75 protein-coding genes and 1 pseudogene (1 of these 76 running past the window's edge) are annotated in these 115,343 nt (G+C 46.4%); 5 read left to right on the plus strand and 71 right to left on the minus strand.

Annotated elements, in window-relative coordinates; all coding sequences use genetic code 11:
• Positions 1 to 591: 591 nt before the first annotated feature.
• Positions 592 to 2,067: a transposase gene (locus tag A7K91_RS19605; protein ID WP_068686219.1), complete on the minus strand. Its 1,476-nt coding sequence runs from the start codon at positions 2,065 to 2,067 to the stop codon at positions 592 to 594.
• Positions 2,068 to 2,534: 467 nt separating this feature from the next.
• Here A7K91_RS19605 and A7K91_RS19610 point away from each other — a divergent pair, with 467 nt between their 5' ends.
• A complete protein-coding gene (locus A7K91_RS19610; RefSeq protein WP_068685898.1) occupies positions 2,535 to 5,477 on the plus strand; it encodes an insulinase family protein in 2,943 nt (980 codons plus the stop codon).
• 164 nt (positions 5,478 to 5,641) lie between these two features.
• On the opposite strand, the gene ligA is transcribed toward A7K91_RS19610, so the two are convergent.
• From ligA to A7K91_RS19630, 4 genes are all read right to left on the minus strand, one after another.
• Positions 5,642 to 7,645: an NAD-dependent DNA ligase LigA gene (gene ligA / locus A7K91_RS19615; RefSeq protein ID WP_068685900.1), complete on the minus strand. Its 2,004-nt coding sequence runs from the start codon at positions 7,643 to 7,645 to the stop codon at positions 5,642 to 5,644.
• Between the two features lie 74 nt (positions 7,646 to 7,719).
• Entirely contained in the window at positions 7,720 to 10,170 is a 2,451-nt protein-coding gene (gene pcrA / locus A7K91_RS19620) for a DNA helicase PcrA (RefSeq protein WP_068685902.1), read from the minus strand.
• A 231-nt stretch (positions 10,171 to 10,401) separates the two neighbouring features.
• On the minus strand, positions 10,402 to 11,124 hold the full coding sequence (pcrB, locus tag A7K91_RS19625; protein ID WP_068685904.1) for a heptaprenylglyceryl phosphate synthase: 723 nt from the start codon (positions 11,122 to 11,124) through the stop codon (positions 10,402 to 10,404).
• Between the two features lie 52 nt (positions 11,125 to 11,176).
• A complete protein-coding gene (locus A7K91_RS19630; RefSeq protein ID WP_068685906.1) occupies positions 11,177 to 13,711 on the minus strand; it encodes a U32 family peptidase in 2,535 nt (844 codons plus the stop codon).
• A 217-nt stretch (positions 13,712 to 13,928) separates the two neighbouring features.
• Here A7K91_RS19630 and A7K91_RS19635 point away from each other — a divergent pair, with 217 nt between their 5' ends.
• Positions 13,929 to 14,897, plus strand: a complete 969-nt coding sequence (locus tag A7K91_RS19635; RefSeq protein ID WP_068685908.1) for a sugar phosphate isomerase/epimerase family protein — start codon at positions 13,929 to 13,931, stop codon at positions 14,895 to 14,897.
• 121 nt (positions 14,898 to 15,018) lie between these two features.
• On the opposite strand, the gene A7K91_RS19640 is transcribed toward A7K91_RS19635, so the two are convergent.
• From A7K91_RS19640 to A7K91_RS19655, 4 genes are all read right to left on the minus strand, one after another.
• Entirely contained in the window at positions 15,019 to 15,240 is a 222-nt protein-coding gene (locus A7K91_RS19640; protein WP_068685910.1) for a hypothetical protein, read from the minus strand.
• A 138-nt stretch (positions 15,241 to 15,378) separates the two neighbouring features.
• Positions 15,379 to 18,258 carry an excinuclease ABC subunit UvrA gene (uvrA, locus tag A7K91_RS19645; protein ID WP_068685912.1) on the minus strand — a complete coding sequence of 960 codons (2,880 nt, stop codon included), beginning with the start codon at positions 18,256 to 18,258 and terminating at the stop codon, positions 15,379 to 15,381.
• Between the two features lie 12 nt (positions 18,259 to 18,270).
• Positions 18,271 to 20,274, minus strand: a complete 2,004-nt coding sequence (gene uvrB, locus A7K91_RS19650; protein WP_068685914.1) for an excinuclease ABC subunit UvrB — start codon at positions 20,272 to 20,274, stop codon at positions 18,271 to 18,273.
• 340 nt (positions 20,275 to 20,614) lie between these two features.
• Complete coding sequence (locus A7K91_RS19655; RefSeq protein WP_245697710.1) at positions 20,615 to 21,760, minus strand: response regulator; 1,146 nt, start codon at positions 21,758 to 21,760, stop codon at positions 20,615 to 20,617.
• 288 nt (positions 21,761 to 22,048) lie between these two features.
• Between A7K91_RS19655 and A7K91_RS19660 the strand changes: the two genes are divergently transcribed.
• Positions 22,049 to 28,330, plus strand: a complete 6,282-nt coding sequence (locus tag A7K91_RS19660) for an SdrD B-like domain-containing protein (RefSeq protein WP_068685918.1) — start codon at positions 22,049 to 22,051, stop codon at positions 28,328 to 28,330.
• Positions 28,331 to 28,524: 194 nt separating this feature from the next.
• Here the strand turns inward: A7K91_RS19660 and A7K91_RS19665 are convergent, their stop codons facing one another.
• From A7K91_RS19665 to A7K91_RS19825, 33 genes are all read right to left on the minus strand, one after another.
• Positions 28,525 to 29,811 (minus strand): PDZ domain-containing protein, encoded by a 1,287-nt coding sequence (locus A7K91_RS19665; protein ID WP_068685920.1) that lies wholly within the window; start codon positions 29,809 to 29,811, stop codon positions 28,525 to 28,527.
• Positions 29,812 to 29,900: 89 nt separating this feature from the next.
• Positions 29,901 to 31,355 carry a S41 family peptidase gene (locus A7K91_RS19670; protein WP_068685922.1) on the minus strand — a complete coding sequence of 485 codons (1,455 nt, stop codon included), beginning with the start codon at positions 31,353 to 31,355 and terminating at the stop codon, positions 29,901 to 29,903.
• 174 nt (positions 31,356 to 31,529) lie between these two features.
• Positions 31,530 to 32,744: a murein hydrolase activator EnvC family protein gene (locus tag A7K91_RS19675; RefSeq protein WP_068685924.1), complete on the minus strand. Its 1,215-nt coding sequence runs from the start codon at positions 32,742 to 32,744 to the stop codon at positions 31,530 to 31,532.
• Positions 32,745 to 32,756: 12 nt separating this feature from the next.
• A complete protein-coding gene (gene ftsX / locus A7K91_RS19680; RefSeq protein ID WP_068685926.1) occupies positions 32,757 to 33,674 on the minus strand; it encodes a permease-like cell division protein FtsX in 918 nt (305 codons plus the stop codon).
• Positions 33,664 to 34,350 (minus strand): cell division ATP-binding protein FtsE, encoded by a 687-nt coding sequence (ftsE, locus tag A7K91_RS19685; RefSeq protein WP_068685928.1) that lies wholly within the window; start codon positions 34,348 to 34,350, stop codon positions 33,664 to 33,666. The genes ftsX and ftsE overlap by 11 nt, the downstream gene beginning before the upstream one ends.
• 277 nt (positions 34,351 to 34,627) lie before the next feature.
• A complete protein-coding gene (argH, locus tag A7K91_RS19690) occupies positions 34,628 to 36,043 on the minus strand; it encodes an argininosuccinate lyase (RefSeq protein ID WP_068685930.1) in 1,416 nt (471 codons plus the stop codon).
• Positions 36,044 to 36,211: 168 nt separating this feature from the next.
• Entirely contained in the window at positions 36,212 to 37,450 is a 1,239-nt protein-coding gene (locus A7K91_RS19695; protein WP_068685932.1) for an argininosuccinate synthase, read from the minus strand.
• Between the two features lie 344 nt (positions 37,451 to 37,794).
• Positions 37,795 to 38,697: an ornithine carbamoyltransferase gene (argF, locus tag A7K91_RS19700; protein WP_068686221.1), complete on the minus strand. Its 903-nt coding sequence runs from the start codon at positions 38,695 to 38,697 to the stop codon at positions 37,795 to 37,797.
• A 167-nt stretch (positions 38,698 to 38,864) separates the two neighbouring features.
• The gene (locus A7K91_RS19705) at positions 38,865 to 40,034 is read right to left on the minus strand and encodes an acetylornithine transaminase (RefSeq protein ID WP_068685935.1); all 1,170 of its coding nucleotides are present in this window, start codon (positions 40,032 to 40,034) and stop codon (positions 38,865 to 38,867) included.
• Position 40,035: 1 nt separating this feature from the next.
• Positions 40,036 to 40,842 (minus strand): acetylglutamate kinase, encoded by an 807-nt coding sequence (gene argB / locus A7K91_RS19710; RefSeq protein WP_068685937.1) that lies wholly within the window; start codon positions 40,840 to 40,842, stop codon positions 40,036 to 40,038.
• 24 nt (positions 40,843 to 40,866) lie between these two features.
• Positions 40,867 to 42,096 carry a bifunctional ornithine acetyltransferase/N-acetylglutamate synthase gene (gene argJ / locus A7K91_RS19715; RefSeq protein ID WP_068685939.1) on the minus strand — a complete coding sequence of 410 codons (1,230 nt, stop codon included), beginning with the start codon at positions 42,094 to 42,096 and terminating at the stop codon, positions 40,867 to 40,869.
• An 87-nt stretch (positions 42,097 to 42,183) separates the two neighbouring features.
• The gene (gene argC / locus A7K91_RS19720) at positions 42,184 to 43,239 is read right to left on the minus strand and encodes an N-acetyl-gamma-glutamyl-phosphate reductase (protein ID WP_068685941.1); all 1,056 of its coding nucleotides are present in this window, start codon (positions 43,237 to 43,239) and stop codon (positions 42,184 to 42,186) included.
• 157 nt (positions 43,240 to 43,396) lie between these two features.
• Entirely contained in the window at positions 43,397 to 44,221 is an 825-nt protein-coding gene (locus A7K91_RS19725; protein WP_245697712.1) for a YitT family protein, read from the minus strand.
• Between the two features lie 152 nt (positions 44,222 to 44,373).
• A protein-coding gene (gene prfB / locus A7K91_RS19730; RefSeq protein ID WP_156739695.1) for a peptide chain release factor 2 occupies positions 44,374 to 45,487 on the minus strand; the annotation gives its coding sequence in 2 pieces (ribosomal slippage) (positions 44,374 to 45,414 and positions 45,416 to 45,487; 1,113 coding nt in all).
• A gap of 40 nt (positions 45,488 to 45,527) precedes the next feature.
• Positions 45,528 to 48,035, minus strand: coding sequence for a preprotein translocase subunit SecA (gene secA, locus A7K91_RS19735; protein WP_068685947.1), 2,508 nt, complete (start codon positions 48,033 to 48,035; stop codon positions 45,528 to 45,530).
• Between the two features lie 248 nt (positions 48,036 to 48,283).
• Positions 48,284 to 48,832, minus strand: coding sequence for a ribosome hibernation-promoting factor, HPF/YfiA family (gene hpf, locus A7K91_RS19740; RefSeq protein ID WP_068685949.1), 549 nt, complete (start codon positions 48,830 to 48,832; stop codon positions 48,284 to 48,286).
• Positions 48,833 to 49,039: 207 nt separating this feature from the next.
• The gene (locus A7K91_RS19745) at positions 49,040 to 49,237 is read right to left on the minus strand and encodes a cold-shock protein (protein ID WP_042170033.1); all 198 of its coding nucleotides are present in this window, start codon (positions 49,235 to 49,237) and stop codon (positions 49,040 to 49,042) included.
• Positions 49,238 to 49,405: 168 nt separating this feature from the next.
• On the minus strand, positions 49,406 to 50,557 hold the full coding sequence (locus A7K91_RS19750; RefSeq protein WP_068685951.1) for a LicD family protein: 1,152 nt from the start codon (positions 50,555 to 50,557) through the stop codon (positions 49,406 to 49,408).
• 114 nt (positions 50,558 to 50,671) lie between these two features.
• Positions 50,672 to 51,418, minus strand: a complete 747-nt coding sequence (locus A7K91_RS19755; RefSeq protein WP_068685953.1) for a glycerophosphodiester phosphodiesterase — start codon at positions 51,416 to 51,418, stop codon at positions 50,672 to 50,674.
• A complete protein-coding gene (locus tag A7K91_RS19760; RefSeq protein WP_068685955.1) occupies positions 51,418 to 52,731 on the minus strand; it encodes a metallophosphoesterase family protein in 1,314 nt (437 codons plus the stop codon). The genes A7K91_RS19755 and A7K91_RS19760 overlap by 1 nt, the downstream gene beginning before the upstream one ends.
• Before the next feature lie 26 nt (positions 52,732 to 52,757).
• Complete coding sequence (glf, locus tag A7K91_RS19765) at positions 52,758 to 53,867, minus strand: UDP-galactopyranose mutase (protein ID WP_068685957.1); 1,110 nt, start codon at positions 53,865 to 53,867, stop codon at positions 52,758 to 52,760.
• A 26-nt stretch (positions 53,868 to 53,893) separates the two neighbouring features.
• Positions 53,894 to 56,314 carry an adenylyltransferase/cytidyltransferase family protein gene (locus tag A7K91_RS27155; RefSeq protein WP_245697695.1) on the minus strand — a complete coding sequence of 807 codons (2,421 nt, stop codon included), beginning with the start codon at positions 56,312 to 56,314 and terminating at the stop codon, positions 53,894 to 53,896.
• Positions 56,315 to 56,349: 35 nt separating this feature from the next.
• Entirely contained in the window at positions 56,350 to 57,717 is a 1,368-nt protein-coding gene (locus A7K91_RS19775; RefSeq protein WP_068685959.1) for a glycosyltransferase family 2 protein, read from the minus strand.
• A gap of 64 nt (positions 57,718 to 57,781) precedes the next feature.
• Positions 57,782 to 58,795 carry a class I SAM-dependent methyltransferase gene (locus A7K91_RS19780; protein ID WP_068685961.1) on the minus strand — a complete coding sequence of 338 codons (1,014 nt, stop codon included), beginning with the start codon at positions 58,793 to 58,795 and terminating at the stop codon, positions 57,782 to 57,784.
• Positions 58,796 to 58,810: 15 nt separating this feature from the next.
• The gene (locus A7K91_RS19785; protein ID WP_068685963.1) at positions 58,811 to 60,112 is read right to left on the minus strand and encodes a glycosyltransferase; all 1,302 of its coding nucleotides are present in this window, start codon (positions 60,110 to 60,112) and stop codon (positions 58,811 to 58,813) included.
• A 23-nt stretch (positions 60,113 to 60,135) separates the two neighbouring features.
• Positions 60,136 to 61,329 carry a glycosyltransferase family 2 protein gene (locus tag A7K91_RS19790; protein WP_156739697.1) on the minus strand — a complete coding sequence of 398 codons (1,194 nt, stop codon included), beginning with the start codon at positions 61,327 to 61,329 and terminating at the stop codon, positions 60,136 to 60,138.
• A gap of 29 nt (positions 61,330 to 61,358) precedes the next feature.
• Entirely contained in the window at positions 61,359 to 62,612 is a 1,254-nt protein-coding gene (locus A7K91_RS19795) for a rhamnan synthesis F family protein (RefSeq protein WP_068685967.1), read from the minus strand.
• Positions 62,613 to 62,655: 43 nt separating this feature from the next.
• Positions 62,656 to 63,780, minus strand: coding sequence for a glycosyltransferase family 2 protein (locus A7K91_RS19800; RefSeq protein ID WP_068685969.1), 1,125 nt, complete (start codon positions 63,778 to 63,780; stop codon positions 62,656 to 62,658).
• 49 nt (positions 63,781 to 63,829) lie between these two features.
• Positions 63,830 to 65,068 (minus strand): glycosyltransferase family 2 protein, encoded by a 1,239-nt coding sequence (locus tag A7K91_RS19805; protein ID WP_068685971.1) that lies wholly within the window; start codon positions 65,066 to 65,068, stop codon positions 63,830 to 63,832.
• 226 nt (positions 65,069 to 65,294) lie between these two features.
• Positions 65,295 to 67,598 (minus strand): NTP transferase domain-containing protein, encoded by a 2,304-nt coding sequence (locus A7K91_RS19810; RefSeq protein ID WP_068685973.1) that lies wholly within the window; start codon positions 67,596 to 67,598, stop codon positions 65,295 to 65,297.
• A 28-nt stretch (positions 67,599 to 67,626) separates the two neighbouring features.
• A complete protein-coding gene (locus tag A7K91_RS19815; protein WP_068685975.1) occupies positions 67,627 to 68,460 on the minus strand; it encodes a LicD family protein in 834 nt (277 codons plus the stop codon).
• A 94-nt stretch (positions 68,461 to 68,554) separates the two neighbouring features.
• On the minus strand, positions 68,555 to 69,889 hold the full coding sequence (locus A7K91_RS19820) for a Gfo/Idh/MocA family oxidoreductase (protein ID WP_068685977.1): 1,335 nt from the start codon (positions 69,887 to 69,889) through the stop codon (positions 68,555 to 68,557).
• A gap of 14 nt (positions 69,890 to 69,903) precedes the next feature.
• Complete coding sequence (locus A7K91_RS19825) at positions 69,904 to 72,435, minus strand: NHL repeat-containing protein (RefSeq protein WP_068685979.1); 2,532 nt, start codon at positions 72,433 to 72,435, stop codon at positions 69,904 to 69,906.
• 351 nt (positions 72,436 to 72,786) lie between these two features.
• Between A7K91_RS19825 and A7K91_RS19830 the strand changes: the two are divergent.
• Positions 72,787 to 73,563, plus strand: a pseudogene (locus A7K91_RS19830) (transposase); the annotation flags it as partial.
• A 115-nt stretch (positions 73,564 to 73,678) separates the two neighbouring features.
• Here A7K91_RS19830 and A7K91_RS19835 read toward each other — a convergent pair.
• Complete coding sequence (locus tag A7K91_RS19835) at positions 73,679 to 74,629, minus strand: DUF1796 family putative cysteine peptidase (RefSeq protein WP_169833433.1); 951 nt, start codon at positions 74,627 to 74,629, stop codon at positions 73,679 to 73,681.
• Positions 74,630 to 74,700: 71 nt separating this feature from the next.
• Entirely contained in the window at positions 74,701 to 75,768 is a 1,068-nt protein-coding gene (locus tag A7K91_RS19840) for a glycosyltransferase family 2 protein (RefSeq protein WP_245697697.1), read from the minus strand.
• A 153-nt stretch (positions 75,769 to 75,921) separates the two neighbouring features.
• On the opposite strand from A7K91_RS19840, the gene A7K91_RS19845 reads away from it, so the two are divergent.
• The gene (locus A7K91_RS19845; RefSeq protein WP_068685983.1) at positions 75,922 to 77,856 is read left to right on the plus strand and encodes a glycosyltransferase family 2 protein; all 1,935 of its coding nucleotides are present in this window, start codon (positions 75,922 to 75,924) and stop codon (positions 77,854 to 77,856) included.
• Positions 77,857 to 77,929: 73 nt separating this feature from the next.
• Here the strand turns inward: A7K91_RS19845 and fliT are convergent, their stop codons facing one another.
• The 27 genes from fliT to A7K91_RS19980 all read right to left on the minus strand — a co-directional run.
• Positions 77,930 to 78,256, minus strand: coding sequence for a flagellar protein FliT (gene fliT / locus A7K91_RS19850; RefSeq protein ID WP_068685984.1), 327 nt, complete (start codon positions 78,254 to 78,256; stop codon positions 77,930 to 77,932).
• Positions 78,253 to 78,651 (minus strand): flagellar export chaperone FliS, encoded by a 399-nt coding sequence (gene fliS, locus A7K91_RS19855; RefSeq protein ID WP_068685986.1) that lies wholly within the window; start codon positions 78,649 to 78,651, stop codon positions 78,253 to 78,255. The genes fliT and fliS overlap by 4 nt, the downstream gene beginning before the upstream one ends.
• Before the next feature lie 17 nt (positions 78,652 to 78,668).
• Positions 78,669 to 80,174 carry a flagellar filament capping protein FliD gene (fliD, locus tag A7K91_RS19860; RefSeq protein ID WP_082967605.1) on the minus strand — a complete coding sequence of 502 codons (1,506 nt, stop codon included), beginning with the start codon at positions 80,172 to 80,174 and terminating at the stop codon, positions 78,669 to 78,671.
• A 31-nt stretch (positions 80,175 to 80,205) separates the two neighbouring features.
• Positions 80,206 to 80,592, minus strand: coding sequence for a flagellar protein FlaG (locus A7K91_RS19865; protein WP_068685990.1), 387 nt, complete (start codon positions 80,590 to 80,592; stop codon positions 80,206 to 80,208).
• A gap of 115 nt (positions 80,593 to 80,707) precedes the next feature.
• Positions 80,708 to 81,562 carry a flagellin N-terminal helical domain-containing protein gene (locus A7K91_RS19870; RefSeq protein WP_068685992.1) on the minus strand — a complete coding sequence of 285 codons (855 nt, stop codon included), beginning with the start codon at positions 81,560 to 81,562 and terminating at the stop codon, positions 80,708 to 80,710.
• A gap of 114 nt (positions 81,563 to 81,676) precedes the next feature.
• Positions 81,677 to 81,922 (minus strand): carbon storage regulator CsrA, encoded by a 246-nt coding sequence (gene csrA, locus A7K91_RS19875; RefSeq protein ID WP_068685994.1) that lies wholly within the window; start codon positions 81,920 to 81,922, stop codon positions 81,677 to 81,679.
• A gap of 1 nt (position 81,923) precedes the next feature.
• The gene (gene fliW, locus A7K91_RS19880) at positions 81,924 to 82,370 is read right to left on the minus strand and encodes a flagellar assembly protein FliW (RefSeq protein WP_068685996.1); all 447 of its coding nucleotides are present in this window, start codon (positions 82,368 to 82,370) and stop codon (positions 81,924 to 81,926) included.
• 118 nt (positions 82,371 to 82,488) lie between these two features.
• Positions 82,489 to 83,058, minus strand: a complete 570-nt coding sequence (locus tag A7K91_RS19885) for a DUF6470 family protein (RefSeq protein ID WP_068685999.1) — start codon at positions 83,056 to 83,058, stop codon at positions 82,489 to 82,491.
• Between the two features lie 2 nt (positions 83,059 to 83,060).
• Entirely contained in the window at positions 83,061 to 83,978 is a 918-nt protein-coding gene (gene flgL, locus A7K91_RS19890) for a flagellar hook-associated protein FlgL (protein WP_068686001.1), read from the minus strand.
• 34 nt (positions 83,979 to 84,012) lie between these two features.
• Positions 84,013 to 85,545 (minus strand): flagellar hook-associated protein FlgK, encoded by a 1,533-nt coding sequence (flgK, locus tag A7K91_RS19895; protein ID WP_068686002.1) that lies wholly within the window; start codon positions 85,543 to 85,545, stop codon positions 84,013 to 84,015.
• Between the two features lie 25 nt (positions 85,546 to 85,570).
• Entirely contained in the window at positions 85,571 to 86,068 is a 498-nt protein-coding gene (locus A7K91_RS19900) for a flagellar protein FlgN (RefSeq protein ID WP_068686004.1), read from the minus strand.
• Positions 86,069 to 86,094: 26 nt separating this feature from the next.
• On the minus strand, positions 86,095 to 86,370 hold the full coding sequence (gene flgM / locus A7K91_RS19905) for a flagellar biosynthesis anti-sigma factor FlgM (protein ID WP_082967607.1): 276 nt from the start codon (positions 86,368 to 86,370) through the stop codon (positions 86,095 to 86,097).
• A gap of 212 nt (positions 86,371 to 86,582) precedes the next feature.
• Entirely contained in the window at positions 86,583 to 87,005 is a 423-nt protein-coding gene (locus A7K91_RS19910) for a TIGR03826 family flagellar region protein (protein ID WP_068686006.1), read from the minus strand.
• Positions 87,006 to 87,293: 288 nt separating this feature from the next.
• Positions 87,294 to 88,124, minus strand: coding sequence for a ComFC family protein (locus A7K91_RS19915; RefSeq protein ID WP_068686008.1), 831 nt, complete (start codon positions 88,122 to 88,124; stop codon positions 87,294 to 87,296).
• Positions 88,125 to 88,141: 17 nt separating this feature from the next.
• Positions 88,142 to 90,301 (minus strand): helicase-related protein, encoded by a 2,160-nt coding sequence (locus A7K91_RS26190; RefSeq protein WP_245697699.1) that lies wholly within the window; start codon positions 90,299 to 90,301, stop codon positions 88,142 to 88,144.
• Between the two features lie 163 nt (positions 90,302 to 90,464).
• The gene (locus tag A7K91_RS19925) at positions 90,465 to 90,917 is read right to left on the minus strand and encodes a hypothetical protein (protein ID WP_068686012.1); all 453 of its coding nucleotides are present in this window, start codon (positions 90,915 to 90,917) and stop codon (positions 90,465 to 90,467) included.
• A gap of 1,048 nt (positions 90,918 to 91,965) precedes the next feature.
• Complete coding sequence (locus A7K91_RS27315; RefSeq protein ID WP_156739703.1) at positions 91,966 to 92,715, minus strand: hypothetical protein; 750 nt, start codon at positions 92,713 to 92,715, stop codon at positions 91,966 to 91,968.
• A gap of 622 nt (positions 92,716 to 93,337) precedes the next feature.
• Positions 93,338 to 94,063 (minus strand): response regulator transcription factor, encoded by a 726-nt coding sequence (locus A7K91_RS19935; protein WP_156739705.1) that lies wholly within the window; start codon positions 94,061 to 94,063, stop codon positions 93,338 to 93,340.
• Positions 94,047 to 95,231 (minus strand): sensor histidine kinase, encoded by a 1,185-nt coding sequence (locus tag A7K91_RS19940; protein ID WP_068686014.1) that lies wholly within the window; start codon positions 95,229 to 95,231, stop codon positions 94,047 to 94,049. Before A7K91_RS19940 ends, A7K91_RS19935 begins: the two co-directional genes overlap by 17 nt.
• 74 nt (positions 95,232 to 95,305) lie before the next feature.
• Positions 95,306 to 98,017: a stalk domain-containing protein gene (locus A7K91_RS19945; RefSeq protein ID WP_068686016.1), complete on the minus strand. Its 2,712-nt coding sequence runs from the start codon at positions 98,015 to 98,017 to the stop codon at positions 95,306 to 95,308.
• A gap of 189 nt (positions 98,018 to 98,206) precedes the next feature.
• Positions 98,207 to 102,646: an Ig-like domain-containing protein gene (locus A7K91_RS19950; protein ID WP_068686018.1), complete on the minus strand. Its 4,440-nt coding sequence runs from the start codon at positions 102,644 to 102,646 to the stop codon at positions 98,207 to 98,209.
• Positions 102,647 to 102,867: 221 nt separating this feature from the next.
• The gene (metK, locus tag A7K91_RS19955) at positions 102,868 to 104,070 is read right to left on the minus strand and encodes a methionine adenosyltransferase (protein ID WP_068686020.1); all 1,203 of its coding nucleotides are present in this window, start codon (positions 104,068 to 104,070) and stop codon (positions 102,868 to 102,870) included.
• 185 nt (positions 104,071 to 104,255) lie between these two features.
• On the minus strand, positions 104,256 to 104,540 hold the full coding sequence (locus A7K91_RS19960; RefSeq protein WP_068686022.1) for an alpha/beta-type small acid-soluble spore protein: 285 nt from the start codon (positions 104,538 to 104,540) through the stop codon (positions 104,256 to 104,258).
• Positions 104,541 to 104,891: 351 nt separating this feature from the next.
• The gene (locus A7K91_RS19965) at positions 104,892 to 105,422 is read right to left on the minus strand and encodes a hypothetical protein (protein ID WP_068686024.1); all 531 of its coding nucleotides are present in this window, start codon (positions 105,420 to 105,422) and stop codon (positions 104,892 to 104,894) included.
• 69 nt (positions 105,423 to 105,491) lie between these two features.
• Entirely contained in the window at positions 105,492 to 107,999 is a 2,508-nt protein-coding gene (locus A7K91_RS19970) for a hypothetical protein (protein ID WP_068686026.1), read from the minus strand.
• A gap of 126 nt (positions 108,000 to 108,125) precedes the next feature.
• On the minus strand, positions 108,126 to 111,053 hold the full coding sequence (locus A7K91_RS19975; protein ID WP_068686028.1) for an S-layer homology domain-containing protein: 2,928 nt from the start codon (positions 111,051 to 111,053) through the stop codon (positions 108,126 to 108,128).
• Between the two features lie 650 nt (positions 111,054 to 111,703).
• Positions 111,704 to 115,343, minus strand: partial view of an S-layer homology domain-containing protein gene (locus A7K91_RS19980; RefSeq protein ID WP_068686030.1) — the 3' portion only. Its footprint extends 554 nt past the window's final position; 3,640 of the gene's 4,194 nt are visible here — the last part of the coding sequence; its start codon lies off the right edge, out of view; the stop codon is at positions 111,704 to 111,706.

Below are 115,343 nucleotides of genomic sequence, written 5' to 3' on the forward strand. Positions count from 1 at the left end.
TAGGCACGCCGCCAGCGTTCGTCCTGAGCCAGGATCAAACTCTCCATAAAAGTGTTTGACTTGCTCATTACTTAACTAGCTTAACGTTTCATTGAACAAGCCAGGCTTGTCCAACTTACGTTATCTTTTGTCATTGGATTATGACATGATCCATTTGTTCAGTTTTCAAAGAACTTGTCTTCCGCAATTTCTTGCGGCGTCTGTATACTTTATCAGCTTCTTCATTTGGTGTCAAGCGTTTTTATTTCCGCTTATCACCGTGTTGCGAGTGTCTCAGAAGCGACAAGAAATAATGTACCATATCCACAAAAGGAACGCAAGCATTATTTTAAAATCTTTTTTATTCTACATAATAACAGGACTCTGCCAGAACAATGCTTGCCTTCAAACGGGATGAAATAGCGCGGGACAAAGGGTCATCCGATCGCCGTTAAAGCCCGATTCCTTTTAATAGCCTCTCGGAATTAGATCCGGGCTAAAGGGGTGGAAGTGGGGGCAACGAACCTTTGGAACTGGAAATTCTGGAATATGAAAACCAGTTTCAAAAAAGGGCAGACTACACCAAATTTTGAAATTACGTTTTTTGAAAGACTAGGCTATAGCAGGGCAGATATGCGACTTCAGCATGTCCCACGCGTCCTTCTGGCTGGCGTACCAGGCGTCCAAGTGTTGGCCAATCATAATGCCGTACATGCGCATGTACCACATCATCGTGGAGCGATGCCTGCCGGATTCGAGCTTGTAGTCGATCTTCTCACGCTTGTTGGAGCGTTCAATGGATGAGCGTCGTTTGTAAGTCAGCTTCCATTTCTCCGAATCGCGAGGCGTTTTCGTAAACAGTCTAGGATCGTCCTTGGTCTTCGTGTAGAACGTGCGACCATATTTAGCTGTAGAGCAGCCACAAGCCGGTGTACATCTCCACTTGCGACGATGGAGCTTGTAATCCGTTCCATTAGGCTTCATGGGATTTCCGTTTGGACAAATCGGAATCCCAGTGGGTGAGATCTGAATATCGCTTGCGGTTGTGCTGGTTATATTCTTTTTGGAGCGAACATTCAAATCAATGAAGGGCTCCATGCCTTGATGTTCAAGAAGAAGATAGATGGATTCCGCATCATGCGCGGCGTCGAGAAGCATTTTATCGACCGCGCCCAAGGTGAAACGTTGCTTGAATTCGACTGTGCTCATGACCAAACTGACCGCATCGTGCCGGGAAGCAGGATGCAGTCTAGGGTACAAGGGTAAATCGTGTTTGCTGTCCGCCGCTGAGATCATGTACAGGTGGTAGCCGTTAAAGTATCGCTCTCTGGCGCTATCCCAGCCCGAGCTGCAATCGGGCTGGGAGTAAAGACGATGATGGTTGCAATCAGCTATACCGCGGGCGCGACAATCGCAAGTGGGCTTGCTTCGGGGATAGGCGGATGTGACGACAGGCGTACCGTCGCCGGCAGCGCTAATCGCCGACAGATCCCCGAGCAACCCGAACTGTGCAGATACAGCAACAATCTGCGATTGAAAGAAATGAAACAAGCGATCAGCAGGTAAAGCCGTTTGGTTGTCGGCATGACGCATCATCCATTTGACCAGACGTTCCACTCTTCCTGGTGTAGTCGTAGGTGCTTTCTCGCCCTTCTTGCCTTTCTTCCTGCCTTTGCGTTTGCGCTGCAGGATAGGCCTCAAGTTTTTATCGACGGCTGGCCAAAGGCGACCGAAGAAATCGTAGAATGTACCCACTCCGGGAAGATCATCTGGAGAGAAGCCGCTCAGAATGGCGTAAATAGGTGTGCGTTTTAACTCATTGACCCATTCAGTGACGCCCATCGTCGGATTCGACATGAGAAGAATCAGGTAAGACCGGAATAGCGATGCGGGATCACGAGGCTCCGGCCCTTGATCCGAGTATTCATCCCTAAGCAAGGTCGTGATGGCAGATAAATCCGCCATCCAGAGTTTTACAGCAAGCGGCCAATCCTTGTTAATGAGGATAACGCCGGGACCGTAAGAGGTTCGCAGATGGTGGAGGATAAAAGCTTGGTAATCGGAATGGGGAATGAACGAAGGCTTCAAAAGAAACACGCTCCAATCGTGAGTAGTAAGGGTCATACCCTTCTCGCGATTTTGGCGGCACCTAGAAAAAGTCAAGCTTTTTTTGGGCAAATAACCAAAAAAATCTAAACTATTTTCCATAATGAAAATAACAATGAATGTAAAAATCCCCCTACATAAGTAGGAGGATGCTAATAATGATGGTTCAAGGAATCCCTTGTCCCATCTGCCTTGGCGAATGCCGAGAGGCTATTTTATAGTAGGGAGGCTGTGCTTGAACATACAGCTGTCACAAATCACAAATTACCTGCTTGCCTATTTAAACTACCGTATTTTAATCACCATTTGCATATATTGTAACGCTAGCCCACAAAGGCGTATACTTTTCTTGGAAGCTGCTCGCATCGCATGCTTCTTCTAAACAATGAACGCATTAAACTTCTTTTGCTTTTATCGCGCCCAAACCATTTTGAGGGAGGAATAAAGCCATGATCGATCAGTTGCAGCCTTACCGGCTTTTACAGGAAGAGGATATCAAGGAATTGCAGTCCAGCGGCTATTTGCTTGAGCACAAAAAATCCGGCGCCAAAATTGTCGTATTGTCCAATAAGGACGACAACAAGGTGTTCAGCATAAGCTTTCGCACGCCTCCAAGCGATCATACCGGCGTAGCGCATATTCTGGAGCATTCCGTCTTGTGCGGCTCGCGCAAATTTCCGGCCAAGGACTCTTTTGTTGAGCTGCTAAAGGGTTCATTGAACACATTTTTGAATGCGTTGACGTTTTCCGATAAAACCGTTTATCCCATCGCAAGCCGAAACGACAAGGATTTTCAAAATTTGATGGACGTTTATCTGGACGCAGTGCTGCATCCTGCTATTTATGACCGGGAGGAAACCTTTCTTCAGGAGGGCTGGCATTACGAGCTGCAATCGGAGGAAGGAGAAATCACTTATAATGGCGTCGTTTACAATGAAATGAAAGGCGTCTTTTCTTCCGCCGAGGATGTTGTATACAAAAAAACATTAAACTCGCTTTTTCCGGATACAACATACGGCAATGTGTCCGGCGGCCTTCCCGAGCATATTACAGACTTGACCTATCAGGAGCTGCTGGACTTCCATACCCGTTATTACCATCCCTCCAACAGCTATATTTATTTATATGGAGATATGGATGTGGAGCAAAAGCTGCTGTGGCTGGACGAAGCTTATTTGAGCGATTTTGATAGGGGGATTTCTGTAGACTCTTCAATCGCCCTGCAACCACCGCCTCCCGAGCATGCCGATATCGTTGTTCCCTACTCTGCCGGAAGCTCGGAGCCGGAGGTTGACAACAGCTTTTTGACCTATAGCGCCGTTATCGGCACCAGCCTTGAGCAGGAACTGTCCATTGCCTTCAAAATCTTGCAATATGCATTGCTGGACGCACCAGGAGCGGTGTTGACGCAAGCGCTGCTGGACAAGGGCATTGCCGGAGATGTTTACGGCAGCTTCAACGACAGCATGTATCAGCCCGTATTTACGGTAACGCTGAAGCAAAGCAATTTATCGAGCAAGGAAACCTTCCTGACAACGATGAACGATGTGCTGAAAGAGATTGTTAAAAACGGTTTTGATAAAAAAGCTTTGCTGGCCGGACTCAACTCTCAGGAATTCAGACATAGAGAAGCCGATTACGGGAACATGCCAAAAGGGCTGATCTACAATTTTAACGCGCTAAAAAGCTGGCTTTACGATGAAAACGCCCCGTTCACCTATCTGCAAGCCAATGAAGTGTACAACCGGCTGCGGCAAAAAGTGGACGAAGGCTATTTCGAGCAATTGGTGGAGCGGTATTTGCTCAATAATAATCACGTTTCCTTTGTCGCCGGCATACCGGATCACGGATTGGGCGAGCGCAAGGAAAAAGAGCTTCAAGACCGCTTGAAGGCATTGAAGGAAAGCCTGAACCAGGAGCAGCTTGCCGAAATGGTGCAAAAAACAATACAGCTCAAGGCTTATCAAAATGAACCTTCGACTCGCGAGCAGCAGGATTGCATACCTCTTTTGTCCAAATCGGACATCAAGCCGCAGGCGCCTGCCTTACATATGAAGGTAAAAGAAGCGGACGGAATACCCCTTCTTCATCATTCCTTGTACAGTAATGGCATCGGCTATCTCAAGCTGCTTTTTGACGTTAAGGAAACGCCTCGGCATTTGCTGCCGTACCTTGGCCTGTTGCAGCATGTGCTTAGCTTTGTAGATACTAAAAACTATGCATTCAGCGAATTGGCGAATGAAATCAATTTGAACTCCGGCGGAATGGCGGTCAGGCTAAAAGCGTTTAATCACGCCAATGACCCTAGCGTCTATAGTGCCGTATTGGAGTTTGATATCAAGGTGATGTACGACAAGCTGGGATTTGCATTTTCCATTATAGAGGAGATTATTCAAACCTCTAATCTGGACGATAGCAAAAGACTTCTTGAATTAGTATCGCAGCTAAAAGGACAGCTTCAGAGCAGCCTCATTAGCGGCGGACATGTGGCGGGTGTTCGCAGATCCTCCGCGGGCCATTCCCCGTCGGCTGCTTTCCGCGAAGAAACGGGCGGCATTGCCTTTTATCACTGGCTGGAGGCGCTTCACGCCAACTTTGCCTCAAGGAAAGAGGAACTGTCTGCCGGCCTGAAGGAGCTGATGGCCTTTGTTTTCCAGCCGGAGAACCTGCTGGTCAGCTATACATCAGACGAGAACAGCTATGAGGGGATAGAGGGACTAATCACCTCATTTGCCCGTTCGTTAAACTCGCAGAAAATTGAGCAAAAAGTGCCTGCCTTCATTCCTATTCAAAAACGCGAGGGCATCAAAACCTCCTCAGAGGTGCAATATGTTGTCCAAACCGGGAACTTCCGTGAAAATGGATACAGCTACACAGGGGCGCTTCGCGTCCTGGAGGGCATTCTGTCGCTGGATTATCTCTGGAACCAAATCCGCGCCAAAGGCGGCGCATATGGATGCATGGCCGGCTTCCAGCGCAACGGGGATAGCTATTTCGCCTCCTATCGCGACCCTAATTTGGAGCAGAGCTATAAGGTATACGAAGAAGTCCCTTCCTACTTGCGGAAATTCAAAGCTGACGAGCAAGAGATGACGCGTTACATTATCGGGGCTATTCAAAAGCTGGATATGCCCAAAACGCCGCGCAGCGAAGGAGAGTTTGCGCTTGCCTGCTACTTATCCGGCGTAACGGAGGCCGATTTGCAGCAGGAACGCGATGAGGTATTGGCGGCAACGGCCGAGGATATCTCCGGTTTTGCAGCGTTAACCGAAAAGCTGCTGGAGCAGGGACATCGCTGCGTCATCGGCAACGAACACAAAATCGGGCAAGCTGCCGCCCTTTTTGATTCGACGCTAAATCTCATCCAGTCTCACGTTACGGATGGAGAATAAAAAAACGACTATGAAGAAGAGAGCTATAGGGAGCAATGATAAAAAATAAGAAGTGGTAATCGCGCTTTCCTTTAAACGTTCTTTATGAGGTACTTACAAATAAAAGCAAACTCCGAGAATGAATCATTATCAGCATTCTTGGAGTTTGCTTTTTTAAGTTGACTCTACTTCAGCATTTCCAGCATTTCCTCCTCGGAAATAACCGCAACGCCCAGCGACTCCGCTTTGGTCAGCTTGCTTCCGGCATTTTCGCCAGCAAGCACGTAGTCTGTTTTTTTGGAGACGCTGCCTGAGATTTTGGCTCCGTTAGCCTCCAATAGCTTGGCCGCCTCATCGCGCGACAAGGTAGGAAGCGTACCGGTAAGCACCACCGTTTTGCCGCTGAACACGCTGTCGCCGCGAACGACAGGAGCTTCCTCCGCCTCCGCTTTTACCCCGTAGCCGCGCATTCTTGCAATGCTGTCCGCCATAACAGGGTCCTGGAAAAAACCAACGATGCTTTCCGCAACGATCGCCCCAACATCGGGAAGGCCAACAAGCTCCTCTGCCGTAGCGGCCATGACCGCATCCAGGCTGCGATAATGATCGGCCAGCATTTTGGTCGTTGCTTTGCCTGTGTTGGGAATGCCCAGCGCAAACAGGAAGGCGGCCAGCTCCCGGCTTTTTGATTTTTCTAGAGCCTCCAGCAGCTTTTGAGCTTTTCTTTCGCCAAACCGCTCCAGCTTGATCAAGTCATCAAACACAAGGCCATACAAATCTGCCGGGTCCCGGACCTCGCAATCGTCATACAGCTGCTCCGCCGTCATGATGCTAAAGGATTCAATATCCATGGCGTCGCGCGAAGCAAAATGGGTGATTCGGCCGATAATTTGCGGTCGGCAGCCCAGCTTGTTGTTGCAGAACAGATGGGCTCCGCGCTGCTCCAGCTCCATGCCGCAGGATGGGCACACTGTTGGAAATAAAATTTCTTCTCCTTGCTCCTCATCGGCTTTGCCCAATATTTCGGGTATAACATCGTTGGAGCGGCGAATAGCTACCAAGGTGCCAAGCGCATGCTTCAAGCCTTTTCGCTCAATATCGCCGATATTGTTCAGCGTACAGTTTTGCACGGTAACGCCTGCCAGCTCAACAGCCTCAACGCGCGCAACCGGCGTTATTTTTCCGGTACGGCCTACTTCCCATGAGACGGACTGCAGCACCGTTGCCGCTTCCTCCGCCTCAAATTTAAATGCAACCGCCCATCGCGGGAATTTGTCGGTATATCCTAAAGCCTCGCGAGTGCGCATATCCGTTACCTTCACGACCGCGCCGTCGATCAGGAAATCGAAGGTATGCCTTTTGGCCTCAATATCGGTTAGCTCGGCCTGAACCTCTTCTATCGTCGTCGCATATTTGACATAGGGATTGACACGGAATCGATTATCCCGCAAAAATTGCTGCATTTCGGCATGATCCTGAAAGGAGACGCCCTCCGCAAAACCAACGTTATAAAAAAAGGCATCAAGCTTACGTTGCGCGGTAACAGCAGGATTCAAATTGCGCAGAGCGCCAGCTGCCGCATTACGGGCATTTTTGAGCGGCTCTGCTGCCGTTTCATTATATTTGGCCAATACGGACAAGCCCATAATGCCTTCGCCCTGCACTTCAATAATTCCATCCGTAAACGGAATAGAGAGGGGCACGGAGCGAATTGTGCGAACCTGCTGCAATATACCTTCTCCTACCGTGCCGTTGCCGCGCGTCGAAGCTTGGGTCAATTCGCCGTTTTCATAGGTCAGGTTCAGCGTTAACCCGTCAAATTTCAGCTCAATGACATAAGCGGGATGGGGCAGCGGCTCGGCATCGGGATTTTTGGCATTGTAATCCGTGACGAATTTTACTACACGGTTATGCCATGCCAGCAAGTCTTCCTGATTCTGCGCTTTGTCCAGGCTCCATAGCCTGGCCCGATGGCGGTACGGCAGAAAACCCTTCAATAACTCGCCGCCAACCCTCAGCGTGGGAGAATCAGGCAGCACCTGCCCCGTTTCCTTCTCCAGCGATACAAGCTCGTCGTACAGCTTGTCATAATCGGCATCGTTGATCCGGGGCTGGTCCAATGTATAGTAATAATAATTATGCTCCGTAATTTGCTCCACAAGCTCCTTCATTCGAGCTAAAGGTTCCATAACGCCATGTCTCCCCTCATAAATAGAAGTTTGGAATTGAGAAGCTTCGAGCAATTTTATTCATTATAAGCTTGTTATAGCTTGGTAATCGGGGCAAAGCTGGCAAGAAGACGTTTGATGCCTACCGGGGCCGGGAATGCAATTTGCAATTCCATATCCTGACCCGTGCCTTTGACGGATACGACAGTCCCTTCGCCCCACTTGCCATGAGACACGCGGTCGCCTGCGCCATAGGAGACATTGCCTCCTCCGCTTCCGCCTGCCGCCGGATGGCCCGGCGCTTTTTTTGCCGCCGCGTCAAGGGGCGTCGTAACGGTCACTTTGCCTCTGCCGGAACTTCCTGTTCCTGCCGATCCAGCAGGTTTTGATGCGCCAAAGCCGGAGGCCGCCGTTCTGCCGTCCCGGCTAGACGATGAAGCGGAACCGCCTTTGCCGGACCATGAACCGCCTCCGCCATAGGCTGAGCCTTGGCCCCCGCTTCTCGGCGAAGCCCCATATGCCCCGCCCGATCTGCCGCTGCCGCCGATGGTTGGCCCCGATTGTCCGGAATAACCTCCGCCCTGCGACGAGCCGCCTTCCCTCACTTTTTCGGGAATTTCCTGCAGGAATCTGGAGGGCATATTCATATTTGTCCGCCCAAACAGCGTCCTCATTCGGGCGCAGGTCAAATACAGCTTTTCCTCTGCACGCGTAATGCCCACGTATGCGAGGCGCCGCTCCTCCTCCAGCTCTTCATTGTCAGTCAAGGCGCGGCTGTGCGGAAATACGGTTTCTTCCATGCCAATGATAAAAACAATTGGAAACTCCAAGCCTTTGGCGCTATGCATCGTCATCAGCACGACAGCATCCTCGGGCTGGCCCTTCTCTTCCTCGTCCTTGCCCATGGAGTCAATATCCGCGATCAGGGCCAAATCGGTCAGAAAGGACACCAGTGACTTGTCCTCATTCCGCTCCTCAAAGTCTTGGGTTACGGACAGAAACTCGTCGATATTTTCGATTCTTGCCTTGGATTCCAGCGTATTTTCGCGCTGCAGCTCCAGCTTGTATTGCGAAAGCTCCAGCACTTTTTCCGTCAGCTCCGTCACGGTCAAATAATCAACCATGGCCGTCAGGTTGTAAACAAGCTCAAAAAAGTCTGCCAGCAGGGAGCGAGTGCGGCTATTAATGTCCAGATCGCCAAGATCGGACAATACGCGATAGATGGAAACACCTCTGCGAGCTGCCTCTTCCTCCAGCTTGCCCACTGTTGTATCTCCGATACCCCGCTTCGGCACATTAATGATCCGGGTGAGGCTGATATCGTCGTCAGGATTAGAAATCAGGCGCAAATAAGCCAAAAGATCCTTAATCTCTTTGCGATCGTAGAACTTGATTCCCCCGACAATTTGATAAGGAATGTCCGATTTAATAAGAGTTTCCTCAATTACCCGGGATTGCGCATTTGTCCGGTACAGGATGGCATGATCGCCAAATTTGCGGCCCCTGCTTTTATTTCTTATAATTTCCCCCGTCACAAAATAACCCTCATCATGCTCCGAATCCGCTTGATACAGCCGGATGGGATCGCCAGGTCCTTGGCTGGTCCACAGATTTTTGGGCTTGCGGCCGCTATTCAGGGCGATAACCGCGTTGGCCGCATCCAGAATATTGGAGGTGGAGCGATAGTTTTGCTCCAGCATAATGGTTCTGGCTTCGGGATAATCGCCTTCAAAGTTGAGGATGTTGGTAATATCGGCGCCGCGCCAGCGATAGATGGACTGGTCGCTGTCGCCGACTACGCATATATTATGATGTTTGTCCGCCAGCATGCGGCAAAGCATGTATTGGGCGCGGTTGGTATCCTGATATTCGTCCACGTGAATGTAACGAAATTTATTTTGATAAAATTCCAGCACTTCCGGCATTTCCTTGAACAGCTCGATCGTTTTCATGATCAGATCGTCAAAGTCCAGAGAGTTGTTGCCCTTCAGGCGTTTCTGGTACATGCTGTATACCTTTTCGACGATTTCTTCGTAATAATCCCCGGCCTTTTCACCGTAGCGCTTGACGGAAATCAGTTCGTTTTTGGCAGAACTAATCGTTGCCTGAACAGCCTTAGGCTCCACCTTTTTGGTGTCGATTTTCAAATCCTTCATGCAATTGCGTATAACCGAAAGTTGATCGGAGGAATCCAGTATCGTGAAGTTGGAGGAGTAACCGATCCGCTCGATATCCTTGCGCAGGATGCGGACGCACATGGAGTGAAAGGTGGAAACCCATATATCTCTGCCGGATGGTCCGACGAGAGAGCCTACTCTGTCCGACATTTCTCTGGCAGCCTTATTCGTAAACGTGATGGCGAGAATGCTCCATGGCGCTACCCGTTTTTTTTCGATAAGGTATGCGATACGATGCGTTAATACTCGCGTCTTGCCGCTTCCCGCTCCGGCCATAATAAGCAACGGGCCATCCGTGGCTTGAACCGCTTCCCGCTGAGGAGGATTCAGGCTTTGGACAGCCTGCTCGATCCCGATAGAATTAAACATGATAGAACTCCTTTGTTCGCCATTTTGTTCGCCTATCCACAGTTTAGACAACACCGCTCTGCGTGTCAATTTCCTCTCTCAAAATAAGTCGGCAGTCCCTGAAAGGCTAAGGCAGCATGCCGTTTGTCCGGCTTGGACGGTGGAAGCAAGCCAAACTCAAGCAGCATAAAATAGCCTTCCTTCCCACTCGTATGAATGAGATGAAAGGCTTCTTGCCGAGCAATTACTATATCAGCCTTGCTTAACCGCCGGAACGGTCGATAACGCAGCCTCCAGATCGCTATAGACGACGTTGCCCACCACCACAGTGTGGGCATACCTTGCGGCAAGCGCCGCTTTTTCGGCATTGTCGATGCCTCCGCCATAGAAAAGCCTCGCCTGGCTAACTAATGGGCGCACTCTTTTCAGCAAATCCATATCTCCGAAACGCCCGCTATACTCCATATAAATGACCGGCAGCCGCAGCAGCTTATCCGCCATGGCGACATGGGCAATGACCTGGGCTTCGTCCATATTTGCATTAGCGGAGGTCAAGCGCGCGGCCGTCGAAGCTTCATTCAGGATAATATAACCTTGTCCGGCCGTCGTTTCCCAAGGAATAAACGCTCCATATTCCTGAAGCCCACGCAGCTGGTTGCCGATAATCCATTCCGGTTTATCCGTGTTCAGCACAACGGGGATAAAATAACCGTCAAACCCCGGAACCGCCCCGTCCAGCGTCGATACCTCCAGCGCGCAATCCACCTCGTAGCGTCTGACGCGAGACATAAGCTCAATGGTATTCCCAAACGTCACTCCGCTTGATCCCCCGAGCAAAATAGCGTCCGTGCCCGACAGGCACAATGCCTCAAGTTCATGATCGGAAATATCCTTGTCGGGATCAAGCTTGAACACATGGCGCCAGTGGCCGAACCATGCCCCTTTTGTCCCGGCTAACAATGATTGTTCACCCATACGATTATTGCCCACTTCCCCAGGCCCGCTAACCGGGCCCGCGCACTCTTTCTTATTTAACAAGCTGCCCGCGCGTAACGCCCAGCTGATTGGTCGCTTTAAGACTGCGCCATACGCTGGTGCCGGTGATTTTGCCATCCAATGCATCGCGGTACAGCTTTATGACTTCCTTCACTTTATCTCCGCTTTCCTCCAGAAACTCCACACGGTAGTGGGAGACGCCAAGGGACACAAAATTGGAGATGTATTCCGCGCCGGATTGCTCGATGGCGTTATAAACGGTGTTGCGGCAGCCCTCGTCTACGCGAACGGGATGCGACATGCCGATCCGGTCCTGCAAGGAAGCGCGTTTCTCTTCGCATGGCCGTCCGCAGTTGGTGTAGTTGGTGCCTTCGCTCATAAAGGTGCAATATACGCAATGCTCCGTATGGAACATCGGCAGATGCTGATGAATGACCACTTCAACGGCTGACGTATCGGCGTGCTCCAGCAAATCGACCATTTGCTGAATGTTCAAGTCGTAGGATGGAGTAACCAAATCCAGTCCTGCTTCTGTAAACAGCTTGATCGCTTTATGATTAGCCGCGTTCAGCGAAAAATCACCGATCAGTTTCGGGAACGGAGCATCCGGCTGCGAAGCCCGGGCCTTCAAATAATAATACAAAGCGCCTGTATTCCGCACCAAAACGGCATCCGGCTGCAGCTTCAAAATGTTGGCATGGTAGCCGTTTTCGCCAGGCATATGGATGCGCGGCGTTGCCAGAGCAATAGGCTTGCCAACTTTTCTCGCTGCCTGGACCGCAGCAGGGAATTGCTTAATGAATTCGAAGTCGGCGTAAATATATGCAGCATCGCTTTCCAACGCCGCCTCCACCTGCTCGACATTCCGGCACAATGCCGCAAGCTTTGCGCTTTTTCCGCTAACGGGCTCCAGCAAATCTCTGCCCGCTTTATTGTGTTGCGCCGAATCGGCAAAGGCGTCCACCTCATGCTTGATATAGACAGGCGGCAGCGGCCGTTGTCCCGCCAGCTGCTCCACAGCTTCGCGCCGCAAGCGGTTTAGTTCTCGAATCGGCAAAATGACATCGCCTGTCAAATCAACCTGCAGCTCCTCAAGCTGATAGACGGTTCCGCCCAGCCGGCCAAGCTGCTCTTCCAGCAATGCGGCATCCATGGGACGTTTCTGCGCCTGCTCCAGCAGCAGCTCGGATTTCAATTCAACGGTTGTACCCTTCTGGACGTCGCTCCACCAGGTGGTCATCGGCTCGCCTGCCGAACCGGAAACGCGGACGGAGAGCGGAAATACGCGATAAGGCTTATCCGTTTCGAAGCTGGCCCGCAAGCGCTTGTCCAGCGCAGGGTCGTTTGTTTTCCAGATACGGTCTCCGACATGCACCTTGCGAAGATCAACATCGTTGCGTCCCGGAACCAGCTCGATCAAAGCGCCTTCCTGCGCTTCGCCCTCCAGCTTAACTCCCTGACGGCGAACGTCGTATACGCGCCCGCCCTCTTCTTTTTTGGTGGGATCGCCGGCATCAAATACAATCCCGTCTCCACGCTTCAGCGGTGCCTCCAGGCGGACGCTGACGGCATCGCGCATAATGCGCTCCACTTTGCCGAGATAAACGCCTCGGCTTTTCGGGAAGGTCCCCTCTACAAGCTGCTTGTTATTGGTTCCATCCAGAAACCCGTGCGTAAAGCCGCGCGAAAAGCTTTGCTGAAGCTCGCGAATTTCTTCCTTGGATGGTCTGGACTTGTCCCCGTCAAAATAAAGGTCAATCGCCTTGCGGTATTTGCTGACGACGTTAGCTACATATTCCGGGCTTTTGAGGCGGCCTTCAATTTTAAAGGAGGTCACTCCTGCTTCAATTAGCTCAGGCACAAGATCAATAGCCGCCAAATCCTTGGGAGACAGCAAGTAAGCAATATCCCCCATCGGCTGATGAACGCCGTCCACCATCAAATCATAAGGAAGCCGGCATGCCTGCGCGCATTCTCCCCGATTCGCAGAGCGTCCGCCCCACATTTCCGAGGTCAGGCATTGACCGGAATAGGAGACGCATAAAGCGCCATGAACAAAAACCTCCATAGGCAGCTTGGCTTGCTCCCCGATTGTGCGAATTTGCTTCAGGTTGTTTTCCCGCCCCAATACAACTCGCTCCATATTAAACGGCTTCGTGAACTCCACCGCCTCGGGCGACGTAATCGTCATCTGGGTCGAGCCATGAATGGGGAAGTCGGGAGACATTTCCCGAATCAGCTTGACCAGCCCAAGATCCTGTACAATAACTGCATCCACGCCAGCGTCTATACACATGTCGATCAGCTGTTGCGCATCTCTGAGCTCGTCCTCAAATACAAGGATATTAAAGGTCAAAAATCCTTTTACGCCATAGCTATGCAAAAAAGCCATAATCTCCGGCAATTCCTCGCTGCGGAAGTTATTGGCGCGGGCGCGCGCATTAAATTTTTCTACGCCAAAAAATACGGCATCCGCGCCGTTGGCCACGGCCGCCCGCATACATTCCCAATCTCCGGCGGGGGCCAGCAGCTCTATATCCATTCTTGTTAATGCGGTAGATGTCATTAGATCAGTATCCTCTCAAACGCTCTATTCTTGTTCTAGTTTAGCAAAGCTATCGCTCCTAATCCACCATTGCTTGCTGGCAGATTCAGCATGTTCCTTCTTTTGTCCACTTGTTATGCGATTTTGCTCAAATGAGGGTCATGCCATGTACGTACTCTGCAAAAATGATATACTGGTAGTGAATTTGAAATATGAGGATTAGGGAGGTAGCTTCAAAATGAAATTAGGCGTTTTTACGGTCTTATTTGCACAAAAATCATTGGAAGATGTACTCGATTACATTGCTTCCAAGGGACTTAACGCTGTCGAAATCGGAACTGGCGGATATCCCGGCAACGCGCATTGCGATCCTGACACGCTTCTGGCTGACGCTGGCAAACTGAAAGCGTTTAAGCAAGCCGTAGAATCCCGCGGCCTGATCATTAGCGCGCTTAGCTGCCATGCCAACCCGCTGCATCCGCAAAAAGCTATTTCCAGCGAGCATGACAGCGTTATACGCAAAACAATCGAGCTGGCAAACCGTCTGGAGGTTGGCATCGTAAATACATTCTCGGGCTGCCCTGGCGACCATGAGGATGCCAAATATCCAAACTGGCCAGTAGCTCCTTGGCCTAATGACTTCCAGGACATTCTGAAATGGCAATGGGAGCAAAAGGTCATTCCATATTGGTCCGAAATTGGCGCCCTCTCTGAAAGCGCTGGCGTAAAAATCGGGCTTGAGCTGCATGGCGGCTTCTCCGTTCATAGCCCTGGCACTCTGCTTCGTCTTCGCGAAGCGGCAGGCAAAGCAATCGGCGCCAACCTTGATCCAAGCCATCTGTGGTGGCAAGGTATTGATCCTGTTCAGGCTATCCATATTTTGGGCCGCGAAGGCGCGATTCATCACTTCCATGCCAAGGATACAACTATCGATCCTGTCAATGTCAACAAACACGGCGTAACGGATATGCAATCCTATGCGCTCATGCTGGATCGGGCTTGGCAGTTCCGCACGGTTGGTTATGGACATGATCTTAAGGTATGGGCTGATATCATTAGCGCTCTGCGTCTGGTTGGCTACGATTACGTGGTCAGCATTGAGCACGAGGACGGCTTGATGTCCGTTGACGAAGGCTTCACCAAAGCGGTCCAAAACCTTAAACAAGTTCTGATCACGGAGCCGCTTGGCGAGATGTGGTGGGTATAAATATATACACAAAAAAGTTCCGCTAACTTAGCGGAACTTTTTTGTGTGTGCGTCATGCACACTGGCAATGACATTCAGGCATTGGCCTCTCAGCCATGGCCCCAGCCTTGCTTGGAGCGGTTTAACCTGCCGGCCAAACCTTAAAGATCATGACGTAGTCGATAAACAGGAACAAACCTAGCGCCACCGTCGTAAAGCCGATTGCAAATACATTTTTCCTTGGCCGCGCCGTCACAAGACGGACAAAGCCGATTGCAATAATAACCGTAAAGGCCAGCATAAACCAGTCAAACGGATCAATATTCAAACCAGCCGATTTTACTGCTTCCTCAGCGAGAAACATAAGGGACCCCCTCTTAATGACACGCAGCCTAATCTTAGCGTAGTCTAGTCTGAGTATATGTTATCCTTTCCCCGCTTCCGATGCAAGTCTGAAACATTTTCGTAACAATTTTGTCACACTTTTCGAGGTGTACCACGCTTATAGCTTGGTGCCGACCTCTTCTTTGCTTTTATACCGGTTTTCTGTTCTTTCACGGTCACGTATTAGAACCGGCTTGAGATAACGGCCAGTGTAAGAGCCATCCACCTCAACAACCTTTTCCGGTGTGCCGACGGCTACGATCGTGCCGCCGCCGCTGCCCCCTTCGGGACCTAAATCAATGATATAATCCGCGGTTTTGATAACATCCAGATTATGCTCAATGACCAAAACAGACTCTCCCGACTCCACCAAACGGTGCAAAACGTCAAGCAGCCGGTCAATATCATGAACATGCAAACCTGTTGTCGGCTCATCAAGAATATATAAGGTTTTGCCTGTGCTGCGGCGGTACAGCTCCGCCGCCAGCTTCACGCGCTGCGCTTCGCCGCCTGACAAGGTTGTTCCCGACTGTCCCAGCTTCATGTAACCCAGACCAACATCCATCAACGTTTTGATTTTGCGGTGAATGCGCGGAATGTTTTCAAAGAAAGAACAACCGTCCTCAATCGTCATATCCAACACATCCGCGATGTTTTTCCCTTTGTAGCGGACTTCAAGCGTTTCCCGGTTATAGCGCTGGCCTTTGCAAATTTCGCACGGCACATATACGTCAGGAAGGAAATGCATTTCGATTTTGATAATGCCGTCGCCACGGCAGGCTTCGCAGCGCCCGCCTTTGACGTTAAAGCTAAACCGCCCCTTTTTGTAGCCGCGCACCTTGGATTCGTTCGTATTGGCGTACAAATCGCGAATATCATCAAAAACACCGGTATACGTAGCCGGGTTGGAACGCGGCGTACGGCCGATTGGCGACTGGTCAATATCAACAACCTTCTCCAAATGCTCCAGACCGCGAAGCTCTTTGTATTGTCCTGGACGAGTCTTGGCCCTGTTCAAGTCGCGTGCTAATGTTTTGTACAAAATTTCATTAACAAAGGTTGATTTGCCCGAACCAGACACACCGGTTACTGCAGTAAATACACCTAATGGAATTTTGACATTAATATTCCGCAGATTGTTTTCTTTAGCTCCGCGAACCTCCAGCCATTTGTCGCCAGTGTCACGGCGCTGGAGCGGAACCTCAATAAATTTGCGTCCGGACAAATATTGTCCCGTCAAGGATTCCTTATGCTGCATCAATTCTTCCGGCGTTCCTTGAGCGATAACTTGTCCGCCATGAATGCCGGCTCCAGGCCCGATATCGATAATATAATCCGCAGCCATCATGGTATCCTCGTCATGCTCGACCACAATGAGCGTATTGCCAAGATTGCGCATATGCTCCAGTGTTCCAATAAGCCGATCATTGTCGCGTTGATGCAGACCGATGCTTGGTTCGTCCAGAATATACAAAACGCCCATTAAACTGGAGCCGATTTGCGTAGCCAGGCGAATCCGCTGCGCTTCGCCGCCGGACAGCGTACCCGCCGCTCTGCTGAGCGTCAAATATTCCAGGCCGACATTAACCAGGAAGCCCAGCCTGCTGTTGATTTCCTTCAGGATGAGATTAGCGATGGTTTTTTCCTTTTCCGTTAGCGAAAGGCCATCGAAATACCGCTGTGCGTCGCCAATGGACAATGACGTGACATAAGCGATATTTTCGGAGGCAACTGTAACGGCCAGCGTTTCCTTGCGCAGACGTTGACCTTTGCAGCTGCCGCAAGGCTTGGCGCTCATATAACCCTCGATATGCTCCCGCATGGATTCCGAAGGCGTATCCCGATAACGGCGCTCCAGATTGTTAACGATCCCTTCAAAAGGCACATGGGCTTCCTTCCGGTGGCCAAAATCATTTTCGTAAATGAAACGGACGCGTTCCCCGCCTGTTCCGTACATCAGCTTTTTCATATGCTCCGGGTCCAGCTCCGAAACCGGAACATCCTCCGGAATGCCGTAGTGTCCGCAAACCGCGCTTAAAAATTGCGGATAATAATTGGAGGTGCTTCCCGCCCAGGCCAAAAATGCGCCTTCCTTAATGCTCTTGCCGGAATCGGGAACCAGCAGCTCAGGGTCAACGATCATTTTGGCGCCAAGCCCGTCGCACTCCGGACAAGCTCCAAACGGGCTGTTGAACGAAAACATACGCGGCGCCAGCTCCGGTATGCTGAAGCCGCATTCCGGGCAAGCCAAGTTGGAGCTGAACAACAGCTCTTCCTGGTCCATAACATCTACAATAACGCGGCCCTCCGCAAGCTTAAGCGCTGTTTCCAGCGAGTCCGCAAGGCGGGCATGAATATCCGGCTTGATGACGATCCGGTCAACAACAACTTCAATATTATGTTTTTTGTTCTTTTCCAGTTCAATCTTTTCGCTTAGGTCGCGCAGCTCTCCGTTAACCCTGACGCGAACAAAACCTTGCTTTTGAATATCCGTAAACAGCTTGGTATGCTCGCCTTTGCGCCCTGAAACAAGCGGCGCCATTATTTGCAGGCGAGTGCGCTCCGGATATTCCATAATCCGGTCGACCATCTGCTGGACGGTTTGCGACGTTATTTCAATACCGTGATCCGGGCAATGAGGTCTGCCGATACGTGCAAACAACAGACGCAAATAATCGTAAATTTCGGTGACTGTGCCAACCGTAGACCGCGGATTACGGCTTGTTGTTTTTTGGTCGATAGAAATCGCGGGAGACAAGCCGTCGATGGAGTCGACATCCGGCTTCTCCATCTGGCCTAGAAACTGCCTGGCATACGCGCTCAGCGATTCTACGTATCTGCGTTGACCTTCGGCATAAATCGTATCAAATGCCAGCGACGATTTACCGGAGCCGCTAAGTCCGGTCAATACAACAAACTTATCGCGGGGAATCGTTACATCAATATTTTTTAAATTATGGGCGCGGGCGCCTTTGACTACAATTTTGTCACTTGCCACCGGTTACTCCTCCTACGATCCCGTTTCTGCGCGCAGCTCCAGCAGCGCGTCCCGAAGCTCGGCCGCCCGCTCAAACTGCAGGCTTTTTGCCGCTTCCTTCATTTCTGCCTCCAGTCGCTGAATGAGCGACTGACGTTCCTTTTTGGACATCTTGCTGCCATCCGCACCCGTGAGGTAGTCCGCCTTGCTCTCCGCAACCTTGGTTGCTTCGATGACATCATGGACCCGCTTGCGAATCGTCTGAGGCTCAATGCCGTGTTCGCTGTTATAAGCCATTTGAATAGCGCGACGTCTTTCCGTTTCCTTGATGGCACGATCCATGGAATCGGTGATTTTGTCGCCGTACATAATCACCCGGCCTTCGCTGTTGCGTGCTGCCCGTCCGATTGTTTGAATCAGAGAACGGTCGGAACGCAGGAAGCCTTCCTTATCCGCATCCAAAATAGTAACCAGGGATACCTCCGGCAAATCAAGGCCTTCTCTCAGCAGGTTAATGCCGACCAGCACGTGGAAAACGCCAAGTCTCAAATCACGCAGGATGGCAAGCCGTTCCAGGGTTTTAATATCGGAGTGGAGATAGCGGACTTTAATCCCGACCTCTTTCAAATAGTCCGTCAAATCCTCCGCCATTTTTTTCGTAAGGGTAGTGACGAGCACTCTTTCGTCCTTCGCCATCCGGTCTCTGATTTCATTCAGCAAATCATCAATTTGCCCCTTGGTTGGACGTACTTCAATGATAGGGTCCACAAGTCCCGTTGGACGTATAATCTGCTCCGTCATATAAGGGCAATGCTCCAGCTCGTAAGGGCCGGGAGTTGCCGACACGTAAATCAGCTGCTTTGTTTTTGCTTCAAATTCCTCAAAGCGCAGCGGACGGTTATCCATCGCCGACGGCAAGCGGAAGCCGTGATTAACGAGCATTTCCTTACGGGCGCGGTCTCCGTTGAACATGGCTCGAAGCTGCGGCAGTGAAACATGGGACTCGTCAATGACAACCAGCATATCCTCCGGAAAATAATCCAGAAGCGTATAGGGCGTAGCCCCGCGTTCCCGGAACGTCAGCGGGCCGGAGTAGTTCTCGATGCCGGAGCAAAAGCCCATCTCCGCCATCATCTCCAGATCATAGCGGGTGCGCTGCTCCAGCCGCTGCGCCTCCAGCAGCTTGCCCGCTTCGCGCAGCTCCGCCAGTCTCTCCTCCAGCTCGCGCTCGATATTAACCAGCGCTAGCTTCATCGTCTCTTCCTGAGTAACGAAGTGGGAGGCAGGGAAGATAGCTATATGCTCGCGCTCGCCAACAATTTCGCCTGTTAATACATCAATCTCCGAGATTCGTTCGATTTCATCACCGAACAGCTCTACCCGTATGGCGCGTTCATTATTGGCAACAGGGAATATTTCAATAACGTCTCCCCGAACCCGGAACGTGCCTCGCGTAAAGCTGATATCATTTCTCGTATATTGAATATCCACAAGCTTGTGAAGAATGTTATCCCTGGACTTTTCCATGCCGACTCTGAGCGACAGCACCAGACTGGCATATTCCTTAGGCGAACCCAAGCCGTAAATGCAGGAAACGCTGGCCACTATAATGACGTCCCGGCGATCAAACAAAGCGCTGGTCGCGGAGTGTCTGAGCTTGTCGATTTCGTCATTAATGCTGGAATCCTTTTCGATGAAGGTATCCGTTGAAGGAATGTAAGCCTCGGGCTGATAGTAATCATAATAGCTCACAAAATATTCTACGGCGTTGTCGGGGAAAAAGGTCTTGAACTCGCTGCACAGCTGCGCTGCCAGCGTCTTGTTGTGAGCGATGACAAGCGTTGGCCGGTTCAATTCCGCTATGGCGTTGGCAATGGTATAGGTTTTGCCCGTGCCGGTTGCCCCCAGCAGCGTCTGATGGCGCTTGCCGGCTTTGACGCCTTCCACCAAGTCCTTGATCGCCCGCGGCTGATCCCCTTGAGGCATAAACTCGCTCCTCAGTTGGAAGATGCTTTCTCCTTGCACGGGTTTAGCCAATTCTTTTCCCTCCAGCCCATTAATATCTTTAATAAGGTCTATACAAGTTGAACAACTGTGAAAAGGGCCGCCGTGTGAAAAGTTCTTCCGATCGCAGTTGTTCCCAGATTTCCCTGAATAAAAGGGTTAAATGGTGAAATCCAGGAACACAAACGACCGCTTCGCTTCTCCAGAACCATTCACACTCTGGCCTACCGCATGTTTCTATTGTTTAACTTATATAGCTACAGTATAGTCGACTTTTATGTCATGCAGTCCAACCCCAAAATGGGAATGTGTGTTCTTGTCATTATAACGCCAAACCGCCATTGATTGCAATGGCGGTTTAATGGAATGGAAGCTATTGCCGTGTTCTCCATTGCTCCATCCAGGCAGCAACGCTCGCCGGAATCGGAAGGTCCAATTCTTCTCTGAAAACGGTCTCCAAATAATTGTAATAGAAAAGAACTCTGTCGTATTGACCCAAACGGTCATACAAAGTCAAGATGGCCAATCCCTCTGCCTCGTGAAACGGGTCCAGCCCCTGAATCCTCTCCAGCAGACGAAGCTGTTCCTCAAGCCGTCCCTGCTCCTTCAGATGGCTTGCCAGCAGGCGAGCTTGCCCAAGCCATAGCTGGCGGATTCTCTCCCGTTCATGCTCCGCCCACAAATAATCATGATCTCGCAAATATCCACCGTCATGCTCTGCCAGCAATTCCGCGATGGTATCGTAGCCTGCAGGGAGGTTCTCGCGGGCTTGCTCTATTTGACGCTCCCATTCCTCGGTTTCGACCGTCACACTTTCTCCCAGCCGAAGAATATAGCTTTCCTGTATGCTGACATTGCTGATGGTGATATCCAGATCCAGCGCCTGAAGACACTGTCTGATCTGATAAATGACGGTATAGAGCTGGGTCATGGCCTTTTTCTTGTCCAGCTCCGGCAGCATGAGCTCAAGGATGGTCGATTTATGAACGGCTTCCCCTCTGCGCATCAGCAAATAGGCAAAAAGCTCCTGTGCCTTGTTTGTACGCCATTTCGGCAGCTCCGGCGACTGGCCCGGTTTTCCAACGAGTATGGTGCGTGAGTTGAACAGCACCTTGGGCTGCCGCCCCGTATCTGGCCTGTCCATCTCCTGAAGCGGCCTTGCCCGCAGCAATAACCGCTGAAAGGATTTCTCCAGTCTCTGCTGAACAAGCGGCTTTAGCAAATAGTCGATGGCATTCAGCTCAAAGGCTTTGATCGCATAATGATCGTAAGCCGTCAGAAACACGATGCTGATATGGGGAAACCGCTCCTGCAGCTGCTCCGCAACCTGCAATCCGGACAGCTCTGGCATGTGAATATCCAGAAATGCCGCCTGCGGCTTAAAACGCTCCGCCATCTCCAGCACCTCGACGGGATTTTGCAAAGTAACGATTTCAATAGCTTCCAGAAGCGGCTCGGCAATAGAGCGCAACGCTTTTTCCAATTGGACGAGAGCCAGTCTTTCATCGTCTACAAGCATTATTTTCAATGGAGAGCACCTCTATTTCCAAATCTGTTGACTGCGGCTTATATATGTACGGCTTCTATCAGCAAAAAGTTGTGTTGATGGAACAAATACTGTCACCATTATATACGATTTATTGACAAAATAATGTTCAGAAATTGTCTAGATGCATCCGTTATAATCTCTTTTGTTCGCATATTGCCTGCTCTGCCGCGTACTTAAGAAATTTACATACATTTTTCTGAGCAGTTCAGCGTTGGCGGTCAAACAACAGGATTTACTATTTTGAAAGGAATGATACACATGAGAGCTTCACGATTAAAACGAGGAGGCAACCCCCTGCAGAGGAGGATTCTGCACTGGCTGGGCATCAGCGGGGCTCCTCTGGGCGCAAAGGATGCTTTGGTGCGAAAAAGTATCGCGCTGGCGCTAACGCTAATGATGGTATTGCAGAGTGTGCAGCTTGCTGGCGTTATTCAGCATTCGTCGGCTGCAGGCGTTCCGGTACCGGACAGCATCATGAAGCAAACCTTGCTTCTGAACGGCTCGAGGCTTGGCTCGGCAGAAGAAATGATGGCCTATTTCGCCTCTCCCGCAGCAGGTCCAAAAACGCTTGCGTATTTTGATGCCAGTGGCGCTATTGGAGGATATCCCAATGAATTTGAAACTCAATTGGGGCAATCCCAATACCCATTCACGCTTCTATACGAGTGGGAAATTGATCCCAACATCGCAACACAAGGCGGAGACTATACCTTTAACCTGCCGGCAAGCTTGAAATTGGAGGGCGATTTGAACGGCTCTCTGGGTCCTGCCGGATCGTTTACTGTCAACCAAGCAGCCAAGCAGGTTACGCTTAACTTCGTAGCCCAGGATGTTGCCGATCCCGCTGAGCTTTATCTTAGCGGCGGCTTGCAAATCGAAACGCTGCTGGAGGAAACGACAGTTATTACGGACAATGAGCTTATCATTGAAATCCCCGTAAATGCCAGCAATACCGTAACGATTAACCTTCCGGTTAAGTGGACTGGCTCCAGTCCTAACATTACTAAGAATCTGGATAATACCAACGGTGTTGGAAATAGCGGACTTGACCGCTTGGTAAACACCTCCAAGGTTTTCTGGACAATGGATGTCAATACCAAGCTAAGCACCATTACTAAACCCGTTATCGTTGACACCCTGCCTGATGAGCTTGAGTTTGTCAGCCTGGAAATCTATCCGTTGACCGTCAATCTTCAGGGCAACATCACTCAAGGAGCAGCTGCGCTGGATCCTGCAACGGATTATACCGTTAATTATGTGCCATCCGCGCCTGGCGTTCCCGGCACAATTACAATTGAACTGGTAGGACCTGGTCACCAGCCTACTTCAAAGGCATACCGCATCTTTGTTGCAACGGACGTAAAAGGTACGGCGGACATTACGCAAGACGGCAAGCAGCTAACAAACAAAGTCGCCTTACTGGATGACGCTGCTGAAATTGCCTCCAGCAGCGCGCAAGTAACCGTGAAGCGCGGGCCGCTCACCAAAAAAACAAAAGGCAACTATTCAAGCGATACTAATGGAGCCGGAAACAACCATACGGTGAACTGGACGCTGGAATACAATTTTGGTCAAATCCAAATGGACGATCCCGTTATTACGGATATTCTGCCTGTAGGCCACGAGCTTGTGCCTGGAAGTCTTACGGTGACCAAGGTAGAGGTTGCCGATAACGGTACTGCGGCTGATCCCAAGGTGCCTATCGTTCAAGGCGCGGGTGCTGATCAGTTTTCCTTGCAGGAAATTCCGGCCTCTGCCGGAAATGACCGGACTGAAGCAAATAAGTTTGAGCTGACGCTTAACGGAACAATTGCCTCCGCCTATGTCATCCAATACCAGACCCGGTCCAAGGACTCGGTTCCTGTAACGGAAAACAATAACAAAACCAATACGTTCAGCAGCAGCTTTGACCCCACGAAAAGCAGCAGCGAATCCCACAGCTATGTACAAAGAGTTATAGACAAGTCGGGCCAGCTTACCAACTATGCAAGCAAAAAAATCAGCTGGAGAATTGACCTGAACAACAATAACTATTGGTTCAAAGGTTCTGCTTCAGAGCCGTTGAAGCTTGTGGATACATTCAATCGTCTTGGGCTTTCTCTTGATGCAGGCTCCCTGGTCATCACAGACAGAAGCGGAACCCAGTTGACGGAAGGAACTCAATATACCGTCACTCCCACACATGACTCCGAGTCCAGGGAAACGGGATTCATCATTACGTTTGACAACAGTTATTCCTTCAATCAAAAGCACACGGTGACATACACAACAACCTTCGACTATGAGCTGTATAGCAGCAGCAATCCCTGGAATCCGACAAGCAATCATACCTTCCAAAATACAGGGCAATTCCTCTGGGAGCAAATCGTAGACAAGGCAACTGGCACAACCGAGCTTCAGGGCAAGGGCAGCCAAAGTGATTCCGACACAATTAAGCCTAACGACTATACGCTGCATAATGGCTACAAAAATGGCAGCTATGACGCAACAACAAAAGAAATTACATGGAATGTGCTCTTTAACTACCATAATGAAACAGTGGATTCCGCCAGACTGGTTGATATCTTGCAGTCCGGACAGGAGTATGTGGACGGTTCGCTGGTAATTAAAGAAATGAATCTGGCAGCAAATGGAAATCTGAGCGAGGGAGCACCCGTTCTGACTGGCTACACCCCTGCCTACGTGCCGGGAAGCGGAAGCACAAGCGGGCAATTGCAAATTGATTTTACCGCTCCCATTAACGGCCCGCATCTCGTAACCTTCAAGACGACGCTAAAAGGCAAGCTTGTGCCAAAAACCGTCCATAATACAGCTACCTTTAGCAGCAGCAACAGCCTGCACAAAGCCACCTTGAGCGCAAGCGTATCCCCTTCGTTCGGAGATACCTTTGTCGACAAGCGGATAAGCCAGCCCGAAGGCTCGAGCGGCTGGAGACTGGCGGAATGGACTATCTGGATGAACCCAAGCTTGTCGCAGCTTAGCGAAATCAAGCTGGTGGACCGCCCGGATCAATTTCAAACACTGATACCGGAGTCCTTCATGTTGTATGAAGCGGTGCCGAACAAAGCAAATCCTAATGCTTCCGGCGCGCCTCAGAATGGCGACTTTACATTGACGCCGGTTGACACGGATGATTACAGGTTGACATTCGACCAAAACCCGGCGGACCCGAATCGGTCGATGTTTACGCTGGAGCTGCTGAATCCGCAAACAACGGAAAAGGCCTATAAGCTGGTTTACCGGACTCTTCTGGCCGAAAATGTTGGAGGCAACACAACCAATAGTTATGAGTTTAGCGCAAAAGAACGGACGGTTACATCCACTCAAGCCCAGGAGCGCCATTCCTTCATCAAAAGCAGCGCAGACGGATTTTCGTTCCCTGGCAGCACCAACTACAGGGGCAGCGTCACGCTCAAGAAGGTAGCGGCAGACAAGCAGGACGAACTGCTCTCCGGCGCTGAATTTACGCTTAGGGCTAAACAGGGCAGCTACTCCGTAGATTTGACGACTGACAACACGGGCACTATTACATTTACCAATGTGCCGTTTGGCCAATACGAGCTGATTGAGAAAACCGCTCCGGCAGGCTACAAGCTGGACCTCACTCCAATCGACGTAGTCATCAATTCAAAAACAAATGTTGAAGTCACCGCCGAAAACGTGATCGGCTCCGGACGTATCGGAGATTATGTCTGGTGGGACAAAAACCGCAACGGCCTTCAGGATGCCGATGAGGACGGAGTTGCCGGCATTACAGTCAAGCTCTTCAAGGACGGCGATCCTGACACCGCCATTGCTACGACTACAACCGACAATGACGGAAAATATTTGTTTGATGATCTTGAGCCAGGCGACTATTATGTCCAGTTCCAATGGCCTCAGGATTATGAGCTTACCAAAAATGTATCCGGAAGCCCCGGCACGGATTCCAATCCGCTGGACAGCAACCGGAAAACGGACAAAATTACAATTGACCGCAGCAATAACTTCGAAGACCTGACCATCGACCTTGGCCTCGTGCCAAGAGGCGCGATTGGCGATTATGTATGGCTCGATTGGGACCGTAATGGCCGTCAATATACGCATGACAAGGAAAAAGGCCTGAACGGCATTGAGGTTGTTTTGTATAAGGAGGTTGGCGGAGCTGCCGTTGAGGTTGAACGCACAACAACCGGCAATCATCCTGTTGGCCATGACAAAGCGGGCGAGCCTGGCTACTACTGGTTTGATCAGCTGCTAGGCGGCAAGTATTGGGTGGAATTCCTGCTTCCCGTCAGCTACAATCGGACAACAGCCGGCGTTGGACTGGATAACCAGGACTCCAACCCAACAACGGATGAAGGTACAACAGCCGATAACCGCACCAAGTACAGAACTGGAGAAATCAATATCGGACCTGCCAAATGGATAGATCCAACCATCGATTTTGGCGTTGTTGCCTTGGGCAAAATCGGCGACTACGTTTGGTTCGACAGCAACGACAACGGCATTCAGGAAGCCGGAGAACCCGGCATCCAGGGCATCGAGGTCAAGCTGTACAAGGATAACGGAGCAACCCGCGAGCTTGTGGATACCGTCCAAACCGATCTGGATGGGAAATATCTGTTCGACCATCTGGAAGCAGGTAATTATTATGTATGGTTCCAAACGCCATCCATTTATGATCTGGCAAAAATGGAATCCTCCGGCTCCACTAGCGATAATGATTCCAACCGCATCCATACAAGCGGAGCTGACAAAGGCCTGACCGTAAATCCGATTCCAATCGGCCCAAGCAAATGGGAGGATATGACTATCGACCTTGGCTTTACCGGTAAAGGAGCAATCGGAAACTACGTATGGCATGACCGCAACTGGAACGGCATTCAGGATGAAGGTCCTGAGCATGGCATCAACGGCGTCAAGGTTTCTTTGTACCGCGATACGCCAACAGGCACGCCTTACAAAACCACAGTAACCAAAACGGATAACGGACGTCCTGGTTACTATAACTTTAAGGAGCTTCCGCAGGGCACGTATTACGTGAAATTCGAATACCCTGAGGAGTATGACAAAACGGTAACAGAATCAGATAACGACGCGCCGGACGGCTCCAACTGGATCGATAGCAACCATATCACCAAAGCTATCGTCATTGGGGAAAACGAAACGCCTTACGGCTGGGTCAACCCAAGCATTGATTTGGGGCTTGTGGCCAAAGGCGTAATCGGCAACTACGTTTGGCTGGATCGCAATCGCAACGGCATTCAGGACGAAGACGCTTCAGAAGGCCTGAATGGCATTACTGTCAAGCTATTCAAAAATGGCACTACAGGCCCGGCTTATGCCGAAACCGTAACTGCTAATGGCCCTGACGGAAAACCCGGCTATTATCTGTTCGATAATCTGGCAAGCGGCAACTACTATGTTCAAGTCGTTTTTGACGACAACTATGAGGTGACGCTTGCGGAGCAAGGCAGCGGCGCAGGCGCTGACGAGCTTGATTCTAATGCGACACATGCAAACGGCTTTACCGATGTAATCAAAATCGGCGAGACGGCTCCAAAGGGTTGGGAGGATCTCACGATTGACTTCGGTCTGGTCCGTAAAGGCGCAATCGGCGATTACGTCTGGATCGATGTCAACTACAACGGAAAACAGGATGAAGAAGACGCACGTGGAATGAACGGCGTTACGGTGAAGCTGTTTGATACCGACAAAAAGCTGATTGCCCAAACCGTCACGGCCGACAAAAACGGCAAACCTGGCTACTACCTGTTTGACCATTTGTTCGCCGGCGACTATTTTGTTCAGTTCACGACGCCATCCGGTTATTTCGCGACCAAGGCCGGAGCTGCCGGCGTTGCGGCTGACGAAGATTCAAATCCGATTTTAGGCGGGTACACAGAGGTTATTTCTATCGGGGGCGCTGCACCTGCCGTATGGCGGGACATGACGATTGATCAGGGGTATTACTTTATTATTAATCCTCCGATCTTCCCGACACCGACGCCTTCGCCTGGAACGGAAGAGCCGGGAGCAACGCCTACACCAGGAGGTCCAACGCCGACGCCAACGCCGGGTGGACCAACACAAACAGAAACGCCGACACCAACACCGGCTCCGGGCACAACGCCTGCGCCGACGCCAACAACCGGTCCGACACCAACTCCGGTAACTGAAAAAACGGATGAGGAAAAACCGGTAGGCGGCACTGTGAAGGTACCGTCGGAGGGCACGACCGAGATCGGCACTCCGCCTGCTAACGGCGGCATTACGATTACGCCGGATGGCAAATGGACCTATACGCCTAAACCGGGCTTTACAGGCAAGGACAAATTCTCTGTCATTGTAGTAGACAAAGATGGCAATGAAGAGGAAATCTGGTTTGAAATCGACGTTGATCCCATTCCGGAGGGCGGTATAGACAGCTCGCCAGATGGCGTAACCAAGCTGCCAAAAACCGGGCAGGAAAGCTATCTGCTCTTCTACCTGCTAGGCTCCATCCTGATTGGTGGAGGCATCGCCCTCCGATTGGCCAAGAAACGTAAAACCAGCTAATAGAGAAAAAGCAGCACCCGTATAAAAGGTTAGTTCCATTGAAAAGGGCTTTCGCATGAAAAAGGCTTTCGCACCGAAATGATGCGAAAGCCTTTTTTTCTTATAAGCTATGTTCTCCCGAATCAGCCAGCCTCTTCAGTTCCCGCAGCCTTGTGGATTGAAGTTTTTAAGTCCGTTGATCCACACTCACTACACTATGCCTGGCGACGATTGGATGCTTTTCTTGCCTTTAACCAGCCCACGATCGAAACCGACAGCCCTCCGGCGTAGAAATTCGCCGCTTCATCCGGCGCCAGAATAACGCCTAGCTGATGATGCTCGCCGGCATATCGGGCGCGCTGGGCAAATTTCAATTCGCCGGACTCGTTCAGGATCTCCAGCTTGCAAAAGGCCGGATTCAGCGCCAACGCGTCATATAGCTCCGCTTTGGAATAGACCTTTTTCCCGTTAACCTTCTGCAGGATTTCTCCCGGCAGCAGGCCCATCGCTTCCGCAGGCGTGCCCGGCACAATGCCCAAAATTCTCAAGCCCCTGGCATCATGAACAAATAGCGGCGTTGCACGGCGCTCCGCAATGGAGCTGCGCCACACCAGCGCTTCGTGCAGCGCAATGGCGAATACAGCAGCGACGGGCAGAAGGACTGGCCATTTCCAGGCCGCAATGGAGGCTGCCGCAAGACACAAGCTGTAGACCAGCAAGCCTTTGGCCGTATGCCTTGCCTTTTGGCGCGGCAGCATGGTTTTGGTCAATTCCGTAAAGCCGATTACCATCGGCAGAGCAACCACCGTCCAGCCAGCGGAATCGGCTCCGGCAAACAGCGGCGTCCAGGGAAGCATATCCCACGCGCCTGCAGCCGCCCCTCCTCCCGCTTCTACAGGAACCAACAGCAGCAGCGGAATGGGCCAAAAGCCTTGCAGCATGTAGCCGCCAACGAGCTTTCCTCTTTTGCCCTCAAGAAACAATGGCGTTTTCAGACGATCCCCATGCCAAAAAACAAGATGCGCTTCGGCCAGATGGAGCAGGGCTACAAGCAGCAGCAGGCCTGCCGCATCAATGGCGGCTAGCGAGGCTACAAGCTCCCCTAGCCAATCGCCTCGGCTCGCCAGCCCCGTAAAGCCCGCAAGCCATTGCAGAAGCGCAATAATGCCCGCGCTATAGGCGAAGCACAGGTAGCGGATACGTACCAGCATAAGCAAAGCAGCAATGCTCCAGAGCCATAAAACGGCCGCTGGCGTTATCGCCGGACCCAAAAACAGGGACGCCGCCGATAGGCCTAGCCCGATCAGCATGCCGACGCCTATCGCGGTCAGGGTTAACCGGACCCAATTATGCAGCTTAACGGCAAACAGCTGCCGCTCCACTCGGATTTGACGCAAATAATGCATGGCAATGAGGAATACCGCTATATAGTAAAACGGCTGCGCCGCCATGCCGAGAACAGCCGAGCCAATCGAAGACAACATCGCTTGAACTGTATCCACCGCTTATTCAACTCCCCATGTGGTCAAAAAACAAGAAGGCCCTGCTTCATCAAACGAAGCGGACCTTCTAGTAATTCGACGTGCGGGAGCTATTTCCTTCCCAATGCTTTAATCGCCGCCTGCAGCTGGATGTCATGTTCATCCTTCTGCAGCCACGAGATCACTTCCTGCTCCAGCTTATCTGCTGTCTTCTTGTCAATGACTCCATTAGCAGGCAAGCCGCTCTTTTGCTGGAATTGCTTGACCGCTTGAACCGTTTCCTGGCTATAATAGCCATCGGCCCGCGACGGATCAAAGCCAAGGCCGTGCAGCATCACCTGAGCGCTGCGCACCGCCTCGCTCAAGCTGTCCGGCTTCAATGAATCCTCCAGCGTAAGACGAGCCACTGTATAAAGCTCATGCGGCTCTACAGCAAGATCAGGGGTGATGCCTTCGCCATGAATCCAGTTTCCATTTGGCGTCAGCCATTTGGCAATGGTCATTTTGACCAGGCTTCCATCTCCAAGCGTTTTATTGTAGCTGACCTGAACGGTGCCTTTGCCAAACGATTTTTCACCAACCACAGTAGCTCCAGCAGCTTCCTGCAAAGCGCCTGCCAATATTTCGGACGCGCTTGCGCTGCCTTTGTTGGTCAATACCGCGATGGGATATTTCTTTTGCTCCCCGCCCTTGGCCAGCGTCTTCTCCCGGTTTCCGTTGCGATCCTCCACCTGCACCACCGTCGAGCCTGGCTTCATAAGCAGCTGGGACATCTCCACCACTACCGGAAGAACGCCTCCCGGATTGTTGCGGACATCCAGCACCAGCCCCTTCATCCCTTCGCCCTCCAGCTTCTCCAGCTCTTCCTTGAACCGCTTGGCCGTATTCATGGAAAATTGGCGAATTTCGATGACTCCGATGCCATCTGGACGAAGGCTGCCATAAACCGTCTCGACATCAATGTCGTCTCTGATCAGCACAAGCTGTATCGGCTCGGAAAAGCCGGTGCGCTGCACAACGATTTTGGCTTTTGTCCCTTTGGGACCCCGTATTTTGGCAACGGCCTCCTGGAGGTTCAGCCCTTCCAGACTTTCTCCGTTGACGGAGATCAAAACATCCTTGGCAAGCATGCCGGAGCGTTCCGCCGGAGAACCTTTAATAGGCGATACAACGACGATTTTATTATTATCCATCGTCACCTCGGCGCCAATGCCGGAAAAAGAGCCTTCGATCGACTCCGAAAAATGCTGGGCGTCGTCCTCCTCCATATAGACGGAGTAAGGATCGCCAAGCGCATTCATAATGCCGTTAACCGCGCCGTCAAGCAGCTCCTTCCGCTCGACCTTTTCATAAAACTTGGATTCGATCAGCTCCAGCACGGCATTGATTTTGGCCAATTCGTCCTGCCTGAGCGAGCTTGCCTTGCCTTCATCGGCAGCGGCGGCAACCGCGGCAAGCGGCTTTTTCGTCCCCAGCCATTGATCCGCGACCGTTATTGTAACAACTGCAGAGGCGATCATGGTCAATAGAACAAACGTAATGACTGTACGTCCTTTAAAATACACCCGGTACACCACCTTCTTGATTTCGAAGCTGCAAGACCATCATAGTATATGACAGGCATGGGATCATTATTTATTATATCCCATTAATGGACAACAAGGGCAGCCCCCAGGTTGTGTTGGAAACACGACCTGTCCGGGCTGCCTCTTATTTATTCCATGGAGCTATTTAAATCATTATTTCAAATATCCGCCAGGATTAACCGCTACTTCATTTTTTCTCACTTCAAAATGCAGGTGCGGCCCCGTGGAGTTGCCCGTGCTGCCGACCTCGGCGATTTTGCTGCCTTTTTTGACGCTGTCGCCAACGTTAACCAGCAAGCCGCCGTTGCGAATATGGGCGTACAAGGTCCACAGGCCATTGCCATGGTCAATCACGATGGCATTGCCGTAACCGCTCCAGGCTTGCGATACGATAACAACGCCGGCTTCAGCCGCATAAATGGCTGTTCCCGATGGCGCCGCAAAATCGATGCCCGTATGCGTATGCTTTTGACCGGTGATGGGATGAACACGAGTGCCGAAGTTGGAGGTTATCCGATAGTTGCCTGTAATCGGCATGCCCAGCTTGCCGCCGCTATACGGATTTTGAATTCGTTTTTTCTCGCTGTTCAGCTTGGACACCTTGGCAGCCAGCTCCAGCAGCAGCTTTTCCTGCTCCTCGCTGATCACAACCAGCTGCTCCAGCGTATCCGACATCTCGTCCAGATTTTTGTTATAGCTGGCAATCAGCACTTCTTTTTCCGCTTCTTTTTTGACCAGATCCGCCTGCTTCAGCTCAAGCTCATGGAATAAATCCTGAACCTCGGCCAGCTGGACTTCGACCTGGGCTTTTTTCTCCTCAACAAGCGCTTTATCTTTTTTATGCGCCTCCAGAATATCCTTGTCGGAATTCAGTATCGTTTGCAGCGCATCAAACCGGTCCAGAAAGTCGCTAAAGCTGTTTGCGCTAAGCAAAACATCCATGTAGGACACAAAGCCGTTTGTATACATCAGACGCATTCTGGACTGGAGCAGCTCGTCCCGCTTTTCAACCCGCGCAACCGCCTCATCCAGCTGAACGCCCGTTTCAATCAGCTCTTCTTCCTTCGCCTTTAACTGGGCTTCCGTCTTGTTTTTTTCCACAACGACTTTATCAATATCCGCCAGAAGCTGGTTAAGCTCCTTTTGGGTATCCTCTTTTTTGATCGTGAGGTCCTTCTGCTGCTGCTCGACTGAGCCCGCTTCTCTCTCCGCGGCCGCCGCTTTGCGTTCCGCCTCCTTGATCTGCTGCCTTGCATTGGCAAGATCGCGCTCGATTTGGGAAAGGGAAGAAGCTTCGCTATCTCCCGGCTCCACAGCAAAGCTGGTTAACATAACAACCGCAATCAGCACTAATAACAACCTTTTCATCCACCGGTTCACCTACACTTTCAGATACTTTCGAATCGAAATGGTGCTTCCCAAAATGCCAATCAAGGTGCCAATGCCAATGATGAGTACCGAAACGTTGAGCGCCGCCGTCTTAATCGGGACCAGCGTAATTAACATCAACGATAATTCCGTTTGCGTAAGATTCACCAGCTGGGAATAACCAAAAATCATAATACCCGAGGTAATAACCGAGCTAACGAGTCCGATCAACGCGCCTTCCACAAAAAACGGCCAGCGGATAAAGGCATTTGTTGCTCCAACCAGCTTCATAATGCCGATTTCGCGGCGTCTTGCCACAATGGTCATTTTGATGGTGTTGGATATGAGCAGCATAGCTGTTACGCCCAATCCGACAACAATAATCAGGCCGATATACCGGAGGGCGTTCGTAATTTTGAACAACGTTTCAATGGTGCCTTGTCCGTATTTGACTCTATATATAGGTTCGTCGCTATCCATGCTGTTGATTGCTTGTATGGCATCTGCGACGATTTGCACCGTCTGCGGGTCATATACTTCAACTGTATATGAAACCATCAGCGGGTTATTTTCATCGGAATATCCTTCCAGCCAATCTCCATTTTGCTCTCCCATCGCTTCCCGCAGGATTTGTAATCCTTCCTCCTTGGAAACAAAGGTCACTTTGCTTACTTCCGGCATATTGCCAATTTTGTTCTGCAGCTCCGCCACCTTGGCATCGTCCACATCCGTATTCAGAAACACTCTGATTTGAACCTTGCTTTCGATCTGATCAGCCATCAAATTGACGTTCATCACCAGCAGGACAAAAACGCCCAGAATAAACAGCGATATAAAAATCGAGCTCATGGAAGCAAAAGACATCCAGCCATTGCGGACAATATTTTTCAAGCCTTCCCGTATATGGCGGAGCAACGTGCTAAACTTCATAGCCGTACTCCCCTCTTGCTTCATCCCGCACAATCAAACCGTTTTCTATTGCGATAACCCGCTTGCGCATGGTGTTTACAATATCCTTGTTGTGGGTAGCCATTACTATAGTCGAGCCTCTAAAATTGATTTCCTCCAGCAGATTCATTATGCCGGCCGATGTCTCGGGGTCCAGATTGCCCGTAGGTTCGTCGGCGACAATAACCGAAGGGTTGTTCACGATCGCTCTGGCGATGGAAACGCGCTGCTGCTCGCCGCCCGAAAGCTGGGAGGGGTAGCTGGCGTGCTTGTGCTTCAGTCCCACCAGATCCAACACTTCCATCGTTCGTTTCTTGATGATGCGTCGAGGGGCCTCTATAACCTCCATCGCAAACGCGACATTTTCATAAATCGTCAGCTTGGGAAGCAGTCGGAAGTCCTGAAAAATAACGCCGATGTTTCTTCTGACATAAGGGATTTTTCGCGATTTCAGCTTGCCTATATTAAAATCGTTGACGGAAATTTGTCCTTTGGTTGGGACCTCCTCCCGATAAATCAGCTTCATAAACGTCGATTTGCCTGCGCCAGACGGTCCTACCAGATAAACAAATTCATTGCGATCTATACGAACGGATACGCCTCGCAGTGCATGTGTTCCGTCGGCGTACGTTTTCCAAATGTCGTGCATTTCTATCACGGTATCACATCCTGCTTTGTAGTCAATTTTACTATTTCGACAGCGTCCGGCTAATTCCTTCAACAAAGGCCGCTTTTCCGCTTTTTTCACAATTCTAATGTTTTAGCGAAATTGTCGATTGCTGCTGCCCTTTCCCCAAAAATGGCCGTTAATCCCGGCAATTCTTTCTTGTCAGTCACAGAAACAACGCCAAGAAAGCAAAAAAAACGGCCCGCAGCCTGACAGCCGGGACCGTTTATCCTTGATTCGCCGCAATGGGCGATTTTGTGACAGATATTTATTTGCTCCGCTCGGCGTACTCCGTTACCCAAGCATTCGTTTCCGCAAGAACGGCTTCGGCTCTGCCGATAGCGGCCAGCACCTGCTCCTTGGCCGTTCCGCCGTAAACGTTGCGCGCGTTCACGACCTGCTCCGGTTGAAGCACGGCATAAATCCGGTCATCGAACAGGCTGGAAAATTGCTTGAATTCCTCCAGCTTCAAATCCAGCAAATATTTTTTCTCCTGGATGCAGTACAGAACCGTCTTGCCGATCACTTCATGCGCTTGGCGGAAAGGCATGCCTTTGCCCACGAGGAAGTCCGCGATGTCCGTAGCGTTGGAGAAGTCCTGGTTGACCGCTTGACGCATGACGTCGGCATTGACCTTCATGGTGGCGATCATAGGAGCAAAAAGCTGAAGCGCTCCTTGCAGCGTTTTGACTGTGTCGAACATGCCTTCCTTGTCTTCCTGCATATCCTTGTTGTAGGCAAGCGGCAACGACTTCAGGACGGTCAGCAGGCCAACCAGATTGCCGTATACGCGGCCCGTTTTGCCGCGGACAAGCTCCGGTACGTCCGGGTTTTTCTTCTGCGGCATAATGCTGCTGCCCGTGCAGAACGCATCGTCCAGCTCCACAAAGCGGAACTCCGTGCTGGACCACAAAATAAGCTCCTCGCTGAGACGGGAAAGATGCATCATGATGATGGACGCATGAGACAGAAACTCCAGAATAAAGTCGCGGTCGCTGACGGCATCCAGACTATTTTCATATACGCGGTCAAAATGGAGCTGCTCCGCCACAAAATGGCGGTCAATCGGGAAGGTGGTGCCTGCCAGCGCGCCTGCGCCCAGCGGCAGCACGTTGATCCGCTTGTAGCTGTCCTGCAGGCGCTCAATGTCGCGGCCGAACATGGACACGTACGCCATCAGATGATGGGCGAACAGGATGGGCTGCGCCCGCTGCAGATGCGTGTATCCCGGCAGGATGGTATCGCTGTTGGCTTTGGCTTGCTCCACCAAAGCGGATTGCAGCTTTTGCAGCATGTCCACAAACTCGACTACGCGCTTGCGCAGCCACAGATGCATGTCGGTTGCGACCTGATCGTTCCGGCTGCGTCCGGTATGAAGCTTGCCGCCAACCGAGCCAACATCGTCGATAAGCGCTTTTTCGATATTCATATGAATATCCTCGTCGCCGATCGTAAATTCAACGTCGCCGCTGCGAATGCGCTGAAGGACGCGGTGTAGGCCGTCCTTGATTTTTTCCACGTCGTCCGCAGGCAATATGTTTTGCTTGCCCAGCATCGTTACATGCGCCAGGCTGCCCTGAATGTCTTCCTCCGCCAGCTCCTTGTCAAACATGATGGAAGCTGTATATTCTTCAACCAGCTGATCGGTTTTTTTCGTAAACCGGCCGCCCCATAATTTGCTCACTGTAGCTCGCGCCCCCTTGCTTGATCTATTAAAGGCGGGAGGTGACCCTCAGCCCGATTGGGCTGTACAACTCCGCATAACTTCCCGTGCATGGACTTCTCATTCATGGACTTCTCATGCATGGAGCTTGGTCAGCCTTCCCGCCAATTCTGCGCTATCGCAGACCTGTTACTGGTTTTTGCTCTGCTCGACGCCCGAGGATACCTTCAGACGAAGCGCGTTCAGGCGGATAAAGCCCGTTGCGTCGCCTTGATCATACGCTTGGGAAGGATCAGCTTCCATCGTTGCAATATCGGGATTGTACAGGCTGACCGGGCTTTTGACGCCAGCGCCGATGACATTGCCTTTGTACAGCTTCAGGCGAACAACACCTGTAACGTTTTTCTGCGACTCGGTTACAAGCGCTTGAAGAGCCAGACGCTCCGGCGCAAACCAGAAGCCGTTGTAAACGAGCTGGCTGTATTTGGCGATCAGGGAATCGCGCAGATGCATAACCTCGCGGTCCATCGTTAAGGATTCCATTTTGCGGTGCGCAGTGAACAGGATCGTGCCGCCCGGCGTCTCGTATACGCCGCGGCTTTTCATGCCGACAAAACGGTTTTCCACCATATCGACGCGCCCGATGCCGTGCTTGCCGCCCAGCTCATTCAACAGCTCCATCGCCTCAAGCGGCGACATTTCCTTGCCATTGATGGCAGTACAGTTGCCCTGCTCAAACGTCAGTTCCACATATTCAGCCTGATCCGGCGCGCGCTCCGGCGACACGCTCAGCACGTACATCTCTTCATTTTCCTCGGAGCTAGGATCAAACCATGGGTCCTCCAGCATGCCGCTTTCAAAGCTGATATGCAGCAGGTTGCGGTCGGTGGAATAAGGCTTGGCAGCGGATGCCGTTACCGGAATGCCATGTTTCTCCGCATAAGCGATCATTTCAGCGCGGCCCGGGAACTGCTCGCGGAACGCTTCCAGACGCCAAGGCGCGATTACGCCAATTTCGGGAGCCAGCGCAGCCGCCGTCAGCTCGAAGCGAACCTGGTCATTGCCTTTGCCTGTTGCGCCATGCGCGATGGCAGTAGCGCCTTCGGCGCGGGCGATGTCGACCATGCGTTTAGCGATCAGAGGACGGGCGATGGACGTGCCAAGCAAATATTGGCCTTCATAGAGGGTACCCGCCTGGAACATCGGGTAAATAAAATCTTTGGCGAATTCAGCGCGCAAATCGTCGATGTATACCTTGGAGGCGCCGGTTGCCAAAGCTTTGGCTTCCAAGCCGTCCAGCTCGTCCTTTTGACCGATATCCGCCGTAAAAGCGATGATTTCCGCATCATACGTTTCCTTCAGCCACTTCAAAATAACGGAAGTGTCCAGGCCGCCCGAATAGGCCAGCACGATTTTTTCTTTTGCCATAATTGCTTTCCGCTCCTTTAACGTTAGATCATATATGGACTTGCATAGACTTACATAGGACATGCATTGGACTTGCATAGGGCTTGCATTGGACTTGCATAAGGCTTGCTTGCGGTAACGGTCACCTATGGCCGTTAACGTTCTTGATTCCCGAAAAGCTCCTCTGTAACGGTCATTCATGGCTGTTAGAGTGGAAAAACTGGCTTTTTTGAGGTGCAAAATCACTTTAACGGACATAGGCTTCCATTACAATTCAAAAATACACATATTACTACAGCTAACGGACATTTGTGACCGACAGCAATGCGATTGACGCGATTGACTAATTGTCTACCTTGAGTAAATTACGACATAATGGCAGCCATAATGGCTTTTTGAGCGTGCAGCCGGTTTTCGGCCTGGTCGAAAATAATGGATTGCTTGCCGTCGATGACGCTTTCGCTTACTTCCTCGCCGCGATGGGCAGGCAGGCAGTGCATAAACAGGAAATCATTTTTGGCATGCTTAACCAGCTCGTCGTTGACCTGATAAGCGGCAAAAGCAACCTCGCGCTCCTTCTGCTCCGCTTCTTGCCCCATGCTAGCCCAAACGTCGGTGTATACAACGTCCGCGCCTTCGATGGCTTCACGAGGATCGCGGCATACATGGATGATTGCTCCCGTCTCGGCGGCAACGGCATTAGTTTGGCGGACAATGTCCTCGTCCGGCTCATAGCCCTCAGGCGTCGCCACGGACATGTTAACGCCCAGCTTGGCCGCGCCCATCATGAGGGAATGCACCATGTTGTTGCCGTCGCCGATGTAGGCCATTTTCAGCCCCTCCAGCTTGCCCTTGTGCTCATAGATCGTCTGGAAGTCGGTCAGCGCCTGACAAGGATGCGACAGATCGGTCAAGCCGTTAATGACGGGAATAGTAGCTCCGCGAGCCAGCTCCACCACTTTGCGGTGGGCAAAGGTGCGAATCATGATGCCGTCCAGATAGCGGGACAGCGTTTGCGCCGTATCCCAAATCGTTTCGCCACGGCCAATCTGCAAATCATTGCCGCTGAGGAACAGCCCTTGGCCGCCCAATTGATAGATGCCCACCTCAAAAGAAACGCGCGTGCGGGTCGACGATTTTTCAAAAATCATGCCCAGCGTTTTTCCCTTCAAAATGTGGTGTGTTTCCCCCGCCTTCACTTTGGCTTTCAGCTCAATGGCCAGGTCGATCAGATAACGAAGCTCCTGTTGAGTAAAATCGACCAGCATAAGAAAGTCGCGGCCCTTCAGGCTTTGCGCGATTTCTTCTTTTGTAATTACCACGGATTAACCGCCTCCTTTATCATTCTAAAATGGAATTCGGATTATTGCAGCCTCGAAATCCAGTTCTCGGCATCGACGTTTTTATAGTTACAAGCAGACTTGTTATGTCCGGGTCACACCTGAACGGCTTTCAGCAGCTCCGCCAGGATGGCGACCGCTTCTTCGATTTCGTCTTTGGTTACAAGCAAATTGGGGAGGAGCCGGACGACGTTTGGACCTGCGGACAAAACCAGCAGCCCTTTAGCCTGCGCTTCAGCCAATACGGACGAAACCGGACCCGCACATTGAATGCCGACCAGAAGGCCAAGTCCACGAACGTCCTGCACAAATGGGACGCCGCTTAATGCCTCGCGCAAACGCCGCATCAGGTATTCGCCAGCTTCCGCTGCCTTGGCCGGAACTCTCTCTTCCAGCATGGTCTCCAGCGTCGCTTTCACAACGGACGTCGCAATTGGCGTACCGCCGAAGGTCGAGCCGTGGCTGCCTGCCGTAAAGCCCTCGCGCAGCTTCTCCTTCGCCACCATGGCGCCTACCGGAAAGCCGCTGCCCAGCCCTTTTGCCAGTGTAAAAATATCCGGCTCAATGCCAAAATGCTCGTAGGCAAACAATTTGCCCGTACGTCCCATTCCCGTCTGGATTTCATCCACAATCAGCAGGATGCCCTCGCGCTGGCACAAAGCCTGTACGGCATGGATGTATTCCCGGTCAACGGGATGAATGCCGCCTTCCGCCTGCACAAGCTCCAGCATAATCGCCGCCGTTTGCTCCGTAACGGCCTCCTCCAGCAGCTTCAGATCGTTCAGAGGGATGGTTTTGAAGCCAGCCGGCAGCGGCGCAAAGCCTTCCTTCACCTTGCTCTGACCGGTTGCCGTCAATGTTGCAAGCGTTCTTCCGTGGAAGGATTGCTCAAAGGTGATGATTTCAAACCGGCCGTTGTTTTGCACCAGCTGCTGATAACGGCGCGCCAGCTTGATCGCCGCTTCGTTGGCCTCCGCGCCGGAGTTGCAGAAAAACACCGCATCGCCGCAGCTATTGTCCGTCAGCAGCTTGCCCGCTTCCTCCTGGTTCGGAATGCGGAACAGATTGGATACATGCCACAGCTCGTCAAGCTGCTTCACCAAAGCTTCTTTGACGCGCGCCGGGGCATGGCCCAGGTTAGTGACGGCAATGCCGCTAATGAAATCAAGATACTCCTTGCCTTGATCGTCCCATACCCGGCTTCCTTCGCCCTTAACGAGCGCCAATGGAAAACGCGCATAGGTCGGCAACAAACTTTGAGCCATTTTATGATACCTTCCCTTCCCTGGTTTTGACGATCGCCGTACCGACGCCGCCTTCCGTTACCGCACGGGTTAACACGCCGCTTTCGGTGCCGCTGACGATAATAACCTCGCTCACCGCGCCCTGGATGCATTGCACCGCAGCCCGCACCTTCGGAATCATACCGCCGTAAATTTCGCCGCTCTGAATCATTTCGTCGATTTCCTCCACCGTTACCGATGGCAGCACCTTCTTCTCGCCGTCGACGGTTTTCATAATGCCGGGAACATCCGTCACAACGATCATCCGCTCTACGCCAAGCTCCGACGCCACAGCTCCGGCAGCCGTATCCGCGTTGATGTTGTAGCGCTGTCCAGCCCCATCTATGCCGATTGGCGCAATGACAGGTATGTAGCCCATATTCATAATGCCTTCAATGATAGAGGCGTTCACTTCCGTTACGTCGCCGACAAAGCCAATTTCATGGCTATTTGCAACCGGACGGGCCTGAATCAAGCCGCCGTCAACGCCGGAAAGGCCAAGCGCCTGAGCGCCGTTTAGTCCTATTTTGCGAACAATCTCTTTATTGATACGTCCGGCCAGCACCATCTCGACAACATCCAATACGTCATTGCTCGTCTTGCGAAGCCCGTTTACGAATTCGGACGGGATTCCCAGCGAAGTCAGCGTTTCCGATATAGCAGGGCCGCCGCCATGAACGATGACAGGTTTAACGCCAGCCTCCTGCAGCTCCTTCAGCTCCTGAAAAAAAGGATCGGGCAGCGCTGCAAGCGTACTGCCTCCGCATTTCATAACAAACCGTTTCTCCATCTGCTCCAGTATCCCTCCGTCCCTTTATGTCCGGTAAGCCGCATTGATGCGCACATAGTCGTAGGTCAGGTCGCAGCCCCAGGCCTTCGCCGTTCCTTCAGCCATATGCAAATCAACATGAATAACAACCGTATCGCCCTTCAAATATTCCAGCGCCGCATCCTCGTCAAAAGCAACCGGGCGCGAGCCTTGAAGAGTCACGATATCTCCCAGCGCAATATCCACCGTATCGGGGTTTACGGGCTGTCCCGCTCTGCCCACCGCAGCAATAATGCGTCCCCAGTTGGCATCCGCTCCAAATACCGCCGATTTTACCAGCGAAGAGCCGATAACCGTTTTGGCAATGGCTTGGGCCGATTCGTCGCTAACCGCTCCTCTGACTTGAACCTCAACGAGCTTGGTTGCGCCTTCGCCGTCGCGGGCGATCGCTTTGGCAAGCACCTCGCACACATAACGCAAAGCGGCGGCAAAAGCTTCTTTGCCTTCATGCTCCGGCGTCAGGGCCTCGTTGCCTGCAAGACCGCTTGCCATGGCAACCAGCATGTCGTTTGTGCTTGTATCTCCGTCCACCGTTATCATATTAAAGCTCAGGTCTGTCGCTTCCCGAAGCAGCTGCTGCAAATACGCGCTGTCGATCGCCGCATCCGTCGTAACAAATCCAAGCATGGTCGCCATGTTGGGATGAATCATGCCGGAGCCTTTGGCCGCTCCTGCCACATGTACGATTTTTCCGTTCAACTCAAGCTGGACACAGACCATTTTTTGCACCAGATCCGTGGTCAAAATGGCTTGGCAAAACGCTTCCGCTCCGTCCAGATCGCCAGTCAACTTCTGCGGGAGCGAGTCGATGCCGCTGCGCACTTTCTCCATCTTCAGGTTTTCACCGATTACGCCTGTTGATGCAACCGCCACCTGTGCGGCCTCAACCCCGATTGCTTCTGCAAAACGGGAGCGCATCTCGTATGCGTCGGCTTCGCCTTGCTCGCCCGTACAGGCGTTTGCATTTCCGCTATTTACCAAAACAGCGCGCAGCAAGCCGTCAGAAGCGATGCTCTCGCGGGTAACCTTAAGCGGAGCCGCCTGGAAAATATTCGTTGTATAGACGCCAGCCGCAGCCGCTGGAACCTCGCAAAGGATAGCGCCCAGATCATGGCGAGTCGTTTTTTTCAGTCCGCAGTGAAGTCCGCCTGCCGAAAATCCTTTGGGCGATGTGATGGAGCCGTCATCGACGACCCGGAATGGTTGTTGTCCCATATTATTTTCATATCTCCTTCATGAGTAGGATCGCTTAAGAGGCCGTTCAAAAGGTCCGAATTTCAGTCGGCAGTTTGAACACGTACGTTAAGGATAAACGGGAACAAATTGCAAACCAAGCGTCTCGTCCCAGCCCATCATCAAATTCAGGTTCTGGATCGCCTGGCCAGCAGCGCCTTTGACCAGATTGTCGATTACGGACACGATAGTTACGCGGCCCGTGCGCGCATCAACGGCAAAGCCGATATCGCAATAATTGGAGCCCCAAACTTCCTTGGTTGCAGGCAGTTGTCCTTCCGGACGCACGCGCACAAAGGGTCTGCCCTGATAAAACTCCCGGTACAGCTTTATAAAATCAGCATTACTTACGCTGGCATCGCTCGTAATGGAGGCGTACATGGTCGACATAATCCCCCGTGTCATGGGTACGAGATGCGTGGAAAATGTGGAAATGACCGGTTTGTCCGCAGCATCGGACAACACCATTTCGATTTCAGGTATATGCTGATGCTGATTCAGCTTATAGGCTTTAAAATTTTCGTTCAGCTCGGAATAATGCGTGCCGAGCGAAGCGCCTCTTCCAGCTCCGGATACGCCGGATTTGGCATCGATGATGATCGTCGCAGGATCGATCAGACCTGCCTTGACTGCCGGGACAAGCCCAAGCAGCGTAGCTGTCGGATAGCAGCCGGGGTTGGAGATAAAGTCTGCACCCTTTACGCTTTCACCGTAAATTTCAGCTAGTCCAAACACCGCTTTTTGCAGGAAGTCCTCATCTGCTGCCGGCTTTTTGTACCATTGCTCGTAAACCGCAGGCTGCTTCAAGCGGAAGTCGCCCGACAAATCAATGATTTTGAGCCCTGCCTGAAGAAGCCCCGGGGCCAGCTTGGCTGCAACGCCAGCCGGCGTCGCCAGGAAAACAACATCCGCTTTGGCTTTAATTCCTGCCGGGTCTACATCATCCAGCAGCTCCTCGGAAATGCCGATCAGATGGGGGTACCCTTCCGTAATTGGCGTCCCGGCGCTGGAGGACGAAATGACCGATGTAACCTCCGCAAGGGGATGGCTCGCCAGCAAACGAATCAATTCCACGCCGCCGTACCCCGTCGAGCCCACTATCGCTACTTTTACCTTTTCGCTCATTACCAACCTCTCCCCGCATTTGATTTGTCCATTTATCTATTTTTTATTTATACAATTGTATAGGATAGCCCGGAATTCTCCCCAGGCTGCTTCATTTCATTCGCGCTTTAGCTCAATGCATTGCATTATTATACAACCATATTCATATTAATACAATTCAATTTTCGAGCTTAAAGCCTTCCCCAAGCACCTCTGCCGTATTGCTTATAATAACGAATGCTTCAGGGTCGATATTGCGGACAAGCTGCTTTAGACGAGGCACCTCATTTTGTCCCACCACAACCATCAACACGGTTCTGCCTTCGCCGGTATAGCCGCCGTGGCCGTCCAGCCGAGTCAAGCCCCGGTCCAGATCATACAGGATAGCATCCGCCACTTGAACCGAACGTTCGCAGATAATAAAAGCAACCTTCGACAGCTGCAGCCCGTTTTGCACAAAATCGATTGTTTTGCTCGTTACGAACAAGCCAATTAACGCATACAGCGATACCTCCGGAGAAAAAACGAATCCTGCGGCTATAATGACGCAGCCATCAAAGCAAACTAGCGCCAGACTATAGGGCATGCCCGTATATCTGTGCAGAATTTGCGCGGCCAAATCCAGTCCTCCGGTAGAGCCGCCGCTGCGGAAAACAAGCCCAAGCCCCAAGCCCACTCCAATGCCGCCGTAAATAGCCGCCAGCAGCGGAGTATGAGTCGGGCTTGGAATTTGGGCGCTCAAGAGAACAAATAGCGGCATTACTACCGTGCCAATTGCCGTTTTGGCCCCGAATTTTCGCCCCAGCAGCAGCGCTCCTGCCACAAACAGAGGGATATTGAGTGCCCATTGCGTATAAGCCGGCATAAAACCCGTCCAGCTTTGCACTAAAATCGAAATGCCGGCGACTCCTCCAGAAGCAATACCGTTTGGCACCAGAAACATATTAAAGCTGATCGCGACGATCAAAGAGCCCAGCAGAAGCTGTACCATATTCCATGCCATCTGCAGCCTTGGATTATTCGGCCTTGTGCCCGTTTTTCTTTTGCTTTTGGCCGTTCTCACGCATTCCATCTCCCTACATGAAAGAAGAGTCCTGCAGCAACGCGTGCCGGAACTCTTCATTTCTATTATGATGCGGCTTAACGCAGCGCGCTTTATTCTTCGGCTTGCTTGATCTGGCTTCGCAAATATCCGTCGATAAACATATCCAGATCGCCATCCATCACTGCGCCTACATTGCCGGTTTCCACGGAGGTGCGATGGTCCTTGACCATGCTGTAGGGATGAAACACATAAGAACGGATTTGGCTGCCCCAGGCAATATCGGATTGTACGCCCCGGATTTCCGCCAATTGCTTCATCTGCTCTTCGATTTTACGTTCATAAAGCTTTGACTTCAGCATTTTCATCGCCCGGTCACGGTTGGCGATTTGCGAGCGTTCCTGTTGACACGCCACGATAATGCCAGTCGGGATATGCGTAATCCGGATGGCCGACTCCGTCTTGTTGACGTGCTGGCCGCCCGCGCCGCTTGCCCGGTACGTATCCACCTTCAAATCCTCCGAGCGAATCTCGATCTCGATGGTATCATCAATTTCAGGCATCACATCACAGGAGGCAAAGGACGTATGTCTGCGCCCCGCTGAGTCAAAAGGAGAAATACGGACCAGACGGTGAACTCCTTTTTCCGCTTTCAGGTAGCCGTAGGCATTGTAGCCCTTGATGAGCATCGCAACGCTTTTGATGCCCGCCTCATCACCGTCCTGGTAGTCAAGCAGCTCCACCTTAAAGCCTTTTTTCTCCGCCCAGCGAGTATACATCCGGTACAGCATGAGGCCCCAATCCTGGGACTCCGTGCCGCCGGCGCCGGGATGCAGCTCCAAAATGGCGTTAAGCCGGTCATAAGGCTGATTAAGCAGCAGCTGCAGCTCGAAGTCGGCTACTTTGTCCAGCAGCGCTTTGACGCCTTCCGCAAGCTCCGCTTCCAGGGATTCGTCTTCCTCCTCCTGGGCAAGCTCCAGCAGCGTTTCCAGCTCCTCCTGATCATTGCTCAGACGGCTGTATTGCTCAACGACCGATTTAACGGCGTTAAGCTCGGCAATAATGCCTTGCGCCCGCTCATTGTCGTCCCAAAAATCGGGATAAGACATTTTTTCCTCAAAGTTGGCGATCAATTCCTGCTTCAGGTCTAAGTCAAAGAGACCCCCTGAGCTCTTGGAGACGCTTCGCCATTTCACGCAAATCCTGTTTGACCGATATATCCAGCATGGCTTGCCTCACCTCAAATTAAGTTTACTTTCCGTGGCATTTATTTGCCGTGGCACTGCTTATATTTTTTGCCGCTTCCGCATGGGCACGCATCGTTGCGTCCTACGCGCTCCTCGCGCTTCACCGGACGCTTCTCCTGTGTTTCGCCGCCGCCGCTTGTGGATGTGGTTTGGCCCTTCACGACTTCCTGGCGCTCCAGGTTGCTTTCCACGCGGGCTTTCATAATATATTTGGCGACTTCCTCTTGAATCGCTTCGATCATTTCCTTAAACATCTCGAAGCCTTCAAACTGGTATTCACGCAGCGGATCGGTACCGCCGTAGGCGCGAAGATGGATACCTTGACGAAGTTGATCCATCGCGTCGATATGATCCATCCACTTGCTGTCTACCGCGCGAAGGACAACGACTTTTTCAAATTCGCGCATCGTTTCTTGTCCCAGCTGCTCTTCACGCTCGTTGTAAAACGCCGTTACTTTATCCAGAATATACTGGATCATATCTTCCTTTTCCTTGCCCCACAGATCATCCTTGGTGATGGAATCATCATCAAGCAGGTTTCCGTGAACGTAATCCACGATGGCCTGGATATCCCACTCCTCCGGAATATCGGCTTCGCAGTGAGCTTCTACGATCCGCTCCACGACCGGCTTGATCATGTCCATAACCTCGCCCCGGATATCGGCGGATTCCAGAATATCGCGGCGCTGCTTATAGATAACCTCGCGTTGCTGGTTCATGACATCATCATATTGCAGGACGATTTTCCGCGTGTCAAAGTTACTGCCCTCAACGCGTTTTTGCGCGGATTCAACGGCGCGGCTAATCATTTTGCTTTCAATCGGCTGATCTTCCTCCAGACCAAGCCGGTCCATCATGGCCATAATATTTTCAGAGCCAAAACGGCGCATTAATTCATCCTCTAGCGACAAATAAAACTGAGAGGAGCCAGGGTCGCCTTGACGTCCCGCACGTCCGCGCAGCTGGTTGTCGATCCGGCGACTTTCGTGCCGCTCCGTACCAATAATATGCAAACCGCCAAGATCCGGCACATTTTCGCCAAGCAGGATGTCCGTACCGCGGCCGGCCATGTTTGTTGCAATCGTTACCGAGCCGTATTGTCCCGCGCGAGAAATAATTTCCGCTTCCTCCGCATGGAACTTCGCATTCAGCACCTTATGCTGCACGCCGCGCTTCTTCAGCATCTCGGACAGCTTTTCAGAGTTTTCAATGGAAATGGTGCCTACCAGCACAGGCTGTTTATTAGCGTGGCGTTTCACGATTTCCTCAACAACCGCGCGGAACTTCCCGTTTTCGGTTTTGTAGACGACATCCGGCATATCCTTGCGGATCATGGAGCGGTTCGTTGGAATTTGAATAACGTCCAAGCCATAGATTTTGCGGAACTCTTCTTCCTCCGTCTTGGCCGTACCCGTCATGCCCGCCAGCTTGCGATACATCCGGAAATAGTTCTGGAACGTAATCGTAGCCAAAGTCATGCTTTCATTCTGTACCTTAAGCTGCTCTTTCGCTTCGATCGCTTGATGCAGGCCGTCGCTGTAGCGGCGTCCGGACATCAGACGTCCGGTAAATTCGTCAACGATTACGACTTCGTCTTCCTGAACAACATAATCAACATCGCGCCTCATAATGCAATTAGCTTTGAGCGCCTGCTGGATATGATGGTTAATCAATACGTTCGCATGATCGAACAAATTTTCTATCCCAAAGGAGCGTTCCGCCTTTTCAACGCCGGACTCCGTCAATGTCACGTTGCGAAGCTTAACATCGATCGTATAATCCTCTTCTTCCTTTAATTTGCTTACAAAACGGTCTGCGGCATGGTAAAGCTCCGTCGACTTGGCAGCTTGTCCAGAAATAATAAGAGGCGTACGGGCTTCGTCGACCAGGATGGAGTCCACTTCGTCAATGATGGCATAATACAACGGACGCTGAACCATTTGCTCCTTGTACAAAACCATATTATCGCGCAAGTAATCAAACCCGAACTCGTTATTTGTGCCATAGGTAATATCGCAAGCATAAGCTTCCTGCTTCTCCGCATGGGACAAGCCGTGCAGATTGCAGCCTACGGTCATGCCGAGATAGTTGTACAGTTGGCCCATAATCTCGCTATCCCGCTGTGCCAGGTAGCCGTTGACGGTAACAACATGAACCCCTTTGCCCAGAAGCGCGTTCAAATAAACCGGGAGCGTCGCTACCAGCGTTTTGCCCTCACCGGTTTTCATCTCGGAGATTTTGCCTTCATGCAGCACCATGCCGCCCAGCAGCTGCACATCAAAGTGGCGCATGCCCAGCGTCCGCTTGGATGCCTCTCGCACCGTTGCAAAGGCCTCAGGCAGGATGGCAAGAATATCCTCGCCTTTCTCCAAGCGTGCTTTAAACTCATCGGTTTTACCCTTTAATTGATCATCCGACAGGGCGGTAAATTTAGGCTCCATGCCATTAATTTCTTCTACCGTACGCATGAGCCGTTTAACTTCCCGCTCGTTTGCGTCTCCGAATATCTTTTTCACCAGTCCGAGCATGGTTTTCCCCTTTCGGTAGTAGGTCTATTTGTTTAAGATTGTAACAGTTTGCAGGCACTGCCGCAACGTTGTCCGTCACATCCTTGCGCATGTTGCAAGTCTCTGGACAAGTCCCTATAAAAGTCTCTGGACAAGTCTCAGTACAAGTCCCAGCACAAGTTCCTGCGCTCCATCCGCCGGGAACGGCCCGGCAACAGGAAAACCCCGCTCCTGAAAGGGAGGCGGGGCGTGTTGTGTCATGTATGTTGTCAGCTTTGTTCAATCAAGCCGTATTTGCCATCGCCGCGTTTGTAAACGACGTTTACCTCTTTATTGTCCACGTTTGAAAATACGAAGAAGGTATGTCCGAGCAAATTCATCTGAAGAATCGCTTCCTCCACGTCCATTGGCTTCAAGGTAAAGCGCTTCGTACGGACAAGCTCCAGTGCATCCTCCTCTTCCTCAAGCACGCTGACTGCGGAGCCTTCTTCACGGAACAAGGCTTTCACTCCGCTGCCTTGTCTGAATTTACGATTTACTTTGGTTTTATGCTTGCGGATTTGCCGTTCCAGCTTATCCACTACAACATCTATTGAAGCGTACATATCCTCGCTTTTTTCCTCGGCCCTGAGCAGGACTCCAGTTAGCGGGATTGTGACCTCCACCGTATGTTGGTTTTTCGTAACGGATAGGGTTACGTTGATCTCGGAGGTGATTGGTTCCTCAAAATACTTCTCCAATCGGCTAAGCTTTTTCTCCACGTAATCTCTCAAAGCTTCTGTAACCTGAATGCGTTGGCCTCGAATGTTGTAGATCATGTGCATTCCTCCTTTACATGTCCTTATTATAGCATATGCTAATGCCCATATCAAAAGTTACGATTGATTTTTTAGAATTTTCAGAATTTAATTGTCGAAAATGAGAACGGGCTTGCAACAGAAAAAAAGCTCCGGTTGCCCGGAGCTCATGAATGTGTTTGGCACGTTATCGAACCATCTATTCCTCAACTAAGGTTAGCTGAATGATTACAGTTTGATTACGTTTGCAGCTTGTGGACCGCGAGCGCCTTCTACGATGTCGAATTCAACCGATTGGCCTTCTTCGAGTGTCTTGAAGCCTTCGGATTGGATTGCGGAGAAATGAACAAATACGTCGCCGCCTTGCTCAGTCTCGATAAATCCATAACCTTTTTCTGCGTTGAACCATTTAACTTTACCTTGCATTTGCAAACATTCCCTTCATCTTCAAGTACTGTGAGGCGTTATTTGGTATGGCCCACAAGACGAATATAACACCGAAAACATGGAATTGTCAAACAATTTCTTGGAAGCGGATACATCGGCTAGTTATCACACGATTAATAGCTTTGTTTTGGTTTTATACTGAAGCATTTAACATCGCGTATATTTTAAACCATCAATAAAAAAGTAATAATTGAATATCTTCATTTCTTCAAGTTGCTTAGCAATTTCTTTACGATATATGCTTGCAATTATTAGCCGTGAATCCCCGTCCATAAGTGCGGGTAATTCAAACGGTGAACGCACAGGAACGCCATATAATATACTCCCCCATACGTCTTTGCGGTTATCAAAAGCACAAACCACATTTAGCCCATGACTATACCGCTCCATCCAAATTCGCAAGCTATCTCCAGCGCCGAAGATATACACCTTTTTATTTTCAATATCGCATAACATGTCTGTATAGGAACGCACGTACTCTTTGTAAGAACGTCTCATATCTACAATGCTGTGATCCATGTGCTTTGGTTCGCGTTCTTCTTCCTCTGGCTCGGATATTCCACTAGGATAAGAGGCTATAAGCGTCTCCATAAAGCTCAGGGGCACTGGAATTATCAAATCTTCAAATTCCATTTCAACGCTATCCGAGAACCATTTCTTGTTATACACCCTTCTGCCATGTTCACCTGTGAGAACGGGTATAGAGTAATATAGCTGATTAGAGTATTTAGAGCAGAAGCGTTCGTAACGCTCTGAAAGATAACCGTATTGTCCCGACAATCCCCCAGCACCAAAGCAAAATTCCTCTTTACTTTCGGAAATTTCGGCCCCCTCGCATTCATCTAGGGCAGCCGAAGCGAACATCTGCAATTGCATCTTCATTACAGTGTCCTGAATGCGTTTTGCAGCATCGCTATCCGGTATATCGTCTAGCGGTAGGATGTCGATATACGCTCCCATATGACCACCGCGTGTACATCCATTGGGGAAATTTGAGATAACTGTCGTGTCGCTTCGTCGCAGCTTTATATAATGGACGGCAGCAGCGGGATCATTTTGTGGTGTCTGCAGAAAATAGGGTTCCGTAAACCAATGCTCAGAAAACCGTAGACGATCATAATCTTTACGTGGCAAAGCAATATCGATATCGTCATCCCACGGGATAAACCCTTTATGTCGTACTGCGCCTAGTAGAGTTCCAAACATAGCGAACCAGGTCAACCCTTCACGCTTTGCGACCCTAGTAAATTCCTTTAAAATATCAAGTTCAATAGCTTGTAACTCATTTAGTTTATTCACCAATCAGGTCTCCTAAGCTTTATATCAACGAATACATCAACATGCATATTGAACCCTTCCTTTTCAGAAGAAAAGAATAAGACTTCCCTGCGTGCTATTCACTCAACCAAGGGTTTAGCCCATATTATGGACGTTCTCATCCATGTGCAAAAGATCCTTCGCCCAATCAATTCTATTAACAATTGCCGCATCTACGTCGAGATCCTGTGCGAGTTTAAGCTCCTCTTCATTCGTTATGGTCCATGGACGTATCAATATTCCCCGGCTGCGACAATCCTCAGCGAGCAATGGATGCCGTAACATATGAATACTAGGATGCAGCGCTTCAGCCCCAACCTTTTCGCACTGCTCCCCTGTGATCAGTATTCCTCCGCCACATAGTAAGGCAGTTCTGGATGACGGCTCAAGCAGCTTTATTTTCTGTATAGAATAGTGGTTAAATGACGACCATACAATATTATCCATCAAATCACATTTTTCCACTACCTTTAAAGCAATAGATTCAATTCCGTTATAATATATAACACCTGTTTTTAATTCAATATTAATAGTTAAATTTGTCGGTTTTAATAATTCCAATACTTCTTCCAGAGTTGGCACTTCCATAAAAAGCGGCTCAGTACGTCCACTTTTGTTGAAATTGAGTTTTTTAATTTCAGACAGGGTGTAGTCTTGAACCCATCCTTGCCCATTGCTCGTCCGATCAACAGTTTCATCGTGGATGACGACGATCTCTCCGTCCTTGGTAAGCTGGATATCAAGCTCTACTCCATCTGCTCCCATTTCGGCCGCTATTTGAAATGCAGTGAGTGTATTTTCTGGCGCAGAAGAATAAGCACCACGATGCCCCCATATTTTCATTAAACCCACTCCGCCCTTCCATTTGCAACAATCTTATCTTTACCTGATCCGAATCTCACAAAGCGTATCTCTCTCTTTTCTGGGTTAACAAGCATCATATCAAATGCCTCTTGCGAGGACTCTCCAAGTTTTCGCTTAGGTGTGAGGAAACCTTCTGGCTTATACTCCGTAAACTCTTCACACTTTGAATTTACTATGGATATAATAGGGAAGCCTTCTTCATTGTCCAAAAAATCACCATGGTTGTGACCATTTATGAAAGAAAGGATTTTGTGAGCATGTTTTTTCAGTAACTCCATTAACTCGTCTTCTCCACGCAGTTCTTTCGCCCAATACTGTAAACGGCGAATTGGCGTGAGGTGGGAAAAAATTATTACTTTCCAGTCATGTGGCGTACATTCCATTTGTATATTCAGCCACCGGATACACGCTTGGTTGTATCCATAACGCAATTCTTCATTAGGATCAAAAGAGTCCAAGAATATAAGTCTAAGTTTATATTGGTCATAATCAATGGAGTATCGCGGTGAATTAGTACCTAAATATAGCTCACACTGTTCGTTTAATGAAAAATGGTCAGGGTTATTTCTGAAATAATTTGTATCATGATTACCCAGTGTTACCCATACGGGAACTTCACATTTTTTCAAGTCTGATAAAATCCGTTCTACATAATGACGGCTCACGTCACGTGTGACCATCCCGTCTGTGAGATCGCCCAGGTGAATTATACCATCGAGTCTAATTCTTTTTTGAAGTTGTTGGATGGCTGTAGCTGTATCTTCCCAAGTACCATTTACGGTGTAATGAGTATCGGTCATCAGTACAAAGGAAAGCTCGTTCTTTCCCAGAATATTCATGATACGTTCAGAAACTCGTTCAACCTCACTCCGAAGCCATTGCTTCATTTCAATCGGTGAAACCTCTGGTGCTGTATCGAAGAAAAGGATGCCATTCATATCCTCTGAACCTTCAAAATCTGTCCCGTCCATTTTTCTTAAACATACACGGAAGTAAACACGCTCCGTAAAAAAATAATCGTCTTGTCTATAGCTGTCACCGCTTAAGTCATGGCGGTAAACTGTCCAGCTTGCATCAGGGGCATAATCATAGGTGTAAATCCAACGATTTTTTACCTCCGAAGCGTAGGTAGCGACGTTAAACTTATACTCAGAATTTATAAGCCTCAGACTGTCGCCAGGTTGTGCCAAATAGAAAAAGGGGGTGCTTAGCATCTCTGGATGTCCCAATTCCTGTAAGCCATCCCCAGCCCGTATTTTCAAACCTATTTGACCCGTTAATGACTGCCTCAAGCCTTCCCCTCCTTGATTCCATAAAACTAACCTGCAGGTGTTTGATTCAGCTCTTTTCTAACTGCATCAAGAGCATTTCTGAAGATTTGCCACATATCGTAATACTTGTATTCAGCAAGTCTGCCGCCAAAAATCACGTTTTTTTCTTTTTCAGCCAGCTCTTTGTAAGATATATAGCGTTGGCTGTTCTTTTGATCATTAACGGGATAGTAGGGTTCATCCCCAGCTCTATACTCTTTTGAATACTCACGCGTTACAACAGTTTTGGGTTGCTCTCCAAATTCAAAGTGTTTATGTTCAATAATACGGGTAAAAGGGGTTTCCTTATCCGTATAATTGACAACAGCATTACCTTGAAAATTTGGCTTATCGACTATTTCCGTATCAAAATGTAGTGTACGGTACTCAAGTGGACCAAATTGGAAATTAAAAAACTCATCCAGCATCCCGGTATAAATCGTTTTGGGGGCAACACTATCAAAATAATCTCTATGTGCAAAATAATCCGTATTTAGTCTAACCTCACTGCCATCAAGCAGTTTCTCAACAATCTGCGTATATCCCCCTACAGGAATGCCTTGATACTGATCGTTAAAATAGTTGTTATCCCAAGTGAATCGAACGGGCAGGCGTTTAATAATAAATGCCGGCAAGTCCTTGCAGTCCCGTCCCCACTGTTTTTCCGTGTATCCTTTGATCAATTTTTCATAAATATCGCGACCTACTAGTGAAAGTGCCTGCTCTTCGAGATTTTGTGGCGCCACGCATTCTAAGCACTGCGATGCTATTTTTTCTTCCGCCTCGGCTGGATCAGAAACTCCCCATAATCGGTGAAATGTATTCATGTTAAAAGGAAGATTGTATATCTCTCCCTTGAAATTAGCTATCGGCGAATTCGTATAACGGTTGAATGTCGCAAATCGATTAACATAATCCCATATTTCTTTATCGTTAGTATGGAAAATATGGGCCCCGTATTTGTGTACATTAATCCCTTCTACTTGTTCGGTATATATATTTCCTCCGATATGATCGCGCTTATCAATCACTAAACACTTTTTATTACACTTCAAGGCTTCATGCGCAAATATAGCTCCATAGGGTCCCGCACCAACAATCAAATAATCATAGTACATTAATTATTTATTACCTCCCTAAACTCCTAGATTAAAGTCATATTAATCATTTGTTGAAGCTTGGTTGAACTAGTACTCTCTGTATAAGGAATAAATTCCATATTGGAGCCCAATGTCTGTAATTGTTTTTGCAGCCAATACCATTCTTCTTCGTGATCATTTCCAGAAAAATGACAATCGTAGCGAAGCTGCTTCCATGCCTCTATCTTATTTGTATTATTGAAATCTACCGCAATTACCCGATCCACATATTTAATCTGCTGTACAATCGCCAAACGCTCTTCAAACGAGATAAACGGCTTTTTTTTCTTATCGCGCTCGGCTAGTTCGTCAGTCAAGACCCCGGCAATCAAATATTCGCATCGTTCCTTGCTTCTGCGAAGAATGTTCAAATGTCCGATATGGAAAAGATCAAACACCCCTGTAACATAACCAATATTGTATTTCCCACTTGAATGAGGAATAATCTCGACATTTGCCTGGATTTCATCTAGTTCTCGTTGATAGATGCGGTACTCTTTTATGCCCATACCCTGGAGCTGCCTTGCAATCTCATCGTAGGCAGCATTACAAATAATTACTCTGTACTGACCTGGAATCAGTTCCTTGAGAAGTTGTGGGCTCTGAATAAGAAATCCGTGTTTTTCTGTGTTCCATTTAGTTTTGTCATTATCAATAATATAAGAAGGTGGATAATTAGATCCATATTTTTTAAGATAGTGCTCCATCATCCTCCCGGCGCCAAAAAGCACAATCAATTTACCTTCAACTCCATCAACTGCAGCAAATATTCGTTCTCGTTTCGGTATATTCGAATTGATTTGTTGCGATTTTTCCATAAGCAATAACCTTCCATTTCGCATTATGTTATTCGGATCAATTGATGCCCATTTATAAAACTGTTTGTACATTTCACGCTGCCTGAGCTGGTCTTGAAAACGACTTTCTTCCTTCAAAAAAAAGGGCCATAACTCCGTAAGACCATATCGCTCCTGCATTTCATGTCGTGAAACGTATTGCTCCGTATGGGGAGCAAACCAGTAGACATCGTTAATTGCGCGGAACATTACATATTTGGCAGGATAGTTCTCTTTTACAAACTCCTGATCAAAAAATAGAAATTGGCCATTATCAAAAAAACAGTTGACAGGTATCATTTCTAAATAAGCTTTAGATAGAATCGGTCCCCAGTCGATATTTGGATCTAAAAAAGCAAGCGCATTTTCATCCGATGATGTATGTTCGGAAGAATTCAAAACATATTTATAGAGTTTATCCATATATCTAATAAACCCTGCCGCATCATAAGTTATCAATTTCCGTAAGTAAACCGATAAAGTCGGTGCTTGAATGCACGGCATAATAAGCCGGTCATTTTCAAGTCTAAATGAAATAACCGGAATATCACGGGATTGCAAATCAGTTAGATTCTTACAAAGTCTATCTAGGCCACTTAGCCCTTCTTTGTAGATCGGACATTTTTCGACTAATCCGTTATTGTGAATCGATGTTGAAAAACTTTCCTCCCTGCTCCTCTCAGACGAAATAGATGCATATAGTACAGAACTCATTTCTGCATTACTACATTCGGCAAGGAAGGAGTTAGCAAATAATGGGATCAGGCCATTTTCAGCTAATGGGCCATACAAATTGCTCGGATTTATAACAAGACTATCCTGTTTGACTTGATACGGCCTCAGCCTCTCATTTAACTCTTCTCCCGGTGGATATTGATCAGTATAAACCATCTGTGGCAGCAAGTGATCTGGGAACGGGTAATAAAGCTTAACGTTCTTTAAACCTACTTGCCTCAATATATCCATCAATTCTGGTTTGCTTAATGACGGCATTGCCGCTCCAGTTGGATAATTATTCAATCCATCAAAGGGAATTCCTGTTGAGGGGTCAGGGGCCCCGCAAAGATATTGAACACCAAGCCGATTAAATACGGAAAACAGCAGTTTCCCATCGTCAGTAAGCAGGGACCTAACTTGACGCAATAAAGAAATATAGCCTTGTCCAGATAATACAGGTTCCTGGAAATCCGGACCTACAATTATTACAATATAATCAAACACACTGCCAGAAGGCAGCATGGAAATATCTCCGTTTAAAACCTTCAGATTCGATTTTTCAATCCAGCGTGTTCGTATACTTTCAGCTCGATACGCATCTGCTTCCAAGACGGTTACTGAACCGCATCGATCACATAAAACCCCGGAATGAACGCCAAAACCACCACCAATCTGAAGTAATGACGATTGATTATGAAATGGATACCAACTCAGGACCCCTGTTGGTTGATTACTTAAGTGATAAAAGACCTGCCAACGAAGATCCCGCGTAATTACCTCACTAAAATCCCCATTTGGATTCGACAGTATATATTCTCCTATTTCAGCATCTAATGAAGATGCCGGAACTACTGAATAACCGAGATCCGTCATCTTTCACCCTCGCTTTCCCTCCAAGGTAGAACTTGTTAATGGTTATTCAACAACCGACTGGTACAAATGATCAGATTTAAAGGAAATGGATAAATTCCTATATTTTTAGAAGGGACATTTAAACCCATTAGTTGCTTTATCATATCCTTGCTATTCGCACGGTTTGCAATTAAGTAGTAAGCATTTGGATAATTAGCGACGGCTTTCTGAGGCGAACATATTTCATTTCCCATACAGAGACTCCCCCACTTATCGTTGTCGTTATCGCAAATGCATACGATATTAGAAATTCCATTTATGTTCAAAAAAAAGCTCGCATACTTTCCGATTTTCCCGACTCCGAATATGACCACCTGGTTTTGAGATGCCATTAGCGATAAAAAATCATAATAGGACTTAAACTCGGTCTCTGCCTTCTCATATATATAGCGTTCAAAGTATTTCTGGTTCTCAAGTAACATTTCCAGTTCCATCCACATCTCATCCGAAAAATCTTCTCGTAAAAGCAGCCCCTTCCTGTAACTGAAACTTAACAAATTCCAATAGTGTTGTAACACACTATGCATATTGGGATTGTCATAATAAGCGCCTCTGAGAAGTGAATTTAAACATATAATTGCAATCGACCGACTAACCATTCTTAGACGCGCATAATCTTCAGGGAAAACATTCATTACCCAATCCATAATAAACTGGCATTCTTGCAAATCATATTGGAGACCCTTAGGACTATTCATTGACGAAGCAGCATTATCTCTTCGATAATGATAAAAAGCCGAATGAATAAAAACTCCTCGTTGAACTAATAACGCTACTTGATAACGGAAACCCGCGTCTTGATAAGCCGCACCCTGAGTTTCATTTAGACGTATATTCTTCTCTTGAACGAATTTGCGCTTGTAGATTCCATTCCACATAAATGTATCAATAGGAACTAACTGATCGGTATAATCAGTATATGAAACGAGCTTTTTGCTGATTGAAGAAGGACGGAATAAATCATGCTTGATGGTCTGGCGACCTTTGTCGGGGAAATCAGTGAACAAGAAAAAGTCAGACTTCACGAAATCAGCATTATTTTCTATCGCAGTATTATACAATGTTTGAAACATCCCTGGGTCAATATAATCATCAGTTTCAACGATCCCTAGATATTCACCTTTAGCAACATCAAATCCCCAATTCACCTGGTATCCATAACTTTTTCGGTCTGAGTCTAAAACGATAATACGACTGTCACGGGAGGCGTATTCCTGCAGTATTTCCCTTGTACCGTCAGTAGAACCCGCATCAACACAAATAATTTCAATATCCTGCAGCGTTTGATCTATAACACTATCCATGCATTCTTTTATATATGTAACAACATTAAGCGAAGGCATAATAATGGACACTTTCGGCATACAAGACACCCCCTATTTTCAACATATGCCAAACCACTTTCAACTCTTTCATTTCATTCAGCTATTACACTTTTGCACAAATAAAAACCGAATCTCCGACTATGAACCCATTCTCCTCTATTTCTTTTTCATTTAATATATCAGTATTCTTGTACCCTTTAACGTCAAACCCATACTTTTCAAAACGCGCTTCTATGTCTCGACCGTAAAGTCTTTCATGGTCTGACTGCCCATAATAAAGGGTTTTCTCATTTTTGGTAATAATATCTTTATTTTCATAGGTATCCTCTTCCCAGCAGATAGGAACTGTTATGATAAGACTACCGCCTGGTTTCAGACATCTTTTTATCTCAAGTAATGCCCGACCCTCATTTTCGATATGTTCCATAACATGGTTGCAAATAATCCAGTCAAACTGGTTATCCTTAAATTGTAGATTTGTAATATCAGCTACAACATCTGCTCTACCTTTCATTAAATCTGCTGTTATATAATTTTCTCCTCTTTTACGGAACTCCTCTATTAATTTCGATTCTGGTGCAAAATGCAGTATATTGGACGTATCATCGAATATAGTAGTGTACTTGTTCAAAATATAGTGTACATATCTTAACCTGTCAGTACTACTGCAAATCGGGCAAATTCCGCTTCTTAAACCTGCCCCAACCACAGACTTCTGTTCAAAAAGTGCATTTCTCTCACCAGTAAGCAACCACCCAAACACATGATTAGTACACAAAACACATTTGGGTAAAGCTTTAATTTGATCATTGCTTTTCTTAATGAATAGATCATTAAAAATCTTCAATGATATTATTTTTTTTTCTGCTAGGCCAATGGCGGTCAATTCTTTAAAAACATCTTCAAAATACTTATCTGTGGTAATTAAAACATAATCAAAATCCAACTCTAAAATTTCATTCACTCTCCAGAAAAGAGACCTATTCTCTTCTTCTAGCGAAAACTTCGAGTCTGTATTCTTATCTGTAATACCAATTATTTCAACATTGTTGATTTCCCTAAAACTATCCAACAAATACATGCCTCTGGAACCACAACCATATAGTAGTAACTTCATTTTTCCTCCTATTTATTACAGAGAGATATCCTGAGTTTTAATCCATTTATAATATCCACGTTCTTTTAATTGTCTTATCATGTCATCTTGATGCTTTTCCTGTGCAGCTAAAATAAATAGGGTGTCTGTTTCATAATCAATACCCTGAATCTCTTTCAAAAAAATTCTGTCTATTACTTCATCTTTGCCTTCTAAGTTAGAAACAACAATCCCTAATAACTTATCTAAATAGCCATGATTTCTTAAAATGCTTAAAACACGTTTGCCATTCCACTTCCCTCCGTATATTGCGATGTGATTTGCCTGCTCAATTCGTTGTAAAGAATGACTTCCGAAACTAAAGTATTTCTCGATATAACTATCGCAATTTCCAAGCAACAAGTTTAAACGAATTTGTTCAGCTTGGGAAAGTTGATCCGCAGCAAACTCTCTTTTTTCAATTGCAGTTAAAAATTCATTTCTAAAGCGCTCCGCAAACATTTTATGAAATTCTCCAGAAATTCGCATCATATCGTTTTCGTGTATTCTAAATAAATTTCCCCATTGAAACTGAAGTAATATTTCCACATTTCGTTTTTGGCTTCTAATAAATGATCGGATAAACTCATACTCATCATTCGTGCAGAATATTTTTTGAGGATTATATATGGATGAGGAGTCGTTATCTCTTCTGACAAAATAATAAGGCTTGTTTATAAATAGCGCTTTTTTAGAATGTAACATAACTTGATACCAAAAACCGTTATCCTGATAAGCCGCACCTGGCGTCTCATTATGGTATATATGATTTTGCTTTATAAAATCTCGTTTATATATACCAGCCCATGTTACAACATAATTATTAAGAACCCTTATATCTTCCTCATAATTAACAACCCTATTGTACATATCTTTATCCGATTCTCGTTCAAATAATGGACGAAAAACAAACTTTCTGCTGGTTCCATCACCATAAAACATATGAAAATCGGCTTTAACAAAATCTGCATCCTTTATTTTCGCCTCTTCGTACAGATGCAGGTACATTTCTTTATCTATATAATCATCAGCTTCTACAACACCAACATATTGACCTTTTGCCAAATCAAATCCAATATTAACAGAATGGCCATAACCTGAATTTCCCTTATGTACAACTCTTACTCTTGAATCTTTCTCGGCACATGTGTCCAATATATCTGCAGTGCCGTCAACTGAGCCATCATTAATACATATAATTTCGATATCAGCAAGAGTTTGACTCAATATGCTTTGCATACATTCGTTTATATATTGTTCTCCATTGTAAACAGGAACTATCACAGACACTTTACACATAACACTAGTCCTCTTCAAATGATTTATTTTTTAGTCTTAATTAAATCTTCTAATAAAAGTATTTCACCAGTACACTTTGGTCGAAGCATTTTTTCGATTTCAGAAGCCCCATCTATAACTGAAATTATGATTACTTCAATATCAAAAAAATCTGTACAGGCGGTTTTTACTGGTAAATCATGAAATTGCTCCGCTTCCCTATCAATTCCGAAAACAACATGAGCAGACAGTCCCTTTAAATCCCTATACAGCAATTCGCCCCATTTTCCTAGGCCATAGATCGCTATATCCTTATTTTTAATTTCTTTATAAAATTCGTTCTTATCTTTAAGCTGCCATCTATACAATAATTCGAATTGTCTTTGTTTATTTTGCAAAGTATAAATGACTTTTTCCAGTATACTTGCCATTACAGAAAGATCATTAGAATAAACTTCTCTAACCCTCAGCAAAAGGTACTCTTCCTCACCGATTGTGCTATTAATTATTTGAGAAATCAGATCTGCATCGCTAAAATAACTATTATGTTTCTTAAGCATATAAAAGATAGCATCCACATATTTTTTATCATCTTTCGATATACTATTTTCTTGCAAAATATTTGTGTTCAGCACTTCGTTTATACATACTCCCTTATACCCATAAACAACTACAGTTCTGAAAAACAATTCCCAGTCTTGGAGTCTAGGCATCATTTCGTCAAAGCCTCCAACTAAATTAAAGCATGTTTTTGTAATCATCACTGTACTTGTATCTACTACATTTTTGTGTGGAAGTATTCTCATAAGCTCTTCCGGTGAATATGCTTTTTGAGGAATGATCTTTATAGATTCCTCATTTATAACTTTTTCTTTTGAATAAACAAAATCAGTGTTTGAGGAGTTAGTATTTAATACTTCAACCTGCTTCAACAGTTTATCCGGGTACCACTGATTGTCACTATCTATGAATGCAATATACTCTCCATGTGCAATTGCTGCTCCTTGGTTTCTACATGCATTGGCACCTTTGTTAATGGTATTACTTATAAATTGAATTCTTGAATCTTCATTAATATAATTGCTTACCACTTCTTTAGTATTATCTAAGGAAGCATCATCAACAATAAACAATTCCCAATTTGAGTAGGTTTGATTAATTACACTATCAATTGCTTTTTCAATAACATTTCCTCTATTATAGGTAGGCATTACAATTGAAACTAATTCTGTCTCCATCAGCTCCACAACCCTCTGCAAATTTTCCACTATAAATCTGCTACGTATTGGTCCCAATTATATACATTACTCATAGGGAACTGTCTTTCTTTCAAATGTTCGAAAACCGCTTTCTGGTACGGCTTTTTAACAGCTATAATCACAAGTGTTTCATTATCTATTTCAAATTTATCTATTGGACCAACTGGAACATTCTCAATAACTGGCATATTTCCAACCATATTTGTAACAAGAAAAGCGTCTACCGTCACTTCAATGTGCTTCATGAAATGAAGGCAATTTACTCCAATTAGTCCAGCTCCATATATATAAATCTTTTCAAAATCTTGACACAGCTTTTTCAACTCAAATGATCTATCATCAAATTGATTGAGTTCATAGAGATACCGAATACCCAATGACTTCTGCAGTCTTTCGAACCCTTTGGACAAGGCTGTTTGAAAATACCCTAATCTTTCTTCCGCATAACGATCAGTCATAATCCATTTACATTCATATCCGGCATCCTTAGCAACATATTCCAGTATTCGCTCAATCGCATGACTGACTGTTCCATTTTCCGCCAATGGCTCAACATCAAAATCTTCGTATTGCCATTCATATTTAAGAAGTTTTCTTAAAGCATCAACTCTTGCCCAATATACTGTTCCTAAAGCCATGGGAGAGATTTCGTTGTTGATATCGCAATTCAAGTTTAAACGTTCAGCCAACTCGATGGTATTTTCATAATTCCCCCCCCAATTATCCATATATAAAAAGGGTATACGATCACTTAATGATATAGGAGGAAGCAGTAAACCCACTTGAGGGTTTCTATTAAAAAAGGAAAGTACATTGCGGATATAAACTGTACTTCCCAACATATTTTCCCATTGACTATAAATCCATTTTTCTATATCAGATTTCATTGATGGATCTTTTTCCTTTTTGTCGTGCAGAAAGCAAATATACTCATAGTTCAAAATGTCTTTACGGCAAGCTACTAAAAAAGAAGTTATGTCCCTGCCACGGTTACTTTTCTGAATCAATTTGCAATTCACTCTACGCACAGCGAAATTCTCAATTTTTTTTCTCACTTCATTATTAGAAGTAGTAAAATAAATAGCAATTTCTTGAGGAATATTATCAATATATGGTTTGTAACAATCAAAAGTATCATGATAATGCAAATGAATAACTACAGCAATTCGATTGTTTAAAACTTTATAATCATAGTCATCTATATCGTAGTTGATTGGAAGAATACAATTTAAGGTATCCAAATTCTCATATGCAATACTCATGATAACTCCCCCTCAACTCTCCAAAACATCCTTTTATAATCAGTTAACTCGTAGGACTATTCACTTCTCTTAGGATATTTAATAATGAAAGCACTTCAAATGAACAATATTTTTTAATGTCTTTTTCAATTTCGTTAAATGAACTTACTGGCGATACAATAATAGCATCAACCTTTTGCATATTTTCATGAAGTGAGATTACAGGAATAGCAGCATTTTTGTTATCGCTTCTTCGGTCTATGCAATATTCAACCTTTAATCCTGTACTCAGTATAGAATCATAAAATTGTTTACCATATACACCAAATCCATATATCGAAATACTGCGAATATCTTTTGAGCAAAAAAATTCATCTAACTTATTCGATGTAGTCTTATTTAATAAGGTTTCTAACTCATCGTAATTTTCGTATTTCAATATTTTTGAATCAGTCATGCATCTGAACTGCTTTTCCTGAGTATCATTCATTAAGTTCAACTTCAAAAAGATGTCTCTAAAATTCCGACCTGATAAACTCATTTGTTTCCAATTAAAAGAGGCATTATTACCATCTTCCTCATGTACATATAAAGTATCTTCATTTGTACTAATCTTGACATCGTGTCTCATCAATAGCGTCCATAAAAAATGATCATCCCATCCATTATGGATCATTATGTTCATAAGCCACTCTTGAGGTATACTCTTTTTTCGGATAAGCAGCTGTCCTAGTGAAACTAAAGGATAACCGTATTCCAAATACTCTTGAAAAGAATATTCTTTTTTCATAGGGTTAGATATAGAAAAAACCTTTTCACCATTTCTGTACAAACCATTACAAATTACAGCTTCTCCATCTTTTAAGTGCTGTAACTGGCTAATTAAATAAGATTTACTCAAAGTGTCATCTTGGTCCAAGAACACTATATATTCACCTGTCGCGAATTGCACTCCAGCAATTCGAGAATAATGAATTCCCATGTTACGTTGATTATTTAATACATGAATGGACACTTTATATTGATTATCCATTTGTGGCAATACGATAGGTTCCTCAGGAAAATCATTTACAAAGATGATTTCAAGTTTGATATCCTCAGATAAATCGCTCCACTGTTGAACAATATCAACCAATTTAGGTAAATATTCACTTCCTTTGTAGATTGGAACAATAACACTGCATATCATCTTTTATTCCCCGCTTTTGAGGTTATAAAGCCAATTGGAATTAGTATGGCTATCCATGTGAACATTCTTCTTCAAATACATCTTTTACCAAGCATTGCTCAATGAGGACCCTTGGATTTTCGATATATTTTTCATCGATCCACCGTATTTTTCTTTCGTCTACTCCCATTAAAATCAAATCATTTTTAGCACTGACGTATGCTTTTCTATTAAAAATAGCAATTACTAAATAATCAAAATCGACATCAATTATTCTTGTCGGGCTTTTCACACTCAAATCAGCAAATGTATCATAGTTTTTATCAGCCCAATAAATGATCTCGCAACAATTACTGCTTGCTATGTAATTGTAAAGCTGAATACCTACCGCGCCTGCACCGTACAATACAATTTTAGATCCCTTGTCAATTCCACCATAGGGGATAAGACATTTCATTTCATCGTTTTCAAAAACAGATGGTGCTTTCCAAACCAAAAGATACATCGCGTAATATACAAGTTGACTATTTAAGGTATGTCTATACTTTGACTGGTCAAAAATCCCTTTCCAATCCGCTATTCGCCCCTTTATGATTTGGGCTGCATTTTTAACAGATGTTCTTTTTAAAGAATTATATACCACTCGATAATGATAAAAGCACTGATGTGTTACATATAACGACTCCGACTTTACTATACTGGGATAAATACAAGAAGCATCCTCCCCCATAAAGCTGCTCTCGTTTACTTGCATTTGATATTCAAAAAGAACTTCCCTTTTAATTAGTTTAGAGAATATATATGGGTAAATTCCTTGCTTAAAAAATGAACCGGTATACATTAATTTAGGAATAATACTTCTCTCAAAATCCTCTCCACAATAATAACCTTCATTAAAATTAGAAAACCTATAACTTTCTGAGTAATCATCACCAACACTATAAGTATCGATTATACCCGAGTCAACTACGGCCGCACCAGACGTATAAGCCAATAACAATAATGCCTCATACATTTGAGGCTCAATCCAATCATCGCCATCAACGGCACCTACATACTCGCCTTTAGCAATTGATATGCCTGCTTTTCTAGCGCTTACTAACCCCTTATTATTCTGATGTATGACTTTAATACGACTATCACTTGATGCATATTCATCACATATTTTTCCACATCCATCAGTGGATCCATCATTAACTAATATTATCTCAATATTCTTGTATGTCTGACTTAATATACTTTCAATACACTGTCGTATGTATGGCTCTACATTATAGATAGGAACTACAATACTAATTAATTTATCCATATTTGCTTACTCCTTCCATCGGAAAGTGATTACGCCTAACAAAACATTCTGAATCATGACTGGTCAGGTAATTCTAAAAGTAGTCATGTTAAAGCCTTTGGCGGCTGCCAAAGGCGCCGATCTTGTAACATCTCTTGAAGTATTCTTATTTCAAGCAAATGATATCGGTCGCCCCCAGCGTTTGGTTAGAATAGCAAATAATAAATACCAATTATCACACTTTTTATTATATAAATCTTTTAAAATATGCCGACGTTTCATCATCAAAAGTATACTGTATTTTTTTCGGTGGCATGCCTGATAACAAGCGTTGAACTTTTCCTTCATCAACATCGGGCAAAGAAATTTCATGTATGATTTCCGCTATTGCTTTCATAGAATCTTTAGGCCAACCGTAACGTGCTATTTCCTGAGTGCCAAGTCTAATGCCGTAACCGTAAAATAGCTCTTTCTTCTTCTTATTCAGCGTAACCCCAAAACGTATGCTATTCTCAAATATGTACTCCATCGTTTCTTTATCTGTGTAAATAAAAACCTCATGTGTACTTGTATATTTGTTATCATCAACTTTTCCAACATTAAATCCCCGTTCTTCCAATTCCGCTGAAAGCATATTTGAGAGCTCCACAATATGCTCTTGATAGGATTTTCCAAATGTTTCGAATTCTATCATAGCAAATAACAAACTTACCTTCTGATGCATTTGTGTATGCCGAATATATATAGGGTTAATACTTGTTTCTAATCTTTTATGCAATTCTTCACTATTCGTCAATATTAAGCCACTCGCCGGTCCTGGAAATGTTTTATGCGTACCTCCGAACATGACCATGTTTTCAATGGTTTTTATTGGATTCTCAATTACGCCCCCGGCTATTAAACCCAACAATTGACTCGCATCGTATAAAACAGTAGTTTTTGTTGTATCGATTTTTTGAATCTCGAATGGACGTATAATGTCAGAAGGAGCCAGCAATACAAATTTTATATTTTTATCTTTCAGTTGTTGATTTAATTTTTCATAATTAATATCTTGCTTTTCAAAATCAAACGGAACATCACCTACATTTAGTCCCAATCTTTCAGCAATTGGCTTAACAGAGGCATGACCACCTGCCGAGGCACCCAAATTCAATATGTTATCGCCGATTTCTGACAATGCAGAAAGAACCATCATCAGACAATTCATTCCCGTTAGTGTTCTAGCGTCAGAATATTTAGCACCGAACAATTTGAAACATTGATCTGAGATCATTTGGTAAAACGGGAGTAAATATGAGCTGCCAATGAAATTGTCCTGTTCTGAAAACGAATATGTGTTTCCAACAATGTATCTCTCCTGAAAACCCATTGATAGAGGTATATTTGCAAACGGCGATATAACATTTTCAGCTGCGCACAAAGGCAGGGTTCTATCATAATAAGTAATAAAGCTTTCCGTTAAATTAACTAATTCTTGTATTTCGTTGTCGTAACGTTTTATATCAAGAACCTTCAAATCTTTTGTTATACGACATATATATCTTTTCTGCTCAAATGTAAATGTAAATCCGCGCCCCAGATCCTCTTTTGTGATAGGCTTGAAATTTCTAAGATTATTTTCACTTGTTTTCATATGTTCAGCCATTTGACTAAGTAAGGCTGAATGTGCGTTATTACAGTATGAGGAATCAAATTCTCTTAGTTCTTCAAGAGAATCAAATTCATAAATAACATTTTCATTACAACGCTTTGCGTACATATAAAGTTCGCCAAGATGCTCATCCTGGATATCTGCCCAGAACTTCTGCATGGTCGCAGGATAGTTGTATTCCTTTTCAAGTATTTCCAAGAAAGCTTTTGAAAATCTTTCATTAAAGAATGCATACCCTAATGTTATCCAAGTATCCGATGCCCCATAAAATGTATTGTAAATTCGATCGTATACATCTGTTTCAAGGCCACGCTCATCCGTTGCCCCTTCTCTGTAAACCGTGCAGTAGTAAGCGTCAAAAGCATGTTTTTGGAAAATGTTCTCATTGAAATACAGATCTGCCGATGTAATTATAGTATTTTTAAGATATTCTCTTGCTGCATAAACACTTGCATGGTTGTTACGCACCTTATAGGTATCTGTTTCAACCAATCTTACGCCATATTTCTCAACAAGATACAAAAACATATCCTTCATATGTCCAACAACAATTATTATTTCTGAAATCCCTGCTTCTTTAAGCTGACATATTTGTCTTTCAATCATCACTTCGCCTTTTACCTCTAAAAGAGCTTTAGGTTTTTCAAAACAAAGAGGAACAAACCGCGAAGACACTCCTGCAGCCAAAATAATAGCATTTTCAATTGAATGCTCATCTAGATACTGCTCACCCTTTTGAGTCAGCTTATCTTCAGCTATATACTTATCGTAAATAAGATTTCGATATTCTTGCTCTATAATCGAATAAGGCTTAAATAGCTTTCGAGCATACTCTTTGACGTCCCAGACAAACCCATTCTTAATAAGGAGCATAACATCAAACATTATCTTATTCATTTTTATTCCTCCAGTAAGTTTTTTGTAGTTAATTATCCTTTGGGAACGTCAGCTTTGACACAGGATGAACCTTTCTTTTTTCTATCGGTGGAAGCTTCAAGTAGTCACCATAGAGAAATGTTAAATATTCATCATAATCGCGGCTTGCTTTAAGCGTTACATTTTCAAATTTCATATCAATTGTATCCTCATACCATTTCCGCTTATATCCATAAACACGATTGCATGCTGGAAAGGTTAGACACTTAACCATTTCAGTGTTTTTTCTATTCCGAAATTTTACGTAATGAGCATAATTACTCTTCAACGCTTTTTCGGGCATTAAATTTAATATTTTATAAACCAATCGAGCAATCCCGCTAGCAGTATGCTTCCCTACTTCAGAGTAAAAAATTTTTCGATAAATAAACGAGTGAAAATTACATACACAGCGTGATACATAATGATCTGGAACATTGTCGCAAACAAAAATATCAAGAAAAATCCCTTGTTCGTACGGCATATCTTCTTGATTTAACCTAATGAATTCAGTATTCAAACGACGTAATTTTGCGTAACCCCATCTATAACCAGGTGTCCGGTTTATATCTTGCAGATAAAACTTATCTGTATTTAATTCTTGATCAACCACCAAAAGAAGCTTTTCATATTCATTGCGATTTAAAATTACATCCGCATCATCATCCCATGGTATAAATCCACCATGTCTTATAGCACCAAGCAAGGTGCCACCATCGATACTGTAAGTAATATTATGTTTTCGGCATATTCTATCGAATTCAATAAGAAGCTCTAGTTCAATGCTTTGAAGTTGTTTTAATTCCTCAGTGGATAAATTATAGACTTTTTTAGTTCTATCCATTATTTAGCCCTTTCAATATTTACTGCATTGCAATTTAACTCAGGAGCAGCCCAATTATCAAAATTCTATCACCACCCAAATAATCCCATCCACTTTAGTTCTTCCTGTTCTCCAAAAACTTTTCTATAACTTCAGCCATTGTAACTGAATCTTTGCACGTCAGCTTGAATTCACTCTTGGTATTGCCGTTTATCATAGACAGAAAATCGTTAATCTCATATCTCAATCCGTCACCAAGAAAAATGTCTGAGTATTTTTCAACATCGTTTGGATTTTCATAGTGGATTTCGAAATAAGTTGTTTTCCACCATGGTGAGTCTACTTTTATGTACCCCTTGGTTCCCGATATTATAAGCTGACCATCAGATTTGACTCCAAGACCACAAGTAGCAGTCCCTATACCGTTCGGATACCTGAAATATGCCTTTGTAAAAATATCAAGACCGTTTTCATCCTTTATTGAATCAAAACGCACTTCTTCGTACTCAGCGCCAAAGATCTTAATAATAGGAAGCATAGTGTAGCTTCCAAGCTCAGTGAAGCTGCCGCCGAAGTTCAAATCAGTTCGTTCACGATTCGCAGAGTTTTCAAGTTTTGTAAAGCAAGACTCAACATTACGTACACTGCCGATTATTCCGCTGCATGCGATTCCCATCAGCTTACTAAAACCTGGGCAATAAGCTGTTTTTATCCCTTCAAATAGCACCAAATTTCGCTTCTTTGCATATTCAAAAAGCTCTTCTGCCTGTGTTTTTTCCAAAACCATAGGTTTTTCACAGAGAACATGTTTCCCATGCTCAAGCGACATTTTGATATAGCTGTAATGCGTTTCGTGTGGTGACGCAATGTAAACTGCATCAACCGCTGTAAAGAAATCTTCTATTCGGGTATATGCATTAATCTGCCATTTCTCAGCGAACCTTATAGCACTATCTGTATTTGGGTTATATACCCCCTGTGTATTTACACCGCTAACAAGCTTTACTTCCGGTATAAACCTCTCCGCTATACGTCCCGTTCCGATTATTCCAACTCTCTGGATGTGTTTATTTTGTGTGCGCAACATTGTGCTAGAAATATCTTTAGTTCTTTCAAGATATACAACCTTGCAATAATCATTAAGGTAATCAAATTGACCAGCCCAGTCTGAACCCACTGTAAAAATATCAATTTGAAATTTTTTAATATCTCGAAATTTCTGCCCCTGTGACTCTTCAATAATAATTTCGTCAGCAAAACCCGTTTTTCGAACATTTTCAACTCGAGTAATTAGTGAGTCTATTACATTAAGCTTTCCTCTAGATTGGTCATACCCCTCAGTAGTAACTCCAACAATAAGATAATCGCCAAGTTCTTTGGCTCTTTGAAGCAGTCTGTAATGACCTTCATGGAACAGATCGAATGTACCGTATGTTATTACTTTAGTCATACAGACAGAGCCCCCTAATTTATATTCAACTGCTCTTTTATAAATTTATGGATCTTTTCACCGCATGAGCCATCATTGTTTGCGGCAATTTCTTCATAAGCTTTGATCTGGTATTCCTTATTAAAATTATTACCCGTAATATCACCCTCAAGGAAATCGGAGAGTGTATTAAACGCATTTTCTTCGCAACAATACTGCAACCATTCAGAATTCCTTCTAAACCCTGGCTCATTTGCTTTTAGCTCATTGTTATCAAATTCTATTTTAATTTCTTCATACTTGCTGTTTTCCAAATCAACATTATATAGTTTTGTGTCATAAAGTGAAAATAAATGATAGCACTTATTATCCTCATCTGTCGGATAAACGAACCAGCTTTTGCACCATGAAGCATAATATCCGTTCTTTATAGCATCTGGAGCATCAAACGGAGGTTCCCACTCGGCAGACTCGCCAGTAACTCTATTTAGCTTAATGTACATATTCGACCAATATGGAGCTAAATAGACATAATCTCCAGAGAAAGCAGGACGGCTAAAGGGCCGATCCATACATTCAAAGCCAAAATGAATATTTCTGCATTTCAGATTCTCGGGAAAATCCGAATATTCCCGGATTTCACCGCTTTTAGGGTTCCAACAAGTAACAGCAGTTCCCGAAAAGGGCAGAAACCACAAATTAGTCCCGTCAGAACTTAAAGCCATACAACCGAAAGTATTATTTGCGCCTGTAGTTAAAACCTGTTCCTTTCCGCTTTGAGCTTCAATTGCCAACACATGGTTACTGACAGGAGAAGCAATAAACAAATACCCGTTCTGAACACAATATCCGCCTACCAAATGTTCTCCATTTTTCTTACCGTTAATAACATCAAGATTAGTATCGAAATAGTGGATTTCTCCATTTTCAGTATTGTATCTGACTATAGCAGGGTAAAGCCTTGGTATCAGAAAAATGAACTTTCCGCAACTTATTGCTCCGTCAAATGAACCGGGACGTTCAGTGCATCTTTTCAACCTAATACGTTTGCTAATTTTATTTTCATAAAATACGATTATATCCTGTGCATTTTTCGGGCAAATGTACGTGCGATCCCCGACAGTCAATGCATATGAATAATAATCCCCATAAGCATAATCGGACAAATCGCACATATACTGGTACTTGTAATTATTATCCGGTGAATAATATAGTTTATCCCCCCGTGTAATCAACCATCTGTCGTCAGAGTACACATTGAATATTCTAGAAATAATAGCACCGCGCCAGTCGTCTTCATCAGGTGCTGAATTAATGTTATTATCTAAAATAAATATCGGTTTTCCTACAATACCAAAAAGCGAAACAACAGAAGTACCCGAATCACCAATGTAAGCATCGCAAAGCGCGATGGTAGATGTAATATCAGGCGTGTCATCATAAATGCCGATATCATTTTCAATGAAAAATCGTTTCAATAACGAATAAATCTGCTTATATTCGGGCCGCATAGAATCAAGTGTTGATTCAAGCAATGGGTGTGGTCTCCATAGCAGGCACACATTGTCATGAACCGCAAATACGTTAAATACATATTGAATCTTTTTTAAAAACACTTCAGTATTACTCAACAGACCGTTAATGCTTGTGTTAAAAAAATAATTTTTTTTACCTGCCATTTTTGCTTTCCAAGCAGTAGGTGGCGCAGGCGGATTGTTGCATATGCGTATAACCCTATCAAACTTTGGCGAACCCAGCGGAAGCATTTTTTTTGAAAAAGTCGAATCAAAAAAGTTGCGCTGTTTCTCCGACTGTGTAACGATATAATCTGCATGATAATAAGCGGAACAACTCTTTTGGCCCTCAGCCATACCCCCTGATGTGGAGTAATATGGAATATAAACCAGCGTCTCTGTATACTCCTTTAATTCCTGGGAGTAGAACCTAGGATCAACAGAGGTAACAGAGTTGTAGTCGTCATACGGATTATGAATATAAACAACATCCGGTCTACGAATACTTATGTCGTAGGATTCATAATGAGTAACTGGAACATATTCAGGCATATCCCCGCCTTCATAATGAATGTCACCGAATGAACCATCCGGATTCCGATCAAAGTATGGAATAGGTACAACATAAGCTTCGCATTGTTCGTCTTCGTTTGCCGCCATCCAAACGCTTTCAAGTGAATCCCACATTGACGCCTTATAAGGAAAAAATACTACCTCGAGTTTATTTGGCTTAAGTTCGTTTTTAACGCTGTTCTCAATCATCCTAAGTTCTTTTTTTAGTTGAGCAATAAAACTTCCATTAATCTTTTCGATTTTCACGGCAATATTATAAAGACTCGTGTGGTATGCCGTTAACAATTCAACTGTTCGTGTGCCTTCACCTTCTAAGTCCTCGATAAACTCTCCTATATAAACTGCCGCATCCTGACAGTCGCTCAATAAGTTGATTACAGTTGGGATATTTTTCTGTTTGAATTGTCGTTTGATTTCATCAGTCGCCTCATACAGTGTTGTTACTAGATTCTGAAGTTGTTCTTGCTGGTGCTTCCTCATTAAACTCCGCCCCTGTATGGATGTTATTTACTTTGTCATGGCCTATGTTTCACATACACAAAATTCGCTTTTTATATATGTTATATCGGTATTAAGCACCTATTGATGAAGGGTCAGAAAAAATTCCCAACTCAGATTACTTTTGAAGATAGTGGCTAGTACAGCCGCGATAAAAAGCACAATCAAAAGCCCAAATTAAAATAAATCGGGCTTCTTGGTTACTATAAAAGTAAGTGTAATGTGAATTTTATCACTAGCGCTGCATAAAAGTTCGCCGTTTTAGAAAAAAGAAAATTCAGAAAACGCGTATGCGTGGTATAAATGAAAAAGGTCGGACAGCGGCATGTTTAAGGGCACGTTGTCGTTCAAACATTGCTTAGCTCAGGGGATCAGGTCTTTCCTTTTGCCACCGCGCGTTACGATCCACAAGGAAAAAGTAAAATCGAACTCGCGGGTGATATGATTCAGGCTGTCCCGATGTCTTCCTGCCGAACCTATGTTCTGATGGATTCGTGGTGTCCATCTGCTTCCGTACTTCAAAAATGTACAGAGCGTGGATTTCACGTCATTAGCGGCTTGAAAACGAATAAAACGAATCGTATTTTCTATCCGCAAGGCATCCGCCAATCGCTCAAAGACTTTGCTTCCTACATCTCGAAAACGGATACCGATCTGGTGGCCATCGGCTCCTCCGATTATCGGGTATATCGCAATGAAGGCAAGCTCAATGTCGTGGAAAATGCCGCTTTGCTTCTATGTTGGAAAGATGGGGAAGGCTTTGATCCCAAGCATATGAAGGCTTTTCTAAGTACGGATGTTTCCCTGAGTAATGTAGAAATATTGAGCTATTACAGCAAACGTTGGGCGATCGAAACCTACTTTCGTACCGCGAAAGTTCAGCTGGCCATGGATCGTTATCAGGTTCGCTCGATTCAGGCCATTGACCGTTACTTGACCCTGCTTCTATTTGCTGCGCTGTGTTGTGCGTATCGGAGCCATGGAAGCTTGATTGATGGGATACATGGCTTCCACCTGCAGAAAAAGCACGACATGATTGAATATATCTTCAACCAAGCTCAGCGCGGGGCGTCACTAGAGCAAATTAAAACGCGGCTCAGAGTCGCATAGAGAATCTGTCAGATTTTTTAACTTACAAATATTTGAAGCAATTATTGGCAAGTACAGTCATTAAGCAACTCACACATAATAAAGGAAAACAATCTCAAACACGATAACCCATTTATCAATAGAAAAAGAAATCATTCTTCGCTTCGAAATTTTTGTCCGATAATTCCCTGAAAATCTCGCTATAATAATTTCGTGTATTAACAATCACAAAAAACTTTTTTTTATCCAGAAAAAATGCGGGTTCCTTAAATAGGAACTCACTTTCCATTGTTATGGATATTTCCTTGTCATAAGCATAGTAGTCCAGCCCATTCTTTTGCATTAAGCTTTCGATTTCATGAAAATTCCCATGCATTCCCCAAATTACAACCTTCCTACTATTCAACCTTTCCCTTAAAATCTCTTCTAGTCTTTCTAAGTATGATAATATCTTTAGTTTTGAAAATATTTCGCTCCATGCTATAAAGTCTCCTTTCCATACCAGATTGGGTTTTATACCTGTATAATTAAAGTTAGAACACACAATCCATGTGCTATGTTCTATTTTATGAACATTTTCGTCGAGACTATCTTTTAGTATTAATAAATGCACCTCTGTATTAGTGAAGCTTTGAACCAGAGATTTTTTTAAATCAATGATTTCACTATTCGTTACATCATTAGTGTGTCTAACAAAAAGAACTTTTTTGCAAAAATTCATACGACTATAAAAACTCTCAACCTTATGTTTGAATTTTGAATTTAGAGTTTTGTAAGTATCAGGATGAAGAAAATTCCCTTTTGGAATATCATGTCTCGAAACAAAATTTGTTTCCTTATCTAAAATAACTAAGTGTCCCTCTTCATCCTGTTTTTCAACCAATTGTTGATTTTCGTGGTTAAAAAAAGAATTAAACTTATTATCAAATTGTCTACTAACTTGCGATGTATCAAGACTTACTATCCAATCAAAAGGACTGCTAATATTGAACAAACCATTCATTCGTATATTTTCCGCTATAGCGCATGAACTACCTAAACTAACAATTGCATCATAATAATTATCAAAAAATTCATAATCACCCACAATCATCACAACTCCATTCTTTCTATTTATTTGCATTTCTTTTGAAGACTAGCAGCCCCTCCTGATTCATATCAATGTGTCATTGCCCTGAGTCTCACTTTTGAAGGCTCGTATTCTTCTTTTGACGCTTTTTCATAACAACTTTTTGCATTTTCCAAAGCCCCCGTCACTTCATAAAACACACCCAGATTATGATAGGCCAAGTAACTCCCTGTTCCCAGCACACTATCATATTGGTTGTTCTCGCCTATTTCCAGGCAAGTCAGGTAACATCGCTCTATTTCGGGTAGCAGATTCATATATTTGGCGGTATGTTTCATGATTAATTCCAAATAATAAAGACCCGATACAAAATGGATATCGCTGTAGTCTTGCCATTTACTTCTGGCTAATTGTACAACCTCAAGGACCTCCTTAAGCTTCTCGCACCCCATAGCCGCATAAACGAGGTCTACGACGATGTTGGGGTAAAACCCTGCCCGCGGGTCGCCATGGCGATAGGCTTGCTCCAAGTGGTTGTATGCGGCGGCATGATCCTCTAGTCCACGATACTCTTTAGCAATTTGATAGTGATAGTAAGCATTTGAAGGGTCCGTAGCCAACACCTTCTGCAAAAGCGGGATATTACGCTGCGAGCGCGTATTTTGATAATAACCGTCATGATTATATTCAATACCAACAATGATGCGCGGCAAATCAGAGTTTAACTGCTCATGGATGACGCCTGAATAGCGCAAATGGCTGGGATACAAACGGGATACAAAGCTTTGCGCGTAAGAGTCGCCATCTTTTCCTTTGAATTTATCAATAATTTTGACCCGGCCAATTGCCGGCACTCCCTCTATAAATTGCCGTAAGGCTGGACCACAATCATTGGTAATATAATCATCGGCGTCTAGAACCAGCGCCCATTGGCAGGTTGTTTTTGACAATGCAAAATTCCGCGCATCTGAAAAATTGTCCGTCCATTGGAAGTCATATACCAATGCTCCATAAGACAAGGCAATCTCCTTTGTATTATCACTAGAACCCGTATCTACCACTACCATTTCGTCCACTAGCGGCTTAACACTCTCCAAGCATCTGCCGATTACAGCTGCTTCGTTTTTTGCAATCATAACCAATGCTACAGTTGTCATATAAACCTCCGATTATTTAATATAGTGAACGGGAATATCCCCCAGCAATATTCTCTTTAAACCTTGAAATCGTCTCACGGCACAGAATAAATGATATAATAATAGTATACTTTGACTTCATTATACTTTATTTGACCCCCACGAGGAGAAAACATGACCAAACTACTATCAGTTTGTTTAATTGTAAAGAATGAACAGGATGTTCTTGAACGCTGTTTGAATAGTATTCGAAACCTGGCCGACGAAATAATTATTGTGGATACGGGATCTACCGATTCCACGAAAGCTATTGCTTTAAAATATACTTCTAACATTTATGACTTCAAATGGGTTAATGACTTTTCAGCAGCGCGCAATGAAAGCCTCCGGCATGCCACAGGGAAATGGATTCTAGTATTGGATGCGGATGAATATATTAATCCAGCAGATGCCGAGCAATTCAGATGGTTCCTACAGGAAACAGATGCGTTGGATGATAGAGTCTATTCCATCTCCGTTGTCAGCTATCTAGGGAAATCAGTACAAAATGCCAATATCACTACTGCTCCAATCCCCAGACTAATCCCGAACGGTCAAGGGATTGTTTATCAGCGCCCCATACATGAACAGCTTACCGATAAAAATGGCGAAATATTGGCGGCGTATACGGCTCCCATCACGGTTTTCCATACGGGATATTTGCAAGACATGATAGATTCCCGGAATAAATCGGAACGCAATCGCCAAATCTTCACTGCGCTTAAAGAAAAAACAGGGTTTACTCCATACGACCACTTTACCATTGGCAACGAGCATGCTATACAAGGCGACTTTAAAAAAGCACTATATAGCTATGAAAGAGCGTTAAGTAAAGCAGAATCAAACAATCCATGGCGCTGGAATTGTGCTTTCGACATGGTGAGTATCTATACCAAGCAGGACAGGTTAAGCGAGGCATTGGAAGTTGTTAATCGCATTTTCTCCACTCATCTGGAATACCCGGAATACTATTGTTTGCTGGGGCTTATTTACGAATATGCAGGTCTTAACTCACAAGCTCGACTGAACTATTTGAGTGCCTACGAAAAGGCGGACAAGTTATCACAAACCCAGGATACCTTCTGGCTGATTAACCCCGAGTATGGGACAACCGTTCCGCTTATCAAGCTGGTGCATATAGCTCAAAAAGAAAATAATTTGACCGATCTTGTACTTTACTCAACCAAGCTATTGCAGATTAATCCCTATAACTACCCCTATCTGCTAAATCTCTTAGAGATATTAACAGTTTCTGAAACGACTGAGTCTATAATAGGTCTTATGGAAAAATTATATCCCGAAAATAAACAAAGCGATTATTTTATGTTGCTAAGAATCTCGATCGGATTGGGCCAACAAGAGTTAGCCCGTTACTATCGCGAAAAATTAAACGATCAAATTACCGTAATGGCTAACGATGAAATGAAATGGTCTCTGATTGAACAGGATCAGGTCCGCTTCACTTCAGCAGTCCAAGTACTGCCGCAACCAGTGAGCAGTCAAGAAAGCATCCTGCTTCTCTATTTAGGCTCTCAAGTTTTTGGAAATTCCGATGTAGTGGCCAAGCAATCCATTCATCCTAATTCCCACCCTTACCTGGAACAACTGAGTACTCTCAATAGCTCAGTCATACAAGATGATTGGATTCATCAGCACTCGGCCGTCATATTTACTTATCTTTCTGAATTGCTTATTTTAAAACAATACGATTTATTTGACTCAGCAATCGGAAAATTGCAACATCCCGTAATTATTAATCAGCTAGCAGGTTATTTCTATCGAATCGGCCGTACAGACTTAGCCATTGATTACTTCAATTTATTGGCGGATTGGGATAGCCTTAATGCAATTAACCATGTAAACTTTGCTATTCTCCATTTCAAAAATAACTTGGTAACAGAAGGAATTCCATGGCTAACAACAGCGATTGAAATGGAGCCGCATAACCGTGAATTCTATGGATTATTATTTACGTGGTGTCAAGATCAAGATACACTAAAAGAGTTCAAAAAACGTTACCTTTCCTTATCCTCCCATCTTGCCAAAATGCCCGCTATCCAAAAGCTTTAGCATAAATGTAAATTCTCTGCCCATGCATCGGGCAGAGAATTCATATTGACCACTGTTATCGTGGAAGTCTTATTTATTTTCGATAATCTATAAAATAGCTCTCTCCCGCTAAATCCATATCATAACCGGAGCGCTGCTTCCGCGTCTCATCTAGCTTTTTTAATTGTTGCGCGGCATTATTGCGATGTTCATGCATGCGCCGGTTAACTTCATTATCCAGTTGGGAAATTTGCTGAATATACATTTTTTCGGTTTCATTTAGAGTGCCGTACAAATACAGCTTTTGAATGATACTCTCTCTCATTTCAACAAGTTCGACAAATTCCTCATAGGGAACCTCCGATGTCTCCTCTACAAGTTCGCGCGTCTTTTTGTATAAGCTGGCCAACTCTTGAATCATTTTGTTGCCCCTGCTTCGGCCTGGCTTCCACCATTTTGCTTAATGGCCTGCCTCCAAGCCTCCCGCAACTCCTCGAGATGCGTAATTACCTGTTCTGCTAAATCTGGCGATTTTTTCGTGTTGGCCTGAATCAACAGATGAAGCAAATATTCATAAATGGAATACAGATTTTTAGATATTTCGATATTGGCATCAAGGGAAGCAATTAACTCATGAATTATGGATTGCGCTTTAATGAAAAATTGGTTTGCACCACCATACCGCTGTTGTGAAATCTCGTGAATTGCTTGCTTTGTAAAACGAATAGCTCCGTCATAAAGCATAATAATTAACTGTGCAGGAGTCGCTGTTTGAACAGACGACTCCTGATACTTGTGATATGGGTTATTAATCATAAGTTCCCATCTCCTTATCAACCCAAAAAGCCGGACAGGCTGCTTGATTGTGAATTGAATTTATTAATAGCAGACTCCATAGCCGTAAACTTTTTGTAATATTGCGTTTCCAGTGCAAGTAATTGCCTGTTTAGATTCGTAATCCGATCATTAATTTGGCGTTTTTCCGTGCCTAATAATGAGGTTTCCAAGAAAGTTCCCGTTAATGATGTGCTTACTTGCGATGTACCGGCCTTTTCTGACAAGAGTTTGATTGATTCCATCAAAACATCGCTTACCCGTGTAAAAATACCGGAATCCTTGTTATTAACTTTTGTATATCTTTCAGCAGGTTTATCCGGAGATCTGGCCGTGAATAGCTGCATGATTTGGTCCGGGTCATTTTCAATTGCGGCGAGTAGCTTACTCTCGTCTTGAATAACCAGTTTGCCTTTCTCATGCCATTGTCCAGTTGTAATTCCAATGGACTGAATGTTAAATCCCCTGGTTGGTCCAAAATCGCTGATAAGCGCTTCCCGAAGTTGTGACACCGTCTGTGATAAAATACCATCATTTTTAAGCAACCCGCTTTTAGCCTTGCTATCCCAAAGCTCTGCTTGCTTATCGGTTAGCCCTTCCCTTTGTTCATCTGTTAATGGAGCATAACTACGATATTTATCTTCCCCGAGCTTACCATTCAGTGTATCAAGGACTTTATTGTATTCGGAAATAAAAGTTTTTATATTTTCTAGGATTTTCGCACTATCCGTACCAACGGTTATTGTGGAGCTTTCGCCTACGGGAGTTTCGTGATTTAACTGTATAATAACCCCATTAACAGTAATGCGATTGTTAGTAGCTGTCATAGTTAAGCCATTAATTTCAGCCGTGCCTTCTTTTCCTACTACTTTATTAGTTATCGCTGCACCAGCCGGGGTTCCAGCTCCGAAATCAATACTCCGCTTTCCAGATGTTTTGGAAGCCATGGCAATCTCGCCCGTACTACTGTTGTATAGAGCAGTAACGTTTGCTTCTTTATTATTATTTATTTTATTTAATAGCGACTGAAGTGTATCGTCACTATTATAGGAGATAGAAACTTTTTTATGCTTAGCAGGGTCTGCGTCAGTATCATCAACCAGCTCTATAGAACCACTGGTAAATCCTAAACTACTGAGCTTAACTTTGTCAGCTTCTCCACTGCCTGCCAAGGTAAGCTTTACCGAAGCTGCAGTCCCCAATTCTTTAACGGTTACATTAAATACACCCGCTGGAGCACCCGTAGACGACGTGGTGACAGAAATGGCGGACGTATTGCCTGTTACAGTAGCTTTTTTAGCATTTATTGCAGAAGACATACTTAGGTTGTTTTGCAGCTTATTATTTCTAAGATCAACCAAAGCGGTGCTGACCGAACGGTAAGCTTCCTGCTTATATTCAATTCCCAGCGACTTTTGCTGAAGTTTTACTAGTGGTGCTCTACGCGCTTCCATCATTTGCTTAACAATGGAATCAATATCCATCCCTGAGGCGAGACCTGTCATTCTCACATTATACACCCCATTTCATCTATAGTTAAACTTTTGTGTCAATGAGTAATCCGTTCACTTCAATGAGCTTAGCAACGATATCAAGGGTTTTTTCCGGAGGAATTTCTCGAATCATTTCGCCAGTATCAGTATTAATAATTTTAATCATGATCGTATTGGTGGCGTCATGTACCGAAAGTTCGGCACTGGTATGCGGACCTTGCATAGCCTTTATTGCTCGATCGACCATTTTAACCATTTGCTCATCACTGACAGATAGTTTTGAACCCGTTCGCTCTGCCTTTTTCAATTCCGAAGTTGAACGAAGATTATCGCCTTCATCCCTTTGTTTGGGCGCACTATCATAGTTGAAACTCTCTGCTGCCGCTGGCCTTGTGGAAGATGAGGGTATAGAAGATATTTGGAAGGACATAATTCCACCTCATTAGCAAGGGTAATAGATCAAACTTAATTACAAAACAAGCTCTATACAAACAGAGACTTTGGATAAAAATCCAAAGCCTCTGTGTTTGATCCTCAAGCTGTCATTAACGGAGCAACGACAATACGCCTTGCGGTGCCGAGTTGGCTTGCGCCAGCATCGCTTGTGAGGCTTGAAGCAGAATGTTGTTTTTGGTAAGCTCGACCATTTCCTTCGCCATGTCTGTATCGCGGATACGGGACTCAGCGGCAGTCAGGTTCTCAACGGTTGTACCCAAGTTATTGGAAGTATATTCCAAACGGTTTTGAGTAGCACCCAGTTTAGCACGCTCAGAGGAAACTGCTGTAATAGCGCCCTCGATGGATTTCAACGTCATTGAAGTCAGAGCTGTTGTAGCTGTCAGACCGTTAACACCAGAAGATCCGTTAGAGATAGTAGTAGCCGTGATTGAAGCCAAGTTAATTCTCTTGATTTCAATTGTTTGAGTGCTATCATTAGCTTGAATTTTCACAACAGAGCCAGTAGCTGTCGAGCCTGCAACTGCTGCACCACTGCTGATGGAAATTCCGTTAAATTTGGTATCGTTCAGGATATTAGTGATTTGAGTGCTCAGCTCGCTTACTTCTGTTTGGATGTTAGCCAGGTCAGTGGAAGAGTAAGTACCGTTCAATGCTTGAACGTTCAGCTCTTTCATACGAGTAAGCATGGAGCTAACTTCGTTCATTGCACCCTCAGCAGTTTGAACGAAAGAGATACCGTCTTGTACGTTACGTTGGGATTGCTCCAAGCCACGGATTTGACCACGCATTTTTTCGGATACTGCCAGACCAGCAGCATCGTCGCCAGCACGGTTAATACGAAGACCGGAAGACAATTTCTCCATGTTTTTACCAGCAGCATTGGTGTTCAAACCCATGTTACGGTGGTTGTTCAGAGCGGTAATGTTGTGATTAATACGCATTGATATTTCCTCCTTGAATGTTGGTTATATTTCCCACGTCCGTGTGGTAAACTGATTCAGGTCGGCCGCCCTTATCAGCCCTATGTACTATATCGGCAGTCCCGCGTCAAACATTTATAGCTTTTTTAGATTTTTTATTTCACCAAATTGTTTTAATAAATCATCGTTGGATATTGCCGAATGTTCGGCGGATAAATTGTTTCTTTCAACCTCCGCGTAAAGTTCTTTGCGCAAAATCCCCACCTCTTTAGGGGCTTTTATCCCGACTTTGACCACATCATTGGAAACCTCCAATATGGTCACTTCTATGTCACCGTCAATAATCAGTGACTCCCCACTTTTCCTGCTTAACACCAACATCCTATCTTCCTCCTTCGGTCGAAACTTCACCTATAAATAACGGATGATGAATGGAGTATTTCCCATCGGGCAATATATATTGCGCGCCTTTTTTAAGTTGCGTATTCAGAATAATAGGAGCGCCCAAATTGACCGTAGCGGATGCCAGCTCATTCCTTACGGAGATAATGTTTACGATTTTGACATGTTGTTCATTGTCTAATCCAAGACTTTCTTTGATATCAACCGGCAGTGTAAACTCATAGCTTTCCAGGAAGTCAAACGGAGACACAACAATAAATGATATGTCTCCATGGTCAGCAGATTGCAGATATAAGAAAGGGCTGTCCCCAACTTCAATAACGGCAAATCTTTGCACATACCGAAATCCGGGTATCCCTTGTTCAAAATGAAAAAGCTCTTCCTCTTTAATGTCCATTTCTCCAAATCTTGACGTTTGCACCAGCATGCTGCCACAACTCCCCTTCAATTTTTTAAACATGTGCCGCCAATACCCGGCCAAAAGAAAAAGCTATGATAATCTCTATCGATTCATAGCTCCGTATTTTGTATTATATTATTGCATTCTACAAGGTAAAATCAATTTGCGGTGAAGTGATATGAACAACCGGATACTGAGCCATAGATATATTCACTCCACCACGTTGATAGTTGATTTCCGGCTTATTTGGAACAACAGAAACTTCGGCCTTGCCTGGCGTAATCCTAATATCTGGCGGTGTAATTTTAACATTAAAACTCAAATTAAACACTGAGGCTTCCCCATAGATCTGCAGCTTAGGCGGACTGCGAAACAAACTTTGCCTGGCTATATTCGGAATGGGGTCAGCATCCAGTGTCAGATCACCAATCTGATTGTATTCCTGAACAGTCTGATTAATCGCATCCTGAACGAACCGACCAAATTGATTATACAGCCGGTTCATAAAAGACAACGTACCACCACCATTTAACGCGTCCCATGTTTTTGTCATATCGGCCATAACAACGGGCGTTTCCGTTTTGATGTCAATAACCGCCTGCGTTGTTTTGATGTCCATGGAAGCATTCTTCTGGGTAATATGATATTCGCCCAGTTTTGATGAAATATTCAGTCTGGCTGGCGTTTGTCTAATGTCAATTTGCGGAAGTCTCATAGCTACCTCAGAAAGTCAACCAGCGATTTGCTAATGACTTTGGCTCCCACAGACAGAGATGCCTGATAAATATTTTCGTTTATTTGGGCATCGATTAATAATTTTTCAAAGTCGGCATCTTCGGTTCTAGACTTCATATCCGTTAGGTTAATACCCAAATCCTCCAAACGATTCTGCGTAAGTTCCAATCTATTGACCCGAGCGCCAACTTCCGATCTGAGACTCAACACACGATCCATACTGGATTCAATATTGGCAATTTCCGAACTTACCGCAGAATAATTACCATCTGACAGTCCTGTCATTATACGGTCAATAACTGAAAAAACATTATCACCAGAACCAGTAGGATCAGCATTTCCGAAGACTTGCGCAGCCGAAAAATTAATATCAATCCTTACGCTTGCTCCAATGGAGTAATTAACAATTCCACTATCTGCATCAACAGCCTTGGCGTCAAATCCTGTTGCATTTTTATCAAACGGCGCTTCATTGAAGTGTTCGCCGTTAAAAATGTACTTTCCGTTTATTGTACTGTTACCAATTTCAATTAATTGGGTTTTCAACTGGTCGATTTCATTTTTAACATTATCAAGAGCAATACCAGGGTTCGTTCCGTTAGCTCCTTGCGTGGTAAGTTCTTTGATTCGCTGCAAAACATCCCCTGCCTGGCCAAGCACCGTATCATTAAAATCCAGCCAAGACAACGCAGAGTCAACATTTTTCTTATACTGCTCATTAGCAGCAATTTCCGCGCGATAACGAAGCGAATATGTAATGCCCACCGGGTCGTCGGATGCCTTGTTGATCTTACGACCGGTTGTTGTTTGCATCTGGATTTGTTCCATCTGAGCCATATTTCTGTTCAAATTGCGCATGAGTTGCAAATGCATCATGCCTTGGGTAACGCGAAGCGTCATCTCTGTTGCCTCCTTATTCCCTTTCTCTGCAAGCCTACAGGCCTACTCGTCCAGTGCCGTTAATCAGCTTGTTCAGCAGTTCATCAAACGTCGTCATGAAGCGCGCCGATGCGCTGTATGCATATTGATATTTAATCAGGTCAGACATTTCCTCGTCCAGAGAAACGCCGCTAATCGACTTCCGGTTGCTCTCCACCTGATCCAACTGCGTTTGCGTATTCGTATACAAACGATTTGCCTCTTGGCTTTGAACGCCCAGCGCGCCCACCACAGCGCTGTAAAAATCGTTAACTGTTGCTTGCGTAATAGCGCCGCCTTGTGCAGTTTCATCAAAAGAGAATTTGATGTTCTGAAGCTCGGACATTAGAAGTGCAAGACCATTGTTGCCTTTGACTACTGTTGTACCGGCAGCATCTGTCGTTGTCCGAAGCGAGGTAGCTACTTTATTGGAATCCGCCACGATAGCGGGATTAACTGCATAGCTAAAGCCCGTCAATGAGTTGGGATCGGCAGTAAAGGTGAAAAAGTCTTGGCCGGCGGTTGCGGGCTCCTCGAGCGTATACCCCAGCTTGTGCAAGCCGTTAATGCCCTTGACTGTGATCGTCTCCGGGGCTGTTATCGGCGTTGTTGTGCCCGGCTTAACTGTTCCCGCCGGAAGTGTAATTTCGATGTCTCCGTTAGCCAGTGTGTCAGCCAGGGTATGAATCTGCTGTGCAAACTCCTTGACATAAGTATCGCGGGAGAGTATCATTCCGTAGGCTTCACCGCCTGTCAAGGCGCCCGTCGTAAACGCCGTTTCCAGTTGGGCAGCGCTCAGCGGGTTGACTGTAGTGCCCTGCACCAAATTGACAGCGCCCATGTTGATGCTATATCCAAGATCCGTTTCCGATACGGTAATGTTGACGATATTGGAAAGCTTGTCAGTCATCAGATCGCGTTGATCGCGCAAGTCGTTGGCATCGTCGCCTAACGATTCAATACGGCGAATTTCCTGGTTCAAGGAAGAGATCGTTGACAGAAGGGAATTAGCCTCCGTAGCCTTCACTTCGATGTTGGATGTCAGGTCCGCATGCATATTCGTTAGTTGACGATTGAATTCGTTAAACGTATCCGTTAATGCTTTGGAGGTTTCAACCAAAATTTCACGGCCTGTTACGTTCTCGGGATCCTTGCTCAAATCGGACCAGGAGCTCCAGAACTTCTCGATAACGCCACGCAGACCATAATCGGACGGCTCGTTTACAATACCCTCCAGCTTTTTCAGCGTGTCCGTTTGAATGGATAAGCTGCCTACGCCTTGATTTTGCTCGCGGTATTGCGAATCCAGGAACGCATTGCGAATCCGAGTGATGGAAGTAAATTCAACGCCCGTGCCCAGCTGGCCCGGCGCATTGGAGCGATTCATGCCATAGGCCTCGATCGGACGTGACGCAACCATGCTGACCCTCTGGCGCGAATAGCCTTCCGTGTTGGCATTCGAAATATTATGTCCTACTGTATTGATAGCGGCTTGTTGGGTAAACAAGCTCCGTTTGGCCGTCTCCAGTGAATGGAAGGTTGATCTCATTTATTCATCCCCTTTTAAACCTCTATTAGGCTCTGGAATCGAACCAGGCCCTTTGCTTATTGGCTCCCGCTTGATTCATGGGATGCTGGTAGACCACATCCTCGCTTGGGTCCTCGACCATCAGGCTGATCGAGAAGTTAATATAGTCCAGCGATTGTTGAATCAGCTGCTGGTTGATGTCGTTATAATGTTTTAATTCCTGCAGTATGTCCGTCAGCTCATTGGAGAGAGACATTAAAGCCTGCTTTTCTTCGGGCTGATTGACGGACTTGATTAAATCGGACAAAATGCCGGAACGGTTGCGGAATCCAATTTCTTTGAAATATTTTGCGGTGGAGAGCAGTCTTTTGGTCTCAAGCTCGTCTGCTTGCGCCGTGAGGAGTTTTTCTTTTTGAGTCAGGACGTTTAACTGAACGACGTCGTTTTTCATAATCAAGGCTTTTTTGCCTTTTTCGCATTCCAATATTCGCTCATACAGCCCTAACTGCTGCTGCAAAATCGCTATGATGCCTGCTATCAACATCAGCCTTTTCCCCCGTCCCGCCGTTCTCAGTTATCGCGCAAATATGGCAGCAGCTTTTCGGCAATTTTTCCAGCGTCCACATGATAGGTACCCGAGGATACCGACTGCTTGAGCCCTTCAATATGCTGGCTTCTATCCGCTTCATTAAGCTTGCTCGTGCTAAGCATCTCCTTGGCGGCCGCGGAAATTTGAACCTCATCCTTCTTTTTAGCAATTTTGGAATCTGTGCTTCTGATTTCATTTTGCTTCTGGTAGGGATTGGCCGCACCTATTCGATTGGTTTCATTTATCTTCAATTCCATCACCTCATTTATTTGCAAAAACTAAAAAAGCCGATTACCTTATGGGAGTATTATCGGCTCTTTTGCAATATTATTGAATAGCAACTTTAAGTGCGCGTTCAAAAAGGCGGTTTCTGAAAGTAACATACTTCGGCAGCATATCCTTTTGAGCTGAATATCAAGTCCAGAGCGCCTCCATGCCGCAAGGCAAATCGTTAGTGAAAAATGGCCAGCTAGTGCCTGTCTTTGTAGCGGTCTATCCCCTTGTAGTTACTATCCGTTCTGGTCGCTTGGGCCTCGACCTGCTTTCTGTTTCGTTCATCGTCGATCATTTTTCGCGTATCCTTCGTCAGTCTCGTCCTGCAACCTTCGCACAAATTGCTCTCACGGATCAACGTCCCGCAGGATTCGCAAGGATAAGACATGTTTGGCGCATTCAAGATGGAAATGCGTCCTTCACGTACAAATTTCGTAATTTGTTTGATCGAGACTCCTGTCATTTCCGAAAGCTCGCTTATGATAGCTCCCTTGTTCTCGCGCAAATAGTCGGCGCAAAGCTGGTATTCTTTATCAATATCCCGAATGCAAACCGGGCACACATCGCGAAAGCTTCGATTAAACAATCGGCCGCAGCGAGGACAATTTTCCAAACTCATTATTTCATCCCCCTAACATGTTAAAAATCTCTTCTTTATTTAATAACGGATTTTGCAAGCCATTTCATAAATAAACGGCATGCATCTCCCGGCAAGCTGCATTTCCGGTAAAGCAAAGAAGCTCCTGCTGGAATCCACAATAAACCCTGTGAAGCGAAAAATGTCTCTGGCAAAAATAGAACCTCAGGTCAGCCGCCTTAACCATCCTTCTCTTCTTCAAACAGTATAGCATTTTTCTGCCTATGAATCACGTATTTACAGCCTGTCAAAGAGAGATTTACAGGATAATCAGGATCTCGCCCAGGTTGCCACATAAATAGCCGCCGCTCCCCCGCTCCCTTCCTGAATGGCATATGCGCAGGCTTCGGCGGTACTGCCCGTTGTATAGATATCATCCACTAGCAAAATACGAATCTCTCTCCCGCGCTCCATTGCCATTTGCCGGATATAGCGGCTGCTTTGCTCATCCATTTTGAACAGGGTTTTCGCCTCGCTAATTCTTTCGCGCCGGGTTTTAAAGCTCATTTTACCGGCGTGTCTTGTACGCTTCAGCGTTCTTACCACCTTCAAGCCAAGCTTTCCGGCTATGTGGCCAGCAATCTCCTCCGCCTGATTAAAGCCGCGCTCCATCGCCCTTTCCTCGCTAATTGGCACATAAGTGACGAAGTCCCATCCCTTTCCCCCCATTTGGCGCATCAAAAGCCAGCAAGCGGGGAGCAGCATTTCTCCAAGCATAGGGGCAAGGCGCTCCTGCCCCCGGTATTTGTACAAAGCAAGCCATTCCCTCATTGCCGGATTATAAGCAACGGCGCTTCGATTAATCATAAAAGCACGCTCGCTTCTTCGGCTGCAATCGTCGCAGTGAACGCCGCGTCCGCAAACAGGGCATACAATGCGCCTCATCCAAGGAATGGCTTTTAAACAGCTTGAGCAAAGAGAGGCGGCCAAAAGCGGTAATTCCGGATACCCGTAAGGCAGCAATCCGTCCCGATTCCGTCCTGCCCGCTTGGGCTTGCTGCATACCAGACATTCTGCCGGCGCAGGCGCCAGCAGCTCCATGGATTTATGGAGCAGCCCCCTCGCAAGTCTCGATGCCAGCTGAATCCAGCCTGAATTCATTGTTAAAACCTCCTTTTTTAGCGCAAATAGCCCTGCCGGCGAGCCGCCTTGTTCATGCCGGCGATATGTCTGACAGCGCGGAGCTGGGACTCATTCCGCTCCTTGGCAAAAAAGGCAACTCTGCCAAAAGGATCGTCGGCTGATCGGCCAGCCCTCCCCGCCATTTGAACAAGCGAGGCCTCGTCGAATAATCGGCCATCGGCATCCAGAATATACACATCGCTACGCGGAATCGTTACCCCGCGCTCCAGAATAGTTGTGGTTACCAAAACCCGAATATCGCAGGCTCTGAATCGTTTCACTTTTTCGGCTCGCTCCGGGTCTTGTGATGAGGTCGCTGCCACATGCCGGCAAGGCAATGCTTTTGCCAGCAATGCCGCCATACCCTCTGTTTGAGAGATTCGCTGGACAAAAACAAAGCATTGCGCCCCGCGCTGAATCGATTCCCGGAGCGCTTTCAAAAGGACGGGCGGCGCCTTTCTGCCAGCCAGCATGACCGCAACGGGAGGAGAGGCTACCAGCCTGGGAACGGGCAACGGATGGCGATGAAAACGCACGGGCACTCGGGCATGCGCCAAACGGCCGCTTTTAGCCGCCGCCTGCATCTCCCTTGGCGGCGTTGCCGATAACAGGACGGTTGGACCGCCCGGCAATCCGCATTTGCCTGCGGCATAATGAAGCATAGGATCGCCATGATAGGGAAAAGCATCAAGCTCGTCGATCACAACCAGATCAAACGCCTGGTGGAATCGAAAAAGCTGGTGCGTTGTGGACAACGTAATGCTTCCCCGCTCCCACCGCTGCTCGCTGCCTCCGTATAGCGTCACGACGGACGCTTCGGGGAAAGCCTTCCGCAGGCGGGGATCAAGCTCGATCACTACATCTCTGCGAGGCGATGCAATCAGCACTCTGCCGCCTCTGGCAAGAACCGTTTCGACCAAAGGGAAAATCATTTCCGTTTTGCCAGCGCCCGTTACAGCCCAAAGCAAAAAATAATGGGCCCACTCCTCCCTGTTCGGCAGGAGCGATGAAAACAGCTTCTGTGTAAATCTGCTAATAAGCGAATGCGGCTGCAAATGCTGCTTTAAACTACTACGGGTAGACGTCTTCAGTAGTTGGTCTTGTCCTAGGTGCCGGACGGGAACGGTTTGCTGCTGGTCGTGCGAAAAATCCCGATCAGGACATGGCTGGGGTTGTTCTCCGTTCGTAGAGACAACGCCAGAGGCATCCATGACACTCCGCTGCTGTAATTTCAACTCAATAAAATGCAGCGCCTGTGCCGCTGCCGCCTCTTGGGCAGGGCTTAATCCCCATGCCTTGCCAGTGGATATATTATGCGAACGACCCATGCGGGCCTGGTCACAAAACAATTTACCCACGGCGTCGGAAGGCGTATACACGCCAGTGACAAAAAGCTCGCATTCCCTGCTGCGCCCCATCATCAGGCAAGCCTCGCAATAAGCGCACATCCGCCCGCAGGCATAGCAGCGCGTCCGCCTGAGGCACACCCCGCCGCTGCCGCACCGCCGGCAGCGAAGTTCACCAGCGGCTCGCCGCCCGCCATCCCCGGCGGCGACCGCTCCGGCAAGGCGCGCCTGCCCCAGCAGGGACAGCAGCTGAAGCGCTCCGCTCCAGCTGCTCCCGGCCCCGGGGCCGGCTGCGCCGACAAGCAGGTCGCGCGCTTCGCAGCCTAGCAGCGCGCGACCCTGCAACAGCCCGGCGGCCAGCTGCGCCAGGCCAGCCGTCTCCTCGCTCACGGCTGCGCCCCGTGAGCGCTCCCCCCAGCGGCAGGCAAGCTGCTGCCGCGCCTCCCTTGCGATGCCGGGGCTTTGCCTCCGGCCATCCAGCTCCTGCAGCTCGGCAACAAGCCGTGCCAGCCGTTGAAAGGGATGTTGACGGCCGGGTCCGGCCCGTCCCGCTGCACCCCTCTGCTGACTATTCCATAGGTCAGCAGCCAAGCAGGCTTGGCCCCAAGGCAGCTCCTCCTTGTAAAGCCAAGCCTCCACCGCATCCCCTCCACAACTCTCCTCACGCCTCCCTTGCCGGGATGGACAGTCTTCCTCTTGCTTTGCAGCCGTTCTTCCAAACCAATACGCCTCATCCACCTCCGGCGCAATCGTTGCTCTGGCCTCCCATCCCCCTTGGCGGAGCAGAAGATATACGTTTCCTTTCATCATTCCCCTCTCCTTTCCGTTAAGTCTGCCTATGATTTTGCTGCCACACTGTCCTGTAAAACCAAAAAAGCACACTTGCCTCCCCGACAGGGACATGCAAGTGTGCTTCACTATTTTTAATATAAGGATTGCTATTCTTTAAGCTTACCGACTCATTTATTATAAATTAAAACGGCATTTTGGACAAATCCGCAGGGTTTTGCAAATCAATCAGCACGGCCTGCTCCGACTCTCTAATAATGCCTTGCGCCTTAAGCTGCCACATCATCTGCGATGCTTCCCCGTTGCCTTCCGCTTCCGCAGCATCGGCCGGACTCCATGAGGACCCCATATCATGCAGAGTTACCTTTTTGCCGCTGTAGTTCCACCGCTCCACTATCGCGCGCGACTCCTCGTTTAATCCGCGATCAATAACGGTAAGCGCTATACTTTTTCCCATCCATCTGGAGAAGGAGTGTAGTGTCCTTAAATGCCATTCCATATTCCTCTGGCGCTGATCACCAATAAATATATAATGACTGGCTGCTCTGCCGCCGCCTCTGCTGAACCGAAAGATTACATGCACGAGCAGTGCCGCACTGGCATAACATCCGATGACGAGAAGCAAAATCCCCAGCATGTCGGCCACCTCCTGTATAGTGACACTATATGCCGGGAACAGCCTAACGGTTACGCGCTGCGGGCCAGGCAAGTCTGCATACTTCCAATAAAAAGCACCTTCGCCCCCATTTACTGCCTATGAAACATGGCTTTTCCATGTTGTTCCCAAGGCCTCTCAAAGCTTTTCCGCATCAAAGGGCGAGACGGAATCCAGCACATTTATTTCTCCGCATCGTTTTCAAATCTATACTGAAATCGCCATTGTGCTTTATTTTACACGTTCGACAAAATCCGGTATGGATCAACAACATTATGCAAAAATACACCCTTGCTCAATTTACGGTATATGCTATCATTTTTGTAAAATCACACACATATAGTAAGAATGCTTCAAACGAAGCCATTCAAGAATGAACGGCCGCATAGAGGCGTTCATTTAATTGCTAAACGGAGAAGTTGAGGAAGAAGGTGAAACGGCCGCGCTTGGCCTTGCTATATAGAGACAAACCCCCATAATCAGAGGAGAGTGAATGAATGAAAAGGAATAAACGCACCCTTGCGTTTATGCTGGCACTGCTGCTTATTTTATCCCTGCCGCTTGGCGCAATCGCATTTGCAGGAGGAAACGGCAGCGGCGCAACTGAACCCTTGGAGGAACAGGAAAATAACTGTACAACCTATAACAAGCATTTTGGCTCGATTCAGGAGCAGCCGGATCTTGTGCCTTTAATCAAGGTAAACGCCACTACCGGGAATGGAACTGCCTCTTTTGTTACCGTCAAGGACTGCGTAGAGGTAAGCTTCTCTATTTACACCTTTGATAATACCCCGGAGCCGTATGAAAATCAGGTTCATTATGATGGAGTCAGCAAAAAGTATGATAAAGCCGGCCGCTACACCCTGGAGGTTCAACTGCCGCAATGCGGAAATGCGCAATTGGATTTGTACGCTGGTCCTATACAAGAAACGTTAAACCCGGGCTACGGACACGATCATCTAACATTAAGAGCTCATTTGCTGTATAAAGGTTCAACATGCACTACGCCAAGCCCGGAGCCAACACCGACTCAGGAGCCTACTCCTACAACTACCAGCTCGCCAGAGCCAACACCTAGCCAGGAGCCTACTCCTACTACTACCAGCTCGCCAGAACCGACACCTAGCCAGGAGCCTACTCCTACAGCTACCAGCTCGCCGGAGCCAACACCTAGCCAGGAGCCTACTCCTACAGCTACCAACTCGCAAGAGCCAACACCTAGCCAGGAGCCTACTCCTACAGCTACCAGCTCGCCGGAGCCAACACCTAGCCAGGAGCCTACTCCTACTACTACCAGCTCCCCGGAGCCAACACCTAGCCAGGAGCCTACTCCTACAGCTACCAGCTCGCCAGAGCCAACACCTAGCCAGGAGCCTACTCCTACAGCTACCAGCTCGCCGGAGCCAACACCTAGCCAGGAGCCTACTCCTACTACTACCAGCTCCCCGGAGCCAACACCTAGCCAGGAGCCTACTCCTACAGCTACCAGCTCGCCAGAGCCAACACCTAGCCAGGAGCCTACTCCTACAGCTACCAGCTCGCCGGAGCCAACACCTAGCCAGGAGCCTACTCCTACTACTACCAGCTCCCCGGAGCCAACACCTAGCCAGGAGCCTACTCCTACAGCTACCAGCTCGCCAGAGCCAACACCTAGCCAGGAGCCTACTCCTACAGCTACCAGCTCGCCGGAGCCAACACCTAGCCAGGAGCCTACTCCTACGGCTACCAGCACACCAAATTCGACACCTGGCCAGGAGACAACTCCAACGCCTACAAGCACGCCTGGATCAACGCCTGGCAGTTCAGCAAGCCCGGCACCGTTTCAAACAGCCGTAAGCACGCCAGAAACAACTCCGACTCCGGAAGTATCAGTCAGTCCGTCAGAGCCGCCGCAATCGCCTGAGCCTACGGAGGATTTAGTTATTATCGAGGAAGAGCCGATACCGGCAGGCGAAGGACCAGGAACAGCCGTAGATCATGCCTCAGACGGTACAGATCCCGAATCAAGCGTTCCGCTGGACACCTTGCCCAAGACTGGTCAAACCCATATATTGCCGTATTATCTTTTAGGCTCGCTTGCCATTTTGACTGGCGTTTATCTTCTAATGAGAATGGGACGTCGGCAAAAGCCGGATTGAAGGGATAAAAGCTGACTGCTGAACGTGTGAAAGAGGGGAGCAGCACAGGTAAAGGTTATTTTGTAGAGGAGCTAAATGAAGAGCAAGTATTCAAGAAGGAAGGGCGAACCCTAGTTGTTCGCTCTTTTTTTATACATGTTTTAGGGGATAGAGACACGATGACGCGCCTCCCCTGAAAATCCGCGGGTTCAACTTCCTCCGGGGGTCCCTCCAGGGGCGCGCACTTCAACGCGCAGCACAATATGCCTGAAAGCAAAAAAAGAACTAAAGAGTTACCCAGCCAAACTTGATAGAGTTAATAACGGCCTGCGTACGATCATCCACTTCCATCTTTTGCAGGATGCTGCTGACATGGTTTTTAACCGTTTTTTCGCTAATAAACAAGTTTTCGCCAATCGTTTTATTGCTTTTGCCCTCAGCCATCAAACGCAAAACCTCAGCTTCGCGTCTGGTCAGCGGGCTTTCCTCGGCGGCATGATACTTCACGCCGGCCTCCTTGGTCGCAGCTGCCCCGGAGGCTACGCCCATCTCATCCAGATAGGTCATTCGGCGCAGCTGGTTAATCAGCTTCCCGGTAACCTTGGGATGAATATAGGAGAAGCCTTGATGAACGGAACGGATCGCATTAATAAGCTCCTCCGCTTCCATATCCTTCAACAGGTAGCCCGTCGCGCCTTTGCGCAGTGTTTCGAATACATAGCTTTCATCATCATGAATGGACAAAATGATTACTTTGACGTCTGGAAACATCGATTTGAGTCTTTCCGTTGTCACTACGCCTGTTTCAATAGGCATATTAATATCCATCAACACGATTTCCGGCAATGTATGATTGCAAAACTCCATGACTTGAATGCCATCGCCGCATTCGCCGATGACTTCAATATCTTCCTCCATGTTCAAAATGCGCTTTAGCCCTTCGCGAAACAGCTGATGATCGTCAGCAAGCAAAATCTTCACTTTTTGCGGGTCGCTAGAAGTCTGGTTCATGATCCTCAATCTCCTTTCTTTGATCAGAAGTTGCTGGAATGATAATGGTAATTTCGGTCCCGCTTTCTGGACTTGATTGTATATCAATCCTTCCTTCAAGCAATTCCACACGCTCCCTCATCCCGATCAGTCCAAAATGCGAGTTTCGGTTTGCCGTCTTCGGCAACCCTTCCGGCCGGAATCCGGAACCGTTGTCTTTGATCGTCAAGGTTATGAGCCTTTCCGAATAATGCATTTCAAGAGAGACATGAGATGCCCTTGCGTGCTTGAGCACATTGGAGAATGCCTCCTGCACCATCCGGTAAATCGCGGCTTCCATTGCGGAAGGCAGCCTGAGCTCTCTGCCAACAACTTCGAACTTGGTATGAATTCGGCTTTTTTCTTCAAAATCCTGCGTAAATTTACGAAGCGTCGCAACAATTCCCAAATCGTCAAGCGCCATCGGCCGCAGATTAAAGATTATTTTTCTAATTTCTTCCAACCCTGCCCGTACTTGGCCCTTGAGATCAACCAATTCATCCTGGACAAGCTGAAACTGATTTTTGGCCAACATTCTTTCCGCAATTTCAGTCCGCAAAACAATATTTGCAAGAGATTGCGCAGGACCGTCATGAATCTCCCTTGAGATCCGTTTTCGTTCTTCCTCCTGCGCAAGAATAATTTTTAAGCCTAAAAGCTGTCTGTTCTTTGCTGATTCAATAATTCTCGTAACCTGATTAAGATCCCCTGTTAAATACTCAAGCACAACATTCATCTGAGAGCTGATGCTCTCCGCGCGCTCGATGGATTGCTCCACGTTCCGTACCCGCTTCTGCAGGTCGTCCCGGCGGGATTTCAAATAGTTTTCTTTTTCACGGTAGACCATCAAATCAAGCTGAATCCCGGTTGCCTTCTCATACGCGGTTTTAATGTCCTCTTCCCTGTAGCGGACAAAATCGCGGCTGACCTCCGTCAGTCTAATTCGGGCAAGACGGTATTCCTGCTCCAGACGGTCTACCTTGTCTATCGTTGTTATCGTTTCCTGCAATACCTGCTCCAATTCCTGTTCAAGAGCCTCCAGCTCCGAGCGAGCGGACTGGCAAATTTCATAAATCTGATATTTGCTGTCTTCCATCGCCTTGACAGCGTTGGCAATAACTCTATTAATATCGACAGTCAAGTGATCCACTAATGCTCGGCACTCCTCCACGATACAGGATTTTCTCTACTATAATACCATACTTTAGACCTGCAACGCATAGCTTAATCAATGGTAATTTTCCTTAATTTCTCCTCATAATTAACCTTAAATCCCAGCTTTTCCGAGAACAATCGGATCGGAATCATCGTTCTTCCATTCTGGGTAAAAGGGGCTACATCAGAGGTATAACGTACTCCGTTCAACGCATATTCTTTTTTGCCAATCGTCATCTCCAGCAGCTGTTTGCCTCTCAAAACGGAGACCCTGCGTGTTTTTGGATCATAAAGCACCTCGGCGCCCATAGTCTCCGAAACAAACCGGATAGGTACATAGGTTGTCCCGTTCTGAAGCAGCGGGGCAGCCTCCAGCTTAACTCCTTTGCCGCTTACCGACGCATTGGTGTTGCCGACGGTCATAGTAATGGATGACCGAGCAGGCTCCTTCACTTCCGATGGCGTACGCAGCATCAGATTGTCGATGGCAATAGCGCCTGAAGCCGCTTTTTTATCGCTATCCTTGTCGATGGTTACTACATATACCCGCTTCAGCTTGGCCGGAAACTTTACGCCGGCTGATGAAAGATCGATTTTTACATTTCTCCAGCCGCTCCAGTTCAATTCCTTGGCTACATCCAGCAAATGAGTTTTTCCGGACGCGTCCACAATTTCGGCTCTAACCCAGTTTTTGCTGTTATCGCTGAAGACATCCATCGTTAATTGAGCCGGCGACCCGCCCATCGTTATCCCGTTGCTGCCAAAGACAGCATAAGAGGCCCGGGTTCCTGTACCGCCAGAGAAATCATACGATATTTGCAAGGCTCGGCTGCTTTTTTGATCGGGCAAATCGCTCACCAGCTTAACAGAGCCGGTTGTGGTATCGGCAGGCGTTACTTGAGAGGTAATACCATAACGCGACACTTCAAAATCCTCCAAAACGGAGTCCTGTTCACCCTGAACAAACGGCACCATAGCGCCAAAGCCATCATATCTGGCAATAGCATAACCCGTGGTTACGCCCGGTTTGACTTCAGTGACCGTTATGACGCCATTTTTGTATTCTCCTTCAAAGCCTACAAACTCCCATTTTAGCGCATCGCCTGAAAGGGTGTAGGAGTTGCCGTTCTTCAGCTTGGCCGTTACTGGCACGTTAAGCGTAGCGCCTTTGGACAACATCCCTGCGGAAGCCGAGATCGACATGGACGCAATGCTTTCCTGGCCAACGACCTCCACTTCCATTGTTTTCTCGACGGAGCCCGACTTAGCGATAACCTGCGTTTTCCCTATTTTGTTCGCCGTCAAAACCCCATCCTTAATGGTGCCTACGGCAGATGAAAGGCTCCACTCCATAGTGGCTGTGTCAACAGCTATAGGGTTGTAGTAGTTATCATAGCCATTGACGGTGAATTTACCCTCCTGGCCAAGCAGCAGCATCGTTGTTCCGTTCATCACCATACCCTTTAACGTACCTTGGGGCGCCGCCGTAAACACGCCGATGCCATTGGCGACACTGCGCTGCGAGCTTTCCTGCGTAGGATGGGACAGCTGAATATTCGTTGTTGCAAGCTGACGCTCCGTCATTGTTGTTGAGCCGCCGCCATCCAGATTAATGCCTTTGAACACGCCAAGCCCAACCATAACCGTCTGCAGCTCCTTGAGGCTCAGGCCCGTGTTGCTGCCGGAACGCTCGCTCGTAATCAAATAGACCTTTTGCCCGTCCTGGGAATAGCCTACGCCTGAACGGGAGGTGTAGGAATTGCCGCTTACCCCCGCAATATCGCGGGAAAACGCTGCGGAAGTCCCATTGTCCACCAGCAGGGTATGACCGCCAATCAGCATTTGGAAGGAGGAGGGATCAACCGGCAGCTTCGTCGTATTGGATACCAGCGCATATTGGCTGTCCACTCTTTGCCCTACAACCAGATTTTGCTTGATGAATTGGGCAGCCTTGCCGCTGCCTCGCAAAATGTAGCCATTCTCCGGAGGTGCAGCATCAAGCTGAACACCGTCGGACAGCTGCGTAACAACTCCGTCCACAATCAGAGCTTCTGTAGGGATGGTTGCGGAATGAGCCGGCCGTTCGGCGCCGCCCCAGACACTGGTATAAATAAACAGCTTGTCCACATGACTGTATGTAACGCCTGTTGCCCCGTCAATTTCAGGGAAATAGGTGGACTGGTTAACCCCTTCCAGAGGGAAGGAAACCCCGTTTTCGGCCGTGACCGTTCCCGCAAAAGAAAAGGAATCAATAACGGGCTGCCGATCGCTTGTCACTGCAAAGGAATACATCCCTCTCAGCTGCGACGGGCTGGTGGTCAAAACGCCGTTTTGCACCTGGGCGCCAAGCGCCGTGCCTTCGTTGGCCATCACGAAAACATCGCCATTGATGCCGGCGACTGCTCCGCTTTCTTTTGTCATATTCAAAATGTTATTCCGTTGACCAACGCTGCCATTCCTTCCGCTTATCGTATTAAGCGATACGTACGGCTTGCTCAAATCGGCCTCTATGACATGAACGGCGGTGGATACGCTTTTGCCGCTTCTTGTTGTTGTAAAGGTGTAATCCAATCTCTTGATGCCCGCAGAAACGATAGATTGGGATTTCAGCTTGAGGCCAGCCTCCGAGGCATAAGCCTGCGAAATAATGGCGCCATGCCAGCTTTGTGGCAACAAACTGCCCACCGGCTGAATCAATAAAACCCCGCTTAAAGCGACAACTACTACTCTCTTCCCCAAATTCCCCTTATGCCGACGCGCGCCTTGTTGAAGCTTACCCATTTTTAAAGCAACTCTCCCATCTCCTAGTTATCTACTCAATTAGACTCCTAAAACGATAGAAAAGTTACGATTTCATAGAAGAACATGGCTACTTTTTTTCAATTCTAATGGAGCTCGCTTATTGATTTTTGGCAAATGAAAAAGCCGCTGTCCAAGTTTTAGCTTGAACAGCGGCATTAGCGAGCACGTCTACTGGCTAAGCAGCTCCGCCTTCTCCAGCAGACGCATAATCATGACCGCGCCTTCGGCGCGGGTCGCGTTCGCCTTCGGACTCAGACGCGTGCTGCTTTTTCCGTTGATAATGCCGAGGTAGATGGATTGCGCCATATTGGTTTTTGCATAAGATCCTATTTGGCCGCTATCGCTAAAAGGCTGCAAATACGAGCTTTCCGATGAAGGCAACGTAACCGACATGCCTGCGACTTTGGCCGCTCGCATCATCATGGCTGCCATGTCCTGGCGCGTAATAAAGCTGTTGGGTTTAAAATTGCTGCTGTCCACGCCGTTAACAATCCCGGCTGCAGCGGCAGCGCCGATATATGCGCCCATCACCGTATCCTTATTAACGTCCTTGAATTTAGCCGCAGCCGTTCGATCGCCTGTTAAGCCAAGGCCCTTGGCAATATAGGTTGCAAACTCGCCCCGGGTAATCGGTTTATCCGGCTCGTAAGCCGTCGTCGAGCGCCCTTCAACAACAAATTTGCGAACCATCGTTTCGACCTTGTCGTTGGACCAGTGGTTGGCAATATCCGCAAAGGTGGATGAATTTCTGACGATGGCATAAGCGCTGTTGCCCTGGCGCTTAAAGGTAGCCGTCATCACTCCGTTTTCGGTCTTGAAAACCGTTGGCACATACGACAGCGTTCCCGTTACCGGATCAAGCCAGACAGCGGAAATTTGCGTAGTATCCGAAGTGGATGCAATTTTCATCGACCGTCCCACATAGCCGCTAAATGTCTCAACCTTTTCCTTTGTTGATCCATTCACAACCATAACGTCAAAATGAACCGGTGTGGAAATGGTTGATGCTTTTGACGAGTTAAGCGCCGTAGACAATGCTGAGGTCAAGGTGTTGGGCCCCTTGTCGATCGCAATAAGCAATTGATTGGAAATCCCATTCCCGCCAGCCATTCTCGACAGCTGGGAGAAATTCAGCGTGTTGAGCGGAAGCTCATACGTAATATCGCCATATTCCACCGCAAACGTCACATTGCTCTGCTTGCTTGCCATTTCGAGCGGAATTAACGATACAGCAACTAATGCGGCATTTTGCCCCTCCGGCACCTTAAAGGCTACGCGCGGATTAGCAATACCGGCATCGCGCGAAGTCGTAACCGCCGTTACAAATTTGGCCTGATCGACCGTATAGCGATTAGCCTGTACTCCCGCCGGAGAGGTATCCGTCATTACGGTTGCGCCGGATGGCTTGATCGCGACGCCGCCATGCTCCGATGCTTCATAGTCTCCAGTCAGCGTATCCAGCAGCGTTGTCTGATTGGCAATCGTTGTATTTGAAAATGTATTGGCATTAATACCTGAAATCGATTTTAGAGTCGTTCCCGTGCCGTAGTAGGTCACATCCGCCGTTTCGCCAACGTTAATGGGAGAAGCCAGCGTAAGCACGACATTGGTTCCTGAAACCACAACATTGCTTACCATCCGAACCTGCCCTTTGACTCGAACCACAAACTGGCTGGTTGGCGGAATCGAGGCTGGGTCAAGCGCCGTATTAAACGTCAAAGTCAGGACAGCGCCTCTCGCAATTGCGCCTTGCAGAGTCGGAACGCCCGTCCCGGCCCCACCGGTTCCCGTGCCGCTATTTGCAACCAGGTTAGTGAACGAAGCTGCTACATTGCCGCTGTAGTCGGATACGCCGGTATTAGAGCCTACATAGCTGACTTTTACCGTTTGCGTTGCTGTCACGGCAGAGGAGAGATTTAGAAGCACGGTATCGCCTGCCACTACGACGGAGTTAATGCTTCTGACCGCATTATCCACCACAACGCTATATTGATAAATACCCGGTACCTTGCTTGTATTAAGCGTTTTATTATATTTTATCGTAATTAATGTGCCGCTGGCCGATACATAAAAAACGTAAGGAGGCGATGTATCTATAACGACTCCAGTACCGGTTCCTGCCCCGGTCGCAGGATTATAGTTGCTGAAGGAGCCTACCGCATTTCCGGAATTGCCCAAAAGGGCATAGCTGCCCGGCGTGTAGGAAATCAGCACCGTTTGACCGCTCGTAATCGTCCCGCTAATCGTGAGCTGAATGACATTTCCGCTATGCCAGATTGCAGTCGGGATGTAGCGCGTTCCTGCAACCGTAACCGAAAATTGATTATAGGCATACGGACTAACCGAAAGCAGCTGCTCGCTAAAATTCAGAACGACCGTATTGCCGGAGGCCGAGCCGCTTGAAACCGTTGGATTGGTATTGGTATATCCATTGGTCACTTCAACATTATTCAGGCTCGCTGCCTGATTACCCGACAAGTCCTGCACAAGACCATTGATTGGCTTGGTGTAGGATACCACTACCTTTTGCGAATAAGCAACGGAGCTGGCAAGTGTAAGCAGAACCATATTGCCTTCAATCTTTGCGGCCGTTACATTGCGAGGCGCACCTGCAACGGTAACATAATAACTGGCTGGAGAAGGAGCCAGATTCGTATTCAACGGCTCATTATAAATCAGCCGGAGGATGGAGCCGCTCACTTCAGAACGAGATAATGCAGGTGGCGTTTTGTCTCCGCCAACCGTCAGAAACTCCCATTGATATTGATTCAATATGCCGATAAAGGAGTTCCCAACCAGATCCGTGACGGCTCCTTCATCCATATTGATATAATAGCGCGTATTTTCGACCAAAGCGCTATTAGGAGTAATAATAATTTGACGGGTATTGTTGGGATCAATTTGAATCGTGCCTGAAACGGTTGTTGCATTGTTGGTTGTGCCTGTCGGGATAAAAGAAGCACTGCCGCTGCCAACCATAACCGGCTTATCGAACAAAGCTGCAAAGCTTTGCTGCAACCCAACGGCCGTTGAGCCTGTTGCTGGACTTAAGGACTGAATATTAGGACGAGTGCCGTCCTGCGTCACGGTAAATGACCAGCCGGATGTTCCGGAAATGCCGGCAAAAAAATTCCCTGCTCCGTCCCTGAGAGCCCGGTTGCCAATAGAAACATAATATCTTGTATTATTAATAAAGCTTTTGGCCGTATCAACAGATGAAACGTAGCTGGTGGCGTCTATGACCAGCTGTTTTGTCCCGCCTCCCTTAACTCTCGTCGAGGTGATAGGAATGGAGCGGAACAAAGTGTTACCTGAAACCTGCCGAATTTCGATATTGCCGCTGCTTGGATATACCTCCTCATTAAAGGTAAGCGTCAATGTTCCATTAATATTGTTGAGCACTCCGCCCGATACCGGAGCCAGCGTTTGAACGACTGGCGGCGAGGTATCATTTCCGTAGCCTGTCGTAAACGGCCAGACCGTCGCTGATGAAATACCGTAAAACCATTCGCTGTTGTTTGGCGCGGGTTTTGAAAAAGCCCCTGGCTCTATCCATACATAATAGGCCGTGTTTGGAGCCAGATTGGCATCCGGCCTGATGGTTACTGTATTGTTGATCACCGTAATACGCGCCGTATTAATGGCTTGAATACGCTGTACCGCGACATTGTCGCTCACTCGCCGTATCTCAACGTATTTTCCTCCGTTGGGGTATACATTTTGATCGAATGATATCGTCAAGCTTGTATCAATCGGTACCAAGGTAGCATTGGCCGGCGGAGAAAACGGATTGGACGCCGCCAGATTAACGGGGGCTTGCGCGGTTGCAAAAGTCCAGGTTGTGCCCGCAAAGGTATTGCCGGACGCATCTTCAAAGTTTTCCTGGGATATAATTACATCATAAGATGTCAAAGGCTGCAGAGCAGTCTCTGGAGTAATGGTAATTTGAGTCGATCCGCTTCCCGTTACGCTTGCCGATGTAACAGGGATTTGCCGGTTGTCGACGCTGTCTCTGGTCCTGAGCATGATATTGCCTGACGCAGCATATACAGGCTTATTAAATGTTATGTAAATGGAAGCCGTCATCGGCACAACCGCCAGCGGGCCCTCTGGCCCCCTGGTTACAGCTACCGGGCGGGATGTATCTGCTGCACCCGATGTGCTGAACTTCCATTTTGTCGCGCTTTGAATGCCGGTATATGCCGCCCCATTCGAAGCATTAACGAATGCTCCCGCATCTATCAATACGTAATATTCGGTATAAGGCAAAAAATTGCTGGAAGGACTAATCGTCACTTCGTTGTTGTTTGAGGATGCAATGGAAATTCGGCCCGAGGTGGCGCTGATGCTTTCCACCAATGAGTTGTCCGCCGTTTTATACAATTGGACATAGGTTGTTGAAGCTCCCAGCCTTACATTTTCATCAAATACGATTTTCAGCCTGGAATTGATAGGTACATTATTCATATTGGCCGAAGGATAAAAGCTGATAGCCACAGGGCCAGATGTTGCAGCATTAGCTTTATGACCGGGCGACCAGCCCGGGACGCCAAGCTGCAGAATCATCAGGATGGCAATAAACAGAGACAGCTTGCGGGTTTGCTTCATTTCTGGATTCACTCCTCAACTAATACACTCGTACTTTATTTGTCGGCTTTTTGTCTCCGAAATTTTAGGTTATGTGCAGTAACAGCAAAAAGCCGTTTACAACATCCCCACTGGAAGACGCTGTAAACGGCCCTAAGGTTGCATAACGCGAGTCATCAAGGGTGTGCCGTAGCATCACCCTGGCATAAAACACGGACGCCCTATGCATAATAAAATACAGATTAAAGTCCAGCCTCCGCCTTCAGCTTATCTGCCTTATCTACTCGTTCCCAAGGCAAGTCAACATCCGTGCGGCCAAAATGACCATATGCAGCCGTTTGAGCGTAAATAGGACGCCGCAGATCCAGCATTTTAATAATGCCGGCAGGACGCAGGTCAAAGTTATTGGAAATCAGCTCGACCAGCTTTTCTTCAGCGACTTTACCTGTACCGTAAGTATCAACATTAATCGACACCGGCTGAGCTACGCCGATTGCGTAGGCAAGCTGGATTTCGCATTTGTCGGCCAGTCCGGCAGATACGATGTTTTTAGCCACATAACGGGCAGCATACGCTGCGGAACGGTCAACCTTAGTTGGGTCCTTTCCGGAAAACGCGCCGCCGCCATGGCGAGCATATCCGCCATACGTATCGACAATAATTTTACGACCGGTCAAGCCGGCGTCGCCTTGAGGGCCGCCAATGACGAATCGGCCTGTCGGATTAATGAAGTATTTGGTTGCTTCATCCAGCCATTCCACCGGTACAACTGGTTTGATGACATGCTCCATAATATCGCTTTGAATTTGCGCAAGCGTAATATCCTCGGCATGTTGTGTAGATACAACGATCGTATCAACACGTACTGGCTTTCCGTCCTTATATTCAATCGTTACTTGCGTTTTTCCATCTGGACGAAGATACGGAAGCGTATTATTTTTGCGAACCTCGGACAAACGGCGGGCAACACGGTGTGAAAGGGCAATTGGAAGCGGCATCAGCTCCGGCGTTTCATTGGTGGCGAAGCCAAACATCAAGCCTTGGTCGCCTGCGCCGATATCTTCGTTTTCCTGCTTCATATCTTTGCCTTCGCGAGTTTCAAGAGCAGCGTTTACGCCTTGGGCGATATCCGCAGATTGCTCGTTAAGCGAAGTTAATACCGCGCAGGTGCTCGCATCAAAGCCGTATTTGGCGCGAGTATAGCCAATATCTTTAATAGTGCGGCGCACAATGCTGGAAATATCGATATAATCAGCTTTACTGCTGATCTCGCCAATAACAAGCACTAGGCCTGTTGCTACAGAAACCTCGCAGGCAACCCGCGCGTGCGGGTCCGCTTCCAGGAACGCATCCAGAACCGCATCAGATATCTGGTCGCAAATTTTGTCGGGATGCCCTTCCGTAACGGACTCCGATGTAAATAAATGACGGCCTTTAATCGACAATCTTATCAACCTCCTGCAAATAGAATTATATGCTCTACAAAAAACGAACCTTTTCCGCGAAGGAAAAGGTTGTTCGACAACTCTTCTTCTAAAAACACATGATACCTAAAATGTTGTTTAGTGTCAATGGACAGAGCTTCATGACAAATGGCATCAAATGGCTATCAGAATCGCGGCACAAGCGCCTATAGCTTTAATACCTGCTCGGCTTGGGCAATCAGACGTCGTGTCATTTCTCCGCCTACAGAGCCTGCTTGACGGGTGGATAATGTTGACCAATGAACATGACCGCCAGCTTCGTTTCCTCCGGAAGCCGATCCCAACTCGCCAGCAAATTCAGTATCCAATCCTGAAACAGGGCTGCCCCCGCTAAATAAACCCAGCTCGGCAGCAATCTCATACTTCATACCGTTTAACATGGCTTTGCTTTCACGCACAATGATTTTATTTGAATTATTTGAACGGCCCATGCACTTCGCCTCCTTTTATAAATGAACTCAGACATAGTGTGTATCAATTGGGCACGCCTCAAGCGTATAACCTATTGTCACTGCGCGAAAAAAATACCTTCTGTTCCAAATTTTTAGTTTAATCAATTGACAATGCCAAATAAAAAGGCTACCCAACCTCCGTTACGAAAGTGGGCAGCCTGTTTTTTAATACATGATCAAAACCAGCATGATCAAAACCGCAAAATCAAATAAAATTAATTGTTTCAAGTTATACTCATACTACTCAAGCCAGATTCATACATCTTATCATTTCGGGCATACTACATTAAAAACAACCCGCTACATCCAAAGCAATTCCATACCAGTTCCTTACTTGAGCGTATAGCTGCCCTTTACAAGTACAGTCAACGGAGCCGTTTCGTCAGGATGTCCCTGAATGCCGCGGCCATCGCGCGGGAACCAGATCAGATGATTTTTAGGCACATCCTTGCCGCTTTTAATGTCTATGCCCTCTGTCAGATCGGATAAACCGTCTGTTGTGGTACTGTAGGCAACAGCTTTACCCACACGTACCACGACCTCAGCTCCCGCGCCTGCCATTAGCGTTTTGCCAAGTGGTATTTCCACAACCTCAAGCTTTACAGCTTCTGTGCTTGTGTTGCTTGATCCCGCGTTGCTTGTACCTGATCCGTCATTACCCGAGCTTCCATTGCCGATACCATTTGCTGCCAGCTTGGCAATTTGCTCGTCCACGTAGCTTTTGGTCACGACAGGATCATTAACCGTGCCTGGCGTCGCCGCAGAATCGGCTTCATATGGCTTTGCCATTACCATTCCCGCCGTGATGCCGGCTGTCACCAAAACAGCCGCGCTTGCGATTTTTAATGCTTTTGCTTTCACTATCCCATTCTCCTTTCAACCCAGTACCATTTTAATAGCATACTAGATTTGTAGGTCTCTGAATAGTTACTAGCGTACGATTTGGAATGAGCCATATTTCTTGGAGCCTAAAAGCCGCTTATATCCATCAGTTTCTTCATAAACATTCAACACATAACCGCCATTAACAATGTTGGCCAGCTGCGTCCCTTTAATAGGTACGATTACACTTTTTTCAATGCCCGTTTCCAGCCCTTCGCCTTCTTTAGGCGTAATTGTGACCGAAGCACCGTAGGCATTTTTATTATTGGCAATTTCAAAATACAGCTTGGTTTCTTTCTCAACAACATCAAATATCGATTTTTTCTCAAGTGTATATTTCATTTCCAGCTTCACATTTTCAACATCAATAAGCATAGTGTTCAGTCGATTTAATGTGAACTCATATGGTTCAAGCTTCAGGTTTGAAATGGTATCTGCTGCAGCTTGTTGTGTTTTAGGCAGAATAATAGACTTACCTGACACAAATCCATCTGCTTTATCCTCTGGCTTACTATACGCATTAGCTGTCAATGCTTCTCCAATGATAAGCTGTACATCGCCTTGGTTAGAGAATGTTTTAGGCACAGGAGCGGTAGCATATACAAGGGCAGTTCCGTCAGCTTTTAACCCTGCTTTAATATTTGTAAGGGTAGCATCAATGTATTGACCATCGCTTGTTTTGAAATAAGCTTTCAGTGCTGGAAGTGTTGTAAAACGAGCTTCCTTGTTCGTGTATTTAAACTCGCTATACAGCAAGTTATCATCCTTGCCCTCGAATACAAATGTATTAAGCATTTGCAAAGATGATCTTCTGCCTAAAGCATCTATGTTAAAGACCTCTGTTGCAGAAAGCTCAGGCAATGGACTAATCTCGTTCAACTTAAATAATCCAATTGTTTGTTTCTTTGTATCACTAATTTTATCAGTCAGGTTAAGACTGATTTCACCGAATTTATAGGTATAAGGAACTTTAGTGATCAGTACATAACGTGTAGATTCACTCGGCTCCAGCATGCCTGAGCTGTCCAGTTTAATTAAGTTGCTCTTCTCAGCTTCAACAGCCTGGCCGTTCAGGCGAAGCAAAGCAGCTATATCTGGTATCGACTGCGATTTTGACCCCGTATTTTTCACCTCAAGGAACGTATTAATCATATCCTGATTTCCCCATGGCAGTCTTTCTGCTTGAGACACCTTTATTTCATAAGAGCCTTTTTCGCTTTTGTAAATTTTGCTTTGTACACCTTTTGTCTCTTGCAATTTTGCCAGTTTCATAGCTGTTTTGACGTATTCCATTGTATTCTTTTCATCTTTTGGCTGTTTAACTAAAAGCACGAGGCCATCGGATAATGCTGCAGGCAACGATGCTTGCAGTGCAATTTCCTTGTCCAAGCCAGGAGCTAATTGAATATCGGTCGCTGTTTCCATCAATTGCACTGGATAACGAACCCCATCCTTAGCCATAATCTCAAATTTATAGGCTGGTAAAGCAACCGGTTCTTTTCCGCTATTCATCCATTTTGTAGTCAGCACAACATTGTTTTGCGAGCCGCTGTAATCGGTATAGATATTTTCAATAGAAGCCTTAATATTGATGCCATTAATATTAATAGAGGCCGCTTTGTTAGGTTCAACAGTGATATTATTTTTATTATTCCAGCTAATTGTATAAACCGATTTTGGAATTTCCAATTTAGATTCAGCATCAATCACCGTAACCAATAGCTGTGCATCCGTTAAATTAATTGTATTTTTCAAGGAAGTACGAAGCGTGTATTTCACTTTTTCTCCAGGGGCTACTACGGTTTCCGTGATTTGATCCTTAGCCAACCTTATAACCAATCCGGCTTTGGTTCTTAAATAAAATTGATAATCAGGCAATGTATATTCAAATAAACCGGTATTTTCAAGGTTTAACTCAAATTGCGCCTGATTTGTTGTACCCATATTAAAAAACGTCCCTGCCGTTAAATAAGATTTAATCGTATTATTATCCATACTTTGCACATAATACGAATTGGCAGGTACAGCATTTTGATAAGCTGACGTTACATTAACCTGTCCGACCGTTCTTGTATAGCCGGGAAGTGAAAAGTCCCATTTTACCACTTTAAAAATCAGATCCGAATAATTCAATTTGGAATCAATTTGAGAATAGAAAGTAAATTCCCTTGTTGTTTGGGCAGGAACTTGAACCGACTTGCTGCTTCCAGTTGCCGTATACGATTTAACTGGATATTTTGCACCGGATTTAGTCGTTAACTCCACCCAATAATCCATAAAATCAATTGGTGTATTATCGCCATTATGTACAACAACAGTAAAAAAGGCTTGTTTCTCCTTGCTTCCATATTTAAAATAGACATCCTTGATTTGAATCGAGCTTTTCGACGTAATTGAAAATGTTTTGAGCTCTGCTCCTTTAAATGCCTTCATGGCTGCTTGTGTAGCTGCTGGCTTTGTACTAGAAGCAGCTGATACAACAACCGGATGAACGTTGGATAAAACCAAACTCGATGCAACAAGGATCGAAGCCGTAACAACCGAAACCTTCTTCATAGTTAGTGTCCCCTTTAAAAATATTCGTTATCTATATAAACGTAGAAATAGGGGGAAATGTTTCGTTTTTTTCTCAACATATAGAAAAAACCCTCCCGATAACACGGGAGGGTTTAAACCTAACTATTAGTTAGCGTCAGCAACAACTTTAAGCTTGATTTGTTGGCCGCTCTCTGTAGAAGTAAATGTTACAGTGTAACCTCTACCAATTGCAAGACCTTGAACAGAAACTTGATCAACAGTTTTACCGTTGTTTGTTACTGTTACGCCATCCAGCTCAGAGATAGATGCAGTGAAGGTACCAGCAACCAAAGTAGTAACATCAGCACCAAATTGGTCTTTAGCCTTAAGTGTTGCAAATACGTTTGCTACAGTTACAGCGTTAGCACCAGTAGCAGCGCCTTTAACAACCAGATCAGAAGATTTCAGACCGTTAGCATCCTTGGATTCCAGTTTAGTTGGAACTGGAGTTTCGTTCACGATGGTTACTTCTTTGCTAATAGGAGCATTAGTTTCCAGAATGTGAACGATATAAGTTGCTTTTGCAGTTTTTGTTTTATCAGTAGAACCGTTGAAAACATCACCTGCATATACTTTGTTTGAAGCTTCGTCGTATTTCAGGTCGCCTACAGCTGTAACAGTGTATGCGGATTGAGGCAGTGTAACTTCAGTGCCGTTCGACAATTTACCTGTTACCTTCACTTCAGCACCGCGAGAAACATCGGATGCGTGAACTTTAGTGATGTCAGCCACTTGGTAAGAGTCGGATACGATTGCTTTGTTGTCAATTACAGTAATTGCAAAAGTGTTGTGGGTTGCAACTTCAGTGCCATCAAGTTTTTTCAATGTCAACTTAACAGTTGCAGTTCCTTTTTCAACAGCTTTCAGAACAACTTTTTTGTTAGCATTTGTAAGATCGATTTTATCTGCAGTTGTATTGCCATTAACTACAACGAGTGGATCTTTGTTGTATTGACCTTCGTAAACAGAAATGGTTACGGAGTGTGTAGTAAGCAAATCTTCGAGCTTCATGTTGCGATCAAATTGATCTTTAACAACAATGTGTTTAGGCTCGATTTCAATTGTGCTGCCAACCAATACAGCTGTTTTAACATCTTTCAAACCAGCAAGAGCACGTGGGTCGTCTTTTGCAACAACTTTTACTGGAAGCTGCGAATTGCTAGCAGTATTAACAACGTTAGCTGTCAGGTAAGCATCGCCAGTAGCACTGCCTACTGTCCATTCCAGAACAGCTTTTTTATTAGTGTAATCTTGTACAACTTTGAACTCACCGTTATTTGTGGAAAGGCTAAGCATACCATTCACATCAGCGAACTTTTCGAGTTTAGCACCATTTTGGTCGTAAGCTTCGAAAGGAACTTTGATAACTGCATTAGGAACAACTGTTTCAGTTGGTTGAGTCAAAGAAATAGTGTTCAATGTTGGAGCTTTTTTAACAACAACATCAAGTGTATCTGATTTTTGACCCATCAGTGATGTGATTGTAATTTTGTTTGTGCCTTCAAATACAAAACCTGGAGTTTTTGTTGGGCTAGTCAAGCGGATACCCAGTTTATCTCTGTTAGGACCTACGTTAGCTCTAACGTCGTCTTTATTGATTGCAAACAGGTTTTGGTTCGAAACGAAAGTGAACACACCATTTTTGAATTGCTCAGCAGTTACGTTGCTGCCATATTGGTCTTTAGCGTCAACAAGAACGTAGTAGTCTTCAAAAGTAGAAGAAGTTGTGATTTCTTTGTTGTCAGGGTGATACACGGAAAGGATATCCACTGTATCAACTACAGCTTGCAGACCAATTGTGAAAGTTTTAGGAGTTGTAATAGCATAAGTACCCATGTTAAGAATGCCGTTTACAAATACTGTTTCACCAATTTGGAAAGTAGTGTTGTTGCTGCTAGTGATTTTCAAAACGCCGTTTGTAGCGTTAGCTGTTGCATTTGCTTTACCAACTTGGAATTGCAGGCTGCCACCGGAAGTTTTTGTAACGTCCTCATCGTATTGGTTTACGATTTTGTAGCCAACACTTACATTTTCGTAGTCAGCAGCGTTAGGGTTGCTACCAGTAGTTTTTGTTCCAAGAGCCAGCTTGTCGCTAGTGAACACGATTTCCGTGATTTTTTCAGCTGCAGCTGTGAAGTCGGAAACAAGTTCTGTGTCGCCAAGGCCAGATACAGTTACGGAAGAAGCACCATCAAGCAGTTTAGTGGAGAATTCCAGTACTGCGGATTTTTTATCTTCCGAGAAAGTAGTTTTAGCTACTTCACGAGTGGATCCAGCGTTTTTAACTACAAACTTAGCTTTTTCAGTATCAACAGCTTTGTTGAACTTAACAGTTACCAATTTAGCACCAGTTTGAGTAGCGGAAACAGCAGCGCCCTCGATCAGACCCAGAGCTTCGCCCAGAGTTTTGCCAGTGCCAGGAACTTCAGTGTTCAGAGCTGTTACGATTGTGGAGTAAGTAGCGCCACGTGTAGGAACAGCAGAGAAGTCAGTACCTTCAGCAGCCAGTTTCATTTCAACTGCTTTAGCTGGAACTTCGTCATAAGCTACTTCTACTTTGAAAGCGCGCAGTACAAGTGCGTAGAACTCTTGGGTTTTCAGCTCGTCGCCGTAGCCGAATTTGCCATTGCCTTTACCTTGTACCAGACCTTCTTCAACTGCCCAAGAGATGTAACCGTCATAGTTTTTGTCAGTTACGTCTTTGAACTCGTGGGATTTAGCAGTTGCTTTAGCAGCTGCTTCTACGCCCAGCAAGCGGGACAGCAGAACTACGATGTCTTGACGCTTCCAAGTTTGATCTTCTTTCAGATCAGTACCATTACCTTTGATAACGCCCAGTTGATTCAAATATTGACCAGCAGATTGGCCTTCTTCAGGACCAGCTGCGGATACGACAGTTGCGAACATGGAGAATACCATGGCAATCGCAACCAGCAAGGATAAACTTTTCTTCATAACCTTTTTTTCTCCTCCTCTAAATTGCTTCGGTTGTTGAGAGTTTTGTTTACTTAATGTATTGCTCGTTTCCCTCATAGCCGATTCACCCCCTTTCCAGAGTTGAGCATAAATTGGTATAAATGATGTCTACGTACATGGTAACCCTTGTACAAGTCATGCCGTAGAAACTTGTAAACCATGAAAGAATAGATGCTAGACTATCCGCATCACTATAACATTATACAATGGGCTTATGGAACCGTAAAGAGGAACTTGTGAATTCATTCCAATTGATTTTCCATAAAATCCATTAATTCATCACAAAAGGGCATTTGAAACAATCACATGTATTTAAACGCCGGTTTCGCCAAAAAGTTGCGATATTCTCAAAAAAGTTTTCTGAGACTTTTTTCATATTGCAAAACCGTCCTTTTCAGCATGAAACCGTATGATACTCCCTTTTGTCAAAGCCGCAGTCTGAACCACTAACTTTCATCTCGGACTATGCCAGTATAGCCTGTTTCTAGGCCAGTCGTCGATGCTTAACTTTTTCCATGGATATGTTTTCACCTTTAAGCCGACAACAATCTCTTACCCACATAAAACGGTATTTGAATCACCGTATCCAAAATCCAGTTTAAGTTTAATTCCTGAATTGCTTAAAAGTTCCCTTTAACATGATTAAGCCAAGGGAGCTGCTCCATTACGGAACGCTCCCCTGTCTTAGCGCCTATTCGGCGTTAGCATCAATTATAGATTTTCGGAAGCTTTTTCATATCGTTCATGACGCGAGCCATGATGATTGCAGCGTCGCTTCTCAGAAGACGTGCTTTAGGCTCAAAAACAAAACCTTCCTTCGGATCGTTCGGATTAACGGCTTTGCCCTGAATGAACCCTTTTTTCTGGATGGCCAGAACAGGCGGAACGGAGTAGAAGTCAAAGCTTCCGGAATCCTTAAACGCCTTGTCCAACTGCGTCTTTGCTTTAGTAGAGTCTGTCTCAAGCTTCAACTGCAGCGCTCTTGCCAAAATTGTAGCAGCCTCCTGACGATTCAACTCAACATCTTCATCAAAGAAGCCTGGGCGTTTGCCGTTGACGATACCTGCTCTTGCTGCCGTTTCAATATAGCGATAGTCATACAACGCCGTGGCATTATTGGCATTCGTCATCGTCTCCGGGTAATAGGAGAAATGCAGATCGCCTGAATAGTTCAGATCCAGTTCCAGCGCTCGTACAATCATGCGTGTAAATTCGCCACGTGTAACATAGCGATCGCCACCAAATAAGCCCGTTGGATCAATTGCATTCATTACGCCCTTGGAGAAAATGGCCTCCATTGCTTCACGTGCATACGGATGGTCCGTAATGTCATTAAAGCCGCGAGTCAATTTACCAGCCACATAATAGCCAAATTTGGTGAATGGAACTGTAACTGTGCGTTTCTTCTCGTCAACAACGCCTCCGATATTTTCCCAAGTGCTGTTGAAGGGGTCAAATCGGAATACGGTAATCGTAGTACCAGCACTTTGAACAATATTACTATCGTAGGTTAACGTCAGACTACCCGCTGTACTTGGCTTTAATTCCAGACCGAATTCATTCCAGCGGCTTGTAAACGACTTGATATACTTGCCGTCATAATTATCAAACGGGAATGGATCGACCCCAGTCGTAATAGGGTCATAGGATGCTGTCGATGGATCGTCAGCCAAACCACCATCAATCCAAAACAGTGGGCTTGCCTTAATAAACTGGCGAGCTTGATCCTGGAAGCGATAACCAATATGAAGGTTGCCCTCAGCCTGGCTATTAGCTGAATAGTTGGCTGGCTGGCCCTCATACATATGTCTGTCCACAATACCGTCATTCGGGTTTGCTATAGCAAAAAGAAGCTCGTTCCCATTGTAAACCTGCGTGGCATGATTGACGGAATCGTTATAGCCCGGCCGTATAAGTTGTGTTCCCTTGGCAAAGGTTAACGTCAAGGCATTGTTGAACATTTTGTGGCTAGAAGCCATCGTTGCCAACATTTGTGCCCCAGGTATATTGGTTGGAACATATTTGACCGTCATATCCTGTTTGATCGTATCATCGCCTCGTGTAATGGTAAACGATATTTTGGTATCCCGATTTGCCCGCAAGTCCTTTACAACGGCCCGGAATGCCTCAATAGCTGTTCCATTTACGTCTGCGCTGCCATTGTATTCCCGGAACGTGATTTTTTCAGCTTTATCCTTGCCTACAGTAATAGAATCTGCACCCGGCGAGCTGATAATAACTTCAACAAAGTTTTTATTCGTAACACGCTCTTCAGAGACAGGCGCGTGAATAGTGTATGGAATCGAAATGGGCCTGACCTCAAGTCGATACGTAGCGCGAGGGCCGTTTTCGCCAGCGTTAAATACCGTAATCACATAAACCATCGTGCTGCCGTCTGCCGGCATTTCCTGTCCTTCAATTCTGAACATAAAGCTTTCTTTTGCGTAGTCGTAATAGAACGTTACATTGGCGTCTGGTGTGACTGCAGAGGTTGTACCATAGACTAAATGTTCTCCAGTAGAACTGCTGCTATTGGTAACAATACTTCTATCCGGATTAACAACCTTCATTTGCTTGCTTAAGTCCCAATTAACACTAGTTGACCAATCTGCATTGGAAATCGTAACTTTGTAATCCGGTTTATTGGATATGTTGCCATAAGTGGTGTTCAATTGACTCAACGAGTTGCCAAGATCGATAAAATCAAATGTGCCGAACACGTCGAAACGAGCTTCTTTTGTAGTATAGACCCCATTCTGTCCACTGAAGTTGGGATCCGTAGAAACTGGCGGCCATGCTGCCGTCGTATAAGGATAGACTCCATCTGTATTAGCGGCAGGCACCATTGGCAGATTTGTAGGTATGATATTAAATCTCATCGTGCTTTCGTAGTTGTTGTTTGCCGAAAGAAACACAAATTTAATGGTGTTTTCACCAGCTTTATTCAAGATATTGATTAGTGCATCTATCTTGTCAGTGTCATTACTTGCAATTGCTTCTGGAATAAACTTGGTAATAGTGGCTGTTCCGTCTTGAACAAGCGGCACTTCCACATTGTTAATATACATAAATACGGATTGTTTCTTTGTTCCAACAGATTTATATTCAATATCATCGGTATTGGTGATATTAAAAAGCTGTCCTCTAAAATTACTTAATTGAGCAAGCAATGCAGTTGTTGAGCCGGAAGCGGAATCATGCCGGACATCACCGCCATTAACGATGGAGTCATATTTTACATACGGTCCGTACAGCAATCTTGCGATAACGGTCACTGCAGCTGTACTAGCATTTGTGCTGGCAGCAAGCTTGAATAACAACGTATTGGTGCCTGATCTAGGCAGCTTCTGGATTTCAAAAAATACGCGTTTAAGCATAATTGTTTCGCCATTTACCTGCTGTGTTACTATTTGGCTCAAGGCTTCTGTACTTTCTCCCGTAGCGCTCTTCATGACCATTTTATAAGTCAAGCCCGTAGCCGGGCCGCCTAAACCAACTGTAACTAAATCTGCCAGGTTGGCGTTTAATTTATCGTAGTTAGCCACTAGCACTTCAACACCCATAGGAACAGAATAAACATCCACTCCAGAAGCTGGAATGTCCGTTCCCTGAAGATTGAGAATTCGTGTATCGTTAATTGATTGCGAACGATTGGCCGTACTAATAGCAGACGTCATAGATCCGTCAAAACCGGTCAAATAATTGACATCGTAAATATAGGCCCTATTACTGTCCCGCAAAGTAAAGCCTGTCCAGGCAGAAGTATTTTCCCCGTTCAAGTTTGGCGCAATAAACCGGACGGATTGTTTGACGTCATAATTCAAGCCCGAAGCAGGCAAATCGTAAGCAAAGCTTACAGTCATAAATTTTGTCGTTGCCAACAGTGGTTTCGGTAAATACGAAATGGATCCGCTTTTTGGGGAAAGCATAGTCGTTATGCCCTGAATTTCTGCCTTCAAGCCGCTTTGGAGCTTAGCCATGACATCAGTATCTGATGTGGAATCAATTACAGCTCCGGCACTATCATATAAAGGAAGTGGAACTATGGCTTTGCCAGTAATGGAAAGCGTACCAGTTGCAGCTGTTGAAAACTCCATGTTATTTTCCAGAGCAGACGTTTTGGTTCCATCACTCAGCTTCATATCATAATAAGTTACTTCACCATTATAAAAAGCAATTTGCCTAGTTGTTTCGACAACTTGTCCTCCATTATGAACCTTGAAGATAACATTATTGATGCCTTTATCAATGGTAAGCTGAGATGTGCTGAATCTGAATGTATTGGCAGCGGTAGACGCTACATTAAAATCATAGGAGCGGCCGTTAATGGTGATGTTTACTTTAGTG

Source organism: Paenibacillus oryzae (genome assembly GCF_001675045.1).
Classification (GTDB): Bacteria; Bacillota; Bacilli; order Paenibacillales; family Paenibacillaceae; genus Pristimantibacillus; species Pristimantibacillus oryzae.

Bases quoted from the DNA above. Each gene is read 5' to 3' on its own strand.
- A7K91_RS19610 (WP_068685898.1), top strand. From the start codon at position 2,535: ATGATCGATCAGTTGCAGCCTTACCGGCTTTTACAGGAAGAGGATATC.
- ligA (WP_068685900.1), bottom strand. From the start codon at position 7,645: ATGGAACCTTTAGCTCGAATGAAGGAGCTTGTGGAGCAAATTACGGAG.
- pcrA (WP_068685902.1), bottom strand. From the start codon at position 10,170: ATGTTTAATTCTATCGGGATCGAGCAGGCTGTCCAAAGCCTGAATCCT.
- pcrB (WP_068685904.1), bottom strand. From the start codon at position 11,124: ATGGGTGAACAATCATTGTTAGCCGGGACAAAAGGGGCATGGTTCGGC.
- A7K91_RS19630 (WP_068685906.1), bottom strand. From the start codon at position 13,711: ATGACATCTACCGCATTAACAAGAATGGATATAGAGCTGCTGGCCCCC.
- A7K91_RS19635 (WP_068685908.1), top strand. From the start codon at position 13,929: ATGAAATTAGGCGTTTTTACGGTCTTATTTGCACAAAAATCATTGGAA.
- A7K91_RS19640 (WP_068685910.1), bottom strand. From the start codon at position 15,240: ATGTTTCTCGCTGAGGAAGCAGTAAAATCGGCTGGTTTGAATATTGAT.
- A7K91_RS19655 (WP_245697710.1), bottom strand. From the start codon at position 21,760: ATGCTTGTAGACGATGAAAGACTGGCTCTCGTCCAATTGGAAAAAGCG.
- A7K91_RS19660 (WP_068685918.1), top strand. From the start codon at position 22,049: ATGAGAGCTTCACGATTAAAACGAGGAGGCAACCCCCTGCAGAGGAGG.
- A7K91_RS19675 (WP_068685924.1), bottom strand. From the start codon at position 32,744: ATGAAAAGGTTGTTATTAGTGCTGATTGCGGTTGTTATGTTAACCAGC.
- ftsX (WP_068685926.1), bottom strand. From the start codon at position 33,674: ATGAAGTTTAGCACGTTGCTCCGCCATATACGGGAAGGCTTGAAAAAT.
- A7K91_RS19695 (WP_068685932.1), bottom strand. From the start codon at position 37,450: ATGGCAAAAGAAAAAATCGTGCTGGCCTATTCGGGCGGCCTGGACACT.
- argF (WP_068686221.1), bottom strand. From the start codon at position 38,697: ATGCTGGTCGATTTTACTCAACAGGAGCTTCGTTATCTGATCGACCTG.
- A7K91_RS19705 (WP_068685935.1), bottom strand. From the start codon at position 40,034: ATGGCTCAAAGTTTGTTGCCGACCTATGCGCGTTTTCCATTGGCGCTC.
- argB (WP_068685937.1), bottom strand. From the start codon at position 40,842: ATGGAGAAACGGTTTGTTATGAAATGCGGAGGCAGTACGCTTGCAGCG.
- argJ (WP_068685939.1), bottom strand. From the start codon at position 42,096: ATGGGACAACAACCATTCCGGGTCGTCGATGACGGCTCCATCACATCG.
- argC (WP_068685941.1), bottom strand. From the start codon at position 43,239: ATGAGCGAAAAGGTAAAAGTAGCGATAGTGGGCTCGACGGGGTACGGC.
- A7K91_RS19725 (WP_245697712.1), bottom strand. From the start codon at position 44,221: ATGGCATGGAATATGGTACAGCTTCTGCTGGGCTCTTTGATCGTCGCG.
- secA (WP_068685947.1), bottom strand. From the start codon at position 48,035: ATGCTCGGACTGGTGAAAAAGATATTCGGAGACGCAAACGAGCGGGAA.
- hpf (WP_068685949.1), bottom strand. From the start codon at position 48,832: ATGATCTACAACATTCGAGGCCAACGCATTCAGGTTACAGAAGCTTTG.
- A7K91_RS19745 (WP_042170033.1), bottom strand. From the start codon at position 49,237: ATGCAAGGTAAAGTTAAATGGTTCAACGCAGAAAAAGGTTATGGATTT.
- A7K91_RS19755 (WP_068685953.1), bottom strand. From the start codon at position 51,418: ATGAAAATATGGGGGCATCGTGGTGCTTATTCTTCTGCGCCAGAAAAT.
- glf (WP_068685957.1), bottom strand. From the start codon at position 53,867: ATGTACTATGATTATTTGATTGTTGGTGCGGGACCCTATGGAGCTATA.
- A7K91_RS27155 (WP_245697695.1), bottom strand. From the start codon at position 56,314: ATGACGGATCTCGGTTATTCAGTAGTTCCGGCATCTTCATTAGATGCT.
- A7K91_RS19775 (WP_068685959.1), bottom strand. From the start codon at position 57,717: ATGCCGAAAGTGTCCATTATTATGCCTTCGCTTAATGTTGTTACATAT.
- A7K91_RS19780 (WP_068685961.1), bottom strand. From the start codon at position 58,795: ATGAAGTTACTACTATATGGTTGTGGTTCCAGAGGCATGTATTTGTTG.
- A7K91_RS19785 (WP_068685963.1), bottom strand. From the start codon at position 60,112: ATGTGTAAAGTGTCTGTGATAGTTCCTGTTTACAATGGAGAACAATAT.
- A7K91_RS19790 (WP_156739697.1), bottom strand. From the start codon at position 61,329: ATGGAGACAGAATTAGTTTCAATTGTAATGCCTACCTATAATAGAGGA.
- A7K91_RS19795 (WP_068685967.1), bottom strand. From the start codon at position 62,612: ATGAGTATTGCATATGAGAATTTGGATACCTTAAATTGTATTCTTCCA.
- A7K91_RS19800 (WP_068685969.1), bottom strand. From the start codon at position 63,780: ATGATATGCAGTGTTATTGTTCCAATCTACAAAGGAAGTGAATATTTA.
- A7K91_RS19805 (WP_068685971.1), bottom strand. From the start codon at position 65,068: ATGGATAAATTAATTAGTATTGTAGTTCCTATCTATAATGTAGAGCCA.
- A7K91_RS19810 (WP_068685973.1), bottom strand. From the start codon at position 67,598: ATGAATAAGATAATGTTTGATGTTATGCTCCTTATTAAGAATGGGTTT.
- A7K91_RS19815 (WP_068685975.1), bottom strand. From the start codon at position 68,460: ATGGATAGAACTAAAAAAGTCTATAATTTATCCACTGAGGAATTAAAA.
- A7K91_RS19820 (WP_068685977.1), bottom strand. From the start codon at position 69,889: ATGACTAAAGTAATAACATACGGTACATTCGATCTGTTCCATGAAGGT.
- A7K91_RS19825 (WP_068685979.1), bottom strand. From the start codon at position 72,435: ATGAGGAAGCACCAGCAAGAACAACTTCAGAATCTAGTAACAACACTG.
- A7K91_RS19840 (WP_245697697.1), bottom strand. From the start codon at position 75,768: ATGACAACTGTAGCATTGGTTATGATTGCAAAAAACGAAGCAGCTGTA.
- A7K91_RS19845 (WP_068685983.1), top strand. From the start codon at position 75,922: ATGACCAAACTACTATCAGTTTGTTTAATTGTAAAGAATGAACAGGAT.
- fliT (WP_068685984.1), bottom strand. From the start codon at position 78,256: ATGATTCAAGAGTTGGCCAGCTTATACAAAAAGACGCGCGAACTTGTA.
- fliS (WP_068685986.1), bottom strand. From the start codon at position 78,651: ATGATTAATAACCCATATCACAAGTATCAGGAGTCGTCTGTTCAAACA.
- fliD (WP_082967605.1), bottom strand. From the start codon at position 80,174: ATGACAGGTCTCGCCTCAGGGATGGATATTGATTCCATTGTTAAGCAA.
- A7K91_RS19865 (WP_068685990.1), bottom strand. From the start codon at position 80,592: ATGTCCTTCCAAATATCTTCTATACCCTCATCTTCCACAAGGCCAGCG.
- A7K91_RS19870 (WP_068685992.1), bottom strand. From the start codon at position 81,562: ATGCGTATTAATCACAACATTACCGCTCTGAACAACCACCGTAACATG.
- csrA (WP_068685994.1), bottom strand. From the start codon at position 81,922: ATGTTGGTGTTAAGCAGGAAAAGTGGGGAGTCACTGATTATTGACGGT.
- fliW (WP_068685996.1), bottom strand. From the start codon at position 82,370: ATGCTGGTGCAAACGTCAAGATTTGGAGAAATGGACATTAAAGAGGAA.
- A7K91_RS19885 (WP_068685999.1), bottom strand. From the start codon at position 83,058: ATGAGACTTCCGCAAATTGACATTAGACAAACGCCAGCCAGACTGAAT.
- flgL (WP_068686001.1), bottom strand. From the start codon at position 83,978: ATGACGCTTCGCGTTACCCAAGGCATGATGCATTTGCAACTCATGCGC.
- flgK (WP_068686002.1), bottom strand. From the start codon at position 85,545: ATGAGATCAACCTTCCATTCACTGGAGACGGCCAAACGGAGCTTGTTT.
- A7K91_RS19900 (WP_068686004.1), bottom strand. From the start codon at position 86,068: ATGTTGATAGCAGGCATCATAGCGATTTTGCAGCAGCAGTTAGGGCTG.
- flgM (WP_082967607.1), bottom strand. From the start codon at position 86,370: ATGGAATTGAAGATAAATGAAACCAATCGAATAGGTGCGGCCAATCCC.
- A7K91_RS19910 (WP_068686006.1), bottom strand. From the start codon at position 87,005: ATGAGTTTGGAAAATTGTCCTCGCTGCGGCCGATTGTTTAATCGAAGC.
- A7K91_RS19915 (WP_068686008.1), bottom strand. From the start codon at position 88,124: ATGAATTCAGGCTGGATTCAGCTGGCATCGAGACTTGCGAGGGGGCTG.
- A7K91_RS26190 (WP_245697699.1), bottom strand. From the start codon at position 90,301: ATGATGAAAGGAAACGTATATCTTCTGCTCCGCCAAGGGGGATGGGAG.
- A7K91_RS19925 (WP_068686012.1), bottom strand. From the start codon at position 90,917: ATGCTGGGGATTTTGCTTCTCGTCATCGGATGTTATGCCAGTGCGGCA.
- A7K91_RS19935 (WP_156739705.1), bottom strand. From the start codon at position 94,063: ATGAACCAGACTTCTAGCGACCCGCAAAAAGTGAAGATTTTGCTTGCT.
- A7K91_RS19945 (WP_068686016.1), bottom strand. From the start codon at position 98,017: ATGGGTAAGCTTCAACAAGGCGCGCGTCGGCATAAGGGGAATTTGGGG.
- A7K91_RS19950 (WP_068686018.1), bottom strand. From the start codon at position 102,646: ATGAAGCAAACCCGCAAGCTGTCTCTGTTTATTGCCATCCTGATGATT.
- A7K91_RS19960 (WP_068686022.1), bottom strand. From the start codon at position 104,540: ATGGGCCGTTCAAATAATTCAAATAAAATCATTGTGCGTGAAAGCAAA.
- A7K91_RS19970 (WP_068686026.1), bottom strand. From the start codon at position 107,999: ATGAAGAAGGTTTCGGTTGTTACGGCTTCGATCCTTGTTGCATCGAGT.
- A7K91_RS19975 (WP_068686028.1), bottom strand. From the start codon at position 111,053: ATGAGGGAAACGAGCAATACATTAAGTAAACAAAACTCTCAACAACCG.